Here is a 107,461-nt window from a genome sequence, read left to right on the forward strand (position 1 = left end):
CCGCCGGCCAGCACCGCCACCGGCCCGGGGGCTGCCAGCGCGCCTGTCAGCGAAGGGGGCCGGTTGGTCGCCAAGGCCCCGCCCGCGCCTGCGCCCATGGCCGCCGGCCCGGCGGGCAGCGTGATCCAGCTCGGCGCGTTCGACAGCCAGGCGGTCGCGCTGTCGGCCTGGACCGGGCTGTCGCGGCGCTTTGCCTATCTGGACGGGCTGAACCGGTTCGTCGTCCCGGCCAAGGTCGGCGGGCGGACATTCTACCGGCTGCGCGCGACCGCCGTGTCGGCCGAGGCCGCGCGCGACGCCTGTGCGCGGCTGAAGGTTGCGGGCGAAGCCTGTCTGGTCGTCAACTGAGCGCGCGGCGATGATCCCCGTCATCTTCGGCCTGTCCGGCCCCGCGCTCACCCCCGACGAGCGCGATTTTTTCCGCGCTGCCGATCCGGCCGGCTATATTCTGTTCCGGCGCAACTGCGTCGACCGTGCCCAGCTGCGCGCGCTGACCGACGATCTGCGCGCGCTGCACGGGCGCGACGATCTGCCGGTGCTGATCGATCAGGAAGGCGGGCGGGTGGCGCGGATGCAGCCGCCCGAATGGCCGGCCTTTCCGCCAGGCGCGCTGTTCGGCCAGCTTTACGACATCGCCCCGGCCTCGGCGATCGCGGCGGCGCGCGCCAATGCCCATGCGCTCGGCCTGATGCTCGCCGAATGCGGGATCAGTGTCGACTGTCTGCCGCTGCTCGATGTGCGCCGCGCCGGGGCCGATGACGTGATCGGCGACCGTGCCTATGGCTTTGAACCAATGCGGGTCGCCGCACTCGGCCGGGCGGTGCTGGCGGGCCTTGCCGAGGCCGGGGTGGTCGGCGTGGTCAAGCATATGCCCGGCCATGGCCGGGTGCTGGTCGACAGCCATAAGGCGCTGCCGGTGGTGACGGCAGGCGAGGATGAACTGGCCGAGGATCTGGCCCCGTTCATCCGCCTGGCCGACGCGCCGATCGGGATGAGCGCGCACATCGTCTACACCGCCTGGGATGCCGAGCGCCCGGGCACATTGTCGCCGGCGGTGATCGACGGCATCATCCGCCGCCGCATCGGGTTTGACGGGCTGCTCCTCACCGACGATATCGACATGAAGGCGCTGTCGGGCACCCCGGCGGACAAGGCGGTCGCAGCACTCAAGGCCGGGTGCGACATCGTGCTCGATTGCTGGGCGCGGATGGACGAAATGACCGCCATCGCCGCCGCCGTGCCGCCGATCACCGCTGCCGCACGCACCCGGCTGGACCGCGCGATGTCGGGTGTGAAGGCCGGGGCTGCGCCCGATCCCGCCGCCATGGCCGATCTGATCGCCACGCGCGACCGGCTGCTTGCCCCGGTGCTGACGGCCAGCGCCGCCGGCTGAGCTTGGCTGTGGCGGAGAGGTTGGGCGGGCGTGATAGTCTCGCGCGCGTGACCGATTCGTCTGCATCGTTGGTGATCGAGATTGACGGCTGGGAAGGCCCGCTCGACCTGCTGCTCGCGCTGGCGCGCGGGCAGAAGGTCGATCTGCGCGAAATCTCGATCCTGGCGCTCGTTGAGCAATATCTCGCCTATCTGGCCGGCGCGCGCGCGCTGCGGCTGGAGATTGCTGCCGATTATCTGGTGATGGCGGCATGGCTCGCCTATCTCAAATCCGCATTGCTGCTGCCGCGCGATCCCGAGATCGAGCCCAGCCCCGAGGAGCTGGCGCTGCGCCTGCAACTGCGGCTGCAACGGCTGGCGGCGATGCGCGAGGCGGGGGCGCGGCTGATGGCGCGCGACCGGCTGGGCCGCGACGTGTTCGCGCGCGGCGCGCCCGAAGGGCTGGCGACGGTGCGCCAGAGCCTGTGGCAGGCCGATCTTTACGATCTGATCGAGGCGTATGGCCGGGTGCTGGCGCGCACCCGGCCGGTCGTCCACCAGATTGCCCGCCGCCCGGTGATGACGCTCGATGCCGCGCTGGAGCGTCTGGGCCGGCTGATCGGGGCCAGGCCCGACTGGGCGCGGATCGAGGCGTTTCTGCCCGAGGTCGCGGATGCGCAGCTGGCGCGGTCGTCGCTCGCCTCCAGCTTTGTCGCCGCGCTCGAACTGGCGCGGCAGGGGCGGGCCGAGCTGCGCCAGGACGCGCCGTTCGCGCCGCTTTATCTGCGGGGCGCGTCGTGACCGGTTTTACCCCGAACGCTGCGTCGCAGGCCGATTTCGGCGTGCGCGCGGTCGAGGCGGTGCTGTTCGCCGCCACCGCGCCGCTGCCGGTGGACGAGATCGCCGCCCATGTCGGGCCGGGCATCGATGTGCGCGCGGCGCTGGCCCGGCTGGCCGCCGATTATGCCGGGCGCGGCATCGGTCCGGTCGAGCGCGGCGGCCGCTGGCATTTCGAGACCGCGCCCGATCTTGCCCATTTGCTGCGTCGTGACCGCGAGGAGCCGCGCCGGCTGAGCCGGGCAGCAGTCGAAACGCTGGCGATCATCGCCTATCAGGAACCGGTCAGCCGCGCCGAGATCGAGGCGGTGCGCGGCGTGCAGATTTCCAAGGGCACGCTCGACGTGCTGATGGAGGCGGGCTGGGTGCGCCCGGCCGGGCGGCGCGAAGGGCCGGGCCGCCCGCTGCTCTATGCAACGACGCCGGGATTTCTCGCCCATTTCGGGCTCAAAAGCCGCCGCGACCTGCCGGGGATCGACGATCTGCGCGCCGCCGGGCTGCTCGATCCGGTCGATCTTGCGCTTGCCGGGGCGATGGCGGGCGATGACGAACTGGAAAGCGACGCCGAGAGCGACTAGATAAGCCGCAACACGCGCGGTGGCGCGACCGGGGCGACCGGCCCCTGAGGAGAGTTTTCATGGGTGGTTTCAGCCTCTGGCACTGGCTTGTCGTCGGCATCATCGTGCTGCTGCTGTTCGGCAAGGGCCGGTTTTCCGACATGATGGGCGATGTCGCCAAGGGCATCAAAAGCTTCAAGAAAGGCATGGCCGAGGACGATCAGTCCGCGCCGGCCCCCGGCCGTGTCGAGGCGATCGAGCAGGCGCGCCCGGTCGACCCCCGCGCCGCTGAAACCCGGTCGGCCGTCGAGGACAAGCCCCAGGCCTGATCGGGCAGATCGCGCCGCGACCCGGCAGGGCGACGCCCGTGCCGATGCGGCCCTGCTGCGAGGTCCGGCGCGTGTCGGGCAGCGATCCGGTTTCGGCGGCGACCATCTGCCACACGCCGGTCTGGCGGCGTGGTCTCGCCTGCGTGCGGAACCGGGCCAGTTTGCAATGTCGGTTTGTAGCAGGGCGACCGGCCCCGAAAAGGAGAATGCCCGGATCGTTTCCGATCCGGGCACCCGCGTGACGATCGCTCGTCAGCCCCCTTTTGTCGTCCCGCTCGACGCCCGCCTGCTCCCCTTCAAGAGGCTGGCGGAGCGAGACTTTCCCCGAACCATGGCCATTGCCTGTGTTCAGTAATGCAAGGCTATGACGACTCCGCGCCGCTGTCATGCCCGTTTATCGGGGGTTCAGCCTATTTCCCCCATGCTGTGACCTCGATGCAACAGGCGGGGATGAGGCCGGCCGCCGGTCGCACCCGCAAAACCCACCCATGGCGATTCCCCTGACGCGCCAAACCCTCTAGACCGGCCTGATGGCCAGCAACCGGAACCCGGAATGATCCTTTCCGCCTATGAACGGATGATCGCCAAACGCTATCTGCTGCCGGGCAGGGGCGAGGGCTTTATCGTCCTTGTCGCCTCGATCAGCCTGGTGGCGGTCATGCTCGGCGTCGCCGCGCTGATGATCGTGATGAGCGTGATGAACGGCTTTCGCGCCGAACTGTTCGACCGCGTCGTCGGCCTTAATGGCCATGCGGTGATCCAGGGCTATGGCGGCCAGCTGCGCGACTGGCGGACGCTGCTTGCCGATGCGCGCGCGGTGCCGGGCGTCGTTTCGGCCACGCCGCTGATCGAACAGCCGCTGATGGCCAGCTATGACGGGCGGGTCGAAGGCGTGCTGGCGCGCGGGATGCGGGTGGCCGATATCCGCGCCAATCCGGTGGTGCGTTCGGGCGTGGTGGCCGGGCGGCTGGCCGATCTGGTGCCGGGCAGCGACAATGTCGCCATCGGCGCGCGGCTGGCCGAGGCGCTGGGCGCGCGCGTCGGCGGGTCGATCAGCTTGATCAGCCCGCAGGGGCAGGCGACCCCGTTCGGCACGGTGCCGCGCATCGTCAGCTACCGGGTGGCGGCGATCTTCGAGGTCGGGGTCTATGATTATGACAAGGCGTTCGTGATCCTGCCGATGGAAGATGCGCAGACGCTGCTGATGCTGGGCGATTCGGTGGGGATGATCGAGGTCAAGACCGCCGATCCCGACCGGGTGGGCGAGATTCTGGCCCCGTTGCTGCCGCGCATCGGCAATCAGGGGGTGATGACCGACTGGCGGCAGATGAATGCCTCGCTGTTCGAGGCGTTGCAGGTCGAGCGGGTGGCGATGTTCGTCGTGCTGTCGATCATCGTGCTGGTCGCGGTGTTCAACATCCTGTCGGCGCTGATCATGCTGGTGCGCGCCAAGACGCGCGACATCGCGATCCTGCGCACCATGGGGGCGACGCGGATCGGGCTGATCAAGGTGTTTGTGACCATCGGCACGGCGATCGGCGCGCTGGGCATCGCGGCCGGGCTGGCGCTGGGCGCGCTGTTCCTGTTCTACCGCCAGCGGGTGGTGGAGGCGGTGCAGTTCGTGACCGGCCAGAATCTGTGGGATCCGTCGATCCGCTTCCTGACCGAGCTGCCCGCGCGCACCGATCCGGTCGAGGTTGCCGCGATCGTGGTGATGGCGCTGGTGCTGAGCTTTCTGGCGACGCTCTACCCCGCCTTCCGCGCGGCGAGCACCGATCCGGTGCAGGTGCTGCGTTATGAATGACGTGCTGGTGGTGCGCGACCTGACGCGCAGCTTCACCCAGGGGACCGAGACCGTGCATGTGCTGCGCGGCGTCGACCTTGATGTCGCGGCCGGCGAGATTGTCGCGCTGCTCGGCCCGTCGGGATCGGGCAAGTCGACGCTGTTGCAGGCGGTCGGCCTGCTCGAAGGCGGGTTTGGCGGCTCGATCCGCATTCTGGGCGAGGAGGCGGCGCGGCTCGACAATGATGCGCGCACCCGGCTGCGCCGCGACCGCATCGGCTTTGTCTATCAGTTCCACCATCTGCTGCCCGATTTCAGCGCGCTCGAAAATGTCGTGCTGCCGCAGCTGATCCGCGACACCCCCCAGGCCGAGGCCGAACAGCGTGCGGGCGCGCTGCTCGGTGCGCTCGGGCTCCAGCACCGGCTCGGCCACCGCCCGGCCAAGCTGTCGGGCGGCGAGCAGCAGCGCGTCGCCGTCGCCCGCGCGCTCGCCAACCGCCCGGCGCTGGTGCTGGCCGACGAGCCGACCGGCAATCTGGACGAGGCGACGGCCGACATGGTGTTCGACGCCTTTCTGGCCGCGGTGCGCGAACAGAATGCCGCCGCGCTGGTCGCGACCCATAATGAACGGCTGGCGGCGCGGATGGACCGGGTGCTGCGCCTGCATGATGGCCGGCTGCACGACGCGGCGGCTGGCGGGTAAACGGGGGGAGAGGGAGATGATCGGCATGATCCGGGCGCTGGGAGCGGCAATGGCGGCGACGCTCATCGCGGGTGCGGCGCAGGCGGTGCCGCCGCCCGCCAGCCATGTGCCGGCCTATGGCCCGGACGGCGCGCCCCGGCCGTTTTCGCAGTCGGTGCGCGCGGGCGACATCCTGTTCCTGTCCGGCCAGCTCGGCACCCGCGCCGATGGCAGCCTGCCTGAAGGCATCGAGGCGCAGAGCCGGCAGATGATGGAGAATATCGGCGCTGCCCTGCGCGGCGCGGGGCTTGGCTTTGAACATGTCGTCCACTGCCTCGTCATGCTCGACGACATGGCGGACTGGGCCGCGTTCAACCGCGTCTATGTGCCCTATTTCCCGGCCGGGCGGCTGCCGGCGCGCAGCGCGATGGGCGTCGAGGCGCTGGCGCTTGGCGCGCGGGTGGAGATGGAGTGCCAGGCCGATGCCGGGCGGCGCTGAATGATCGTGCCGGTCGCCCCCGGCGAGGTGGCGACGATTGTCACCTCGCTTGAAATGCGCGCCCGGCCGCGCCCCCGGCCGATGCCGGCAAGCCCGCTCGCGCTCAGGCGCTGGCCCCAGCCCGGCCTTGATGCCTATCGCCAGCTGTTCCGCCGTGTCGGTGAGCCATGGCTGTGGTTTTCGCGCCTCGTCATGCCCGATGCCGAACTGGCCGCGATCCTCGGCGATCCGGGGGTGGAGGTGCATGCCGTGCTCGACCGAGCGGGGATCGAGGTCGGCATGGTGGAGCTGGATTTTCGCCGCCCGGGGGCGTGCGAGATCGCCTTTTTCGGGCTGGTCCCCGAACTGACCGGGCAGGGGCATGGCCGCTGGCTGATGGCCCATGCGCTGATGCTCGGCTGGCGGGCGGGGGTGGAGCGGTTGTGGCTGCACAGCTGCACGCTCGATCACCCTTCAGCGCTCGGCTTTTACCGCGCCCAGGGGTTCGTGCCGTTCCGGCGCGAGATCGAAACCTTCACCGACCCGCGCCTGACCGGCCATCTGCCCGCCAGCGCCGCGCCGCACGTGCCGCTGATCAGCGGCACGGGCTGACCGGTAACCGGTCTAGTCCTGCGCGGAGAGCTGGCGATAGATGGCGATGGTGACGAGCAGCAGCACCAGCGTCACCCCCGCGCCGAACAGCGCCGACACCAGCGCGCCCAGAAAACCGGTCACCTCGGCCGTGCCGCCTACGATCTGGATCACCACGACGCTCGCATTGGCAAGGCCGGTCACGACAAAGCCCGCGACATAGATGATCGCCGCCATCGCGAAGATGCGCCAGCCATTGCCGCGCGTGACGCGGATGCTGCGGGTGATCGCCGCGACCGGGTTCGACAACCGCTCGGCAACCAGCGTGACTTCGGCCAGCAGGGTGCGCCCGGCCAGATACAGGCCCGGCAGGATCAGCAGCACGGCGCCGGCAAACAGCATCAGCCCGACCAGGATGTTGGTGACCACGAAGATCGGCAACAGCTTCAGCCCGGCGGCCAGCGCCTCGGCCACGGTCGGCCGTTCGGGGGCGAGCAGCAGGATCAGCATCGCCAGCCGGCCAAGCGCCGCGATCACCGCGCTCAGCACCAGATAATGCCAGTTGGTGTCGATCCACAGCTCCAGCGCTTCGAGTGGCGGCAGATCCTGCGCCATGTCCATCGGCCGCAGGATGTTCATCACCAATGTCGGCATCAGTAGGAACACGCCGGCAATCGCGATCAGCAGATCGCGCTGGCTGCCAAGAATCGCCATGGCATCGCTCCATGCCCGGCTGAGGTCGAGCTTCATTCCCGTCTCCTGCATCTTGCCCCGCATATAACCGATCCGGCGCTTGAAGCGAGGCCCGCCAGCCGCGATGTGGGGGGCATGACGACCGAGATCGAATGGACGCAGTCGCCGGGGCTGACCGATTATCAGGCGGCGCTCGCCGATATGGAGGCGCGGGCCGAGGCGATTGCCGCCGGGCAGGCGCGCGAGCGCATCTGGCTGCTCGAACACCCGCCGCTTTACACCGGGGGCACCAGCGCCGATCCCGCCGAGCTGATCGCGCCGCGTTTCCCGGTATTCCCGACCGGGCGGGGCGGGCGCTACACCTATCACGGGCCGGGGCAGCGTGTCGGCTATGTCCAGCTCGACCTCAGCCGGCGCGGCCGCGACGTGCGCTGTTTCGTCCACCGGCTGGAAGGCTGGCTGATCGCCGCGCTGGCCGATCTGGGCGTGGCGGCGCGGGCGATTGACGGCCGGGTCGGCATCTGGACCGATTTCGAGGGGCAGGAGGTGAAGATCGGCGCCATCGGCGTGCGCGTGCGCCGCTGGGTGACGTTTCACGGCTTTTCGCTCAACATCGACCCGGATCTGAGCCATTTTGGCGGCATCGTGCCGTGCGGCCTGCCCGATTATCCGGTCGCGAGCCTCAGGAGCATCGGCCAGCCGCGAACACTGGCCGAGGTCGATGCGGCGCTGGCCGCAAACCTTGCCGGGTTCGTTGACGGATTGGGTTGCGGCGGCAAGAACCACTCTTGAGGGGTGAAGATTTTCTGTCTAAACACGGCGGCGATTTGGCTAAAGCAGGGCCTGCGAGCCGGCCAAATCCGAAAAACAAGGGAGTTTCGAATGCGTGACCTTCTCGCGAAGATGATGACCGGCTCGATGATCGCCGGCGCCGCTCTGCTGGTTGCCGCCTGCGGCAGCAAGGAAGAAGCCAATGTCGCCGACGCCAACGTCGCCGAAATGAACGCCATGGACATGAATGTCACCACCGACAACATGACCGACATGGACGGCGCGATGGCCAATGACGGCGCGATGGCGAACGACATGAACGCCACCGACGCCAATGCGGCTGCTCCGGTCGCTGCCGAAAACGGCACCGAAGCCGCGAAGTAAGCTTCGCAGCCAATGGCTGAAGGGGCCGTCCGGGCGACCGGGCGGCCCTTTTTGCATGGCCCGACGTTTTGCGCGTCCCCACAGCCGCCGCCCCCGCGTCGCCCTCCGCTTGGTCACGGATTGGCGCAAACCGCTTTTGCCGCCTGTCAAAAACCGTTAGGCATGCCGCGCTGTGCGGAGCCTTTGATGCGTAAACCTCGTTTTCTTGCCCTGATCCTGCTGGCGGCGGCACCGCTTGCGCCGCTCAAGGCCAATTTTTTCTGGAAGCAGCCCGATTTCAGCGGACCGCCGGTGCGCGGCGACGAACCGGGGGTGAGCGCATCGCCGCTGCCCGGCGCGACCCCGGCCGAGCTGCGCGCGATGGTGGTGTGGAACCTGCGCTCCGCGCTCAATGTCGCGGCGCTGCAATGCCAGTTCGATCCGACCTTGCTGACCCGCAACCAGTATAACCATATGCTCGACAATCATAAGGCGGAGCTGGCCGCCGCCTATCAGACGCTGTCGGGCTATTTCACCCGCCGCCACAAAAAGGCCGGGGCCAGCCAGCTCGACGCCTATGGCACGCGCACCTATTCGAGCTTTTCGGCCGTCGGCCTGCCGCAGTTCAACTTCTGCACGACCGCGGCGCGGATCGGGCGCGAGGCGTTGTTCGCCCGGCGCGGGCAGCTGCATCTGGTTGCCGAACAGCGGCTGACGACGCTGCGCAACAGCCTGACCCAGCGGCTGGCCGAGCAGCAATTCACCTATGCGCCGCCCTATTTCACGCCGCTGCCGGTGCCGCTGGAAGAGGCGTGCCGCAAAAAGGGCCGCAACGGGCGCTGCCGCGGCTGACCGGCCCGGCGCTTCAGGCCAGCCGGGGTTTCAGAACAGCGCGGGTTGCAGAACAGCGGCGCTCAGGAAACCAGCGCCAGGCGCGGGGTTTCGACCGCGCTCAGCGCAACCCGCACCACCCCCGGCAGCTGCTCGATCCGCGCCGCCAGTTCGGCATCGAGCCTGAACCCGCGCCCCAGCCGCACATCGGCGGTGCCCGCCGGGCCGGCTGCCGACAGCCGCACCTCGCCGCGCCCGCTGCCGGCGCTGCCCAGCAACGCCGCGATTTCGCCCAGCGCCTCGGGTGCCGAAACTTCGAGGCGCAGCATCAGCCGGGCGGCATCGCCCAGTCCTTCCAGCGGCTGCAGCCGCTTGATCGCGACGCGCGGGCTGTCTTCGCCCGGCCGTTTGTCCAGCTCGACCGACAACAGGCCGCAGCCGCCATTGCGCGCGGCATCTTCCAGATCCTTGGCCGCCGCATCGTCGAAACAGCTGGCGACGAACTGGCCGCTGGCATCCGAACAGGTGGCAAGCAGATAGCGCCGCCCCTTGGCCGAGGTACGCCAGCGCACATCCTCGATCAGCGCCGCCATGGTCGCGCCGACCCGCTCGTCACCGATATTGACCGTCGACAGCTGCATATAGCTGCGCGCGCCATGCGCGTCGGCTATGTGGCGATAGCGGTCGACCGGATGGGCGGAAAAGTAAAAGCCGAACGCGTCCTTTTCCTGCGCCATGCGCTCGGCCAGCGACCAGCTCTGCCCGGCGGGGAGCGCGATGGCGGCCCCGGCCATGTCGGCCTCGCCGAACAGCCCGCCCTGGCCGGTCGCGCGCTGATCGGCGGCACGCGCAGCCTCTGCCAGGATCGTCTCGGCGGCGGCGAACACCCCCGCCCGGTCGGGGGCGATGCCGTCGAACGCGCCTGCCGCCGCGAGGCTTTCCATCTGGCGGCGGTTGAGCAGCTTGGGGTCGACGCGGTTGGCGAAATCGTCGAGCGAGGCGAACGGGCCGCCGCGCGTGCGTTCCTCGACCAGCTGCGCCATCGCCCGCTCGCCGACATTGCGCAGCGCGCCCAGCGCATAGCGGACGGCAAGGCCCGGCCCCTCGCTGTCGCCGTCACCGTCGCCCGCCACCGGCTCGACCGCAAACTCGGCGTCCGACCGGTTGATGTCGGGCGGCAGCAGCGTCAGCCCCAGCCTGCGGATATCGTCGACGAACACGCAGAGCTTGTCGGTCTGGGCGATGTCGTAGCACATCGAGGCGGCGAAGAATTCGTGCGGATGATGCGCCTTCAGCCAGGCGGTCTGATAGGCGAGCAGCGCATAGGCGGCGGCGTGCGACTTGTTGAAGCCATAGCCGGCGAATTTGTCGATCAAGTCGAACAGCTCGTTCGCCTTGTCGGCGGCGATGCCGTTCACCTTTTCGCAGCCCTCGACGAAGATCGCGCGCTGCGCGTCCATCTCGGCCTTGATCTTCTTGCCCATCGCGCGGCGCAGCAGGTCCGCGCCGCCCAGCGAATAGCCGGCCAGGATCTGCGCGGCCTGCATCACCTGTTCCTGATAGACGAAGATGCCATAGGTTTCGGCCAGCACCGGTTCGAGCAGCGGGTGCGGATAGGTGACCGGCTCGCGCCCGTTCTTGCGCGACCCGAACAGCGGGATATTGTCCATCGGCCCCGGCCGGTAGAGCGACACCAGCGCGACGATGTCGCCGAAATTGGTCGGGCGGACCGCGGCCAGCGTGCGGCGCATCCCTTCGGATTCGAGCTGGAACACCCCCACCGTGTCGCCGCGCTGAAGCAGGTCATAGACTGCCGGATCGTCCCAGCCGAGCGTGCCCAGATCGACCGTGATGCCGCGCGCGGCCAGCATCTCGACCGCGCGCTGGAGCACCGACAGCGTCTTCAGCCCCAGAAAGTCGAACTTCACCAGCCCCGCGCCCTCGACATATTTCATGTCGAACTGGGTGACCGGCATGTCGGAGCGCGGATCGCGGTAGAGCGGGACCAGCTGGGCGAGGGGCCGGTCGCCGATCACCACGCCCGCCGCATGGGTCGAGCTGTGGCGCGGCAGCCCTTCCAGCCTACCGGCAAGGTCGAACAGCCTCTTCACCTCGGCGTTGGTCTTATATTCCTGCGCCAGCTCGCTGACGCCGTTGAGCGCGCGGTCGAGCGTCCAGGGATCGGTCGGGTGGTTGGGCACCAGCTTGGCCAGCCGGTCGACCTGGCCATAGCTCATCTGCAGCACCCGGCCCGTATCCTTGAGCACCGCGCGCGCTTTCAGCCGCCCGAAGGTGATGATCTGCGCGACATGGTCGCGGCCATATTTCTGCTGGACGTAGCGGATCACCTCTTCGCGCCGGGTTTCGCAGAAATCGATGTCGAAATCGGGCATCGACACGCGTTCGGGGTTGAGGAAGCGTTCGAACAGCAGCCCCAGTTTCAGCGGATCGAGATCGGTGATGGTGAGCGCCCAGGCGACGACCGATCCGGCCCCCGAGCCGCGCCCCGGCCCGACCGGAATGCCCTGCGCCTTCGCCCATTTGATGAAATCGGCGACGATCAGGAAATAGCCGGGAAAGCCCATCTGGATGATGACATCCAGCTCGAAATCCAGCCGTTCGACATAGGCGGCGCGCGCGCCTGCATCGGTGATCTGGGCGGCGGCGAGGCGAGCCTCCAGCCCGGCATGGGCGTCGGTGCGCAGCTTTGCCGCCTCGCCCTCGCGGTCGCCGGCAAGGCTGGGCAGGATCGGCTTGCGCTTGGGCGCGGCGACCGCGCAGCGCTGGGCGATGACCAGCGTGTTCGACAGCGCCTCGGGCAGGTCGGCAAACAGCGTCGCCATGTCGGCCGCCGGCTTCATCCACGCATCGGGCGAGCTTTTGCGGCGATCGTCGCTGTCGACATAGCTTGACGAGGCGATGCACAGCATCGCGTCATGCGCGGGGTGGAAATCGGCCTCGGCAAAGCAGCACGGATTGGTCGCGACCAGCGGCAGGTCATGGGCAAAGGCGAGATCGATCAGATGGCGTTCGGCGCGCGCCTCGGTCTCGTCCATCCGCCGCGACAGCTCGATATAGAGCCGCTCGGGAAACAGCCGTTCGAGCTGGTCGACATAGTCGATGGCCGCCGCCGCTTGCTCCTCGGCGAACAGCCGCGCCAGCGCGCCTTCGGCCCCGGCGGTGAGCGCGATCAGCCCCTCGGTGCGCCCGGCCAGCGCCTCGAACGGCACATGCGGGTCCATTTCGATCGGCCGGTCGAGATGGGCCATCGACACCAGCTCGCACAGGTTCAGATAGCCGGTCTCGTTCTGGGCATAGAGCGCCAGCCAGTCGAGCGCCGGCGGCTGATCGCCGTGGCGGGGGCGCGCGACGCCGAGCAGCGTGCCGACGATCGGCTGCACCCCGGCCTTCATCGCCGCCTCGCAAAACGCCATCGCGCCATACAGGCCGTTGCGGTCGACGACCGCGACCGCCGGAAAGCCATGGCCGCGCGCGGCCTTCGCCACATCCTTCGGGTCGATCGCGCCTTCAAGCATGGTGAAAGCGGAAAAGACGCGCAGGGGAACGAACGGGGCGTGGGGCATTGCCTGCTTATGGGTTGTCGCGCCGCGAAGGGGAAGGGCGGGGTGGTCCTTATCCCCAGCTTATCCGGCGGTGCCGGCGCGCGGCTCATGCCCCTTGGGTGCCGGCGCGCCGGCCGCCCGGCGCAACCCGGCATGGCGTGCCAGCGCGTCGGCGAGGCCGGGCAGCATCCGTCCATGCCGCGACCCGAGTGCTGCAAAGCGCGGACGCGGTGCCCGCCACCCCAGCGCCGCCGGGCTGGCCGGCCGGACAAGCGCCGGATCAAGGCCCAGCGCGCCCGCCACCCCGCGGCCGAAATCGAGCCAGCTGACCGGATCCTGATGGGTCAGGTGGCGGATGCCGCAGACCTCGTCGAGAAACTGGTCGAGGCTGGCATGGACCAGATCGGGGACGAAGGTCGGGCTGACGATATGGCCCGCTGCCGCGTCGAATCGCTGCCCGGCCGACAGCGCCGATTCGACCGCCATGGCAAAGTTGTGCGGGTCGAACGGCTGGAAAAACGCGGCGGTGCGGATGATGAGGGCGCGCGGATCGGCGGCCAGCACGGCCTGTTCGGCGCGCAGTTTGCTGCGGCCATAGACGCTGAGCGGCCGGGGCGTGTCGTCTTCGACATAGAGCATGTCGGTCGCGCCATCGAACACCAGGTCCGATGAAAACAGCATCTGTCTCAGCCCGCGCGCGGCGCATGCCGCGCCCAGCAGCTCGGCTCCCCGCGCATTCGCCGACGCACAGGCGTCTGCCGCCTGTTCCGCCGCGTCGACCCGCACCCAGCCGGCCGCGTTGATCACTGCCCAGGGGCGCAGCCGGTCGAGCGCGCGGGCAATGGCATCGGCATCGTCGATCGCGCAGCTTGCGCGGTCGGTCAGCACATGATCGAGCCCGCGCAGCGTGCAGGCGCGGCCCAGCGCGCGGCCCAGCGTGCCGGTCGCGCCGGTGATCAGGATTGGCGGCACCCGTCGTTCGGGCGGGGCGGCCGGCCGGTCGCCGGTCCAGACATGCGGCGCGTGTTCGAACCGCACATCGCGTCGCCACCATCCGGGGCGGGCCAGCGCCGGATGCGCCTGTGCCCATGCGCGCGCCGCCGGATCGCCGGTAAACCCCCGCACCAGCCGGGCAAGCGCGGTGGCGCGCGGTCGTCCGGCGCGCAGGTCGAACACCCCGCTTTCATAGCGGCCGCGCCGGCGTGTGAGCAGGCTGCACCAGTCGTGCGCGCCCAGCAGGGACCAGATGGTGAAGGCGCGAATGTCCATGCCGGCGGCGGCAAGCCGGTTCACGGTCTGCCAGCCCTCGGCCAGCCAGCGCATCTGTTCCTCGCGGGTGCAGCCCAGATGGCTTTCGGTCACCGCAAGCGGCAGGCCGTAGCGCGCGGCGGCTTCGGCCAGCGCGCCCGCCAGGCCCGGGGGCGACGGATCGAGCACGCGCGCCGCCGTCAGGTCATGAAAGCCGGCGACGGGGCGGGGCAGTTCGGGATAGCGGTCGAGCCGGTCGTCGACGAACCGGTCGCTCGTCACATAATGATTGATGCCGATCATGTCGGGCGGGCAGGGCGGCAGCGCGCGCACGCGGTCGGCCAGCCCCGCGTCGGCGAACAGCCGCCAGGCGCAATGGTCCGGCCCGACCCGCCCGGTCAGCAGATCCCAGCCCAGCCAGCGCCGGGCATTGTAATGTGCGGCAAGGGCGGCCAGCCGGGGCGGGCCATAGGTCCGGCCGAGATCTTCGGTCTGCACCAGCCGGGCGGCGGGATTGACGGCGCGGATGCGCGCCATGGCCGCGACCGTCGCCTCGATCTGGGTGACCAGCGCCGTCAGAAAGGTCGCCTCGCTGCGGCCATGCGGGTGCCAATGGCCGTAAAGCCCGGCAAAGCGTGCCGTGGTCACCGGTTCGTTGATCGGCGTCCAGTCGGTGACATGGGGATAGGCGCTGGCGATCCGGCCCGCATAATCGGCGAACAGGCGCGGCATGTCGGGATCGACAAGGCTCGTATAGCGGGGGGCTCCGCCATGATGGAGCAGCCCGATGATCGGCCGGATGCCCAGCCGGTCGAGCGCGGCGATCCGCGCGTCCGACCAGCTCAGGTCGATGCGGTCGGGCCGGTCCGGGGCCACGCGCTCCCACAGCACCGGATAGCGCAGCGCCGTCAGCCCCAGCCCTGCGAACAGGTCCAGGTCGGCGATCCGGTCGTGATGCCCGCTCAGCCGTGTCTGGTCGCAATAGATCGTGCCGTTGCGTCCGCCGCGCGCCTCGTCCAGCCGGTTGACCGTGCATTCATGGCCGCCCCAGATCTCCATGCCCTGCGTCCCTGCCGTTGATCCCGGCCGGACCAACGTTGCGGGGACGGATTGGAGCCATGGTCAGAGCAGCGCTTCGATGTCGCGCGCAATGTCGTCCGGCTTGATCGTCGGCGCATAGCGACGCACGACCTTGCCGCTGCGGTCGATGAGGAACTTGGTGAAGTTCCATTTGATCGACCGGGTGCCGAGCATGCCCGGCGCCGCCGCCTTCAGATGCGCATAGAGCGGATCGGCACCCGGGCCGTTGACGTCGATCTTGGCAAAGACCGGGAAGGTCACGTCATAGGTCGTCGTGCAGAAGGTCGCGATTTCCTGCGCGTCGCCCGGTTCCTGCCCGGCAAACTGGTTGCAGGGAAAGCCGAGCACGGCAAAGCCCTTGTCGGCAAAGCGGCGGTGCAGCGCCTCCAGCCCCGCATATTGCGGGGTAAAGCCGCATTTGCTCGCCACATTGACGATCAGCAGCACCTTGCCGGCATGGCCGGCCAGCGCGGCGGTGCCGCCGCCCGGTGCCTTCACCTCGAAATCGGTCACGTTCATCGCCGTCTCCCCCGGTTATGCGCCCAAAGCCCTTAAAGCCGGTTCGGCGTCGCTGCGCCAGCCGCTCAGTCGGCGGGCCGCCGCCAAACCGTCATCTGCCCGCGCTATGGAGCTGTGTCGGCGCGCTGCATCCGCTTGCGCGCTGGCGCGTTCAACAGGCCCCACCAGCCATGGAGGCACCAAATGGCCAAGGCCCTGTCACGCTTCGCCATCGAACGGGTTGGCGACGATTATCTGCTGCGCATCGAGGATGAAGAGGGCGACACGCTGGAACTCGGCGCGACCGCCGAACAGCTCGACCTGATCGGCGAAGCGGTCGAGGAGCATCTGGCGTTCGATATCGATGAGGACGATCTCGACGAGGACGAGGCGGAGGACGAACCCGCCGGTTGATGGGCGGCGGGTTGCGCCGATATCGTGGCACCGGGTGTTTGTGATTGGGAAGAACGGCACCGGCCCGCACCCCCACCCGGCCTCCCAACGGCAGGATACGCTATGGGAGGCCGGGTGGGGGTGCGGGCTGGTGCCGCCCCCGCGCCGCGAGGCGCGCAACAAACAACCCGGTGCCGCCCATGCGGCGTCAGGCGCCCCAAAAAACCCGTCTCAGTCGGTCAGCACCCCGCGTACCGCGCGTGCCCAGCCGTCGAGCCGGGCGCGGCGCTGGTCGGCGGTGGCCGCCGGCAGGAAACGGCGCGCGCCGCCGCGCATCGCCGCTGCGGCGGCCAGCGAATCGAACAGCCCTGCGCCCAGCCCGGCGAGCATCGCCGCGCCTAGCGCCGTCGTCTCGACGCTGTCGGGCCGTTCGACCTCGAGGTCGAGCAGATCGGCCATGTCCTGCGCCATCCAGTCATTGGCGGCCATGCCGCCATCGATGCGCAGGCACGTCCAGTCGAACCCGTCGGCGGCAAAGGCGGTCTTCAGATCATGCGTCTGGTGCGCCTGCGCCTCGAGCGCGGCGCGGACGATGTGCGCGCGCCCGGCGGCAAAGCTCAGCCCGGTGATCGCCGCCCGCGCCTCGGGCCGCCACCAGGGCGCGCCCAGACCCGACAGCGCCGGGACCAGATAGACTCCGCCATTGTCGGCAACGCTTGCCGCCAGCGCCGCGCTTTCGGCGGCCGCGCCGATCAGGCCGATATCGTCGCGCAGCCATTTGATCAGGCTGCCGGCGACGAACACCGAGCCTTCGAGCGCATAGGCGCGCTGGCCATCGATCTGCCAGGCGATGGTGGCGAGCAGCCGGTTGCGCGAGGTCGGCAGCGTCGTCCCGGTCGCGGTCAGCACGAACGCGCCGGTGCCATAGGTCGCCTTGGTGTCGCCCGGCGCGAAACAGGCCTGACCGATGGCTGCCGCCTGCTGGTCCCCGGCCAGGCCGCAGATCGGAATCGGATCGCCGAACAGCCGCGTCTCCCCGAATCGGCCGGCGCTGTCGGTGATTTCGGGCAGCGCGGCGCGCGGCGCGCCGAACAGCGCGAGCAGGCCATCGTCCCAGCCGCCGCTGCCGATCGCCATCAGGGCGGTGCGCGAGGCGTTGCTGGCATCGCTGATGTGCAGGCCGCCGGTCAGTTTCCACACCAGCCAGGATTCGATCGTCCCGACCGCCAGCCGGTCGCCGGCCTCGGCCAGCTGCGGCCAGTGGCGCATCGCCCAGCCGATCTTGGAGCCGGAGAAATAGGGATCGAGCAGCAGCCCGGTCTTGGCCTGCACCGCCGCCTCATGCCCCCCGGCGCGCAGTTCCGCGCACATCGCGGCCGTCCGCCGGTCCTGCCAGACGATGGCGGGGGCGAGCGGCTGGCCGGTCTGCCGGTCCCAGAACACGATGGTTTCGCGCTGGTTGGTGATGCCGATGGCGGCGATTCGCGCCGCGCCGCCCGCGCGTTCGACCATCTCGGCCGCGCAGGCGAGAGATTTTTCCCAGATCTCGGTGGCGTCATGCTCGACCAGCCCGGGGGCGGGATAGGATTGGGTCAGCTCGCGCTGGCTCACGCCCAGACATGCGCCATCGGGGGAAAACAGCATCGCCCGGGTCGAGGTCGTGCCTTCGTCGAGCACCAGGATCAGCTCTGCCATCATCATCCTTTCGCCACCGGCTTCTGTGTCCGTCGCCTGCGCATAGCGGCGCGGCGGCGGCAACAAAAGCGGCGGGGACGATCCGCTGTCGCGCGGGGGGGGGGGCTCAAAAAATATCGGTGATGGCGGATGATTTTGCGGGATCGCGCAGATGATCTGCTTGACAGGGCCGAACAGCTCCCCTAACCGGCGCGCCTCAACCGAAGCGCGGGTGTAGCTCAGTCGGTTAGAGCGCCGGCCTGTCACGCCGGAGGTCGCGGGTTCGAGCCCCGTCACTCGCGCCATTTGGTTGCACCGAAAAGGCCCGCAGGCACACTTATGTGCTTGCGGGCCTTTCGCTTTTTCAGCGTGTCGTTTTTTCAGCGTGTCGAGCTGGGGCCGGGCGGCCCGGCGCTCAGCGCCAGCGGCCGGTGACCACCCAGCGCATCAACGGGCGCGCCGGCAGCACCCAGATGATCCCGGCCAGGATGTAGATCGGCGCCTGCACCAGGATCGGCAGCCCGCCGATCAGCGGCGAAAAGCTGGCCACGATCACCGCCCAGATCGCGATCAGTGCGAGCAGCGCGAACATGCCGACGACATTGCGGATGCTGGGGTCGATCATGCGATCCATTCCTTTTCGGTGACGACGGCGTGCAGCGGCACGTCCCATGGGTCGTCGGGCACCAGCGCCACTTCCTGTACGCTCCACGCGACGCCGATGCGCCGGGCGTCGGGATAGCGTGCAAAGGCGCGGTCGTAAAATCCAGCCCCCTGGCCCAGCCGCCTCAGGCCGCGGTCGAATGCGATCAGCGGCGCGAGAATCAGGTCGGGGGCAAGCTCCTCTGCCGTCGCCGGATCGGGCTGCATCAGCCCCAGCGGGCCGGGGTGAAGCGATTCGCCGGCCTGCCAGGCCAGAAAGCGCATCGGCACGGCCGGCCGCGACACAAAGGGCAGGGCGATGCGCGCGCCCTGCGTCGCCGCCCAGTCGAGCAGCCCGGCGGGCGAGGCTTCGCTGCCGATCGCCAGATAGCCGGCGACGACCGATGCACGGGCAAGCAGCGGCTGGAGCGGCGATGGCGGCACGCGCAGCGCCAGCGCCCGGCCGGCCGGGTCGAGCGCGGCGACGAACGCCCGCCGTGCGGCACGGATGCGGGCGCGCAGCGCGGCCTTGTCCGCTGCTGCCCCGTCCTCGTCGCGTGTATCTCCGGTCATGCCTTATCGTCTCCATCGGGCACCGGCATGCCTTGCCCCACGGGGAAGGGCGGCGTTTTTTCCATCGCTGCGGGTGCCATCGCCGCGCGGGGCTTGCCAGCTTTTCGTGGCGCGATTAAGCGCAGTGTCAAATTTACCTCTCGAAAAGGAACTCTCATGAGCGAGACTGCGGATCGCGTGAAGAAAATCGTCGTCGAGCATCTCGGCGTCGAAGCCGACAAGGTGACCGAGGACGCCAGCTTCATCGACGATCTCGGTGCGGACAGCCTCGACATCGTCGAGCTGGTGATGGCGTTCGAAGAAGAATTCGGCGTCGAAATCCCCGACGATGCGGCCGAAAAGATCACGACCGTCAAGGACGCGATCGCCTATATCGACAGCAACAAGGGCTGATCGGACGGGCGGGGCGCTTGCCCTGCCGGCCGGCTTGAGCTGAAAAACGAAACGGCTCTCCGGCCCTTTTTGGGGCCGGGGAGCCGTTTCGCGTCAACGGAGAAGAACATGCGTCGTGTCGTCGTCACCGGACTGGGTCTCGTCACGCCGCTCGGCAGCGATGTCGAGACGGCCTGGGGCAACATCATCGCCGGCAAGTCGGGCGCGGGGACGATCACCCGTTTCGATGCCAGCGACTATGTCTGCCGCATCGCCTGCGAGGTGAAGCCGGCCGACCATCCCTATGGCTTTGACCCCAATCGCCGCGTCGATCACAAGGTGCAGCGCCAGGTCGATCCGTTCATCATCTATGGCATCGATGCCGCCGGTCAGGCGCTGGAAGATGCCGGGCTGACCGAGATGAGCGAGGCCGAACGGCTGCGCGCCGGCTGCTCGATCGGGTCGGGCATTGGCGGCCTGCCGGGTATCGAGAGCGAATCGCTGGTGCTTGAGCACAAGGGCCCGCGCCGCGTGTCGCCGCATTTCGTGCATGGCCGGCTGATCAACCTGATTTCGGGTCAGGTCTCGATCAAATACGGGCTGATGGGTCCGAACCACGCCGTCGTCACCGCCTGTTCGACCGGTGCCCATGCAATCGGCGATGCGGCGCGGATGATCGCGCTCGGCGATGCCGATGTGATGCTGGCGGGCGGCGCGGAAGGCGCGATCTGCCCGATCGGCATTGCCGGGTTCGCGCAGGCGCGGGCGCTGTCGACCGCGTTCAACGACACGCCCGAGCGCGCGTCGCGCCCCTATGACCGTGATCGTGACGGCTTCGTCATGGGTGAGGGCGCGGGCGTCGTCGTGCTCGAGGAATATGAGCGGGCCAAGGCGCGCGGGGCGAAAATCTATGCCGAGCTGGTCGGCTATGGCCTGTCGGGCGACGCCTATCACGTCACCGCGCCGCATCCCGAAGGCTCGGGCGCGTTCCGCTCGATGGAAATGGCGATCGCCAAATCGGGGCTGGCGCTGGCCGATATCGATTATGTCAACGCGCACGGCACCTCGACGCCGCTGGGCGACGAGCTGGAGCTGGGCGCGGTGCGGCGGCTGTTCGGCAGCGCGACCGAGACCCTGTCGATGAGCTCGACCAAATCGGCAATCGGCCATCTGCTCGGCGGGGCCGGCGCGGTGGAGGCGATTTTCTGCATCCTCGCGCTGCGCGACCAGATCGTGCCGCCGACGCTCAACCTCGACAATCCGAGCGAAAGCTGCGCGGGCGTCGATCTGGTGCCGCACAAGGCCAAGGAACGGCGGGTGCGCGCGGTGCTCAACAACAGCTTCGGCTTTGGCGGCACCAATGCCAGCCTGGTGCTGAAGGCGGTCTGAGGCGGCGATGAAGCGGCTGCTGCTAGTCGCGTATATTGTCACCCAGCTGACGTTCGTGCTGATCGTTGGGAGCACTACCTGGCTCGGCTGGTCCGGGCCAGGCCCGGCCGCCCGGCCGGTTGCCGTCACCATCGCGCCGGGCGCGACGCTGACCGGCGCGGCGACGGCGCTCGAAAAGGCAGGGGCCATCGGTTCGGCGCGGCGTTTCCTGCTGCTCGCCCGGCTGTTCGGCGGATCGGGCGCGATTCAGGCCGGCGAATATCGGATCCCGGCGCGGGCGAGCGGGCGCGACGTGCTGCGCCTGCTCCGCTCCGGCCGCGTCACCCGGCTGATGGTGACGATCCCCGAAGGCATGCCGTCGGTGCTGGTTGCCGAGCGGCTGGCGGCGATCCCCGAACTCACCGGCCCGGCGCCGGTGCCGCCCGAAGGTTCGGTGCTGCCCGACAGCTATGCCTATCGGCGCGGCGAGGCGCGCACCGCCGTCATCGCGCGGATGCAGGCGGCGATGGATGCGACGCTTGCGCGGCTATGGGCCGGGCGCAGCGCGCGGACCCCGGTGTCCAGCCCCGAAGAGGCGATCATCCTCGCCTCGATCGTCGAAAAGGAAACCGGCGTTGCCGCCGAACGCACGACGGTGGCCGGCGTCTATGCCAACCGGCTGAAGGTCGGGATGCCGCTTCAGGCCGATCCCACGGTCATCTATCCGGTCACGCGCGGGCGGCCGCTTGGCCGGCGCATCCTGCGGTCCGAGCTGCGGGCGAAGAACGGCTACAACACCTATGCCGCGCCGGGCCTGCCGGTCGGGCCGATCGCCAATCCGGGGCGCGATTCGATTGCCGCGGTGCTCGATCCCGCGCCCACCGATGCGCTCTATTTCGTCGCCGACGGGCGCGGCGGCCATGTGTTTGCGGCAACGCTTGCCGAACACAATGCCAATGTCCGCCGCTGGTATGCGATCCGCCGCGCGCGCGGCGAAATGTAACGCCTTACAGCCGCAGCCCCTGATACTCGCCAAGGCCGAGGGCAAGGTTCATGTTCTGGACCGCGGCCCCCGCCGCGCCCTTGCCCAGATTGTCGAGCGCCGCGACCAGCCGCACCTGCCGGCGCGCATCATTGCCGAACACGAACAGATCGATCCGGTCGGTGCCGGCCACCTGTTCGAGCGTCAGCACCTCGGTCGCATCGGCCTCGTCCAGCGCGGCGACCCTGATCAGCGGGCTGCCGGCATAGGCGGCGGCAAGCGCGCCGTGCAGCGCGTCGCGCGGCGGGGCGGCGGCCAGCGGCACCTCGACGATCATCCCGCGATAGCTGCGTGCCACCGCCGGGGTGAACAGGGGCGGATGCGCCAGCCCGGCATGGACCTGCATTTCCGCGACATGCTTATGCGCCAGCCCCAGCCCATAGATGCGAAAGCCGGTGTCGGTCGCGCCCGGCGCGTCGCGGTCTTCAAACGCCGCGATCATCGCCTTGCCGCCGCCTGAATAGCCCGATGTCGCATGGACGCTCAGCGGCCGGTCGGCGGCGATCAGCCCGGCGCGCACCAGCGGCGCGACCAGTGCCAGAAAGCCGGTCGGGTAGCAGCCGGGATTGGAGATGCGGCGGCTGGCGGCCAGCGCCTCGCGGCCCCCGGAGTTCGCCCCGACAAGCTCGGGAAAACCATAGTCCCAGCCCGCCGCGACGCGGTGCGCGGTCGACGCGTCGATGATCCGCGTCGCCGGATTGTCGATCAGCGCCACCGCCTCGCGCGCCGCATCGTCGGGCAGGCACAGGATCACCGCATCGGCGGCGTTGAGCGCCGCGCGCCGTGCCGCCGGGTCGCGGCGCTGATCGGGGGCGAGGCGGATGATTTCGATATCGCTCCGCCCGTCGAGCCGGTCGGCAATCTCCAGCCCGGTCGTGCCGGCCGCGCCGTCGATGAACAGCCGCGCGGTCATGCCCGGCCCCGCGCCGGCGGCTGCGCGTCAGGCGTGCGCGGGTTCGCGTCGGTGCGCGGGTTCCGGCGGGCGTTCGCCCGGGCTGCCGTCGCCAGCGATGAGCTGTTCGAAATGCTCAAGAAACCTTGTCCCTTCCCGTGTCGGCGTCACAAAGATGTTGCGACGGTCCGCATCATCGCGCTCGCGCCGCAGATAGCCGAGCGCGCCCAGCCGGTTCAAGGCGCGGGTGATCACGGGTTTGGAGACGCTGAGCGCGCCGGCCAGCCCGCGCACGGTGTGCGGGCCGGGGCGCAGGCAGACGAGCAGCAACAGCGCCATCTGCCGGTTGGTCAGATCGGGATCGCCAGAGCGGACATAGGCGAGCAATGTCTGCATCCACTGGTTGAGGCCGGGTTCGGTCACGCGCCACTCTCCTCTCGCCCTCCGCCAGGCACGGGGCAGAGGGACGTGTGGAGCATGAAACGCAGCAGGGACGCCGGCGGTTGCCTGATCCGGCCGGGTTTTCATCGCCGGACGGGGTTTTGGGGCGCTGCACAGTCCCAAAGCCGCGTCAGCGCGACCGGCCCGGAGATGCGCTAGCGGGCGTATCTGGCCCGCAGCATCGCCCAGGCGGCGCGCAGCCCCAGCGCCTCGCCGCCCTTGGGCCGCCCCGGACGGGGCTTGGCCGCCCAGGCAAAGGTGTCGAGATGCGCCCAGGGGATGGCGGGCGGCACGAAGCGTTGCAGGAACAGGGCGGCGGTGATCGCCCCGGCCATCCCGCCTTCGGGTGCGTTGTCGAGATCGGCGATGTCCGACCGCAGCATCTCGTCATAGCCGGCCCAGAGCGGCAGTCGCCACAGCGGGTCGTGCACCGCGCCCGCCGCCTCGGCCAGATCGCCGGCCAGCCGGTCGTCATTGGCGAACAGCGCAGGCAGTTCGGGACCAAGGGCGACGCGCGCCGCCCCGGTCAGGGTGGCGAAATCGAGCATCAGTTCGGGCAGCGTCCCGTTGCCGCCTTCAGCCGCCCGCGCCAGCGCATCGGCCAGGATCAGCCGCCCTTCGGCATCGGTGTTGCTGACCTCGACCGTCAGCCCCTTGCGGCTGCGCAGCACGTCGCCGGGCCGCATCGCCGGGCCGGACACAGCGTTTTCGACCGCCGGGATCAGCAGGTGCAGCCTGACCGGCAGCCGCCGCTGCATCACCAGCCGCGCAAGCGCGAGCGCATGGGCGGCCCCGCCCATGTCCTTTTTCATCAGCCGCATCGCCCCGGCAGGCTTCAGGTCAAGCCCGCCCGTGTCGAAACACACGCCCTTGCCGATGATGGCGATGCGCGGATGATCGCTCTGGCCCCATTCCAGCTCGATCAGCCGGGGTTCGCGCCCCGGCGCGGCGGCGCGGCCGACGGTATGGATCAGCGGATGCTCGCCGGTCAGCGCATCGCCCATCGTCACGGTCAGGCTGGCGCCGCAGTCGGTCGCCAGCTTCGTCGCCACGGCCTGCAACTCGGCCGGGCCCATATCCTCGGCGGGCGTGTTGATCAGGTCGCGGGCAAGCGCGACACTTTCGGCGAGCGCGACCAGTTCGTCGATGCGCGCCGGATCGGGGGTCAGCAGCACGCGCGGCCCGGCGGGGTTCTCGGCAGGCTTGTAGCGATCGAAGCGGTGCTGGGCGAGCAGCCAGCCAAGCGCCCCGGCCTCGGGATCGCCATCGGCCAGCCGGTAATGCCCCTCGGGCAGCTGTTCGCCGAGCGAGGCGAAGCGCCAGGGCGAGCTTTTGGCCTCGTTGCACACCAGCAGCATCGCCCAGTCATCGGGCGCATCGCCGGGCAGCACCGCACGGTTGCCGGGACGGCCGGTCAGCCGGTGCGCGGCGACGATCGCACGGCTGCGCGGCGGTTGCGCGGCCAGCCATGTTTCCCAGCTGTCGGGATGAACGATGTGCAGCGTGCGCGCGGCCTGACCGCGATCGGGGACCAGCAGGGCGGAAAAATCGGTCATCCGCCCTGTCTAAGCCGGATCGCGGCGCGCGCAACCGCCGCCATGCGCGGGGGGCTGCCCGTCCCGCAGCATGGCGGCAGGTGCGGCCGGACTCAGATCGATTCGGTGCGCTGCAGCCCGTGCTTCAGGTCGCGCATGCGGTCATGGCCCTGCCGGACCGATGTGTAGCAGTGCTCGATCACGCGCCGCGTTTCCGCCGACAGGTCGGTGTCGCGCATCGCCTGTTCGAATTTGCCCTTGATATGGTCTTCGCCGCGCTCGACTTCGTTCACGATCGCGCGGTCGTCATGGCCGGTGAGCGCGGACTTGAGGTCAAGCCAGCCGCGATGCGCGGCCCCCGCCAGCGTGCCATCGTCTTCCGGTTTGCCGCCCAGCCGGCCGACCTCGGCCTGCAACTCGGTCACCATGCGCTGCCGGTCCTGGGCGAAATGCTGGAACAGCTCGCGGAAACGGCTGTTCTCGGCCTCGGACGCCGCTTCCTGATAGCCGCGGATGCTGTCGATGGTGGTGGCGATCAGCCCGTTCAGCGTGCGGATATCGGCACTGGATCCAATCATCTCTGCTCTCCTTATGGGGTGGCGTCTTGCCAAACGCGCAAGGGACGAAATGGCTGCGCGGCCCGGCGGGAAAGGTCCGCTGCGGATGCGAATGGCTTTGCCGAACCGTGACCGCAGGGGTAGCTCTGGCGGCTGCACGGACACCGTAACGCATACGGGGCCGGCAGGCAGGGGGTGGCGCATGGCCATGATCGGTGAAATCAAGCTCTGGGCGGGAACCTACGCCCCCCAGGGCTGGGCGTTCTGTGCCGGGCAGCTGCTGTCCATCAGCGACAATGACTATCTCTATGCGATGATCGGCACCACCTATGGCGGCGACGGCAGCAGCAGTTTCGCGCTGCCCGATCTGCGCGGCCGCGTGCCGATGCACAGCGGTCCCACCAACCCCCCAGGCTTGCAGACGGGCAGCGAACGGGTGACGCTGCTTACCGCGCAGCTGCCCCGGCATGGCCATGCGGTCGCCGCCGCCGCCGCCGCGACCGGCGGCAATCCGGCGAACAGCGTGTGGGCGGCAATCGCCAGCGAGGAAAGCGCGCCCTATTCGACCGGTGCCGCCAATGCGGTGATGGCCGAAAGCTGTATCGGGCCGGCCGGGGGCGGTGCCTCGCACGAGAACATGATGCCTTATCAGGTGCTGAACTATATCATCGCGCTCGAACAGACCGGGGACGACACCCCCTATCTGTCCGAAGTGCGGGCGTTCGCGTTCGGCCGCATTCCCAAAGGCTGGGTGGCCTGTGACGGCAGCCTGCTTGCGATCCCGCAAAACACCGCGCTGTTCTCGCTGATCGGCAATTATTTCGGCGGCAACGCCGTCAGCAACTTCGCCGTGCCCAATCTGGTCGGGCGCGTGCCGGTCGGGGCGGGCAACGGGCCGGGACTGACGCCGCGCGTGCTCGGCAAAACCGGGGGGGCCGAGCAGGTGACGCTGTTGCCCGAGGAACTGGCGGTTCACAATCACCTGCCCGGCTGCTCCGGCGCTGCCGGCAACAGCGTGACACCGATCAACGCGCTCTGGGCTGCCGATCCGGCAGAGGTGGCCAAATATGCCGCCTCTCCCGGAGCTGCGATGTCGCCCGGGGCCATTGGCGGAACCGGCGGCAACGCCGCGCACGAAAACCGCCAGCCCTTTCTTGCCATCAGCTATGCCATCGCGCGCGAAGGCATTTTTCCGCCCCGGGGATAAGGACGTTCCAGATGGTCGACGCGCCCTATATCGGCGAACTTCGCCTGTTCAGCGGACCGGTTCCCGATGGCTGGGCACCGTGTGACGGCACGTTGCTGGGGATTGCATCGAATCAGGCGCTGTTCGCGCTGATCGGCACCAGTTACGGCGGCGACGGGCGCACCACCTTTGCGCTGCCCGATCTGCGCGGCCGGGTGGCGATCGGTTATGGCACGGCGGCACCCCTGTCCGCCTATCCGATCGGCACCAATGGCGGCGCGGCCGCAGTGGAGCTGTCACGCGATCAGATGCCTGCCCATGGCCATCAGGCATTTTGCGCAACGGGGCCGGGCGGTGCCGACAGCCCGGGCGGCGGCGTCTGGGCGGTCAATATGGCCGAGGCCGCCTATGCACAGGTCCCGACCGGCACCATGGCCGAACTGGCGCTGACGCCCGCGGGCAACAATCAGCCGCACGAGAACATGCAGCCGACGCTGGCGACCAACTGGGCGATCTGCCTGCAGGGCGTGTTTCCGAACTTCGACTAGGGCATTGGCAGCCCGGGCGGCATCGCCCGGCGAGACATGCAGCCCGGCGGACCCAGTGGCTGGAGCGCCGGAGCGGCCGATCCGATGCAATCGGATCAGACACCGCTCCGACGGCCCATCCGGTATCAGGCGAAACGAAGGCGCAGGCGGCGGCGGCGCAGTGCGGTCCCGGACAGGCCGAAGCCCGCGATCATCATCGCCCAGCTTGCCGGCTCGGGGATCGGATCCGGTCCGGGCACGGTCGTCGCGGTGTTGATCGTCAGCCGCGCGAAGTCCAGGATCGCGGCATTGAAGTTCGTGCCGCCCAGCGCATTGATGCCCGGTCCCTGCAGGTTGAGCAGGAAGTTCGACGTGCCGCCGAGCAGCGCGGCATAGACCGTATCCGGCAGCTGGATCGTGTAGATGCCGTAGATGCCCGTGCCATAGGCGCGGGATTCGACATCCGCATTGAGCAGCGCGGTCAGATCGATGCCGTTCAGGGTCAGCAGGCCGACCTGGTTGCCGGCAGCCGCCGAGTCGATGTCCCAGATGCCGATTTCAAGGAACGCGCTGCTCACGCTGCCCGACAGTGCGCCGTAATTGTGGCTCCATGCGGCGCTGAAATTCTGCTGGCTGTCGACGCCCAGCAGCACGTCGAACGGCGTTGCGTCCGATGAGCCGTTGAAGCGCAGCGACCCGAATTGCTGGCCATCGGTCGCGTCGGCGCCGTCGACCTGCACGCGCGTGCCGCGCTGGTCGATGGTCGTCGCGGCGCTGACCGCCGGCGCGACTGCCGCCGCAGCGGCGAACGCGGCGACCATCCCCACCCCGCGTGCCCGAAACCCGATCTCGTTCAAGGCCTTGCCGATCATCCTGTGCATGACGTTGATCTCCCACCCCTGATGGGCTGCCGGGATATCCGGACAGCCGCGCCCGATCTTCGTCAGATGAACATGACATGGCCGGGCCGGCATTCAGTGAATGCTGGGTTTACCTTTAATGTCCTTCAGTGTTCGTGCAATGCAAACTTTGGGGCCAAATCTGCCCGATCCGGGACAGTCGCGATGCCCGGGCGGTCATCTACGGCCCGGCATTGAGCGGGGATCAGTCGTGGGCGTGCAGAATGGCGCGCGCGGCAAATCTCGCGACGCAGTGATGGGAGCGGGGACAACGGGCCGGCGGACGACGGCAATGCGCCGCCGCGCGTCGCTCAGATCGCCGGGCCGGCCGGCACCCCGAACAGGTCATGCGCGTCCGCATCCTCGATCAGGACGGGGACGATGTCGCCGGGCTTGAGGCCGGCGGCGTCGCGCAGCAGCACCTGCCCGTCAATCTCGGGCGCATCGGCTTCCGACCGGCCATTGGCGCCGCCGTCCTCACCGTCATCGACCTCGTCGATGATCACATGCAGCGTGCGGCCGATCTTGGCCCTGAGCTTTGCGGCCGAGATGGCGGCGGTCTTGTCCATCAGCCGCTGGTAGCGCTCTTCCTTGACCTCTTCGGGCACCGGATCGGGCAGGGCGTTGGCCGCCGCACCCTCGACCGGTTCGAACCGGAACGCGCCGACCCGGTCGAGCTGCGCTTCATCCAGCCAGTCGAGCAGATACTGGAAATCCGCCTCGGTCTCGCCCGGAAAGCCGACGACGAAGCTCGACCGGATCGCCAGATCGGGCGCAATCGTCCGCCAGGCGCGGATGCGCTCCAGCACCTTGGCGTCATTGGCGGGACGACGCATCGCCTTCAGCACATTGGGGCTGGCATGCTGGAACGGGATGTCGAGATAGGGCGTCAGCAGCCCGTCCGCCATCAGCGGGATCACCTGATCGACATGCGGATAGGGATAGACATAGTGCAGCCGCACCCAGACCGGGCGGTCGGCGGTGCCGAGCCGGCCCAGCTCGCGCGCCAGATCGGTCATGTGCGCGCGCACCTCGCCGCCCTTCCACGGCCAGGACTGGTGACGCAGGTCCAGCCCATAGGCCGAGGTGTCCTGACTGATCACCAGCAGCTCGCGCGTGCCGGCGGCGACCAGCTTTTCGGCCTCGCGCAGCACCGCATCGGGGCGGCGGCTGGCCAGATCGCCGCGGATCGACGGGATGATGCAGAAGGCGCAGCGATGGTTGCAGCCTTCGGAAATCTTCAGATAGCTGTAATGGCGCGGCGTCAGCTTCAGCCCGGCTTCGGGCACCAGATCCAGAAAGGGCGACGGCACCGGCGGGGCCGCTTCATGCACCGCGCCCACCACCGCTTCATATTGATGCGGCCCGGTGACGGCGAGGACATCGGGGAAGCGGGCGCGGATCACATCGGCCTCATTGCCCATGCACCCGGTGACGATCACCCGGCCATTTTCGGCAATCGCCTCGCCAATCGCCTCAAGGCTTTCTTCCTTGGCGCTGTCGAGAAAGCCGCAGGTGTTGACCAGCACGACATCGGCATCGGCATAGTCGCCCGACAGCTGATAGCCATCGGCGCGCAGCTTGGTCAGGATGCGCTCGCTGTCGACCAGCGCCTTGGGGCAGCCGAGCGAAACCATGCCGACTTTGGGCGGGGTGGGGAGGGTCGTGGTCATGGGCAAGCCGCGCCCCATAAGCCAGACGCGCCGGCTTTTCCAGTCCGGGCTGGTGCGGAGGCGGACCGCCGCGCCGGCGGCTCAGTCGAACAGCCGGGCGATGGGGGCGAGCGACTCGCGGTGGGTCAGGTCGAGCTGGAGCGGCGTGACCGCGACATAGCCGTCCTGGATCGCTTCCAGATCGGTGGCATGGGCCGGCGTCTCGATGGTCGGGCCAAGCCCGAACCAGTGATATTCATAGCCGCGCGGATCGCGGTTGGAGACGATGCGCAGCCGGCCATAGTCGCGAAAGCCCTGCGCCACGACGCGCACGCCCCTGATCTGATCGGGCGCGCGCGCCGGGAAGTTGACGTTGATCAGCGTGCGCGGTGCCAGCGGCAGGCCGATCAGCGGGCGCAGCACCCGTTCGCCCCAGGCGCGGGCGGCGGCAAACGGCACATCGTCGCCTGGCGCGTCGGCCGCATGGACCTGGCTGAGCGCGATCGACCGCACCCCGGCAAGCGCGCCTTCCATCGCCGCCGACACCGTGCCCGAATAGGTCACGTCCTCGGCCAGATTGGCCCCGCGATTGACGCCCGACAGGATCAGGTCGGGCCGCGTGTCGCCCATCACCTTGGCGAGCGCCATCATTACCGAATCGGTCGGCGTGCCGGTGACGCAGAAGCGCCGCTCGCCCAGCCGCCTCAGCCGGAGCGGGCGGGTGATGGTCAGCGAATGGCCGGCCCCCGACTGTTCCTCGGCCGGGGCGACCACCCAGATATCGTCCGACAGGGTGCGGGCAATCTCTTCCAGCACGGCAAGGCCGCGCGCGTTGATGCCGTCGTCATTCGTAAGCAGGATGCGCATCAGGCCGGCCCGATCGCCTCGTCCCCGCCCAGATAGGGGCGCAGCACCGCCGGCACCGCCACCGATCCGTCGGCGCGCTGATGGTTTTCGAGCACCGCGACCAGCGTCCGCCCGACCGCAAGGCCCGAGCCGTTGAGCGTGTGGACGAAGCGCGTCGCCTTCTCCCCCGCCGGGCGGTAGCGGGCGTTCATCCGCCGGCTCTGGAAATCGGTGCAGGTCGAGCAGCTCGAAATCTCGCGGTAGCGCGCCTGTCCGGGCAGCCACACTTCAAGATCATAGGTGCGCGCGGCGGCAAAGCCCATGTCGCCGGTGCACAGCTTCATCCGCCGGAACGGCAGCTCGAGCCGGGTCAGTATGTCTTCCGCACAGGCGGTCATCCGCTCATGCTCGGCCTCCGACGCCTCGGGCGTGGTGATCGACACCATCTCGACCTTGTCGAACTGGTGCTGGCGGATGAAGCCGCGCGTGTCGCGCCCGGCGGCCCCGGCTTCCGACCGGAAACAGGGGGTGAGCGCGGTGAGGCGCAGCGGCAGTTCCGCCTCGCTCAGGATCGCCTCGCGGACGATGTTGGTCAGGCTGACCTCCGATGTCGGGATCAGCCAGCGCCCGTCGAGCGTGCGGAACGAATCCTCGGCGAATTTGGGCAGCTGGCCGGTGCCGAACATCACCTCGTCGCGCACCAGCAGCGGCGGCACTGCCAGCTCATAGCCATGTTGGCCAGCCAGCGTGTCGAGCATGAACTGGCCAAGCGCGCGGTAGAGCCGCGCGACCGGGCCGCGCAGCAGCGTGAAGCGCGCCCCCGCCAGCTTGACGCCGGTGTCGAAATCCAGCCCCAGCGCCGGGCCGATGGCATCATGTTCGCGCGCGGCAAAGGCGAACTGCGGCTGCGCGCCGCGTTCATGGACCAGCGCATTTTCGGTCTCGTCCGCGCCGTCGGGCACATCGGCGAGCGGCAGGTTGGGGATGATCGCCAGCCGCGCCTCAAGCTCCGCAGTCAGCCGGCGTTCGGCCTCTTCCAGCGCCGGCAGCTCGTCCTTCAGCCCCGCGACCTCGGCCATCAGCGCCGCGGCTGCCGCCTCGTCGCGCTGCGCCTTGGCCTGGCCGATGGCCTTTGACGCCTCGTTGCGGCGGGCAAGGGCTGCCTGCAACGCGGTCGCCGCCGCGCGGCGCTGCTCGTCGAGCGCGAGGAGTTCGGTCGCGGCCGGGTCCAGCCCGCGCCGTGCCAGCCCGGCATCGAAGGCGGCCGGATCGTCCCTGATGATGCGGATGTCGTGCATGGCCCCGGCTATGGCCGGGCCGGCGGTGGCGCGCAACCCTGCCTGCCTGCTTGGCCTCCCGGTCCTTCCCGCCAGCCCGTGCAACCGTGCGTCTGGCTGCGGCGTTGTGCGGGAACGGCCATGATCGGGGTGCCGATGATGGCGCAGGCGAGGGAGGGCAGGCATGAAAATCCCGCACGACACGCTGGTGCTGGTTGTCGATGGCGGCCGGATGCTGCTGTTCCGCAACGCCGGCGGCGCGTTCGACCCCGAGCTGGAGCTGCTGGCAGCGGCGGAGCAGGACAATCCTCCCACCGCCGCGCAGGGCAGCGATGCGCCCGGGCGCGGCTTTGCGTCGGCGGGCGCGCCGATGCCGGGCGCCCCCGGCCATCAGGGCGGAGCCACGGCGCGCAGTGCCTATGCCAACACCGATCTGCACGCGCTGGAAGAAACCCGCTTCGCCGCCGAGGCTGCCGCGATGCTCAATGCCCGCGCCGAGGCCGAGGAGAATGCGCGACTGATCGTCGTCGCGCCCGCGCCGACGCTGGGCGCGCTGCGCGACCATTACAGCAAGGCGGTTGTCGAACGGCTGATCGGCGAGGTGGCTAAGGATCTGACCAATCATCCGGTCGACCGGATCGCGGCGATCCTGGCCGCTGCCTGACAGGCGGGCGAGTGGCATGGTTGCGCGTGGGTAAACCCCCGGCTCCGGGATCGCCCTTAGGGGAAAAATCGAGGCTCATCCGTAGTTTCACAAGCTTGCCGGATTGGCGGTTTTTGGCCGATTTTAACCCTGTCAGGCGAACAGGGAGCAGGTGGGATGGGCAATCAGGCGATGACGGTTCGACCGGCGGCCGAGACCCGTGCGCGGCTCGAGGCGGGGCTGGACATGACCCGCGCGCTTGGCGAGCATCTGCACTGGATCCTGCATCTGGCGCGCGAGGCGGCCGAACACCGGACGCTGGCGCTCGACGCGGCCTCCGCCGAACTGCGCGAGGCGCATCTGGAAGTCGCCGCCGCCTATCAGAAGCGCATCGAGGAAGCCCGGCGCGCGCTGGGCAGCGGCCCCGGGGTTGAGGCACGCGCCGCCTGACCGCCGGCCGCCGGCGATCGCGCCGGCCGCACCCGGCCCGGCTGCGCGGCCGGCTTCCCTCGGTTCCGGACCTTTTTTCCTGCTTCCGCGACACGGGCGGGCCGGGTGGCGGCGCTTGTGCTGACTTGCGTGCCCGTTTATAGCCCGCCAGCGAGGGCGCGGACCCGGCTGCATAGCGGGCCGCGAAGGGCGGAGAAGGGCTATGGCGACGGCTGTGAGTAGCGTTGACGAGAGCGGAAAAACCCTGTTGCCGGTCAATGACGACGATTACCGTCCGTCGGCCGACGAAGAGTTCATGAACCCGCGGCAGCTTGCCTATTTCCGGAAGAAGCTGCTGGCCTGGAAGGACGATATCCTGCGCGAGGCGCAGGACACGCTCGATCACCTGCAAAAGGAATCGCTGCGCGAGCCGGACGTGACCGACCGCGCGTCGAGCGAGACCGACTGGTCGATCGAACTGCGCACCCGCGACCGCCAGCGCAAGCTGATTTCCAAGATCGATGCCGCGCTGCGCCGCATCGACGAAGGCGAATATGGCTATTGCGAAGTCACCGGCGAGCCGATCTCGCTCGCGCGGCTGGAAGCGCGGCCGATCGCGACGATGACCGTCGAGGCGCAGGAACGGCACGAGCGGCAGGAAAAAATCTCTCGCGACGAGTGAAACGGGGTTAAACGGGCGTTTAACCTTAATCCGTTGTCGACCTTTTCCGGCGAAGCTCCAAAGACGGTTTATCCTCTTGGCGGAGCCTTTGCCCGGTCGACCTTCATGTCCGATGCTGCCGATCATCCTTCCGACCGCGCCCAGACGCGGCTCAACTTCTTCCTTGGCACGGCGATCAGCCGTGCGGACGGGGAGGCGGTGCCGGCGCGGATCCGCAACCTGTCGCCCGGCGGCATGATGGTCGAGCTGGGCGAGCGGCTGGCGGTCGGTGAGCCGGTCGAAGCCGAGCTGCGCGGGATCGGGCCGGTTTCGGGCACGGTCGTCTGGGCGCGCGCGCCGCGTTACGGGGTGCGCTTCGACCAGCCGGTCGATCCCGATATCGTGCTGCGCCCGCAATCGGCCCCCGGCTATGCGGCTCCCGCCTTTGCCAAGGCCATTGTCGTCACCTCGCGCAAGCTGACCGAGGCTGCGCGCAAGCCGCCATTGTTCCGCATCGATTGAGGCTGGCTTTTGAGGCGGGCTTGGGGGGCGAAATGCGCGGCGCGCAGGTTTCCGGCCGCTGGCCCCGGGGCGTTGTGTCAGGAGATGCTGGGGCTGGTTTTGCCGGGCTTTGGGTCGCTGGGCTTTGGTCGCTGGGCAGTGGGTCGCCAGCTCTGGGCCGCCGGCCCGGTTGCGCCGGGATGCCGCCCGCGCCGATGGGCGCGGGACGGCTGCGGTCCTGGCCGTTACTGGCGGGTGATTTCGTCCTTCAGGCGAAGCTTCTGCTTCTTCAGCTGGGCGATCCGGGCTTCATCGGGCAGGGGTCGTCGCATTTCCGTGACAATCAGGGCGTCCAGCCCGGCATGCTTGGCTTCAAGGGCGGCCAGATGCGCATTGTCCATCGTGCGGGTCTCCTCTGTTTGGTTCCCAGCAGCACTTTGTTCCGCCAAGGGGGCCGGCGGCCTGCCATGTTGCTGCGGAAAGCGCAGTAGAACAGCTTTCCTCCGCCATGTCTCCGCCCTATCCGTTAAACAGAGGTAAATCGCGGCAGGGCGTGTGGCTTTGCCGGGCGAGCCGAAAGCGGGCAGGAGAGACGGGCGTGACCGAGGAGGAGATTGAGCGGCGACTCGCGCTGCTGCGGGTCGAGCATCGCGATCTGGACGATGCGATCACCGCCCTGCTCGGTGCCGCGCATGTCGACCAGCTTCAGCTTGCCCGGCTCAAGCGGCAGAAGCTGCGGTTGAGGGACGAAATCGCGGTGCTCGAGGATCAGCTGATCCCCGACATCATCGCCTGACCGGTGCCGTCCGGCCCGGGATGGGACAGGCGCTGGAATGGACCAAATCGGGACGTGGTTTACCGCGATTGGCCGTGGCGGGCCGGCCATGACTGTGGCAACTTTTTCGCATGATGGCTCTTGATTGCCGCAAGCTGATGACCGCGAGGCTCGTTGACAGCCTCTATACCGAGGCGATGCTGCTCGCCGACGAAGCGCGCGCCTATTTCGACGAGGGCGGCCGCGCCGACCGGCAGGCGCTGGAACCGCTGGCGCGCGTGTCCTTTTCCTGCGAGTCGCTGAAGGTCACGACCCGGCTGATGCACGTCATCGCCTGGCTGCTGATGCGCAAGGCCATCGCCGCCGGTGAGGTGCGCGAGGACGAGCGCGCGGAGTCGCGCCGGCTCGGCCATGCCGCCGGCAGCGACGCCGACGCCACCGCGATGATGCCGCCCGCTGCCGTGCAGCTGATCGCGGCCAGCATCGACCTTTATGACCGCGTCGCGCGCATCGACCGCGAAATGTACGAGGCGCTGCCGGTCAGCCCTGCGCTCGGCCTGATCCAGAAGCTCGAACGCGCGCTTTAGTCGGCAGTGACGATTTGGTCATTCTGGCCAAAACATGATGCTGGCGCATGTGCCAAACCTGGTGCGCTTTGCAGCGCGGTCATTGCGGCGGGGTGCGCTGCGTCACCTTCATTGAATCGAACCATGAGACCAAGTGTTCGGCGATGACGTGTCGCTTCGCAAAGCAATCGAACAGGTAAGCCGACCTCATATAATGTCCGGGCCTTGCCACGATAGTTTCGCATATTGACAGTATCGGCGCTTCGGCAATCTTACACTGGGTGAAGATATGATCCTGACCCTGCTGTTCGTAGCTGCACAAGCGCCTGCCGGGCTTCGAACACCAGGCCAATACATCCTCTATGCCGGTGGGGATCTGCCTGTATACGGTTGCCCACGCTTCGGCTGCACGCTTTAGGAACGCTTGCGGCGTGTCGCCGTCATTGGCTTCCTGGACCAGCAGACTCATCGTCCTGCGCGGAGCAACTGGAAAGCTGCAATAATCAGGCGCCTTGGGAGGCAGAGGGATTCGGACGAGCGCGCCAGGCCGTGCGTCGTCTTTGCCGTTGAGGGCCAGCAGAGTTTCGCCCGGCAGGCACCAGCGCTCGCCCCGAAAGTCGAGGCACGCCTTTTGCCCGGGCTCGAAGGGGTCGGTCGCCGCCGCATCGGCACAGCCGGGACCGAGCGCGAGCATGGCGGCCAATGCTGCTGGCCGCACGACGGACAACCAGTGGCGGTCGTCCGCATTTTGTATTGCGGGACGCGCACACGAAACGTCTGACCTCTCACCCAACCGACATGATGCCATGATCAACTCCAGTCACCGGCAATGCAGGCGGGCGACCCGCGCATGGAGCGTCAATCCTGCGATTCCGGCAACCCGGCTTTAGGGCTTGCATCCATTTCGGTGCATTCCCGATCCGGCCAGGATCGGTGTGTTGCCGATCAGCCGAGCTGGTGCCGGGTTTCGAGGCGGGGTCTCAGGCCGGGATCAACCCCGACCACGCTCTTGAAAATCGGCGCTGGTATGGACCCACAGGAACAGCGCCGAAGCGCAGGCCTTTGTTGGCCCTGCGTTCGTTGGCATGCGCGAAGGCGGCGGCTGCTGGCGCGTCGTCGTGCGGCGCGCCAGCAGCCATGCGTCCGTCACCAGCCTTTGCGGACCTTGCCCTGCAACTCGCCCCAGGCGGTGCGATATTCGCGTTCCAGCCGGTCGATCCGGTCGGCAACCGTCTCGACCGCCTTGACCGAACCGATCCCCTGGCCCGACCCCCAGATGTCGCGCCACGCCTTTTTCTCGGTATTGCCGCCCGAGCCGAAGTTCATCGTGCTGTAATCGCCCTTGGGCAGATTGTCGGGGTCAAGCCCGGCGGCCTCGATCGAGCCGCGCAGATAATTGCCGTGCACGCCGGTGAACAGGTCCGAATAGACGATATCGGACGCGCTGCTTTCGACAATCGCCTGCTTGTAACCCTGATCGGCATTGGCCTCGGCGGTCGCGATGAAGGCGGAGCCGATATAGGCAAGGTCTGCCCCCGCCGCCTGCGCGGCCAGGATCGAATGGCCGTTGGCGATCGACCCGGACAGGGCGATCGGCCCGTCGAACCATTCGCGGATTTCCGACACGAGCGCGAAGGGCGAGATGGTGCCGGCATGGCCGCCCGCGCCGGCCGCCACCGGGATCAGCCCGTCCGCGCCCTTTTCGATCGCCTTGCGGGCAAAGCGGTTGTTGATCACGTCGTGCAGGGTGATGCCGCCCCAGGCATGGACGGCGGTGTTCAGATCCTCGCGCGCGCCGAGCGAGGTGATGATGATCGGCACCTGCCATTTGGCGCAGGTTTCCAGATCCTGTTCCAGCCGGTCGTTCGATTTGTGGACGATCTGGTTGACGGCGAAGGGCGCGGCCGGGCGGTCGGGATTGTCGCGGTTCCATGCCGCCAGCTCTTCGGTGATCCGGTGCAGCCATTCGTCGAGCAGGCTTTGCGGCCGGGCGTTGAGCGCCGGGAACGAGCCGACAATGCCGGCCTTGCACTGGGCGATCACCAGATCTGGCCCGGAGACGATGAACAGCGGCGAGCCGATGACGGGAAGCCGCAGGCGATCAAACAGGGGTGGAAGGCTCATGCCATTTGAATAGCGCAATGAAACCGGCTGTCCACAGCCCCGTCGGCAGCCATGGATGCGCTAGCGTCAAGCCCGGCCGGCTGCCGGGTCAGGGCAGCACCGGTTCGACCGAATCGACGGGCGGCGGATCGGCGAGCGTGACCTGATCGAGGATGCGCGCGGTCTCGTCGCGCAGCTTGAGCATCACCCAATGGACGCGGCATTCCTCCTGCGTCACGCAATTCTCGCAGGGCTGATAGGCCAGCCGGCTGGCACAGGGGACGAGTGCCAGGCTGCCGCGCGTCAGCCGGATGATGTCGCCATAGCTGATCTCGCGCGGGTCGCGCGCCAGCCAATAGCCGCCGTCGCGGCCGCGCTGCGTTTCCACCAGCCCGGCCCGGCCGATTTCCGACAGGATCACGGTCAGAAACTTGGGCGGGATGTTCTGCGCCGCCGCAATCTCGGTCAGCTGCACAGGGCCTTCGCCATGGCGATCGGCGAGATGCAGCAACGCGCGGATCGCATAACGTGTCCGTTGGGAAAGCATGGCCGGCCAAATGCCGGGCATGGCGGGGATTTGCAAGCCGCGCCCCGGCCGCTTTCCCCATGCTTGCCCACCTACTTGTCCACAGCATGGCGGCGAGATGGCTGCGAGCCGGGGCGGCGTTGACCGCAAGGGCGGGTGCCGTTATATGCCCGCCCACGTCCGCAAGGCGAGGAATGGCAGCGTGGCTGCATCTTCCGACCTGCGTGGACGAGCTTGAACATTGCTGGCGCAGCAGGGGCCGGGGGGCTGGATAGCCGCCCAGGCCCTTTCGTGTTGAACAGCCGGATGGCCGATGATCGCCCTGGCGACGGTCGGTCTGCCGGTTCCCCCATGCGGGGTAAGTTCGACGACGGATAGTCGCTGTGTCTCGATTCGGGCGTCAGCAAAGTAACCGTTTGCAACAAGGTGAAGAGCTTCAATGCCGACGATCAACCAGCTGGTCCGCAAGGGCCGCGAGCCGCAGAAGGCCAAGTCCAAGGTCCCTGCGATGGAGCAGAACCCGCAGAAGCGCGGCGTCTGCACCCGCGTCTACACGACGACCCCGAAAAAGCCGAACTCGGCGCTTCGCAAGGTGGCCAAGGTTCGCCTGACCAACCAGCGCGAAGTCATCAGCTACATCCCGGGCGAAGGTCACAACCTTCAGGAGCACTCGGTGGTGCTGATCCGCGGCGGCCGCGTCCGCGACTTGCCGGGCGTGCGCTATCACGTGCTGCGCGGCGTGCTCGACACCCAGGGTGTCAAGGACCGCAAGCAGTCGCGTTCGAAGTACGGCGCTAAGCGTCCGAAGTAAGCCGCCGGCCCGTCCGGCACCCAGGCTGAAGTTTGAAGGAAGAGATCAATGGCTCGTCGTCGTCGTCCCGAAAAGCGGGAAATCCTGCCTGACCCGAAGTTCGGGGATCAGGTCCTCTCCAAGTTCATGAACAGCGTCATGCTCGACGGCAAGAAGTCCGTCGCCGAATCGATCGTCTATGGTGCGCTCGACACGGTCGAGCAGCGCGCCAAGCGCGAGCCGCTGGGCGTGTTCCATGACGCGCTCAACAATGTGAAGCCGGGCATCGAAGTCCGCAGCCGCCGCGTCGGCGGTGCGACCTATCAGGTGCCGGTCGAAGTCCGCGCCGAACGCGCCCAGGCACTCGCCATCCGCTGGCTGATCGCCGCCGCCCGTGCGCGCAGCGAAAAGACCATGTCGGCGCGCCTGTCGGGCGAGCTGCTCGACGCCGCGCAGAACCGCGGCAACGCGGTCAAGAAGCGCGAAGACACGCACCGCATGGCTGAGGCGAACCGCGCCTTCAGCCACTATCGCTGGTAACACCCATCACCTAAATGCGGGGGAGCCGGACGGTCCGGCTCCCCCTTTCGCAAGGAACCGACGATCATGGCCCGCAGCCATCCGCTCGAGCGCTATCGCAACATCGGCATCATGGCGCATATCGACGCCGGCAAGACCACGACCACCGAGCGCATCCTCTATTACACCGGCAAGTCCTACAAGATCGGCGAAGTGCATGAAGGCACCGCCACCATGGACTGGATGGAGCAGGAGCAGGAGCGCGGGATCACGATCACGTCGGCTGCGACCACCTGTTTCTGGAACGACCACCGCGTCAACATCATCGACACCCCCGGCCACGTCGACTTCACCATCGAAGTCGAGCGTTCGCTGCGCGTGCTCGACGGCGCGGTCGCGTGCTTCGACGGCGTTGCCGGCGTTGAGCCGCAGTCGGAAACCGTGTGGCGTCAGGCGGACAAATATCGCGTGCCGCGCATGTGCTTCGTCAACAAGCTCGACCGCACCGGCGCGAGCTTTGAACGCTGCGTCGACATGATCAAGGACCGGCTGGGCGCGCGTCCGGCGGTGCTCTATCTGCCGATCGGCATCGAAAGCGGCTTCAAGGGGCTGGTCGATCTGGTCAACAACCGCGCGATCATCTGGCTCGAGGAATCGCTCGGCGCGAAGTTCGAATATCAGGACATTCCGGAAGATCTGAAGGACGCGGCCGAAGTCGCGCGCCAGGAGCTGATCGAGCTTGCCGTCGAGCAGGACGATGCGGCGATGGAAGCCTATCTGGAAGGCAAGGAACCGGATGCCGACACGCTGAAGGCGCTGATCCGCAAGGGCACGCTCAGCTTCGCGTTCGTGCCGGTGCTGTGCGGCTCGGCGTTCAAGAACAAGGGCGTGCAGCCGCTGCTCGACGCGATCGTCGACTATCTGCCGTCGCCGCTCGACATTCCGGCGGTGCAGGGCGTCAAGCTCGACGGCGAGACCGAAGACACGCGTCCGGCCGAAGACACCGCGCCCTTCTCGGCGCTGGCGTTCAAGATCATGAACGATCCGTTCGTCGGTTCGCTCACCTTCGCGCGCATCTATTCGGGCAAGCTCGAAAAGGGCACCGTCCTCAACTCGGTGAAGGACAAGAAGGAAAAGATCGGCCGCATGCTGCTGATGCATGCCAACAGCCGCGAAGACATTGATGAAGCCTATGCCGGCGACATCGTCGCGATTGCGGGCCTGAAGGAAACGACCACGGGCGACACGCTGTGCGCGCCCAATGCGCCGATCATCCTCGAGCGCATGGAGTTCCCCGAGCCGGTCATCGAGCTGTCGGTCGAACCCAAGACCAAGGCCGACCAGGAAAAGATGGGCCTCGCCCTCAACCGCCTGGCCGCCGAGGATCCGTCGTTCCGCGTGTCGACCGATCATGAATCGGGCCAGACCATCATCAAGGGGATGGGCGAACTCCACCTCGAAATCATCGTCGACCGCATGAAGCGCGAGTTCAAGGTCGAGGCCAATGTCGGCGCGCCGCAGGTGGCCTACCGCGAATATCTCGCCAAGCCGGTCGAAATCGACTACACCCACAAGAAGCAGTCGGGCGGCTCGGGCCAGTTCGGCCGCGTCAAGGTGCAGGTGAAGCCGGGCGAGCGTGGTTCGGGCTATCAGTTCTTCGACGAGGTGAAGGGCGGCAACATTCCGCGCGAATACATCCCGTCGGTGGAAAAGGGCTTCCGCGAAACCGCCGAAACCGGCCATCTGATCGGCTTCCCGATCATCGACTTCGAAGTGCATCTGGTGGACGGCGCCTATCACGACGTCGACTCGTCGGCGCTGGCGTTCGAAATCTGCGCCCGCGGCGCGATGCGCGAAGTGGCGGCCAAGGCCGGCATCAAGCTGCTCGAGCCGATCATGAAGGTCGAGGTCGTGACCCCGGAAGACTATCTGGGCGACGTCATCGGCGATCTGAACAGCCGCCGCGGCCAGATCCAGGGCACCGACACGCGCGGCAACGCCCAGGCGGTCAACGCGCTGGTCCCGCTTGCCAACATGTTCGGCTATGTGAACCAGCTGCGCTCCTTCACCCAGGGGCGTGCGCAGTACACGATGCAGTTCTCGCACTATGATGAAGTGCCGCAGAACGTGGCGGACGAGGTGAAGGCGAAGCTCGCCTGATCCCGGCCTGACCGGCATTGGCGCCCTCTCCGGCGTGCGGCATGTCCGCCCGCCGGGGAGGGCGCTGCCAATTCCGGCCCATGGCGGGCCTATGCCGGGTCGGGGCTGGGGCGATTCGCGCGGCGCGTGGCCGCTGTCTGGCCGTTCTGTCCGGTCGGCGGGCATGGGCGTTTGCAGGCCCCGCTTGCCGGTGCAGCCGTCCCGTTTCGGGCATGTCGGCAGGCTTTTCGGCCCGCCAGCCAAGGATCGTCTCTTGCGCGGGCGCGCGAAGAGGCTAAATGGGCGCGCGCGACCGCGCGGCGCGTCAAAATGCCTCTGGCGTTTCCGTCGCGTTTGGGTTACGGGCCGCGCTTCGTTGCGGGTCGGGATTTCCGGGCCGGCGGCCTGCGCGTGGGGTTCGCCCCTTTCACACGATCTGCGGGTGAACGAGAGCTACGGGTGAACAGGCGCTGCGGCCCGGCGGCGAAACGGTTTGATAGACAGAGGAAGAAATGGCGAAAGCAAAGTTCGAGCGGACGAAGCCGCATTGCAACATCGGCACCATCGGCCACGTTGACCATGGCAAGACCTCGCTGACCGCGGCGATCACCAAGGTGCTCGCTGAAACCGGCGGCGCCACCTTCGTCGACTATGCCAACATCGACAAGGCCCCGGAAGAGCGTGAGCGCGGCATCACCATTTCGACCGCCCATGTCGAATATGAAACCGAAGCGCGCCACTATGCGCACGTCGACTGTCCGGGTCACGCCGACTATGTGAAGAACATGATCACCGGCGCGGCGCAGATGGACGGCGCGATCCTGGTCGTGTCGGCTGCCGACGGCCCGATGCCGCAGACCCGCGAGCACATCCTGCTCGCCCGTCAGGTCGGCGTGCCGGCGCTCGTCGTGTTCATGAACAAGGTCGACCAGGTCGACGACCCCGAGCTGCTCGAGCTGGTCGAACTGGAGATCCGCGAGCTGCTGTCGTCGTACGACTTCCCGGGCGACGATATTCCGATCGTCAAGGGTTCGGCGCTCGCCGCCCTCGAAGATTCGAACCGCGAAATCGGCCATGAAGCGGTGCTCGAGCTGATGCGTCAGGTCGATGCTTACATCCCGCAGCCGGAGCGTCCGCTCGACAAGCCGTTCCTGATGCCGATCGAAGACGTGTTCTCGATCTCGGGTCGCGGCACCGTCGTCACCGGCCGTGTCGAAACCGGCATCGTGAAGGTCGGCGAAGAAGTCGAAATCGTCGGCATCAAGGACACCCGCAAGACCGTCGTGACCGGCGTCGAAATGTTCCGCAAGCTGCTCGACCAGGGCCAGGCCGGCGACAACATCGGTGCGCTGATCCGCGGCGTGGCGCGCGACGAAGTCGAGCGTGGTCAGGTTCTGGCGAAGCCGGGCACCATCACCCCGCACACCGACTTCTCGGCCGAAGTCTACGTGCTGTCGAAGGATGAAGGTGGCCGTCACACGCCGTTCTTCGCCAACTATCGTCCGCAGTTCTACTTCCGCACCACCGACGTGACGGGCACCGTGGAACTGCCGGAAGGCACCGAAATGGTGATGCCGGGCGACAACGTGAACCTGAACATCAAGCTGATCGCCCCGATCGCGATGGACCAGGGTCTGCGTTTCGCCATCCGCGAAGGCGGCCGCACCGTCGGCGCCGGCGTCGTGGCGAACATCACCAAGTAAGCTTTTGCTTGCATGGCCGCCCGGTCCCTTCTAGGGGCCGGGCGGCTTTGCAATTTAATAGAAGCCCGGCTCAACCGGGCATGGCTCTTTCGCATCGGTAGTGGACATGGAAACCCAGAACATTCGCATTCGCCTCAAGGCGTTCGATCATCGCGTGCTCGATCAGGCGACCGGCGACATCGCCGACACCGCCCGCCGCACCGGCGCTCTCATCCGTGGTCCGATCCCGCTCCCGACGCGCATCGAAAAATTCACCGTCAACCGCTCGCCGCACGTCGACAAGAAGTCGCGCGAGCAGTTCGAGGTTCGCACCTACAAGCGCATGCTCGACATCGTGCAGCCGACCCCGCAGACGGTCGATGCGCTGATGAAGCTCGACCTCGCCGCGGGTGTTGATGTCGAGATCAAACTCGCGTAAAGGCGGCGCTTCAGATTCGGAGGCAGGCGTCTCGTCCGTCTCCAGGTTGCCCCGGCTGGCCGCAAGCGGCTGAACCGGGGTCCGGCCCGAAGCGAGGCCGGGCGGCGGCGCTGACCGACGCACCCATAGCGAACTCAGGGATACCGCATGTGGCCGCAAGGCTGCATGGCCTGCGTCCCCGCCATTCGCAGCAATGCGGATACCGGCCCGGGCGGGGGCGATTGATCTTTTGGGCTGGCTCCGGAGGTTCCGGAGCCTTTTTCGTTGGCACGCTCCCGGTCCGGCTGGACGCCGCCCTGGAGCCTATGCAGGAAGGGATCTGATCATGCGCACAGGCGTGATCGCGAAGAAAGTGGGCATGACCCGCTTGTTCAAGGAAGACGGCCGGCACGTTCCGGTCACCGTGCTCCAGCTCGACAATCTGCAGGTCGTTGCGCGCCGTGAGGCCGATCGCGACGGCTATGTCGCTGTCCAGCTCGGCGCGGGCACGGCCAAGGCGAAGAATGTCGCCAAGCCGCAGCGGGGCCATTTCGGCAAGGCCGAAGTCGAGCCCAAGGCGCAGCTGGTCGAGTTCCGGGTCGCCGAGGATGCGCTCCTCGATGTCGGCGCGGAAATCTCCGCCGATCATTTCGTCCCCGGTCAGCTGGTCGACGTGTCGGGCCACACCCAGGGTAAGGGTTTTGCCGGCGCGATGAAGCGCTGGGGCTTTGGCGGTCTGCGCGCGACGCACGGCGTGTCGGTGTCGCACCGCTCGCACGGCTCGACCGGTAACCGTCAGGATCCGGGCCGCGTCTTCAAGAACAAGAAGATGGCCGGCCACATGGGCGACCGTCAGCGCACCCAGCAGAATCTGGAAGTCGTGCTGACCGACGCCGAGCGTGGGCTGATCTTCCTCAAGGGTTCGGTCCCGGGCCACAAGGGCGCGTGGCTGACCGTTAAGGACGCGGTTAAGGTGTCGCGCCCGGCCGAAGCGCCGTATCCGGCCGGCCTCAAGGTCGCCCAGAACAACAATGATGCGCCTGCCGACACGCCCGCCGAGGCGGCTGTCGAGGCCAGCGAGACCCAGGAAGGCTAAGCGATGAAGGTCCAAGTTCAGACCCTCGACGCCCAGGGCAAAGGCGAGATCGATCTCAACGACGAGATCTTCGGCCTGGAGCCGCGCGCCGATATCCTGCACCGCGTCGTCACCTGGCAGCTCGAAAAGCGTCGCGGCACCGCCCGCGCCGCGCGTGAGCGGTCGGACGTCGCCCGCACCGGCAAGAAGTTCGGTCGCCAGAAGGGCGGCGGCACCGCCCGTCACGGCGATCGCCGCGCCCCGGTGTTCATCGGCGGTGGTAAGGCGCACGGCCCGCGTGTCCGCGACTTCAACCCGTCGCTGAACAAGAAGGTCCGCGTGCTCGGCCTCAAGATGGCGCTGTCGTCCAAGGCGAAGGCCGGCCAGCTGATCGTCATGGACAGCCTGACGGTCGATGGTGGCAAGACCCGCGCGCTGATCGGCAATCTCGCCAAGCTCGGCTTCGGCAAGACCGCGCTCGTGATCGACGGCGATCAGGTCGACACCAGCTTCGCGCTGGCGGCCCGCAACCTGCACACGATCGACGTGCTGCCGGCGATCGGCGCCAATGTGTACGACATCCTTCGCGCCGAGACGCTGGTCCTGACCCGCGCGGCCGTCGAAAAGCTGGAGGCCCGGTTCAATGGCTAAGAAGCAGGCCGTGGCGGCCGACATCCGTCACTATGACGTGGTGGTCGCGCCGCACATCACCGAAAAGGCGACCTTGCTCTCCGAGCATAATGCCGTCGTGTTCAAGGTTGCCCAGGATGCGACCAAGCCGCAGATCAAGGCGGCGGTCGAGGCCCTGTTCGGCGTGACCGTGACCGGCGTCAACACGCTCACCCAGAAGGGCAAGACCAAGCGCTGGAAGGGCAAGCCCTATACGCGCTCGGATGTGAAGAAGGCGATCGTGACGCTGAAGGACGGCGACTCGATCGACGTGACGACGGGGATCTGAGGCAATGGCGCTCAAGCATTATAATCCGACCAGCCCGGCGCGTCGTGGCCTGATCCTGGTCGACCGGTCGAGCCTGTACAAGGGCAAGCCGGTCAAGGCGCTGACCGAAGGCAAGCGCAAGACCGGTGGCCGCAACAACAAGGGTCATGTGACCAGCCGCGGCATCGGCGGCGGCCACAAGCAGCGTTACCGCTTCATCGACTTCAAGCGTCGCAAGTGGGACATGCCGGCGACCGTCGAGCGGATCGAATATGATCCCAACCGCACGGCCTTCATCGCCCTCGTCAAGTACGAGGACGGCGAGCTTGCCTATGTCATCGCGCCGCAGCGGCTTCAGGCCGGCGACGTGATCGTCGCGGGCAAGAAGACCGACGTGAAGCCGGGCAATGCGATGGAAATCGGCCAGGTTCCGGTCGGCACCATCGTCCACAATGTCGAGATGAAGCCCGGCAAGGGTGGTCAGATCGCGCGTTCGGCGGGCACCTATGTGCAGGTCGTCGGCCGTGACCGCGGCATGGTGATCGTCCGCCTGAACTCGGGCGAGCAGCGCTACATCCGTGGCGAGTGCATGGCGACCGTCGGTGCGGTGTCGAACCCCGACAACGCCAACCAGTATCTTGCCAAGGCCGGCCGCAACCGCTGGCTCGGCAAGCGCCCGCTGACCCGCGGCGTCGCCAAGAACCCGGTCGACCATCCGCACGGCGGTGGTGAAGGCCGGACCTCGGGCGGCCGTCATCCGGTCACCCCGTGGGGCAAGCCGACCAAGGGTGCGCGCACCCGTCACAACAAGGCGACCGACAAGTTCATCATCCGGTCGCGTCACGCGAAGAAGAAGGGTTAAGCCATGGCCCGTTCCGTCTGGAAAGGCCCGTTCGTCGAACTGAGCCTTCTGAAAAAGGCCGAGGCGGCCCAGGACTCCGGTGCGCGCGCGCCGATCAAGACCTGGTCGCGCCGGTCGACCATCCTGCCGCAGTTCGTCGGCCTGACGTTCAACGTCTACAACGGCCGCAAGTTCGTGCCGGTGCTGGTGAACGAGGAAATGGTGGGCATGAAGCTCGGCGAGTTCGCGCCGACCCGCTTCTTCCCCGGCCATGCCGCTGACAAGAAGGGCAAGCGCTAATGGGCAAGCAGGCAGCTCCGCGTCGCGTGGGCGACAAGGAAGCGCTGGCGGTTGGCACCACCATCCGCGGCAGCGCGCAGAAGCTCAACCTTGTCGCCGGTCTTATCCGCGGCAAGAAGGCGGGGGAGGCGATGAGCATCCTCCAGTTCTCGCCCAAGGCGATGGCGGTCGAGGTTCGCAAGGTCCTCGCGTCGGCGATCGCCAATGCCGAGAACAACCACAATCTCGATGTCGATGCGCTGGTCGTCCAGGAAGCGTCGGTCGGCAAGTCGATCTCGATGAAGCGGTTCGCGACCCGTGCGCGTGGCCGTTCGACCCGGATCGTCAAGCCGTTCAGCCGCCTTCGCATCGTCGTGCGCGAGCAGGAAGAAGCATAATGGGTCAGAAGAGCAATCCGATCGGGCTGCGCCTCCAGATCAACCGGACCTGGGACAGCCGCTGGTTCGCCGAAGGCGCCGATTATGGCCGGCTGCTTCTCGAGGACCTCGAGATCCGCAAGTACATCCTGAAGACGCTGCCGCAGGCGGCGATCTCCAAGGTGGTGATCGAGCGTCCGGCCAAGCTGTGCCGCATCTCGATCTATGCGGCGCGCCCCGGCGTGATCATCGGCAAGAAGGGCGCCGACATCGAGAAGCTGCGTAAGAAGCTCGGCGCGATGACGGCGAGCGACGTGTCGCTGAACATCGTTGAGATCCGCAAGCCCGAGATCGACTCGAAGCTTGTCGCGCAGTCGGTCGCCGATCAGCTGGAGCGCCGCGTGGCGTTCCGCCGCGCGATGAAGCGCGCCGTGCAGTCGGCGCTCCGTTTGGGCGCCGAAGGCATCCGGATCACCTGTGCCGGCCGTCTGGGCGGCGCGGAAATCGCGCGCACCGAATGGTATCGCGAAGGCCGGGTGCCGCTGCACACGCTGCGCGCCAATGTCGATTATGCCGAGGCCCAGGCCCACACCGCTTATGGCGTGTGCGGGGTCAAGGTCTGGATCTTCAAGGGCGAGATCCTCGGCCATGATCCGACCGCGCAGGACCGTCTGATGATGGAGGCACAGACCTCCGGCGTGCGTCCGGCGCGCTAAGGGCAGGATAGAAAATCATGCTGCAACCGAAACGCACCAAGTTCCGCAAGGCTTTCAAGGGCCGCATCCATGGCGATGCGCCCGGCGGCACCCAGCTCAACTTCGGCGCCTATGGCCTGAAGGCCATGGAGCCGGAGCGGATCACCGCCCGCCAGATCGAAGCCGCGCGCCGCGCCATCACGCGCCACATCAAGCGCCAGGGCCGGCTGTGGATCCGCATCTTCCCGGATGTGCCGGTCTCGTCCAAGCCCGCCGAAGTCCGCATGGGCTCGGGCAAGGGTTCGCCGGAGTTCTGGGTCGCGCGGGTCAAGCCGGGCCGCATCCTGTTCGAACTGGACGGCGTGCCGGGCGATGTCGCCGCGACCGCGTTCAGCCGCGCGGCGATGAAGCTGCCGATCAAGACGAAGGTCGTCGCGCGTCTGGGCGACACCTCTCACCTGGGAGCCGCGAAGTGAAGACGAGCGACCTGAAGCCGATGACCGATGATCAGCTTGCCGAACAGCTCGGCCAGCTGAAGCGCGAGGCGTTCAACCTGCGCTTCCAGGCGGCGACCAGCCAGCTGGAAAAGCCGTCGCGGGTCCGCGAAGTGCGCCGCACCATCGCGCGCATCAAGACGCTGCAGTTCGAGCGCACGCGCTCGGCTGCGAAGTAAGGATACGGAAACATGCCGAAGCGCGTGCTGACGGGGACGATCGTCTCCGACAAGACCGACAAAACGGTGGTCGTCCGTGTGGAGCGCAAGGTGAAGCACCCGCTCTACGGCAAGATCATCCGCCGTTCGAAGAAGTATCATGCCCATGACGAGGGCAATGAGTATCGCGAGGGCGAGACCGTGCGCATCGAAGAGACCGCGCCGATCTCCAAGCTCAAGACCTGGCGCGTGATCGAACGCGTCGCCACCCGCTCGACGCCGCCCGCGGCGACGGCCGAAGGCTAAGGAGGACAGCACATGATCCAGATGCAGTCCAACCTGGACGTGGCGGATAACTCGGGCGCGAAGCGCGTCCAGTGCATCAAGGTGCTGGGCGGGTCCAAGCGCCGCACCGCGACCGTCGGCGACATCATCGTCGTCTCGGTCAAGGAAGCGGCCCCGCGCGGCAAGGTGAAGAAGGGCGACGTGCACCGCGCGGTCATCGTGCGCACGGCCAAGGACATTCACCGTGCCGACGGCTCGACCATCCGGTTCGATTCGAACGCCGCTGTGCTTGTGAACAAGAACGAGGAGCCGATCGGGACCCGTATCTTCGGTCCGGTCGTGCGCGAACTGCGCGGCAAGAAGCACATGAAGATCATCAGCCTGGCGCCGGAGGTGCTGTAACCATGGCTATGGCCAAGATCAAAAAGGGTGACACGGTCGTCGTCCTGTCCGGCAAGGACAAGGGCAAGACCGGCGAAGTCACCCGCGCCCTGCCGAAGGAAGGCAAGGTCGTTGTCGCCGGCGTGAATGTCGCCGTGCGCCACAAGAAGCCGAGCCAGGTCAACCCGCAGGGTGGCCTGGAGCGCGCGGAAGCGCCGATGCATGCCTCGAAGGTCGCGCTGGTCGACCCGAAGAGCGGCAAGGCGACCCGCGTCCGTTTCGAAACGCGCGATGGCAAGAAGGTCCGCGTGGCCGTCAAGTCCGGGGAGGTCATCAATGGCTGACACCTACACCCCGCGGATGCGCAAGCTGTACAACGAGACCATCGTCAAGGCGATGACCGAGAAGTTCGGCTACAAGAATCCGCTCGAAGTGCCGAAGATCGACAAGATCGTGCTCAACATGGGCGTCGGCGAAGCGACCCAGGACAAGAAGAAGGTCGAAGCGGCCGCTGCCGAAATGGAAGCGATCGCCGGCCAGAAGCCTGTCATCACCAAGGCGAAGAAGTCGATCGCGCAGTTCAAGCTGCGTGAAGGCATGCCGATCGGCTGCAAGGTCACCCTGCGCCGTGAACGCATGTACGAGTTTCTCGACCGCCTGATCACGATCGCGCTGCCGCGCGTCCGCGATTTCCGGGGCCTGAATGCCAATTCGTTCGACGGTCGTGGCAATTATGCCATGGGCCTGAAGGAACAGCTGGTGTTCCCGGAGATCAGCTATGACCGCATCGACAAGGTGCGGGGCATGGACGTGATCGTCACCACCACCGCGAAGACCGATGATGAAGCGCGCGAGCTGCTGCGTCTTTTCGGTTTCCCCTTCCCGCGCGACAACGCGGCCGAGCAGAAGCAGGCCGCTTGAGGCCGACAGGAAAGAGAACTTAAGTCATGGCGAAACTGAGTTCCGTGAACAAGAACGAGCGTCGCAGGAAGCTCGTGAAGCAGTATGCGGGCAAATATGCGAAGCTGAAGGCGATCGCGAACGACACGTCGCGCGATGAGACCGAGCGGCTGATCGCGCGGCTGAAGATGGCCGAGCTGCCCCGTAATGCGAACCCCACCCGTATCCGCAACCGTTGCGAAGTGACCGGCCGGCCGCGCGCCTATTACCGGAAGTTCCGCCTGGCGCGCGTGATGTTCCGTGAACTGGCCAACAAGGGCCTGATCCCCGGCGTCACCAAGTCGAGCTGGTAAGGACAAACGTCATGGCATTGACCGATCCCCTGGGTGATCTGCTCACCCGCATCCGCAACGGCCAGCAGGCGCGCAAGGACAGCGTGACCTCGCCCGCGTCGAAGCTTCGCGCCCGTGTGCTCGATGTGCTTCAGCGCGAAGGCTATATCCGCGGCTATCGCGAAGAAGTCGTTGGCGGCCACAGCGGCCTGCGCATCGAACTGAAGTATTTCGAGGGCCAGCCGGCGATCAAATATGTCGCCCGCGTGTCCAAGCCCGGCCGCCGCGTTTATTCGGGCAGCAAGGAGCTGCCGCGCGTGCGCAACGGCCTCGGCATCACCATCGTCTCGACGCCCAAGGGCGTTCTGTCCGACGCGGAAGCGCGCGAACAGAATGTCGGCGGCGAGGTTCTTGCGGAGGTCTTCTGATCATGAGCCGCATCGGGAAAAAGCCCGTGGCCATTCCGGCCGGCGTCACCGCCTCCATCGCGGGCGGCGAACTGTCGGTGAAGGGGCCGAAGGGCACGCTCACCATGAAGCTGGCCGACCTCATCTCGTACGAGGTGCAGGATGGTCAGATCTCCGTCCAGCCCGCCAATGACAGCAAGCAGGCCCGCTCGTTCTGGGGCATGCAGCGCACGATGGTGCAGAATCTGATCACCGGCGTGACCGAGGGCTTCACCAAGACCCTCGAAATCACCGGCGTCGGCTACCGCGCCAATGCGCAGGGCAAGAATCTGAAGCTGCAGCTCGGCTACAGCCACGATGTCGACTATGCGGTGCCGGAAGGCATCACCATCGCGACGCCCGACCAGACGACGATCACCATCACCGGGATCGACAAGCAGCAGGTCGGCCAGGTTGCCGCCGAGATCCGCCGCTGGCGCAAGCCCGAGCCGTACAAGGGCAAGGGCATCAAGTATCGCGGCGAGTTCATCTTCCGCAAGGAAGGGAAGAAGAAGTAATGGCCAAGCTCTCTCTTTTCGAAAAGCGTCGCCAGCGCGTCCGCACGGCGCTCCGCGCCAAGGGCGGTTCGCGTCCGCGCCTGTCGATCCATCGGTCGGGCCGGCATATCTATGCCCAGGTGATCGACGACGAGGCCGGCCGCACCGTCGCCGCTGCCTCGACGCTCGACAAGGACCTGCGCGGCACCACCGGCGCGACCATCGACGCGGCGGTTGCGATCGGCAAGCGGATCGCGGAGCGGGCCACTGCCGCCGGCGTCACCAAGGTCGTGTTCGACCGCGGTGGTTTCCTGTTCCACGGGCGCGTCAAGGCGCTCGCTGATGCCGCCCGCGAAGGCGGATTGGAGTTCTAAATGGCTGACGAAACCGAAATCCAGGCCGGCGCTGAAGCCGGTCAGCCGGAAGGCGGCGAGCGGCGCGGCCGTGGCGGCCGGGGCCGGGGCGGTGGCGACCGTGGCGGCCGTGGCCGTGACGGCAACCGCGGCCGGCGCGACGATCGTGGCGCGCGTGGCGAGGAAGGTGGCGAGGAGCTGATCGAAAAGCTCGTCCACATCAACCGCGTCTCGAAGACCGTGAAGGGCGGCAAGCGCTTCGGCTTTGCGGCGCTGGTCGTCGTCGGTGACGGCAAGGGCCGGGTCGGCTTCGGCCATGGCAAGGCGCGCGAAGTGCCGGAGGCGATCTCCAAGGCGACCGCGTCGGCCAAGAAGAAGATGATCCGTGTGCCGCTGCGCGAAGGCCGCACGCTGCATCATGACGGTGCGGGCCATTTCGGCGCCGGCCGCGTGACGCTGCGCTCTGCCCCGCAGGGGACCGGCATCATCGCCGGCGGTCCGATGCGTGCCGTGTTCGAAAGCCTGGGCGTGGCGGACGTCGTGACCAAGTCCGTCGGCACGTCCAACCCCTATAACATGATCCGGGCGACGTTCGAGGCGCTGGGCGAGCAGACCTCGCCCAAGTCGGTCGCGCAGCGCCGGGGCAAGAAGATTGCCGATCTGCTCGGCCGCGGCGGTTCGCAGACCGCCGAGGCGGATGCGGCCGCGATCACGGAGTAACCAGCGATGGCCACCATCAAAGTCAAGCAGATCGGATCGCCGATCCGCCGCACCCAGGACCAGCGCGCGACGCTGATCGGCCTGGGGCTGAACAAGATGCACCGGGTGTCGGAACTTCAGGATTCGCCCGAAGTGCGCGGCATGATCCGCAAGGTGCAGCATCTGGTGGCGATCGTCGACTGATCGCCGGAGGCATGCGGGGTCGTTGACGCCGCATGCCGCCAGTCCTTAGAGCATTTTCAAGCCGGGTGGAGTCACCCGGCGACTCGGAAAATGCGGCAGGTTAAAGGCTAGAGCGGCCGATCCAATCGGATCGGCAACCGCTCTAACGCGGCTCTTCATCCATCCGCGACAACCATGCGCGACAACAGCGAAAGCGAGTGCAGGACATGAAACTCAACGAAATCCGCGACAATGACGGCGCCCGCAAGGGCCGTATGCGCGTCGGTCGGGGCATCGGCTCGGGCAAGGGCAAGACCGGTGGCCGTGGCCAGAAGGGTCAGAAGAGCCGCGAAGGCGTCTCGATCAACGGCTTCGAGGGCGGCCAGATGCCGCTCCACATGCGTCTGCCGAAGCGCGGCTTCAACAACATCTTCGCCAAGGACTATGCCGAGGTGAATCTGGGCGCGGTGCAGAAGGCTGTCGACGCCGGCAAGCTCGCCGCCGGGACCACCATCGACCATGCGGCGCTGAAGGCTGCCGGCCTCGCGCGCGGCGGTAAGGACGGCGTGCGTCTGCTCGGCAAGGGCGCGTTCACGGCCAAGCTCAGCTTCCTCGTCGCCGGCGTGTCGGCGGGTGCGCGCAGCGCCATCGAGGCGGCGGGCGGCTCGGTCGAGGTGATTTCGGTCACCCCGGCGGCTGAAAAGGCGGCGGCCAAGAAGAACAGCGTCCGGGACGCGAAGAAGGCCGCGCGCGGCTGATTTTTCGCCGCTCGGGCTTCCGGGCTTAGACAAGCCCGGAGACGGCATTATATGAGCGGCGGGGCATTCATGCTTCCGCCGCTCATTTCATCTTAAGGCGACCCATACGTCATGGCATCCAGAGCCGACCAACTGGCGACCAACCTCAACCTGTCGAAATTCGGCCAGGCCACCGAGCTGAAGAAGCGGCTGTGGTTCACGATCGGGGTGCTGATCGTGTTCCGCATGCTCAGCTTCATCCCGCTGCCGGGGATCGACCCGACCGCGCTCGGCCTGCTTGCCAACCAGACGCGCGGGGGCGTGCTCGACTTTTTCAACACCTTTTCGGGCGGTTCGCTCGAGCGCATGTCGATCATCGCGCTGGGGGTGATGCCCTATATCACCGCGTCGATCGTCGTGCAGCTTGCGACCACGCTCAGCCCCAAGCTCGCCGCGATCAAGAAGGAAGGCGAGACGGGCCGCAAGCGGCTGAACCAATATACCCGCTTCGGCACGGTCGGGCTGACTGCGATTCAGGGCTATTTCATCGCCGTTGGGCTGGAAAGCTTCGGCGCGCAGCAGGGCGTGGCCGCGGTCGTCGATCCGGGCGTGCTGTTCCGCGTCACTGCGGTCATCTCGCTGATTGGCGGCACGATGTTCCTGATGTGGCTTGGCGAGCAGATCACCAGCCGGGGTGTTGGCAATGGCGTGTCGCTGATCATCATGGCCGGCATCGTCGCGCAGTTGCCGGTGACGCTGGTCAACCTGTTCGAAGGCGGGCGGACCGGCACCATGTCGCCGTTCCTGATCCTCGCGATCATCGTCGTCGCGCTCGGGCTGATCGCGTTCATCTGCTTCATGGAGCGCGCGCAGCGCCGGGTGCTGATCCAGTATCCCAAGCGCCAGACCGCGCGCGGCACGATGCAGGCCGATCGCAGCCATCTGCCGCTCAAGATCAACACCTCGGGTGTCATCCCGCCGATCTTCGCCTCTTCGCTGCTGCTGATGCCGCTGACGATCAGCCAGTTCGCCGGCCAGCGCACGGCGGGCGAGAGCGCCTGGGGCGATTTCATCATCGGCCTCAACCAGTATCTGCAGCACGGTACGCCGCTCTACATGCTGCTCTACGGCGCCGGGATCGTGTTCTTCAGCTTCTTCTACACGGCGATCGTGTTCAATCCGGAAGAGACTGCGGACAATCTCAAGCGCTATGGCGGCTTCATCCCCGGCATCCGCCCGGGCAATGCGACGGCCGACTATCTCGATTATGTGCTGACGCGCATCACCGTCATCGGTGCGGCCTATCTGACCTTCATCTGTTTGGTGCCGGAATATCTGGTGTCGGCGGCGGGGATCCCCTTCTATCTGGGCGGGACCAGCCTGCTGATCGTCGTCAACGTGACGATGGACACCGTCACCCAGATCCAGAGCCACTTGCTTGCGCATCAATATGGCGATCTGATCAAGAAGGCGAAGCTGAAGGGCGGGCGGGCGCGTTGATCGCCCGCACCGGACGCCGCGTGAAGGGGGAAGAGGATTGCCGATGAACATCATCCTGCTGGGGCCTCCGGGCGCGGGCAAGGGAACCCAGGCTGCCCGGCTGGTGGCGGCACGGGGCATGGTGCAGCTGTCGACCGGCGACATGCTGCGCGCGGCCGTAAAGGCGGGCACGCCGGTCGGCTTGCAGGCCAAGGCGGTCATGGATGCCGGGGCGCTGGTGTCCGACGAGATCGTCTCGGCGCTGATCGGCGAGGCGCTTGACCGGATGGGTCCTGATCAGGGCGCGATCTTCGACGGCTATCCGCGCACCGTGGCGCAGGCCGAGACGCTGGAGACGATTCTCGCCGGGCGTGGCCGCACGCTCGACCATGTCATCGAACTCGATGTCGATGAAGAGGCGCTGGTCGACCGCATCACCGGGCGCTTCACCTGCGCCAGCTGCGGGGCCGGTTATCATGACCGCTACAAGCAGCCGGCGGTCGAGGGCGTCTGCGACAGCTGCGGCGGCACCGAGTTCAAGCGCCGGCCCGACGACAATGCCGAGACGGTGCGCACCCGCATGGCCGAATATCGCGCCAAGACCGCGCCGATCCTGCCGCATTACGAGGCGCGCGGGCTGGTGTCGCGGGTCGACGGCATGGCGGAAATGGACGAGGTGACGGCGGCGATCGGGGCGATCCTCGACCGTTGAGGCGGTCCGGCGCGGTGGCCCGGCCGGCGGGCGGGGTCCACGGCGTTGACAGCTGCCGGGTGCGCGCGTAAGGGATCGCGCTTCCGACAGCAGGGCTGCCCGGCGGCGACTCGTTCGCACGCCGGTGTTGCGCGTTTTCGGTAAACAAAGCGCTGAGATGGGCCGGCAGCCACCCGGCCCGTGGAGCAGGAGACAGATTTAATGGCACGTATTGCGGGTGTGAACATCCCGACCAACAAGCGCGTCGTCATCGCGCTGACCTATATTCACGGCATCGGCCTCACCACGTCGAAGAAGCTGACCGCGCAGCTGGGCATCGCGCCCGAGCGCCGCGTGCAGGACCTGTCCGACCAGGAAGTGCTGCAGATCCGCGAAGCGATCGACGCCCAGTTCACGGTGGAAGGCGATCTTCGTCGCGAAACCGCGATGAACATCAAGCGGCTGATGGACCTGGCCTGCTATCGCGGCCTGCGTCACCGCAAGGGCCTGCCGGTGCGCGGCCAGCGCACCCACACCAATGCGCGCACGCGCAAGGGCAAGGCCAAGCCGATCGCCGGCAAGAAGAAGTAAGCCCCCGGCCCGGCCATGCGCCGGGCAGGCTCCTTCTTCGCCGGGCCGGTGTTCGGCCCGGTTGTTTCCATAGAGTTTTGGTCAGGATTAACGGATCATGGCACGTGAACCCCAGCGCCTCCGCCGTCGCGAGCGCAAGAACATCACCGCCGGCGTCGCGCATGTGAACGCCAGCTTCAACAACACGATGATCACCATCACCGATGCCCAGGGCAATGCGATCAGCTGGTCCTCGGCCGGCATGATGGGCTTCAAGGGCAGCCGCAAGTCGACCCCCTATGCCGCGCAGGTTGCGGCCGAGGATGCCGGGCGCAAGGCCGCCGAGCACGGCGTCCGCACGCTCGAGGTCGAGGTGAAGGGTCCGGGTTCGGGCCGTGAATCGGCGCTCCGCGCGCTGCAGGCCGTCGGTTTCCAGATCACGTCGATCCGCGACGTCACCCCGATCCCGCACAATGGGGTGCGGCCCTCCAAGCGCCGCCGCGTCTGACGAATCCGCGCCGCGGGCCGCGTGCGTGGCCCGCCGCGCCTCTTTACCCGCTCTGAACCCGGTTCAGGGCCAGCCCCAAGGGGAACAAAGTGGCTGTCAACGCAAAGAACTGGCAGGAACTGAAGAAGCCGACCGCGCTTGAGCGCAAGCAGGGCGGCGACCCGAAGCGCAAGGGCACGTTCGTCGCCGAGCCGCTGGAGCGCGGCTTCGGTCTGACGCTCGGCAACGCGCTGCGGCGCGTGCTGCTGTCGTCGCTGCAGGGCGCGGCAGTCACGTCGATCAAGATCGAGAATGTGCTGCACGAATTCTCGTCGCTCACGGGCGTGCGCGAAGACGTGACCGACATCGTGCTCAACGTGAAGCAGATCGCGCTCAAGATGCAGGGCGAAGGCCCCAAGCGTCTCCAGCTGTCGGCGACCGGCCCGGCCGAAGTCACCGCCGGCATGATCGCCGTTTCGGGCGATATCGAGGTGATGAACCCCGATCTGGTCATCTGCCATCTCGACGATGGCGCGACGCTCAACATGGAACTGACCGCGGACACCGGCAAGGGCTATGTCCCCGCCGCGAACAACCGCCCGGCGGACGCGCCGATCGGCCTCATCCCGGTCGACGCGCTCTACTCGCCGGTCCGTCAGGTCGCGTACAAGGTGGAAAACACCCGCGTCGGCCAGGAACTGGACTATGACAAGCTGACGCTGACCGTCGAAACCGACGGCACCGTGGCCCCGGAAGACGCCGTCGCCTATGCGGCGCGCATCCTTCAGGACCAGCTGCAGCTGTTCGTCCATTTCGACGACGGCATGCCGGTGTCGGCACCGGTCGCCCATGGCGGCGGCAGCCTGGCCCCGGTCGAGGCGGAAAGCGACGCCAACCAGCTCAACCGTTACCTGCTCAAGAAGGTCGACGAGCTGGAGCTGTCGGTGCGTTCGGCCAACTGTCTGAAGAACGACAACATCATCTATATCGGCGACCTTGTGCAGAAGACCGAGGCGGAAATGCTCCGCACGCCGAACTTCGGCCGCAAGAGCCTCAACGAAATCAAGGAAGTGCTGTCCTCGATGGGGCTGCGGCTGGGCATGGAAATCCCCGGCTGGCCGCCCGAGAATATCGAGGAAATGGCCAAGAAGCTGGAACAGGACATTATGGGCTGATCGCCCGTCCTTTCAGGCTGACAGATCAAGGGCCGTCCCGCCGGGGCGGCCCTTTTTTCATGGCGGAAGCCCGGCACTTGCCAAGCGCGAGGTGGAGCGGCAAAGCGCCCGCCATGTCTCCCACATCGCTGCACACCAGGCGGGGCCTTGCCCTGCTGTTTCTGCTGTCGTCGGTCGCCGCACCGCCGCTTGCGGCCGCCCCGGTGGCGGACAATGACGCCGACATTCTCGTCACCGCCCAGCGCCGCAGCGAGCGGCTGGACAGGGTGCCGCTGGCGGTCACGGCTATCGGGGCCGACCGGCTGGCGCGCGAGGATTATCGCAATCTCGACCGGCTCGCCGCGACCGTCCCCAACCTCTATCTCAACCGCAATTTCGGCACCAGTTCGGGGGCGCTGGTGTTCCTGCGCGGGGTGGGCGAGGGGGATTCGATCTTCACCAACGATCCCCCGGTCGGCATCTATGTCGATGACGTGATCTTCCCGCGCGCCACCGGCTCGATGTTCGAACTGCTCGATGTCGAACGGGTCGAGGTGCTGCGCGGGCCGCAGGGCGTGCTTTACGGCCGCAACACCAGCGGCGGCGCGATCAAGCTCGTCACCCGCCGGCCGGAGCCGGGGCGCAATACGGCGATGCTCGAACTCGCGACGGGCAGCTTTGCCCGGCGTGACGGGCGCGCGATCGTCAACCTGTCGCTCGGCGACCGCGCCGCGCTGCGCGGTGCGCTGCTCGTCCGCCAGCATGACGGCTGGGGACGCAACCTGACCAATGGCGCGCGCGTCAATGACCAGAGGCTCGCGACCGGGCGGCTGTCGCTGCTGGTCGAACCGGATGCGCTGACCTCGATCCTGCTCACCGCCGATCTGACCGGCGAGGGCTCGACCCCGCGCTTTCCCCAGCCCTTTCTGGTCGATCCGGCCAATCCGGCGCGCCGGCTGCCGCGCTTCCGCGCGCCCGAGGGCAGCATCGACCGCTTCACCTCCGCCGACACCGATCCGCTCAACGATCTGGACACTGGCGGGGTGACGCTGCGGGTCGAACACCGGCTGGGCGCGGCGACCCTGTTGTCGGTCACCGGCTACCGCGCACTCGCCAACCGCATCGGCTTTGATCAGACGGCGGTCGCGCCGCCTGCGCCCAATGTCATCCTGTTGCAGGACCAGCGCCAGCGCAGCTTCAGCCAGGAACTGCAACTGCAGGGGCCGATCGGCGGGCAGATCGACTATACGGCGGGGCTGTTCGCCTTTGCCGAGCACAATCGCCAGCTGACGGCGGTCAGCTTCGCCGCCCCGGCGGGCACGCCCGGCGCGCGGTTCCGAACCGATGATTTCTTCGTCGCGCCGTCGCGCGCGGCGGGGCTGGGCAATTGGTCGCCCTATCTGCCGCGCCTGTCCACACGCAGCCTGTCGGGCTTTGGCGCGCTGACCTGGCGGCCGATGCCCCGGCTTGGCCTGTCGGCGGGGGCGCGGCTGACGCATGAGCGCAAAGTCTATCGCGTGGCCTTCCTGACCGCGCCCGACACGGTGCTGGTGCTGCCCGACGGGCGGCGCGCGGAACGGCGGATCGCCGACAGCTGGACCGATGTGTCGCCGCGCCTTGCCGCCGAATACCGGCTGGGCGCGGGCGGCGAGGCGGGCATCGCCTATGCCTCGGTCGCCAAGGGGTTTCGCAGCGGCAGTTTCGACGGGCGGGCGCGCAACATCGATTTCGTGCTCAACCGGCAGGGGGCCATCGCCCCCGAAACCGTGTGGAGCTATGAAGCGGGGCTGAAGACGTCATTCTTCAACCGCGTGCTGGCGCTCAACCTCGCGCTGTTCCGCAACGATTATACCAACATCGCCTTTTCCGCCGCCCGCGCGGGATCGAACCCGCCCGAAATCTTCCGCCAGAATGTCGGCGATGCGCGGATCGAGGGCGTGGAGGCCGAAGCGAGCCTCAACCTGCCGCACGGCTTTGCCGCCTCGGGCTTTGTCTCGACGCTTAGCGACCGCTTCACCCGGCTGGCGTCCAGCCCCGGCTGCACCGCCTTTGTCGCCGATGAACGCCAGCTCGACCTGCGGTTCACCCCCGACCGGCGCTACGGCGTGCGCGGCGGGTGGAGCGGTGCGCTCGGCCGCGCCGGGCGGCTGACTGTGGGCGGCGAGATGTCTGGCGCGAGCGCCTATTTCACCGCCCTGTGCAACGAGCCGCAGCACCGGGTCGACAATGCCCGCACGGTCAACGCCCAGATCGGCTTTGACAGCCGCGACGGGCGCTGGGGCGTCACGCTGTCCGCGACCAATCTCGGCAATCGCCGCTTCAACGGCGGCAGCGTCGGCACGATCGGCTGGCCGGTCGAGCCGCGCCAATGGATATTGAGCGCCCGCCGCCAGTTCTGACCGCCAGGGCCATCGCCCCTTCTTTACCTTGACGTAAAGGAAAAGGGCTGGACGCCGCCCCCCGGATCGGGAATGAAGGGCGTCGCCGGCGGCTGACCGGCCCCGCCGCGCATCGGCGCAGCGAGGACATGCGGGATGAGGGCGCCGATGACAGCGTTGCTGGCGGGCCTGACGGTCATCGAGGCGTCGTCTTTCGTCGCCTCGCCGACCGCAGGGCTTTATCTGGCCCAGATGGGGGCGGAGGTGATCCGCGTCGACCAGCTGGGCGGCGGGCCGGATTTCCGGCGCTGGCCGCAAAGCCCGGGCGGCGACAGCCTCTATTGGGAAAATCTCAACCGCGCCAAGGCGTCGGTCGCGCTCGATCTCGGCCAGCCGGCGGGGCGCGAGCTGTTGCAGGCGCTGGTGGTGGCGACCGGCCAGTTCCTGACCAATTTTCCCGCAACCGGCTTTCTGGCCCATGCCCCGCTGGCGGCGCGGCGGCCCGATCTGGTCACCGTCCGCGTGATGGGCCGCGCCGATGGCGGCCCTGCGCTTGATTACACGGTCAATGCCGCGGTCGGCATTCCGCAGATCACCGGCCCGGCCGATCTGGGCGATGCGCCGGTCAATCATGTGCTGCCGGCCTGGGATCTGCTGACCGGGGCCTATGCCGCCTTTGCGATGCTGGCGGCGCTGCGCCACCGCGATGCGACCGGGCAGGGCGGTGAAATGCGCGTGCCGCTGCAGGATGTGGCGACCGGCACCATCGCCAATCTGGGAATGCTGGCCGAGGTGCTGACCACCGGCGCGAACCGGCCGCGCATCGGCAATGACGTGTTCGGCGCGTTCGGGCGCGATTTCGTGACCGCCGATGGCAAAAGGCTGATGCTGATGGCGATCACCCCCCGGCAATGGACGGGGCTGGTCGCGGTGCTCGGGCTGGGCGATCAGGTCGCCGCGGTCGAGGCGGCGCGCGGCGTCAGCTTCGCGCGCGACGAGGGGCTGCGCTATGCGCACCGCGATGCGCTCTATCCGCTGGTCGAGGCGGCGGTGGCGACGATGACCGCCGACCGGCTGATCCCGGCGCTGGAGGCGGCGGGGGCGTGCTGGGGCGGCTATCAGACGATGATCGAGGCGGCGGCCGACCCGGCGCTGGTCACCGCCAATCCCATGTTCGGCGCCGCCGCCAATCCGAGCGGGCTGGACTATCCGGCGGCTGGCGCATTCGGCGCGATGGCCGATGCCCCGCGCGCCGCGCCGCGCCCGGCCCCGGTGCTGGGGGCCGATACCGACACCGTGCTGGCGTCGCGGCTGGGCCTGTCGGGCCGCGAGCTGGCGGATTTGCGTGAAAAAGGGGTGATTGGATGACCGACCATGCGGCGATCCGCGCCGAAGTGGCGAAGCTGTGCGCCGGCTTTCCCGGCGAATATTGGCGCGAAAAGGACCGCGCCCGCGCCTATCCGACCGAGTTTGTGCAGGCGCTGAGCGATGCCGGCTATCTCGCCGCGTTGATTCCCGAAGCCTATGGCGGGGCCGGGCTGCCGCTGTCGGGCGCGGCGGCGATCCTTGAGGAAATCCAGGCCCAGGGGTGCAATGGTGCTGCCTGCCATGCCCAGATGTACATCATGGGCACGCTGCTGCGCCACGGATCGGAGGCGCAAAAGGCCCAGTATCTGCCGCAGATCGCGCGCGGCGAACTGCGCCTTCAGGCCTTTGGCGTGACCGAACCGACCAGCGGCACCGACACGCTGGCGCTGCGCACCACGGCGCGGCGCGAGGGCGATGACTATGTGATCGACGGCCAGAAGATCTGGACCAGCCGGGCCGAGCATAGCGACCTGATGCTGCTGCTGGCGCGGACGACGCCGCGCGATCAGGTGGCGCGCAAAACCGACGGCCTGTCGGTATTCCTGATCGACATGCGCGCTGCGATCGGCAACGGCCTGACCATCCGCCCGATCGAGACGATGATGAATCATTCGACGACCGAGGTGTTTTTCGATGGGCTGCGCGTGCCGGCATCGAGCCTGGTCGGCGAGGAAGGGCAGGGGTTTCGCTACATCCTGTCGGGGATGAATGCCGAACGGCTGCTGATCGCGGCGGAATGCATCGGCGACGCCAAATGGTTCATCGCCCGCGCCACCGCCTATGCGCGCGAGCGGCAGCTGTTCGGGCGGCCGATCGGCCAGAATCAGGGCGTCCAATTCCCCATCGCCCGCGCCTATGCGCAGATGCGCGCGGCCGAGCTGATGGTCGCATCGGGGATCGCCCGCTACGAGGCGGGCGAGAATGCCGGCGAGGAGGCGAACATGGCCAAGCTGCTGGCGTCGGAGGCGAGCTGGGCGGCGGGCGAGGCCTGTGTACAGACGCATGGCGGCTTCGGCTTTGCCGCCGAATATGATGTCGAGCGCAAGTTCCGCGAGACGCGGCTCTATCAGGTCGCGCCGATCAGCACGAACATGATCCTCGCTTATGTCGCCGAACATGTGCTGGGCCTGCCGCGCAGCTATTAGACTTTTCTGAGCTTGGTTGATTGCGCGGTGGCCCGGCAGCCGCGTCAGGGCGGGGTGGGGCGGACCCGCCGCCACCATGGCGTAACGAATCGGCTTGACCTTTACGTAAGCGTGGGACTAGACGGGTTGCGGGTCGCAACCTATGCTGCGATGCAACAGGCGATTCGGCCGGGTCAGCCCGGTCGGCGCGCCGCGACCGGCGGGCGGCCGCCTGCCGGGCGATGACAAGAGACGAGCGGGCGCAAAGTCCGCCGGGACGATGGCCTTCCGGGCCGTCACGAGGATGCGGAATCGGCGCGTGTTTGTCCGCAAAAGGGCGGTGCCGGGCCGGCTCGTCCCGCTCCAGTCCCGTTTCGCAAAGGAAACCGAACGATGAAGCCTGCTTTTCTCGCTTTTGCCCTGATCGCTGCTGCTCCGGCCTTCGTTTCGGCCGCGCCGGCTTTCGCCCAGGACGGTGCCATCGCCGCCGACACCCCGCTTTATGATGCCGAAGGCAAGCGCGTCGGCCTGATCAACCGCGTCGCCGAGCAGAAGTGGGTCAAGGTGATCTACAAGGATCATTTCGTGACCATCGGCTGGGACCAGCTGAAGGTCGAAGACGGCCGCGTCGTCACCAGCCTCACGCGTCGCGAGATCGGCCGCCTGAAGGGCTGAGCCGCCGCCCGCCTGCTGCACCGCAGCGGCGGACCGCGCCCGACAAAAAGGCCCGCCCGGAGATGTCCGGGCGGGCCTTTTGGTATGCCCGGGCCACCGGATGGGACCACCCGGCGGCATGACCAGCTTCAGCCGCCCAGCACCGCCCGCACAAAGCCGAGCGATGCGCCCGGCGCGTCGGCCCCGGTCTCCCCCAGCCGTGCCGCCGCCAGCCGCGCCGCGCCCAGCTGTTCCGCCCAGAAGCTTTCGCTGCCCGCCGCCATGCGCAGCCGGTGCAGCCGCCCGGTGATGCGGTGCAGCGGAAAATCGCGGGTGATGCCGATTGCGCCGTGCACGGCATGGGCGATGCCGGTCATCACCGGCACGGCGGCGCTTGCCACCGTCTTCGCCATCGCCGCCAGTGGCGCGGGCGGCAGCGGGCCGGCGCGGCACGCGGCCTCCGCCGCCACGCGCACCAGCACCACCTGCTCGGCCAGCTGCGCCAGCTGATGCTGGACGGCCTGAAACTGGCCGATGGGGCGGCCGAACTGCCGCCGCGTCGTCGCATGGGCAAGGCACATGTCGAGCAGCGCCTCGCCGCCGCCGGCAATCTCGTTGGCGGCGAGCACGGCAAGCAGCGCCCGATCGGGGGCGGCAGGCGCGGCGGCCCGCGCCGCCATCGTCTGGCCAAGCGGCAGGTCGATCCCCCGGCGGCCGAGCGCGCGCAGCAGCGGCGCTGCCTCGTCCAGCCCCGGACCGACGCCGGGCACCAGCAGGTCGAGATAGCCGGCGGCGTCGAGCGCCTCCTCCAGCCCGTCACGGGCATGGGCATCGAGCAGCCGTTCAAACGGGCCGAGCAGATCCATCACCTGACCCCCAGCGCGCGGGCGATGATGCCGCGCAGGATTTCGCGCGTGCCGCCGCGCAGCGAATAGGCCGGGGCGATGGCGAGCGCGTGGAACAGCGTCGCCGACAGTTCGGCACCCACCGGCTCGTCCGGGCGCGCCGCCAGATCATCGGCGACCAGCGTCGGCACCGACTGTTCAAAGCCGGTGCCCAGATCCTTGAGCAGCGCCGCCTCGACCGCCGGTTCCTCGCCCGCCACCAGCCGCGCGGTGACCGCGACCGACAGCGCGCGCAGCGCCGCCAGCTCTGCGGTCAGCCGCCCCGCCAGCCGGGTGCGTGCCGGATCGGCGGGGTGGCGCGCGACATGGGCGATCCACTGGTCGAGCAGCACCGCGCTCGACCAGATGCGCTCCGGCCCCGACCGCTCGAACGCCAGCTCGGCATTGACCTGGGTCCAGCCCTCGCCCTCGCGCCCCAGCAGTGCGTCGGCGGGCAGGGCGACATCGTCGAAGAACAGTTCGTTGAAATCCTCATGCCCGGTCGCATCGGCGATCGGGCGGATGGTGATGCCGGGCAGGCTGAGGTCGATCAGCATCTGCGACAGGCCGCGCTGCCGGTCGCCGCTGTCGCCCGAGGTGCGGACCAGCGCGATCATCTGGTCGCAATGCTGGGCGTTGGTCGTCCAGATCTTCTGCCCGCTCAGCCGCCAGCTGCCATCGGGCTGGCGCACCGCGCGCGTCCGCACCGAGGCGAGGTCCGATCCCGATTCCGGCTCGCTCATGCCGATGGCGAAAAAGGATTCGCCCCGGCAGATGGCGGACAGATGGCGCTGGCGCTGCGCCTCGCTGCCATGGGCGAGGATCATCAGCGCGCTCTGCCGGTCGGCGATCCAGTGCAGCCCGACCGGCGCGCCCGCCGCCAACAGCTCTTCGACCACCACATAGCGGGCAAAGGCATCAAGCCCCGCCCCGCCATAGGCAACCGGCAGCGTCAGGCCGAGCAGCCCGGCTTGCCCCATCGCCCGGCTGAAATCGCGGTCGGCGGCCAGCCAGCTGCGGATGCGCGCGCTGGCGGGCAGGGGGGCGACATGCCGGGCGATCAGCGCCTGCACGCGCGGGCGCAGCGCCTCGGCCGCCTCGGGCAGCGGCGTGAACCGCAATGTGTCGAACATCAGCCGCCCTCGAAACGCGGCGTCCGCTTGGCGAGAAAGGCATCGACCGCTTCGTCATGATCGGCGGTCGCGTGCGCCAGCGCCTGCATCGCCGCCGACAGGTCGAGCAGCGCCGGCAGCGTCGCCGTCTGCCCTTCGCGCAGCAGCCTCTTGGTCATCCGCACCGCCTGGGGCGGGTTGGCGGCGATCTTGGCCGCGACCGCGCGCGCGGCATCGAGCAGCGCATCGCCCGGCACCACCCGCGACACCAGCCCCATCGCCAGCGCCTCGGCGGCGCCCACCGTCTCGCCGGTCAGCGCCAGCTCGGTCGCGCGCGAAAAGCCGATGATCCGCGGCAGCAGCCACGCCCCGCCATCGCCGGGCACGATGCCCACCCTGACAAAGCTTTCGGCAAACACCGCCGTATCGGCGGCGATGCGGATGTCGCACATGCACGCCAGGTCCAGCCCCGCGCCGATCGCCGGGCCGTTGACGGCGGCGATCACCGGCACTTCGAGCGCATGGAACAACAGCGGCAGCCGCTGGATGCCGGCGCGGTAGCGGCGGCGCGTTTCCGCCGGCAGGGCGGCGCGCAGCCCGGTGCCCGACTGCATCGCGCGCAGATCGCCGCCCGAGGAAAAGGCGCTGCCCGCCCCGGTCAGGATCACCGCGCGCACGCCGATGTCGCGGTCCGCGGCCTCGAGCGCGTCGACCAGCGCCTCGACCATCTCGGGTTCCGACACCGGGTTGCGCTTGTCGGGCAGGTTGAGCGTCAGCGTGACGACCGCGCCGTCGCGCGCGACCAGCAGCGGGCCGGTCATGGCCATTTCGCCTCGGGCGGCAGGCTCATCAGGATCGCGTCGATATTGCCGCCGGTCTTCAGCCCGAACAGCGTGCCCCGGTCATAGACCAGGTTGAACTCGGCATAGCGGCCGCGCCAGACAAGCTGCGCCTCGCGGTCGGCCGCGTCCCACGCATCGTTCATCCGGCGGCGGACAAGCTGCGGATAGATATCGAGAAACGCCTCGCCGACGGCGCGGGTGAAGGCGAAATCGCGGTCAAAATCGCCCTCCAGATGGTCGTAGAAAATCCCGCCCACGCCGCGATGCACGCCGCGGTGCGGGATGTAGAAATAGTCGTCGGCCCATTTGCGGAACCGGTCATAATAGCCGGGGTCATGCGCGTCGCACGCCGCCTTCAGCCGGGCGTGGAAATCGGCGGTATCCCCGTCCTTGGGCAGCGGCGGATTGAGGTCCGCGCCGCCGCCGAACCATTGCCGCGTCGTGCGCAGGAAGCGCGTGTTCATGTGCACCGCCGGCACATGCGGATTGGCCATGTGCGCCACCAGGCTGATGCCGGTTGCAAAAAAGCGCGGATCGTCGCCCGCGCCATGAATGGTCTTGCCAAACTCACCCTCGAACCGGCCGCCGACGGTCGACACGTTGACGCCGACCTTTTCGAACACCCGGCCCTTCATCAGCCCCTGAACGCCGCCGCCGCCGGGCGTGCCGTCGGGATCGTGCCGGTCCCAGGCGGTGTAGGAAAAGCTGGCATCGGATCCGGCCTCGCGCTCGATCGCCTCGAACGTCGCGCAGATCCGGTCCCTCAGGCTTTCGAACCAGGCCCGCGCCGCCTGTTGCTGTTCATCCAGTTGCACGCGTGCCGTTCCCCCTTTTGATCAAATCGTTGCGCGGCAAGGTGGGCCGGGGGCGGGTACCGGGTCAAGCCCGAAGCCGGCCATGCGCGCCGGATCTGGTCAGCCCGGCCCGGTGCCGGTCTGGCGCAATGCCTCGGCCGCGGCGATGGCGGCGGCGACCGACAGGTTGAGCGACCTGAGGCCGGGGCGGATCGGGATGCGCACGCGCAGATCGGCGCGTTCATGCACATAAGCGGGTGCGCCGGCGCTTTCGCTGCCCATCAGCAAGATGTCGTCGGGGCGGAACCCGGCCTCGGCCACCGGCACGCTGCCGCGCGCCGCCATCACCACCAGCCGGGCCGCGCCGACCGTTGCCAGAAAGGCGTTCCAGTCGGCATGGCGCGTCACCTGCACATGGTCGAAATAGTCCATCACCGCGCGGCGCACGCGCGGTTCGTGCCAGACAAAGCCCATCGGTTCGATCAGATCGACTGCGACGCCAAGGCAGGCAGCCGTGCGCAGCACTGCGCCGACATTGCCGGGGATGTCGGGCTGGAACAGGGCAAGGCGGATCATGGCCCCCGTAAAAGCCCGGAGAACATCCTGTTTGCAAGTTAAACAAACGGCGCTATTGGCCCCTTTAGCCGGGGGTATGCCCCGGCGGCGCGAGCTATGGGAAGCCAGGCCTATTCCGCTCCCGGTTCGTTCGCGCTCGGGGTTTCGCGACAAAAAGGCAGACCATGGCCACGATTGAGCAAACGCACAGCGATGAGGCGCTCGCCCCCGAAGGGCATCGCCGTCGCGATTTCATCAACATTGCCGCCGTTGCGTTCGCCGGTGTCGGCGGGGCCGCGTTCGTCGCGCCGCTGGTCAACCAGATGAACCCGGCCGCCGACGTCCTCGCGCTCGCCTCGACTGAGGTGGATCTGTCGCAGATCCAGCCGGGGCAATCGATCAAGGCCATTTACCGAAAACAGCCGCTCTTCGTCCGTCACCTGACGGCCGAAGAGATCGCTGCCGCCAACAAGGTTGCGGCCGACACGCTGCGCGATCCGCAGACGCTGGCTGACCGCACCAAGCCGGGCAAGGAACAGTGGCTGGTCACGCTTGGCGTGTGCACCCATCTGGGCTGCGTGCCGCTGGGGGCCGCCGAGGGCGAGAATAAGGGCGAGTTCGGGGGCTATTTCTGCCCCTGCCACGGCTCGCACTACGATTCCGCCGGCCGCATCCGCAAAGGCCCGGCGCCGAAGAATCTCGAAGTGCCGGACTATGTGTTCCGGTCTGACACCGTCATCGAAGTGGGAGCTGCAGCATGAGCTTTCCCTGGGCAAAGCAGTATGAGCCGAAGCATCCGCTCATGAAGTATCTGGACGAGCGGCTGCCCCTGCCGCGGCTCGTCTACAACGCGGTCGGCGGCGGCTATCCGGTGCCGCGCAACCTCAATTATTTCTGGAACTTCGGCGTGCTTTCGGGCCTGGCGCTGGGCATCCAGATCATCACCGGCATCGTGCTGGCGATGCATTTCGCCGCCAACGGCCTGGTCGCGTTCGACTCGGTCGAGCACATCATGCGCGACGTGAATGCCGGCTGGCTGATCCGCTACATGCACGCCAATGGCGCGAGCTTCTTCTTCATCGTCGTCTACATCCACATTTTCCGCGGGCTGTATTACGGATCCTACAAGGCCCCGCGCGAGATGGTGTGGCTGCTCGGCCTCGTCATCTTCCTGCTGATGATGGCGACGGCGTTCATGGGCTATGTGCTCCCCTGGGGGCAGATGAGCTTCTGGGGTGCCAAGGTCATCACCGGCCTGTTCTCGGCAATCCCGCTGGTCGGCGAGCCGATCCAGATCTGGCTGCTGGGCGGCTTTGCGCCGGACAATGCGGCGCTCAACCGCTTCTTCTCGCTGCACTATCTGCTGCCGTTCGTGATCGCGGGCGTCGTGATCCTCAAGATCTGGGCGCTGCACATCCCGGGTTCGTCGAACCCGACCGGCGTTGAAGTGAAGCAGGCGTCGGACACCGTGCCGTTCCACCCCTATTACACGGCGAAGGACGGTTTCGGCGTCGGCGTGTTCCTGCTCGCTTATTGCGCGATGGTGTTCTTTGCGCCGAACTTCCTCGGCCATCCGGACAATTACATCGAAGCGAACCCGCTCTCGACCCCGGCCCATATCGTGCCTGAATGGTATTTCTGGCCGTTCTACGCGATCCTGCGCGCCTTCACCGTCGACTTCATCCTGCCGGCCAAGCTGCTGGGCGTGGTCGCGATGTTCGGCTCGATCATCCTGCTGTTCTTCCTGACGCTCATCGACCGCTCGCCCGTGCGTTCGACCAGCTACCGGCCGCTCTACAAGCCCTTCTTCTGGGTGCTGGTGGTCGACATTCTGGTGCTCGGCTATTGCGGCGGCGCGCCGGCGGAAGAGCCGTATGTGATCATCTCGCAGATCGCGTCGATGTATTACTTCGCGCATTTCCTGATCATCCTGCCGATCGTCTCGGCGATCGAGCGGCCGCTGCCGCTGCCCAACTCGATCACCGAAGCGGTGCTCAAGGGCAAGGGACAGGAATCGGCCCCGCTTGGCGCGGGCGGCACCTTCGGCGCGCCGCAGCCGGCCGAGTAAGGAAGACAAAAATGGCTCGTTTGATCGCATTTCTGGTCGGACTCGGCTTCTGCCTGGTCCTGCTCGTGTCCGTCATCACGGGTGCCGTCAGCTTCGCGCGCGACGGCAAGCCCGTGACGGCTGAAAAGCTGTTCCACAAGCATCCGCGCAGCGCCGGCCTGTCGAGCGACGGCCCGATGGGCAAGTTCGACCGCGCCCAGCTCCAGCGCGGCTTCCAGGTCTATAAGGAAGTCTGCTCGGGCTGCCACTCGCTGAAATATGTGTCGTTCCGCAATCTTGCGGACCTCGGCTATTCCGAAGCCGAGGTGAAGGCGATTGCCGAACAATGGGCGGTGCAGACCCCGTCGGTGAACCCGGAAACCGGCGAACCGGCGACGCGCAAGAATCTGGCGTCCGACCGTTTCCCGACCCCGTATCCCAACGAGGTCGCGGCGCGGGCGGCGAACAACAATGCGCTGCCGCCCGATCTGTCGCTGATGGCCAAGGCCCGTCACGACGGCGGCAACTATATCTACTCGCTGCTGACCGGCTATCAGGACCAGCCCGCCGAGCTTCTGAAGAAGTTCCCGGACGTGAAGACGCCTGACGGTCTGTACTACAACCCCTATTTCGCCAACCTCAACATCGCCATGCCGCCGCCGATCGCCAGCGACGATCAGGTCACCTATGCCGATGGCACCAAGGCGACGGTCGATCAGATGGCGAAGGACGTGTCGGCGTTCCTCACCTGGACGGCCGAGCCGAAGCTGGAAAACCGGCATTCGACCGGTCTGGCGGTGATGATCTTCCTGCTGGTGTTCACCGTGCTCGCCTACATGTCGTACCAGAATATCTGGGCGGACAAGAAGGGCGCGCCGGTCGCCGGCTGATCGGCTGATCACGACCGAACCGAACAGGGCGGCGGACCTTTCCGGGTTCGCCGCCCTTTTCTTACGCGGTTCGGCCCTGCCGCCGGGTGGCGGGCCTTTCGGATACGGCCGGAACAAACGCCGTTTAAGCGGCGCTAACGACTTTTTGGCTAGGGTCCGCCGCGTGGGTGGACTTGGTGCGAGATTCGCGGCGGCGTGTGGCTGGCTGGCGCTGGTGCTGGCTTGCCTCGCCGTGCCCGCGGGGCCGGCGGCGGCCGTGCCCGCCAATGCGCCACCCCCGCGCACCGGGCCGGTGACGCTGATCGAGACCTGCCGCCTGCTTGCCCCCGCTGGGCTGGATATCGCCCAGATGCTGCCGCTGCTCGGCCGCTGCGATCAGCCTGCGCCGCACTCTGCGGTCGGGACGACATGGGTCGCGTATCGCGTTCCGCTCAATCAATCCGCGCGCTATCCGCGCAGCTGGCGACTGATGATCGACAATCATCGCAGCCGGTCGGTCGATGCGTGGCTGTTCGGCGAAAATGGCGGGCACGTTCATGTCCATTATGATCCGGCGGACCCCGACCGGGCCTGGGGAACCGCCGGCTATATGTCGCTGCCCGCGCTGCTCGACGCCCGTGTCACGCGCGTGGTCGTCCGGCTCGAGGCGGCGGTCGGCACCACCTATGTCCGCTCCCCCTGGCTGATGTCGGCGCTTGAGTTTTCGAGCTATGATCGCAACCGGGCGCTGATCTTCGGGGCGGGCGTGGGCATGTTGCTGCTCACCATCCTGTTCCATTCGTCGCTGTTTTTCGCGATCCGGCGGCGGTTCCAGCTGATCTACTGCGCCCATGTCGGGCTGATGCTCGGCTATGCGATCTGCTATTCCGGGCTGGTGCGGGTGATCGCGCCGTGGCTCGATGCCGGCACGATCTCCCGGATCCTCGGCTTCACCATGGCGATGGCGGCAGGGACCGGCATCAGTTTTGTCGTCACCTACATCGAACGCGTGGCGCTGCCGGGCTGGCAGCGGCGCTGGGCGTTCCTGGCGGCGCTGGGATCGGCGGTGACCGCCCTGCTCTATGCGCTGGCACCCGATGACCAGCTTGCCGGAGCGGCCATGCTGGCCAATCTGGCGGCGTCTAACACGCTGGTTGCGACGGCGGTGCTGGTTCTGACCGGCTGCATCCGGCGTTATCCGTCCGCGCTGACGCTGCTTGCCGGCTGGACGCTGCCGCTGATCGTGTCGTTCCTCTATCCGCTGCGCAGCATGGGCATCATCCAGCCCGATCAGCTGCCCGATGCGCTGCTGCTGGCGGTGATGACGCTTGAATGCCTGATCCTGTCGCTGCCGGTCGCGGGCCGCATCCGCCAGTTGCGGCTGGAGAATGAGCGCGCGCTGGAGCGGCATCAGGCGCTGGAGCAGCAGGCGCAGACCGACATGCTCACCGGCCTTGCCAACCGGCGCGGTTTTCGCGAGGCGCTCGACCGCGCGGCGCTCGGCCTGGCCCCGGAGTCGCTGCTCGGTCTGCTCGCCATCGACATCGATCATTTCAAGCGCGTCAACGACCGTTACGGCCATGGCACGGGCGACCAGATCCTCCAGCATGTCGCCGATCATGTCGCCCGCGTTTCGGGGGCCGGGGCGATCGTCGCGCGCTATGGCGGTGAAGAGTTTCTGGTCGCGCTCACCGGGCATGATCTCGCCCGCGCCGCGACGCTTGCCGAACGCATCCGCGCCTCGGTGGTGTCGAGCTTCGACCCCGAATCGCTGCTGCCGAGCGTGACGATCAGCATCGGCGTTGCCGCCGGCGCGCTCTCCAGCCTCGACATGCTGGTGCTTGAGGCTGACCGCGCCCTCTACCGCGCCAAGGACGAGGGGCGGAACCGCGTCGCGCTGGCACGGCCGGAGGACCGGCCAGGGCGCCAGCGCGCTGCTGCATAATCGCATCAAACCAACGACTTGTGACGGCAAGTTGAGAGGCTTGCTTGCGCGTGTCACCAAATCGTCATATATCCTCATGATGCGAACTGCCCCGCACCTTGTCGAAGCGCGCGCGCCCGGTTGGGCGATGCTGGCACGCGAACTGCGGACGGTGGTCAATCCCCGCCGCCTCGCATCGCCGGCCATGCCGCGCGCTCGGCAGGTCGGGCGCGGCCGGCCCGTGCTGGTGATTCCGGGCTTTCTTGCCTCTGACGGGTCGACGCGGCCATTGCGCCTTGGCCTCGCCGCGGCCGGGTTTCGCGCCCATGGCTGGGGGCGGGGGCGCAATCTCGGGCTGCGCGACGATGTGATGGCGGCAATCGACGCGCGCATCGCCCAGATCGGGCGCGGCGAGCCGGTGGCGCTGGTCGGCTGGAGCCTTGGTGGGCTGATTGCGCGCGAATATGCCAAGCGCGCGCCAGCTGCGGTGGCGCAGGTGGTGACGCTGGGCAGCCCGATCTGCGGCGATCCGCGCCGCAACAACAATGTCTGGCGCGTCTATGAATGGGTGGCCGGCCATCCGGTCGATGCGCCGCCGCTCGCCTGCACGCTCGAGGAAAAGCCGCCGGTCGAAACCGTGGCGATCTGGTCGCGGCAGGACGGCATCGTCGCCGGCCATGCCGCGCGCGGCGCGTCCGACCGGGCGGTTGAGATTGGCTGCGGCCATATCGAAATGGTGTTCGCGCCCGAGGCAATCCGCGCGGTGATCGACGCGCTGGCCTGAACGCGAAAGGCGAATGGCAGGCGCGCGCGCCGCCGACCGCTTAGAGCATTTTCAAGCCGGGTTGAATCACCCGGCGACTCGGAAAATGCGGTAAATCAAAGGGCTAGAGCGGCCGATCCGATGCAATCGGATCGGAAACCGCTCTAACCGGTGAATGGCGCGAAGCGTGCCGCCACGTCGCGCGGAACGCGGATGGCGCGGCCGGTGGCCCGGTCGATGATCGCCCAGACCGTCCGGGCCCGGGCCTTGACCTGACCGTCAGGGCCGAAAAACTCGACAAACCGGTCGAACTTCGCCCCGCGCGGCGCGTCGCCCACCCAGGTTTCGGCGCGCACGCGCAAGCCCTGCGCCACCTCATCGGCGGTCATATTGCCAAGATAATCAATCTCATGCCGCAGCACGACCCAGATATAGGCATCGACATGGGCGGGATCGGCCGCCGCCTGCCAATGGGTGGTGGCGACATGCTGGAGCCAGCGCACCCAGACGGCATTGTTCACATGCCCCAGCTCGTCGATATCGGCCGGCTGGGGCGTGATTTCGCAAGTGAAGCGCATGGCCGCGCGCCTCAGCCCCGGTCCAGCCCGAGCTGCCACAGGATGAAGGCGAACTCCTCCGCCGTCTCCCTCAGGCTTTCGAACCGGCCCGATTTGCCGCCATGGCCCGCGCCCATATTCGTCTTCAAAAGCAGGATGTTATCGTCGGTCTTGGTCGCGCGCAGCCGGGCCGCCCATTTGGCCGGTTCCCAATAGGTGACGCGCGGATCGTTGAGCCCGGCGGTGATCAGCAGCGGCGGATAGGCGCGCGGTGCGACATTGTCATAGGGGCTGTAGCTGAGGATCAGGTGGAACGCCGCCTCGTCCTCGATCGGATTGCCCCATTCCGGCCATTCACCGGGGGTCAGCGGCAGATCGGGATCGAGCATCGTGTTGAGCACATCGACGAACGGCACATGCGCGGCCACCGCGCCCCATAGCTCGGGGGCCTGATTCATGACCGCGCCCATCAGCTCGCCGCCCGCCGATCCGCCGGCGATGGCGATGCGCCCCGGCCGCGTCCAGCCGGCCTCTGCAAGGCCCTTGGCGACATCGACGAAGTCGTTGAACGTATTCGTCCTTTTCGTGAGTTTGCCGTCTAGATACCATTGCTGGCCAAGGTCGTCGCCGCCCCGGATATGGGCGATGGCAAAGGCCATGCCGCGATCGAGCAGGCTGAACCGGCCGATGCCGAAGCCCGGCTCCATCGCCAGCCCGTAAGCGCCATAGCCGTAGAGGTAGAGCGCCCCCGATCCGTCGCGCGGATAATCCCGGCGATAGACGATCGACACCGGCACCCGCACCCCGTCGCGCGCGACGATCTCCAGCCGCTCGGTCGCATAGAGCGAGGGGTCGTAACCCGATGGAATCTCCTGCACTTTCAGGATGTCGCGGGTTTGCGCGGCAACGTCATAGTCGATCACCGTGCCCGGCGTGACCATCGATTCATAGGCAAGCCGCAGCACCGGCGTCCGGTATTCGGGATTGTCGTCCAGCCCGGCCGTATAGCTGGCTTCGGGAAAGGCGATCTGATGCGCCGCGCCGCCGCGATAATCATGGATGCGGATGCGGTCGAGGCCATGCTCGCGCCCTTCGACCACGAACCAGTCGGCAAAGCAGGTGACGTCGGTCAGATAGAAATCGGCCGATGCCGGCAGCAGCTCCTGCCAGTCGCCGGGCGCGGTCAGCGGCGCGGTGACGAGGCGGAAATTGGGGTGCGTGTCATTGGTGCGGATGAACAGTCTATCATCATGTTCTTCCACGTCATATTCGCGATTTGGCAGGCGCGGCGCGACCAGGATCGGCTGCGCCAGCGGATCGGCATAGGGGATCAGCCGGATCTCGCTGGTCACATGGTCGCCGGTCGACACCAGGATGAACCGCCGCGACTGGGTGAGGCCCAGACCGACCTGAAAGCCCTGATCCGCCTCGCCGTAGATTTCGATATCCTCGGCCACCGGCGTGCCCAGCCGGTGGAGCTTGGCGACATCGATCCGCCAATGTTCGTTGACCAGCCCGTAGAGCAGCGACTGGCCATCGCCCGCGAACAGGAACCCGCCCAGCGTCCCTTCGATCACCTCGTCCAGATGCGCGCCGGTGGTCAGATCCTTGATGCGGATGGTGAAACGCTCGGCCCCGCTGTCGTCGACCGCATAGGCGAGCAGCCGGTCATCGGGGCTGATGTCCATGCCGCCAAGGCGGAAATAGGGCTTGCCCTCCGCCAGCGCCGGCTCGTCGAGGATCAGTTCGGCATGCGCCAGCTCCGCCCCGGTGCGCGGGCGGGCGGGGTTGCCGGCGGCCGGCGCGCGCCACCATTTGCGATATTGGGCACCGGTGTCGAACGACCGCCAATACCAATAGGCGCCGTCACGCTGCGGCACCGAGCTGTCATCTTCCTTGATGCGGCCTTTCAGCTCGGCAAAGATCGTGTCGACCAGCCCCTGACGGCCCGCCATCGCGGCCTCGAAATAGGCGTTTTCCGCCTCCAGATAGGCGAGGATTTCGGGATCGCCGACCTCCGGATAGCCGGGGTCGCGCAGCCAGGCATAGGGGTCTTCGATCGAGACGCCGTGATGGGTGACGGTCGTCGGGCGCACGGCCGCGCGCGGCGGCGGGGGAAGATCGGTCATGACAGCGGGTTAGCGGTTCGGGCGCGCAAGGAAAAGGCAAGCCGGGCCGATTTGCGTGTCCGAGGCCGGGATTTGGGGGCGGCAGTGACGGCGAAGCCATGCGGCACGCCTATAATGTAATTGTTTTCTGCCGGCGGCCGGGGTGCTTGTCTTTGCCGTCAGTCGTGCCATCCTCGGCGCGCAAGGGGCAGGTGCAGGCGACCGAATGTCCGTGAACCAGGCAAGCCTAGAGAAGACCGTCATCAGTCCGAGCGACGAGGCATCGTGCAGCCTTGACATCGTGCGCAGCCATCTGGCGATCGTCGGCGCGCGCGAAGGGGTGTGGGACTGGGACCTGCAGACCGGGTCGGCCTGGTGTTCCGAACAATGGGCGCAGGTGCTCGGCTATCGGCAGGACGAGATTCCGGACACGGCGGTCGCCTGGGCCGAACTTTGCCATCCCGATGATCTCCGCGCCGTCCAGGCCGCGCTCACCGCCCATTTCAAGGGCGAGCAGCCCTATTACGATTCCGAACACCGGCTGCGCACGCGCAGCGGCGACTGGATCTGGGTGCAGGCGCGCGGTCAGGTGCTGCGCCGCTCGCCCGAAGGACGGGCGCTGCGCTGCGTGGGGACTTTTTCCGACATCTCGCTGCGCAAGGGCAGCGAGTTCAGCGCGCGCTTCCTGCTCGCGCTCAACGACCGGCTCAAGCTGATCGGCGATCCGCTGGCGATGATCGATGCCGCCTCGGCCGCGCTTGGCCGCCACCTCGGCGTGTCGCGCGTCGGCTTTGCCGAAATCGACATTGCGAACAATCATTTCGCGATCGACCGGGAATGGCGTGCCGGCGATGCCAGTCCGATGACGGGGCGCTGGCCGCTCAACCGGTTCGGGGGCGTGTTCCTCGATGCGCTGGCCGAGGGCCACACTGTGACTGTCGAGGATGTGCAGGCGGATGCGCGGACGCAGCAGGCACGGGTGGCGGCGGCCTATGCGCGGGTGAAGGTGCGCGCCTTTGTCGATGTGCCGCTGGTCAGGGGCGGGCAGCTGATCGCGATGCTCTATGTCCATCATGCCCAGCCGCGACGCTGGACCAGCGTCGAGCTGGCGACGATCCGCGCGGTGTGCGAGCGGCTGTGGGACGCGGTCGAGCATGGCCGCACGCTCGCCGCGCTCCATGCCAGCGAGGAGCGGCTGGAACAGGCGATGACGGCGGCCGGATTCGGCGCGTGGGACTGGTCGGCCCAGACCGGCGAGTTTCAGGTTTCTGCAAGCTTCCGGCCCGTTCTGGGGGCCGCCATGGCGCAGATCCGCACCTGGAAGGACATGGACGCGCTGGTCCATCCCGATGACCGCGCGGCGGTGCATGCGGCGTCGAACAGCCTTTGGTCCGGCCGCGCGGGCGATCGGTTCGATCTCGAATTCCGCTCCCGCCCCGGCAGCGATGCGCCGCGCTGGCTGGTGACGCGCGGGGCGGTCACCGAACGCTCGCCCGACGGCCGGCCGCTCAGGATGCGCGGCATCATGGCCGACATCACCGAGCGCAAGGCGATGGAGGCCGAGCTGCGCGCCGCGCAGGACATCAGCACCCAGGCGTCGCGCCTGTCGGCGATGGGGGCGCTTGCCTCCACCATCGCGCACGAACTCAACCAGCCGCTTGCCTCTGCGACCAATTATCTGACCGTATCGTCGCTGATGATGGCGCGCGGGCCGGATGCGCGGCCGGACGAGATCATGGCGTCGATCGACGGGGCGGCGGCCAGCATCGGCCGCGCCTCCGAAATCATCCGCCGGATGCGCCGTTTCACTTTGTCGGGCGAGGTGTCGCGCGTGCCGGTGTCGCTGCGCACGATCATCGGCCGCGCCTGGGAAACGCTGCGCGCGCGGGCCGAGGCGGAGGGCGTTCAGCTGGTCCGCGATCTGGATGAGGCGCTCGACACCGTCGAATGCGATCCGATCCAGATCGAACAGGTGCTCGCCAATCTGATGAAGAATGCGCTCGATGCGATGGCCGACAGCGCGGTGCGCCGGCTGACGCTGGTGTCGCGCGTTGCTGGGCGCGAGCTTCGCGTCGGCGTCGCCGACAGCGGCCCCGGCCTGCCGCCCGATGTCGCGGCCAATCTGTTCGAGCCGTTCCGCACCACCAAGGCCAATGGCACCGGCCTGGGCCTGCCGATCTGCCGGACGATGATCGAGGCGCATGGCGGCCGCATCTGGGTCGAGGACGCGCCCGGCGGGGGCGTGCAGTTCGTCTTCACCCTGCCGCTCGATCGCGACTGAACGCTGCCGCAACGGCTGGAACGGCGGGCCGATCCTGCCGTTCGACCCCTGCACCGGGCGCAGTCCGCGCCCGGCGCTGTCGGGAGACGAGCGATGGAACGCATGACCGGAACCGGGGACGAAATCTATAATATGGTCGCGGTGCTTTACCACGCGCTGCAGGGCGCCGAGAATTGCCGGACCTATGCCGATGACGCGGCCGACGACCAGGAGTTGCGCCGGTTCTTCGAGGAAGCGGGCGAGCGGCAGCGCGAACTCGCCGACCGGGGCAAGGTGCTGCTGCATGACCGGCTGATGGACCAGATTGACGACGGGCGTCTGGGCGCCGGCGGCCGGGATGCAGGCGGTCGGGAGGCTGGCGAGGGCGGGTCGGCGTTCGGCTTTGATGCTGGCGGTGACGGGACCGGCAGGGGGGATCAGGCGGCCGAACGCGCCGGCGGCGGCGATCAGCTGCGCTGACCGAACGGGGCGGGCGGGGCGCGCCGGTCGCCCTGCGCCGCCCCGATTCGGCGCTTCAAGCCTCCGGTAACCGCCAATAAGGGTGACGAACCGGCCCGGTGCGCCTAAATCCATTGTCAAAATCGATGGAGGAGTGCCGATGTCCACCTATGAAGCCCGTCTGGCGGCGCTGCGCGACCAGTTGAAGCGCGACCGGCTCGACGGCTTCGTCGTGCCGCTGACCGATGAGCATATGAGCGAATATGTCGGCGCCTATGCCCAGCGGCTGGGCTGGCTGACCGGCTTTCAGGGCTCGGCGGGCACCGCGGTCGTGCTGCCCGAGGAAGCGGCGATCTTCATCGACGGGCGTTATACGCTGCAGGTGCGCGAGCAGGTCGATCCCGCGCACTGGGCCTATGTGTCGGTGCCCGAGACGAGCGTCGCCGACTGGCTGGGCGCGCATGCGCCGGGCGGGGCGCGCATCGGCTATGATCCCTGGCTGCACACCCGCGCCTGGGTGGAGGCGGCATCGGCGGCGCTGGCCGAACGCGGGGCGGAGCTGGTCGCGGTCGACACCAATCCGGTCGATGCGGTGTGGCCGGACCAGCCGGCCCCGTCGGCGGCGCGGCTGATCGTCCATCCCGACAGCCATGCCGGGCGCAGCGCCGCCGACAAGCGCACCGACATCGCCCAGTGGCTGGCCGGGCGTGGGGCCGATGCGGTGGTGCTGTCGGCGCTCGATTCGATTGCCTGGGCGTTCAACATTCGCGGTCAGGATGTCGAGCGCACGCCGGTCGCGCTCGCCTATGCGCTGATCCACCGCGACGGCACCGCCGATCTGTTCGTCGCCCCGGAAAAGGTCGGCGATGATGTCGTCCGCCATCTCGGCAATGCGGTGCGGCTGCACGACCGGGCGGCCTTTGCCGCGGCGCTTGGCGGTTTTGCCGGCAAGCGCGTGGCCGTCGACCCCGAGCGCGCGGTGGCCGCGATCTTTGCCCGGCTGGAACAGGGCGGGGCGCGCACGCTGGCGCTGCGCGATCCGGCGGTGCTGCCCAAGGCGATCAAGAATCCGGTGGAAATCGCCGGGCATCAGGCCGCCCAGGCGCGCGACGGTGCCGCCATCGTCAACTTCCTGCACTGGCTGTCGATCGAGGCCCCGCGCGGCGGCCTGACCGAAATGTCGGCGGCGGAGCGGCTGCGCGGTTTCCGTGAGGCGACCGGCTGCCTGCGCGACCTGTCGTTCGACACGATTTCGGCCGCCGGGCCGAATGCCGCCATCCCGCATTACCGGGTGACCGCCGAATCGGACCGGCCGATCGTGATGGACGGCATCTATCTGGTCGATTCGGGCGGCCAGTATCAGGACGGCACCACCGACATCACCCGCACCGTCATCATCGGCACGCCGACGGCCGAGATGCGCGACCGCTTCACCCGCGTGCTCAAGGGGCATATCGCGATTGCGACCGCACTGTTCCCGCGCGGCACGCGCGGCCAGCAGATCGACGCCTTTGCCCGCCGCCCGCTGTGGGAAGTGGGGCTGGATTACGCCCATGGCACGGGCCACGGCGTCGGCAGCTATCTGTCGGTGCATGAAGGGCCGCAGCGCATCGCGACGTTTGGCGGCGGCGACGAGCCGCTGGCGGCGGGGATGATCCTGTCCAACGAGCCCGGCTATTACAAGGCGGGCGACTATGGCATCCGCATCGAGAATCTGGTGCTGGTCGTCCCGCGCAGCGTCGCCGGGGCGGAGCGCGAGATGCTGGGGTTCGAGACGCTGACCTTCGCGCCCATCGACCGGGCGCTGATCGACGCCGATATGCTGACCGCCGCCGAACGCGACTGGCTCAACGCCTATCACGCCGATGTGCTGGCGCGGATCGGCCCGCTGGTCGAAGGCGAGACGCGGGCCTGGCTGACGGCGGCCTGCGCGCCGGTCTGAGGGAGCGGCTCGCGCAGCCCCCCGTCAGTCGTCGGGGCTGCGCGGCGGCGTCGCGGGCGGCGCGTCGCGTTCGCCGCCGTCATCGGTCGTCGCTGCGCGGGCCTGCGCCTTGCGTTTGCGGAGGTTTTCGCGCAGCGCGGCGGCCAGTCGCCGGGCGCGTTCATCGTCCTGAGCCATCGCCGCCGCGCTAGCGCCAGCAACAATGGCTTGACAAGAGCCGCCCGCTGAACCAAGTGCGCGCCTCGCCCGTCGGGCCGTGCTGCCGTAGCTCAGTGGTAGAGCGCATCCTTGGTAAGGCTGAGGTCGCGAGTTCAATCCTCGCCGGCAGCACCATTTTCTCCCCCCCTCAGCCATTCCCCCCCCCCCCCCCCCGGGGTGCGCTGTCCGGCGCTTCTGTCGGCGTGACGAATATGCCAGACCGTTGCCACGACATCATGGCGGGGCGGGGACAGCATGACCTCAATCGACGCGCTTGAGCAGGCCGGGGCCAGTCAACACCGGGCCGGGCCGATGGATACGGCGCAGGGCCTGGCCGGCTTTCGGCAGCGAATGACGCAGGGCGTCCGGCACGACGCGGTGCTGGCCACCGTCGAGCGCGATGCGGTGATCGGCCCGCCTTTTCTGTTCATGACGGTCATGTCGGCCGGTGTCGCGATTTTGGGGCTGCTCCAGTCCTCGCCGGCGGTGGTGATCGGTGCGATGCTGATTTCGCCGCTGATGGGGCCGATTCTGGGGCTTGGTTTCGGCCTGGCGCTGTTCGATTTCGCCTTGCTGCGCCGGGCGCTGCTGGCGCTGGCGGCAGGGATCGGGCTGGCGGTCTGCTTTGCCGCCTTGGTCGTGCTGATGTCGCCGCTGACCGAAGTGACGCCCGAGATTGCGGCACGCACCCGGCCCAATCTGTTCGATCTGATCGTGGCGATGCTGTCGGGACTGGCGGCGGCCTATGCGCTGATCCGGGGGCTGTCGGGCACGTTGGTCGGCGTCGGCATTGCCGTGGCGGTGATGCCGCCGCTCGCAACCGTCGGCTTCGGGCTGGCGACCGGCAATATGGCGATCGCTGGCGGTGCCGCGTTCCTGTTCTTCACCAACCTGATGGCGATCAGCCTGAGCGCGGCGGCGCTCGCCCGGCTCTACCGGTTCGGGCACAAGCTGTCGGAACGCCAGACATGGCTGCAGGCGGGGCTGATCGTCGCGGTGTTTGCCGGGCTGTCGGTGCCGCTTGGCCTGTCGCTCAGCCGGATCGCGCAGGAATCGGTTGCCGCGCGGCAGGTGCGCGATGCGATTGCGCGCGAGTTTGCCGACAAGGCGCGCGTCGCCCAGCTGGTGATCGATCACGACGCCCGCCCGCTGCGCGTATCGGCGACGGTGTTCACCCCCGAACTGCGCGCCGATGCCGCCGGCCGCGCGGAGGCGGCGATCGCCGCCCGGCTCGGCCAGCAGGTCGAGGTGGCGCTGGATCAGGTGCGGGTGGGGGCAGGGGCCCCGGATGCGGCGCAGCTTGCCGCCGCCCGCGCCGAGGCCGATGATTCGGCCGAACAGCAGGTGCGGGCGCAGCTGGCGCTGGTTGCGGGCGCGCCCGATACGGAAGTGCTGATCGACCGGCAGCGCCGGGTGGCGCGGGCGCGGGCGGCGGCGCTGCCCGGTGCCACGCTGGCCGCCTATCGGATGCTTGAGGCGCGGGCCGCCGCCGCGCTGCCGGGCTGGACGGTGCTGATCGCCCCGCCGGTCGACACGCTGCCGGCGCTGACCGATGCGCCGCCCGCGGATCAGGCAGAGGCGCTGGGCCTGATCGCCTGGGCGGCGGCGCGGCTGGAACGCCCGGTGCTGCTCGCCGGGGAGGGGGCGGAGCCGCTCGCCGCCCGGCTGGCCGAACTGGGCGCGCAGGTGGCACCGGGACCGTCGTCCGGCCGCTCGCGCGTCTCCTGGGCACCGGCGGGCGGCGATCCGGCTGCTGCGGGCGGGGAATAATCTGGCGGCAATGGCTTGCCCGGCCGCATCGGCCCCGCAATAACCCGCATCATGATCCGTCGCACACCCCCCGCTCTTGCCCTGCTCCTGTCCGCCAGCGCGCTTGCCGCTGCCCCGCCAGCTGCCGATCCCGCCGCGTCCGGCCCGGCGCTGTCGCTTGAGCGGATCTTTGCCAATCCGGCGCTGGGCGGGCCTGCGCCCCGGCTGCTGCGCCTGTCGCCCGATGGCCGCTGGCTGAGCGCGCTGCGCAACCGGCCGGACGACAAGCAGCGTTATGATCTGTGGGCGGTCGACACCCGCACCGGCGCGCAGCGCATGATCGTCGACAGCCGCACGCTGGGCGGCAGCGGCCCGCTGTCCGAGGCGGAGAAGATGCAGCGCGAACGCGCCCGCATCGCCGATCAGACCGGCATCGTCGCCTATGACTGGGCACCCGATGCGCAGAGCCTGCTCGTGCCCGTCGATGGCGATCTGTATCTCCAGCCGCTGGGCGGGCAGCCGCGCCGGCTGACCGCGACCGCGACCAGCGAGCTTGACGGCACGATCAGCCCGCGCGGCGGCTTTGTGTCGTTCGTGCGCGACCAGAATCTGTTCGTCCATGACCTGAAGACCGGCACCGAACGCGCGCTGACCAAAGATGGCGGCGGCACGCTCAGCTGGGGCGTGGCCGAGTTTGTCGCGCAGGAGGAAATCGACCGGACCCGCGGCCATTGGTGGTCGCCCGATGACCGCATGATCGCCGTCGCCCGCGTCGACGAGGCCCCGGTCGCGACCGTCACCCGCGCCGCCATCGGTGCCGACGGCACCCGCGTTTACGAACAGCGTTATCCGCGCGCCGGCACCGCCAATGCGCGCGTCGGCCTGTATCTGATCGACGCGGCCGGCGGCGAACCCCGGCGCGTCGATCTGGGCGCGGACGAGGATATCTATCTGGCGCGGGTCAACTGGCTGCCCGACGGCTCGGCGCTGCTCGTCCAGCGCCAGACGCGCGACCAGACCCGGCTCGACCTGCTGCGCGTCGATCCTGCGACCGGTGCGTCGACCGTGCTGTTCAGCGAGACGGCGGCGACCTGGGTCAATCTCAATGACGATCTGCGCCCGCTGGCGGGCGGCGGGCTGCTGTGGACGTCGGAGCGCGACGGCCATGCCCATCTCTACCGGTTCGACAAGGGCCGCTGGACGCAGCTGACGCGCGGCCCGTGGCAGGTGAAGAAGCTGCTGGGCGTCGACGAGGCGGCGGGCCGCGCCTGGATTCTCGCCAATCGCGACACGCCGCTCGAATGGCATGTCTATCAGGTGTCGATCACCGGCCGCGCCGATCCGGTGCGCGTGACCGAGCCGGGCTTCAGCCATCAGGCGGCGATGGATGCCGCCGGGCAGCGGCTGATCGTCACCCGGTCGAGCACCGTGCAGCCGCCCCAGACCTATCTGGCCGACGACAAGGGCAAGCGCATCGCCTGGGTCGAGGAAAACCGGCTGGCGGGCGATCATCCCTATCAGCCCTATCTCGCCCGCCATGTCCGCCCCGATTTCGGCACGCTGACGGCCGCCGACGGGCAGGTGCTGCATTACAAGATCTTCCGCCCGCGCGGCTTTGCCGGGCCGCGCCCGGTGTTCTTCCAGGTCTATGGCGGGCCGGGCGGCGGGCGGCAGGTGGTCAATGAATGGAACAGCCTGACCCACCAATATCTGGTGCAGAAGGGCTGGATCGTGTTTTCGATCGACAATCGCGGCACGCCCGATCGCGGCAAGGCGTTCGAAGCGCCGATCCACCGCAAGCTGGGCCAGGCCGAGGTTGCCGACCAGCTGGCCGGCCTTGCCTGGCTCAAGACCCAGGCCGATGTCGATCCGGCGCGGATCATCGTCAATGGCTGGTCCTATGGCGGCTATATGACGCTGAAGCTGCTCCAGGCCGCGCCGGGCGCGTTCGCCGCCGGCATTTCCGGCGCGCCGGTGACCGACTGGGGGCTGTACGACACCCATTATACCGAACGCTATCTGGGCGATCCGCGTCAGGATGCTGCCGCCTATGTGCGGGCGGGGGCGCTCGATCAGGCCGGGCGCATCGCCGATCCGCTGCTGCTCATTCACGGCATGGCCGACGACAATGTGGTGTTCGACAATTCGACTGCGCTGATGGCGCGTTTGCAGGCGGCCGGCACGCCGTTTGAAACCATGGTCTATCCGGGCTTCGGCCACCGCGTCGCCGGGCCGGGGGTGAGCGTGCACCTGTGGCGGACGATCGAGCGCTTCCTCAACCGGGTGGCGACGGGCGATCCGGCGGAGGCGGGAGCAGCGGGCGCCGGCGCACAATAACCATGGTGCCGGGGTTGCGCGCCGCGCCCCGAGGCGTCACAGGGCCGGGCCATGACTGACACCGCCACCCTGCTGCCTGCGCTTGACGGGCTGGTCCCGGCCGCGCTCGCGCCGCGCAGCTTCCGTATCTTTCTCGAGGATTTCGAGCTGCCGGTCGATATCGGCTTTCACGATTTCGAGGTTGGCACGCCTCAGCGCCTGCTCGTCACCGTCGATGTCGAGATCGATCCCGCCAGCTTCCCCAACACGGACGAGGAAGCGAGCGCGTGGAATTATGATTTCCTGCGCACCGAAGTGACGCGGCTGGCGACCAGCCGGCGCTTCAACCTGCAGGAAACGCTGGCGCGCGAAATCTACACGCTGATCGCCGCGCGCAAGGGCGTGATCGGCCTGCGTGTCGCCACCCGCAAGCCCGACGTCTATCCCGATTGCCGCGCGGTGGGCATCGAGATCAGCTCGCGCTGACCGCAAAACGGGCGGGCAGCTGGCCGCGCATCCCCGCCCGTTCTGTCGGCCGGCGTCCGCTCAGGGGGCCACCGCGCCCCGGTTGCGCGCGCACCGGCCCAGCCCTGACAGCACCAGCGCATAATCGGCGCGTGCCGCCGCCTGTTCGCTGCGGCTCAGACGCCCGACCGCCCCCTCGGGCAAGGCCGGGGGCAGGCCGCAGGCCAGCCGGTACCACAGCAAAGTGTCGCGGGCCGGGGCGGCGGCGGCTTCATCGACGATCTCGCCCAGCGCGACCGCCCAGCGCGGCGTCTCTCCGGGGCGGCGCAGCACCGACAGCGACACCGGCCGCCGGTCGGCGGTGGCAAGGAAGATCTGCGTTTCGCTTTCCCCCGGCAGCGCGCCCGGCACATGAAAAGCCCCGGTGATGCCGGTGATGCGCGGCGGCGCGTCGGGCAGCCGGCTTTCGGCCAATATGGCTTCTGCCTGGGCGAGCTGCGCGGCGTCGACCGCCAGCTGCGCATCGGGTGCGACCAGCTGGATCATGTCCGTCCGCCCCGGCACCGGCCGCGCGAAGATCAGCAGGCTCTGCCCGCGCAGCTTGGGCGCGCGGCCGCGCGAATCGACCGGCATGTCGGCCAGATAGCTCAGCCGGGGCGGCAGGCCGGCGATACCGCGAATCAGTCGCGACACATCGATCTCGACCAGCAGCCTTTGGCATCCCGGCATGACACCGTTAGACAGTTCGGGGGGCAGTGGCTGGGCGCGCCGGACTGTGCCGATCAGGGCCAGTGGGGCGTCGATGCCCAGATCCGCAAGGTCCGCATAAGTGGCGAAAAAGCCCTGCGGCCGATCAACGGACTGCGCGGCAAGCGGGGTGGAAGCGGCGATTGCCGTAACGGCAAGGGCGATATGCAAGCGATTCATGGCGTTCCATAATTGCGGCGGGCGGGGCTGGGCGGCTCACACAAAAACGTCATAAGGCCGATCTAGGTACGATCCGTACGACAAAGAGTTTGCGTCTCCCAGGGGGCGACGATAGAAAACCGGCCTTCTGCCTAACAAGAAAATAAGGGAGGGCGGAACCGATCACTGCGGCACCGGCCCTGCGCTCCCTTCGCGCCTGGCCAGGCCGCGAGAGGGAGTCTCGTTACTGAATGGCCTACGCTGACAAACAGGGCTTGAGCGGTAGCAAGGTCGTGTCGATCGGGATTGTCATCCTGATCCACGCGGCGCTTGGCTACGCGTTCGTGACCGGCCTTGCCTTCAACGTCATCAAGCAGGTCGCCAAAGATCTGAAGACTTTTGAAGTTGAGGAAGAGCCGCCACCTCAGGAGGAAGAACCGCCGCCTCCGCCACCCGATCAGCCGATCGAACCGCCGCCCGTGGTGACGCCGCCGCCGATCGTCCAGACGCCTGTCCAGCAGGCTCCGGTGATCCAGTCGCAGCCGAACCCGCCGCCGGTGTTCGTGCCCGATCCCCGTCCGGCCCCGCCCCCGCCCCCGCCCGCGCCGCGCATCAGCAAGGCTGCCGGTGCAAAGGGCGATCCGGCACAGTGGGTCACCCAGGACGACTATCCGCCGCGCGCGCTGCGTGAAGAGCGGGAAGGCACGACTGCCATCAGCTGGGAAATCAACGAGCAGGGGCGCGTGGAAAATTGCCGCGTGACCAGCTCGAGCGGTTCGCCCGACCTGGACGAAGCGGCCTGCCGCGCCATCACCCGCCGCGGGAAATACACCCCGGCGCAGGATGAGAATGGCAGCCCGATGCGCACGTCCCAGTCGCGCCGGATCCGCTGGCAGATCCCGAAATAAGGCGGCAGGCCCCGCCCAAGCGGGGCCGCCCCGGCAGGTAAAAATCTTTAGAGGAAGTTTCGAACAATGCTCACCCACATCGCTCTTTTCGCCGCCGAAGCGGCGGCCGGCGCCCCCGCGGGCGAAAACCCCTATGGTCTCCAGGCCGCGCTCGAGCAGGGCGGCCTGATCGCCTGGTCGACCTTCATCATCCTGGTCGGCATGTCGATCGTGTCGTTCTACATCCTGTTCACCAAGCTGTTCGAGCAGCAGAAGATCCTCAACCAGGGCAAGAAGGTCCGTCAGGGCTTCTGGTCGATGACCAGCCTGAAGGACGGCGCCAACAAGCTCGACAAGAACAGCGCCTATCGCCAGATCGTCGACGACGCGCTCGTCGCCCAGGAACAGCACACCAAGCTGACCGACCCGGTCGAAGCGCATGACTGGCTGCACGGCTCGCTCCACCGCAGCCAGGGCATGATCAAGTCGAAGCTGGCGGGCGGCCTCGCCTTCCTCGCCACCGTCGGCGCGACCGCGCCGTTCGTCGGCCTGTTCGGCACCGTCATCGGCATCTACCGCGCGCTCATCAAGATCGGCCTTGCCGGTCAGGCGTCGATCGATGCGGTTGCCGGTCCGGTCGGTGAAGCGCTGATCATGACCGCGCTCGGCCTCGTCGTCGCGGTTCCGGCCGTGCTCGCCTTCAACTGGCTGCAGGGCCGCAACAAGGCGATCTCGGAAGAGCTGTCGGACTTCTCGAACGACGTGCTCGGCTACATGATGTCGGGTGGTGCGGTGAAGCCGCAGACTGCCGTCGCCGCGCGTCCGGCCACTGCCGCCGCCAAGCCGGCTGCGCCGGCCGCCGCCGCGCCCAAGGCTTAAGCATCGGTCGGGCAGGCGGGGAAACCCGCCTGCCTCCCGCCGCCGGTTCGCCGGTGGCGCAGACAGGATAACTCAACATGGCAATGGCAGTCGGGGGCGACAGCGACTCCCCCATGTCCGACATCAACACGACGCCCCTTGTGGACGTCATGCTGGTGTTGCTCATCATCTTTCTGATCGCCGTACCCGTCGTGGTCCAGACGGTCGAGGTCAAGCTGCCCGATGTGCGGCTCGAGCCGACCACGACCAAGCCCGAAAACGTCTCGCTGTCCATCCGGGCGGTGAACGGTGAGTGCGAGGTCTATTGGGGCCAGACGCTGGTGAATGCGGACGAGCTGCTGGACCGCGCGGTAATCAAGCTCAAGGCAGAAATCGACCGCCAGGGTGGGCCGGGCAACCCGGATCTCGAGCTGCCGGAAGTGCATATCCGCGGTGACGTGGCGACGCCTTACCGGTGCATCGGCGGAGCGATCTACACGATGCAGCGCGCCGGTTTTGCCCGGGTCGGTTTCATCTCCGAGCCCGCGCCCGGTGGCGCGACCACCCGCTTGTAAGGCAGGAGCAGTCCAGATGGCTATCAGTGGCGGCCGCGACGACGGCGAGCCGATGGGTGAAATGAACACGACGCCGCTTATCGACGTCATGCTCGTTCTGCTCATCATGTTCATCATTACCATCCCGATCCAGACCCATGCGGTGAAGATCGACCTGCCGGTCAACGACCCGAACCAGAAGAACAACCCGCCGATCGACCCGGTCAAGAACAAGGTCTCGGTCGACCCGGCGGGCCAGATTCTCTGGAACGGCGCGCCGATCGACGAAGCGACGCTCGGCCTGTATCTGGAGCGGACCCGGGCGATGAACCCGGAACCCGAACTCCATGTCCAGCCCGATGCGAATGCGCGCTATGACGTGGTCGACCGCGTTCTCGCGGTGATCAAGAAGTCCGATGTGACCAAGATGGGTTTCGTCGGCAACGAACAATATGGCAATTTCTGATCGTTGACCGGCTGCGGCCCCGGGGAATGGGGCTGTGCCGGCGGACGGAAGAACCGGGGCGGTCCTGCGGGGCCGCCCTTTTTTTGTGCCGACCGGGCCGTTTGCTTTGTGTTTCGCCTCGGCCTGAAAATGCCCTGGAGCGGTTTCCGATCCGATTGCATCGGATCGGCCGCTCTGGGCCTTTGATTTACCGCATTTTCCGGGTCGCCGGGTGATTCAACCCGGCTTGAAAATGCTCTAGGGGGCGGCGGGTGAACGACCTGCCCATCCATCATGTGCTGGACACGCTGCTGGCCACCCTTGCCGTGCGCAACAGCGCCGTCCTTGTCGCGCCGCCGGGCGCGGGCAAGACCACGGCGGTCGCCCCAGCGCTGATCGGGCAGGGCTGGTGCAGCGGCGAGGTGCTGCTGCTGTCGCCGCGCCGGCTGGCGGCGCGTGCGGCGGCCGAGCGCATGGCCGAGATGGCCGGCGAGCCGGTCGGCCGCCGTTTCGGCTATCAGACGCGGCTCGACAGCAAACGCTCGGCCGTGACGCGCGTCACCGTCCTGACCGAGGGGATTTTCGTCAACCGCATCCAGGCCGATCCCGAACTGGCCGGGGTGTCGGCGGTGCTGTTCGACGAGGTGCATGAGCGCAGCCTCGACAGCGATTTCGCACTGGCGCTCGCGCTCGACGCGCAGGCGGCGCTGCGCCCCGATCTGCGCCTGATGCCGATGTCGGCGACGCTCGACGGCGCAGGCTTCGCCGCGCTGCTGGGCGATGCCCCGGTGATCGAAAGCGCCGGGCGCAGCCATGATCTGCGGCTGGTCCATCTGGGGCGCGGGCCGGATCAGCGGATCGAGGACGCCGCCGCCGCCGCCATCCGCACGGCGCTGCGCGAGGAGGCGGGCGGCATCCTCGTTTTCCTGCCCGGCGTCGCCGAGATTGAGCGGGTGGCCGAGCGGCTGGACGCATTGCCCGATGGCGTCGATCTGCACCGGCTGCACGGCCAGATCGACCCGTCGGCGCAGCGCGCGGCCATCGCCCCGGCCCCGGCCGGGCGGCGCAAATTGGTGCTCGCCACCTCGATTGCCGAAACCAGCCTGACGCTCGACGGTGTTCGCATCGTCATCGATTCGGGGCTGGCGCGGCGGCCGCGCTATGACCGGGCGGCGGGGGTGACGCGGCTGGTGACCGAACGCGCCAGCCAGGCGGCGATCGTCCAGCGCGCCGGGCGCGCGGCGCGGCAGGGGCCGGGCACCGCCTATCGGCTGTGGGAGGAGGCGGCGACCGCCGGGCTGCCGCGCTTCGACCCGCCCGAGATTGCCGAGGCCGATCTGTCGGCGCTGACGCTGGCATCGACCATCTGGGGCGTCGCCGATCCGCGCGCGCTGCGCTGGCTCGATCCGCCGCCCGAGGCTGCGGTCGCCGAGGCGCGGGCGCGGCTGATGCGGCTCGATGCGCTCGATGCCGATGGCCGGGTGACCGCGCATGGCCGCCGCATCGCCGAACTGCCGCTGCCGCCGCGCCTTGCCCATATGCTGGTCGCGGCGGTGGCGCGTGGCGCCCGCGATCTGGCGGCCGAGGCGGCGGTGCTGCTGTCCGAACGCGGGCTGGGCGGCAATGACCCCGATCTGGAACAGCGGCTCACCCGCTGGCGGCGCGAGCGTGGCCAGCGGGCGGAGGGCGCGCGCGGGCTTGCCCGGCGCTGGGCAAGGCTGGCGGGCACGGGGGCGGACGGCGCGGAGGCACTCGGCCTGGGGCAGGTGGTGGCGCTGGCGTTCCCCGACCGGCTGTCGCGGCGGCGCTCGGCCGATGGCGTGGACTGGATCAGCACCGGGGGGCGTGGATTCCGGCTCGATCCGGCATCGTCGCTGGCCGGGGCCGAATGGCTGGCGGTGGCCGAGGTGCAGGGCACGGCGGCGGGGGCGCGCATCCTGTCGGCCGCGCCGCTGACCGCCGCCGAGGTCGAGGCGCTGTTCGCCGACCGGATCGAGACGGTGCAGCAGCTGCGCTTCGATCCGGCGACCCGTGCGGTGCAGGCGCTGCGCGAACGCCGGCTGGGCGCGGTGCGCCTGTCGAGCGGGCCGGACGACCGCGCCGATCCGGCGGCGATTGCCGCGCTGCTTGCCGACGCCGTTGCCGAACGCGGGCTGGATCTGCTCGACTGGCCGCCATCGGCGCGGGCGCTGCGCGCACGGGCGCATCATGCCGGCGTCGATCTGAGCGATGAGCGGCTGCGCGCGACGCTTGACCAATGGCTGGTGCCGCTGCTCGCCGGCAAGCGGCGGCTCGACGCGATCGATCCCGGCCAGCTGACCGGCGCGCTCCATGACCTGATGGACTGGGACGAGCGCCGCCGGCTCGACCGCGTTGCCCCCGCCAGCTTCCAGTCGCCGGCAGGCAGCAGCCATGCCATTGATTACGCCGCCGAGGCCGGGCCGACCGTCGAACTGCGCGTGCAGGCGGTGTTCGGCCTCAACGTCCATCCGTGCATCGGCGACACGCCGCTGATCCTCAGCCTCACCTCGCCGGCCGGGCGGCCGATCCAGACGACGCGCGACCTGCCGGGCTTCTGGGCGGGCAGCTGGGCAGCGGTCGCCAAGGAAATGCGCGGCCGCTATCCGCGCCACCCCTGGCCCGACAATCCCGCCGATGCGCGCGCCACGCTGCGCACCAAGGCCGCCGATGCGCGCCGGGCGGGCGGCGACGCGCCGGCGGGCGGGGGCGGCAGCCGGGGGCGTTGAGTTGCGCCAAGGCTTGCGATAGAGGCAGGCCCATGTCGCAGGCACGCATCTATCAGCGCAGCAAGAACGCCACTCAGTCGGGCCGCGCCCGCACCGGGGCATGGGTCCTCGAGTTCATGTCGGACGCGGCGATGCCGGTCGATCCGCTGACCGGCTGGAACGGGTCGCTCGACACCCAGCATCAGGTGCGGCTCAGCTTCCCGAGCGTGGATGCCGCGCGTGCCTATGCCGCGCGCCACGGCATCGACGCGCATGTCGTCCCCGCGCCGCAGCCCAAGCTCAAGCTCCAGGCCTACGCCGACAATTTCCGCTGACGGGCGCGTTGGCTGAACATCAGCCGGCAATCGCCGCGCCGAGCAGCAGCAACAGCTTGACGTCGATCCGGCAGCCGCGTGCCCGTGCGGCGGCGACAAAGCCGGGCAGGTCGGCGCGCGCGACGCGGTGGATGGTGATGCCTTCCCCCGGCTCGCCGCCGCCATCGCCGACCTTGACCAGATCATGCGCGCGCACCAGCGTGAAGGTTTCCGAGACCATGCCCGGCGAAGAGGCGAATTCGCCGACAGTCTCGACCCGACCGGGGCGATAGCCGGTCTCCTCCTCAAGCTCGCGCGCTGCCGAGGTTGCGACATCCTCGCCCGCAACGACATCGCCGACCAGCCCGGCGGGCAGCTCGATGCACGGCGCGCCGAGCGGCACCCGATATTGCTCGACCAGCAGCACATGATCCTCGGCATCGATGGCAAGGATCACCGCCGCGCCGATGCCGCGCGCGCGGCCGACAAACTCCCAGCGGCCAAGCGTCTTGGTGACGATATATTGGCCGGACCAGACGATCCGGGGCGCGTCGCCGGGGGCGGCCGCGCTCACAGCTGGATCATCCGGTCGGGCAGCTCGTTCGGGTCGCGCCCGCTGTGCGGCATATGGCGGGCGAGCACCGCGCCGATCGCCGCCACCGCATCGGCAATGCCGTCGCCCGGCCGCCCGGCCTTCAGCCCGGTCAGCAGCGCGGCCATCGCCTCGCCCCATTCCTCGCCGGCGATCAGCCGCTGGATCTGCTGGTCGGCGACGATTTCCGCCCGGTGCTCGAACAGGCTGAGATAAAGCAGCACGCCGGTGCGCGTCGCGGTGCGCTGCTCGGTGCCGACGCGGAAGATCATGATCGCCCGCCGCCGCACCCGCCGTGCCTTGGTGGCATGAGGGATGAGCGCCTGCTTGATGCCCGGCACGGCAAACAGGAACCGCCCGGCCAGAAAACACAGCACCGCGGCCGCCATCAGCAGCCCGAGCATCAGCGCCAGCGGCGGCGCATCGCCCCAGGCGGGATGGAACAGCCCGGCGGCATGGACGAGCAGCGCCGGCACCGATGCGGCGAGTGCGAGCGGCAGCAGCGCCAGCAGCAGCGCCCAGTGCAGCACCCCATCGGCATAGCTGTCGGATTCGGGCGCGACGACGACGGCGATTTCGCCATCGGTATTCGCCTCGGCGGCGCGGATCGCGGCTGCCACCCGGTCATGATCGGCCTCAGTCAGCATCACCAGTCCCCCGAAGCGCCGCCGCCACCGAATGATCCGCCCCCGCCGCCGGTAAAGCCGCCGCCCAGCCAGCTGCCGTCGCTGCCGCCCGAATCGCCGCCGCCGAAACCGAACCCGCCGCTGCCGCCCCGGCTGCGCGCCGCGCTCTCGGCGATCTCGCTCGCCACCCACAGCCAGATCGGCCAGTCATCATCGCCCTTTTTGCCGCGATAGCGCCGCGACGCGCCCCATGGCCCGGCGCGCTTGCCCTTGCCCGCCCCGCGCCGCATGGCGAGGATGACGAAACCGGCGACGAGCACCCAGAATATCAGCCCGACCGGAAAGCCGTCACCGCTGCGCGCGCGGCGCGCATTCTTGGCATCGAACGCCTTGATCGCCGCATCCTGCTTCGCCTTGGCCTCGTCATCGGGCAGCGACAGCTGGGCGATGATCGCATCGGCCCCGGCCTCCAGCGCGCCGGGCACGTCGCCGCCGTTGCGCAGCAGCGGCATCATCGTTTCGCGGATGATGATGCTCGACAGCGCGTCGGTCAGCACCGGTTCCAGCCCATAGCCGACCTCGATGCGCGGGCCGCGCTGACCCTTGGGCTCGCGCGGCGCGACGAGCAGCAGCACGCCATTGTCGGCGCCCTTCAGCCCGACGCCCCAGGCGCGGCCCAGCCGCACGCCATAATCGTCGAGCGGATAGCCCTGCAGATCGGCAAGCGTCGCGACGACAAGCTGCCGCCCGGTCTTTTGCTGGAACGCCTCCAGCCTGGCCTTGAGCGCCGCCTCACGGTCGGCGGGGATCACGTCCGCTGCATCGACGACCAGGCCGGTAAAGGCCGGGAAGCTCTGCGCCCGCGCCGCCCCGGCCGGCATAAGGCTGGCCAGCATCAGGCCGGCCATCACCAGCAATGCGGCGATCAGCAGCGTGGGCAGCAGCGTGGGCAGCAGCGCCCGGCCGGCCGGCCGGGCAGGGCGGACGGTCGGGCCGGCGATCCTCACTTGCTTTCGAAATCGACCTTGGGCGCCTGATCGGCGTTCGGCGTCGTCGCCTGGAACGGCTGGAGCGGCTTGGCACCATGGACAAGCTTGGCCCCGATCATTTCGGGGAAGGTGCGGATGCGGGTGTTATAGTCGCGCACCGCCTCGTTATAGTCGCGCACCGCCACGGTGATGCGGTTTTCGGTGCCCTCGAGCTGCGCCATCAGCGTCGTGAAATTGCCCTGGCTCTGCAACTGCGGATAGGCTTCCTGCAGCCGCTGGAGCGGCAGGATCGCCGCCGACAGCCGCGCCTGCGCCTCGCTGAACGACTTCATCGCCGCCGGGTCCGACAGCTGTTCGGGCGTCACGCTGATGCGCGTCGCATTGGTGCGCGCCTCGGTGACGTTGGTCAGGATGCGTTCTTCCGATGCCGCCGCGCCGCGCACGGTGGCGACCAGATTGGGCACCAGATCGGCGCGGCGCTGATACTGGGCCTGCACATCGGCCCAGCGCGCCTTCACATTTTCCTCGGCCGTCGGCACGCTGTTGATCCCGCAGGCCGACAGGCCGAGCGTCATCGGCATGGCAAGGGCAAGCGCGAGGGCGATTCGCGGGGCAGACAGGCGACGACGGGTCATGCGGTCCTCCAGATGGAACGGCATGAGAATTAGGGGCGGCAGCCGCCCTGCGCAATCGTCCTTGCCTTGCCCGGCCCGATAATCGCACTGTCCGGGGTCTGTGGTGCAACCGGTTTCGGGGAGAAGGGGGATCATGCTTCAGGAGTTCAAGGCGTTCATCAACCGGGGCAATGTGCTCGACCTGGCAGTGGCCGTGATCATCGGCGCGGCGTTCGGCAAGATCGTCGCCTCCCTGACCGACGATCTGCTGATGCCGGCAATCGGCGCGGTGTTTGGCGGGCTGGATTTCTCCAGCTATTTCATCGCGCTCGGCCCGGTGCCTGCCGAACTGGCCGGATCGACCGACTATGTCGCGCTCAAAAAGGCCGGGGTGCCGCTGTTCGGTTATGGCGCGTTTCTGACCCAGGCGGTCAACTTCGTCATTCTCGCCTTCATCATCTTCCTGCTGGTGCGGGTGGCGAACAAGGCGCTCAAGCGCGCGGTCGACGCCGCCGATCCGGCAGATGTCGTGCTGCTGCGCGAGATCCGCGACCTGCTCAAGGAACGCGGCACCCCGCCGGGGGGCGAGGGCTGAGCCCCGGCAAACATGCCGGCCCCGGCCATCCGGGCCGGGGGCGGCTTCACATCCGCGGCGGAATGCCTATATCTGCCGGTGCCGGCTTGCCGGCTATGGCGATAAACTGCGGCGTTCAATAGGCGCAGCGGACCCGGGGGCAGTACCCGGCGGCTCCACCAGAATCCGCGGCAGCGCGGATCCTGACGGGGCCGAACCAGGATCGACGTGTGTTGAAAAGCGCTGTTTTCGCCCGGAATGGGACCACCGCAACGGCCCATAACACAAGTGCCAACGACAACGAGGCGCTCGCTCTTGCTGCGTAACTAAGTCCCCCCTGGGGATAAGGTTACAAGGCTATAGCGCGGTCCGGGCCGCACCGGGCAACAGAAGCGGATTCCAGCGGTTTGGGAGGCACCGGGCAACAGAAGCCTCCCACTTTTCTAGCACCCATCGGCAGCCCGGCCCCTGTTCAGGGGCATCGCCCCGCCTTGTCCCCGGCCATTGGCGAGCAGCGCCGGTGCCGCGCCGGGATGCGCGACCTGCGCCAAAGAAAAAGGCGCAACACCGCGGGGGTGCTGCGCCTTTTTCTTTACTCTGGGGCCAACTCTGTGGCCGGCCGCACCGGCCGGGCAGGGGCGCGGTTGCGCTCCGGTGCCCGGCCGGTGCGGGCCGATCCTCAGTCGTCGCCGCCGGTCAGGAAGGCCGGCGCGAACTCGGGCTCGCTGCCTTCCGCACCGCCTTCGCTGCGTTCGCGGCGCGGACGGTCGCCCCGGTCACGGCCGCCCCGGCCACCGTCGCGGCGGCGGTCGCCGTCACGCTTGGGCCGGTCGCCGCGTTCGCCGCGCTCGCCACGGTCCTCGCGCGGCGGCTTGGCCGGGCGGGTGTCTTCAAGCTCGGCCCCGGTTTCCTGGTCGACGACGCGCATCGACAGGCGGACCTTGCCGCGATTGTCGATCTCGAGCACCTTGACCTTCACTTCCTGCCCTTCGGACAGGACATCGCCGACATTGGCGACACGCTCATTCTTGATTTCAGAGACGTGCACCAGCCCGTCGCGGCCGCCCATGAAGTTCACGAACGCGCCGAAATCGACGATGTTGACGACCTTGCCGGTGTAGATCTTGCCGATTTCCGGTTCCTCGACGATGCCGAGGATCCACGCCTTGGCGGCTTCGATCTGCGACAGGTCGGCCGAGGAGATCTTGATCACGCCTTCGTCGTCGATGTCGACCTTGGCACCGGTGGTGGCCACGATCTCGCGGATCACCTTGCCGCCCGTGCCGATCACGTCGCGGATCTTCGACTTGTCGATGCTGATCGTCTCGATGCGCGGCGCATGGGCCGACAGCTCGGTGCGGGTTTCGCCCAGCGCCTTCGCCATTTCGCCCAGAATGTGGGCACGGCCTTCATGCGCCTGTTCGAGCGCGACCTTCATGATCTCTTCGGTGATGCCGGCGATCTTGATGTCCATCTGCAGGCTGGTGATGCCTTCGGACGTGCCGGCGACCTTGAAGTCCATGTCGCCCAGATGATCTTCGTCGCCCAGAATGTCGCTGATGACCGCGAAATCCTTGCCTTCGAGGATCAGGCCCATGGCGATGCCCGACACCGGCCGCTTGATCGGCACGCCGGCATCCATCAGCGACAGCGAACCGCCGCACACCGTCGCCATCGACGACGAGCCGTTCGATTCGGTGATGTCGCTGGTGACGCGGACCGTGTAGGGGAACTCCTCCTTGGTCGGCAGCACCGGATGCAGCGCGCGCCAGGCCAGCTTGCCATGGCCGATTTCGCGCCGGCCGGGCGCGCCGAAGCGGCCGACCTCGCCCACCGAATAGGGCGGGAAGTTATAGTGCAGCATGAAATGCTGGTAATGCAGGCCATTGAGGCCATCGATCATCTGCTCGGCATCCTTGGTGCCAAGGGTGGTCGTGCAGATGGTCTGCGTCTCGCCGCGGGTAAACAGCGCCGAGCCATGGGTGCGCGGCAGGAAGCCGGCAATCGCCTCGATCGGGCGGACCTGACGCGTGTTGCGGCCGTCGATGCGGCGGCCTTCCTTCAGGATCGCCTGGCGGACGATATCGGCTTCGAGCTTCTTGACCAGCTTGATCGCCGCCATCTGGTCCTGCGGATTTTCGTCCGCAAACGCCGCCTTCGCCTTGGCGCGGGCGTCGCCCAGCGCCTGGGCGCGTTCCGACTTGTTGGTCAGCTTGTAGGCGGCGGCGATATCGGCACCAATGAGCGCCTTCAGCTTCGCCTTCATCGCGCTCTGATCGGCCTGGGGCGCCATGTCCCACGGGTCCTTGGCCGCCTGTTCGGCGAGATCGATGATCGCGTTGATCACCTTCTGCATCTCGCGGTGGCCGAACATGACCGCGCCGAGCATGATGTCTTCCGACAGCTCCTTGGCTTCGGATTCGACCATCATCACCGCGTCATGCGTGCCGGCGACGACCAGATCGAGCACCCCGGCCTCGACGTCGGCATCGGTCGGGTTCAGCTGATATTCGCCGTCCTTGTAGCCGACCCGCGCCGCGCCGATCGGGCCAAGGAAGGGCACGCCCGACAGAGTGAGCGCGGCCGAGGCGGCGATCATCGCCAGAATGTCGGGCTCGTTTTCGCCGTCATACGACATCACCTGCGCGATGCAGTTGATTTCGTTGTAGAAACCTTCGGGGAACAGCGGGCGGATCGGACGGTCGATCAGGCGCGAGACCAGCGTCTCTTTTTCCGTCGCGCCGCGTTCGCGCTTGAAGAAGCCGCCCGGGATGCGCCCGGCGGAGGCGTATTTTTCCTGATAATGGACGGTCAGGGGGAAGAAATCCTGCCCCTCCTTGACCGACTTGGCAGCGGTGACCGCGCACAGGACCACGGTTTCGCCGAGCGTCGCGAGCACCGCGCCGTCAGCCTGGCGGGCAACGCGGCCCGTTTCGAGTGTCAGGGTCTTTCCGCCCCACTCGATTTCGACAGTCTTCTTGTTGAACATCTGATTTCCTTCATCCGGCCGCCCCATGCGGCCGGGGCCTGTGATTGGGCCGGATATGGCCCAAGAGGGGCGGCCTTATTGCCGGCCCTCTTCTCGCGTCCGCAGTTCAGACGCGTGCGGCGGACGCAGCCGCGCCCGCCGATCCGTCATACCAGCTTTGCCCGATATGACAAAAGGCGCCCCGTGGGGCGCCTTTTGGGAAGATTATTTGCGAAGCCCCAGCTTGGCGATCAGCGCCTGATAGCGCTCGGCATCCTTCTTGCGCAGATAGTCGAGCAGGCTGCGGCGCTTGTTGACCAGCATCAGCAGACCGCGGCGCGAATGATTGTCCTTCGCATGGGTCTTGAAGTGCTGGGTCAGGTTGGCGATGCGCTCGGTCAGGATCGCGACCTGCACTTCCGGCGAACCGGTATCGCCCGAGGCGCGGGCATTGTCCTTGATCAGCGCGTCCTTGCGCTCAGCAGTGATCGACATCGTCGTCCTTTCATCTAGAGGTTAAAGCCGCGCACCACCTTCAGGCGGTTCCCTTCGACCTCGGCCAGCGCCACGGGCGTGTCGCCCAGCATCGCAAAGCATTGGCCATCGGGTGCGGCGATCCCGACCACGACCTGCCCCGAACGGAGCAGCCCTGCCTGATCGGGGGTGAGGGAAAGAGCCGGGATGTCGTCCAGCCCCGCCCTCAGCGGCAGGCAAACGTCTTCAAGCGCGTGGGCCATAGCGGCATCGGCCAGTTTGTCCAGCGAAATCGCGTGGTCCAGCCCGAACGGCCCCGCCTTGATCCGGCGCAGCATCGTGACATGGCCGACCGTGCCGACCGCCTGCGCCAGATCGCGCGCGAGGCTGCGGATATAGGTGCCCTTGGACACATGGGCGGTAAAGCTCGCCTGATCGAGCGGCCCGTCGGGCGTGCCGGGATCGAGGGTGAGCGCATGGATGGTGACGCGGCGGGGCGCGAGCACGACCTCGGCCCCCGCCCGGGCAAGGTCATAGGCGCGCGCGCCATCTACCTTCAGCGCCGAATAGGCGGGCGGCAGCTGATCGATCGGACCGCTGAGGGCAGCGGCGGCGGCGGCCAGTGCGGCCGCCATCGGCCGCACCGCTGACTCGGCCACCACCCGCCCTTCGGCATCGAGCGTGTCGGTTTGCGCGCCGAAGCAGATGGTGAACCGGTAGATCTTGTCGCTGTCGAGCATCCGCCCGGCAAGCTTGGTCGCTTCCCCGACCGCGACCGGCAGCACGCCCGAGGCAAGCGGATCGAGCGTCCCGCCATGGCCGACCTTGAGGCGCGGATAGCCGCCGGCGCGGAGCGCGCGCTTGACCGCGCTCACCGCCTGGGTGGAGCCGAGCCCAAGCGGCTTGTCGAGAATGATCCAGCCATGCATGATCGGCGGGCCCCTAGAGCATTTTCGAGCCGGGTGAAATCACCCGGCGGCCCGGAAAATGCGGCGACCCATGACAGCGCGCATTTTCGAGCCGGGTGAAATCACCCGGCGGCCCGGAAAATGCGACCGGCAGACATCTCGTTGTTTGTCTCCAAAGACCGTCCCGCGACGGGACATGGTTAACGACGCGGCAGGAAATCACGCGGACTGCCATCGTTCCGTCATCGCCCGCGCGCATAGCGATGCCCGGCCCGGCCATCCGCCGGTGCCGCAGCAAAGGGGTATCGTCATGTTCAACTGGATCGCGCGCCCGGGCCGGGTGGCGCTCGCGGCTGGGGTGGCCGTGCTGCCGGCCCTGACCGCACCGGCCTCCGCCGTCGTCGTGCTGACCGGCACTGGCAGCTATGCGCAGGATTTCGACACGCTCGCCAGCACCGGCACCAGCAACGCGCTGCCCACCGGCTGGGTGCTCGCCGAAACCCTCGCCAATGCCGACAATCGCTACACCGCCACCACCGGCAGCGCCAATGCCGGCGATACTTACAGCTTCGGCGCGGCCGGCGCGACCGAACGGGCGCTGGGCGGGCTGCGTTCGGGCAGTCTCGCGCCGCTGTTTGGCGTGGTGTTCAACAACGACACCGGCCGCACGATCACCGGCTTCGACATCGGCTTTGCCGGCGAACAATGGCGGCTAGGGACGCTGGGGCGCGTCGACCGGCTGACCGTGCAGTTCAGCCTGGATGCGACGACGCTGACCAATGGCAGCTGGACCGACATTGCCGCGCTCACCTTCACCGCGCCGGTGACGACGGGCTCTGTGGGCGCGCTCAACGGCAATGCGGCGGCGAACCGCGTCGTGCTGGCGCACACGCTCGACGGGCTGAACCTGGCAGCGGGCGGGCCGAACATCAGCTTCCGCTTCGTCGATTTCGACGCGAGCGGTGCCGATGACGGGCTGGCGATCGATGATTTCACGCTGGCGGCGCGGTTTGCCGATGCCCAGGCGCCGATCCCCGAACCCGCGACCTGGGCGATGTTCATCGCCGGCATGGGCGTGGCCGGGGCGGCGGCGCGCCGGCGGCGGGTGCGCGTGCTCGCCTGACCGCGATCCGCGCATGATCCGAAAGGCCGTTCACCGCGTCCGGCGGTGGGCGGCCTTTTCCGTCAGGCGATCATGCGGTGCCGGTGCGGCCGGAGGTCAGGCGCCGGCCGGTGCCGGGGTCGGTGTAGGGGCCAGCGCGGGTGCCGGTGTTGCAGCGGGGGTGCCGGCAGGCGTTGCCGGTGCGGTTGCGGCAAGGCGCGCGCGCAGCGCCTCGGCGGTCAGCGGCACATTCTTGATCCGCTTTTCCGGTTCGCCGAGCGGCGGGATTTCGGTGTCGCCCAGTGTCACCTTCAGCATGTTGGGGCGGCCGGTGGTGATCGCCGGGGCCTCGGCCCCGTCGGGCAGCTTATAGCGTTCGCCCGGCTGCATTTCCTTTTCGAACAGGCGCTTGCCGCTGGCATCGGTGATGCGCACCCAGACGATATCGGTGGCGGTCAGCACGACCGGGCCGGTGGCGGGGGCAGGGGCGGCCGCCGCCGGGGGCGGGGCGGCGGGTGACTGCAATGCCGCCGGTTCGGGCTGGGCGGGCGCGGCGGCGATGTCGGTCCCGGTCCCGGCGCTGCGCGCCAGCCAGTCGCTGCGCCACAGCACATAGCCGCCGACCAGCAGCAGCACGAGGATCAGCCCGGTCCAGGCCAGGCCGCGCGGCGGCACCCGCGCCGGATCGGCGGGGGCGAGATCGAGGCTTTCCTGCCGGGCGCGCAGCCCGCCTTCCAGCTGGCCGCGAACCAATGCGGCGATCACCACCTCGTCCGCGCCAACCGCACGGGCGTAAGCGCGGGCAAAGCCGACGCTGTAGGTGGGCGAGGGCAGCGACCCGAAATCATCGGCCTCGATCGCTTCCAGATGACGCTGCGTCACCCGGGTGCGCGCGGCGATATCGGCAAGGCTCAGCCCCGCCGCCTCGCGCGCGGCCCTGAGGCGCTCGCCCGCCCGGTCCGCATCGCCCACCGCCTCGTTTTCGCTCATCATCGCCCCTGTTGGGTTCGCGCCCGGATTAACCTTGTCACAAGTCCGGCCATGGCTTGTCAACCGGCTTGGCCCGCCGGATCAGGCCAGTTCGACCTGCTGAGCCATCGCCCAGTCGCTCAGCGCCGCCCGCAGATCGGCAGGGGGGTGGGCGAGCCACTCCGCCATCCGCGCGCGCAGCGCCCCGAGATCGAGCGTGCGCACCATCGCCTTGACCGGGCCGACCGCGAACGGGGTGATCGACAGCCGTTCGATCCCGATGCCGAGCAGCGCCATCGCCTCGAGCGGGCGGCCGCCCATTTCGCCGCACACCGTCACCGGCACACCCTGGGCAAGGGCAGGCGCGGCGGCGCGGCGCAGAAAGCGCAGGATCGCCGGCGACAGCCAGTCATAGCGTTCGGCAAGCTTGGGATGCGCGCGGTCGGCCGCCATCAGGAACTGGGTCAGGTCGTTGGTGCCGATCGACAGGAAATCGATGCGTGGCAGCAGCAGGTCCATGCATTCGGCGAGCGCCGGCACCTCGAGCATCGCGCCATAGCGGATCGTGGCCGGGGTCTGGCGGCCGCGCGCCGCCAGCCAGCCATGCTGGGCCTCGAAAATCCCGCGCGCCTCGTCAAACTCCCAGACTTCCGACACCATCGGGAACATGACGTTGAGTGTGCGCCCGGCCGCCGCCTCGAGCAGCGCGCGCGCCTGCGCCTTCATCAGCCCGTCGCGGTCGAGCGCGACGCGCAGCGCGCGCCAGCCCATCGCCGGGTTTTCCTCGCCCAGATCGTCGGCGCGCATATAGGGCAGCGCCTTGTCGCCGCCGATATCGACGGTGCGGAAGGTGACCGGCCGGTCGCCCGCTGCCTCCAGAATGTCGCGGTAGAGCCGCTGCTGGCGCTCGCGCTGCGGCAGGGTGGCGGAAACGAGGAACTGGAACTCGGTGCGGAACAGGCCGATGCCGTCCGCGCCGGTCACGTCCAGCGCCGCCGCATCGTCGCGCAGCCCGGCATTGACCATCAGCGTGATGCGCGTGCCGTCGCGCGTCACCGGCGGCAGCGGGCGCAGCGCGGCAAAAGCGGCGCGGCGTTTCTGGCTGAGCGTCAGCTTGGCGGCGAACGCTTCCTCGATCGAGGCGTTGGGGCGCACGAACACCGATCCCTGCGCCACATCGAGCAGCAGCATGTCGCCATCGCCGATCAGCCGGCGCACATCCTTGACCCGCCCCAGCACTGGCACGCCCATGGCGCGCGCGACGATGGTGACGTGTGCGGTCAGCGACCCTTCCTCAAGGATCACCCCTTTCAGCCGGCGGCGATCATATTCGAGCAGCTCGGCCGGGCCGAGATTGCGCGCGATCAGGATCGCGTCCTGCCGCAGCCCCATCTGCGCGGCGGTGCCGAGCTGGCCGGAGACGATGCGCAGCAGCCGGTTGGACAGATCCTCCAGATCGTGCATCCGGTCGGCGAGCAGCGGATCGTCGATCTGGCGCATCCGCATCCGCGTGCGCTGCTGCACCCGCTCGATCGCCGCCTCGGCGGTCAGGCCGCTGTCGATCGCCTCGTTGATCCGCCGCGACCAGCCCTCGTCATAGGCGAACATCTTATAGGTCTCGAGCACCTCTTCATGCTCGCCGCCGGTGCCGAATTCGGCCTGGGCGGACATGCGCTCAATCTGTTCGCGCATCTTGACGAAGGCGGAATAGACGCGGCGGCGCTCGGCCTCGGTGTCCTCGGCGACCGTATGCTCGATGGTGACGCGCGGCTGGTGGAACACGGCGACGCCGCGCGCCATGCCCTCGACCAGCTTCTGCCCGTCGAGCCGCAGCGGCGCGCTCGACTGGACGCGGGTGGCGGCAGCCACCGGCCCGTCGATCAGCCCGGCATTGGCGATCAGTTCGGACAGCACCATGGCAACCGTCTGCAGCGCCTCGATCTCGACCTCGTCATAGCGGCGCGGTTCGGAATGCTGGACGCACAGCACGCCCACCGCGCGTTCGCGGCGGATGATCGGCACCCCGGCAAAGCTGTGAAACCGTTCCTCGCCGGTTTCGGGCTTGTAGGCGAAATCGGGATGGGCGGCGGCTTCGTCGAGGTTCAGCACCTCGACATTCTGGGCGATGGTGCCGACCAGACCCTCGCCAAGCGCAAGCTTGGTGACGTGCACCGCCTCCTGCTTCAGCCCGCGGGTCGCGAACAGCTCCAGCACGCCGTCGCGCAGCAGGTAGATCGAACACACCTCGCTCGACAGCTGTTCGCCGATGATGCCAACGACCTGGTTGAGCTTGGTCTGGGCATTGGCCTTGGACGCCATCACATCGTGCAGGCGGGTCAGGATTTCGCGGGCGGACGATGCAGCGACAATCGGCATGGTGCGACGCTAGCAAAGCCACCCGCAGCCGTCTTGCGCGAAATTGCGCCCCGTCCAGCCTCGGCCCCGCCCGGACACCAGATAAGCGCCCGGGCGCAAAGAAGCGCACGAAACCTGCCGGCTCCGTGCGCTTCCGGGGATTGCCCCGAGGGGCAAGTCCATGGGCGCCGGATGACCCGGCGCCGAAGGATCAGGCGGTCAGCGAGACCTGACGGTTGCCGCGGCGGCGGGCGGCAGCGCCCACCAGGCCGAAGCCGCCGATCATCATCGCCCAGGTCGCCGGCTCAGGCACGGCCGGGCTGAAGGTGATGCTCTTCAGCTTGAAGCCGTCAATGCCGTCGGTGTTCCGGTGATCGGCGCCCAGGATCCAGATATTGCCGGTCTGGTTGTAGCTGAAGGTGCGCGCGTCGGGCGTGCCCGGGCTGTTCTTCACGCTCACGGCGTTGCTGACCAGCGCGGTCATCAGCTGCGAGTTGGTGTGCAGCGACAGCGTGCTGTTCCACGGCGCGTTGACGATGCCGGCCGACAGCGTCGCGTCATTGTCGAACGAGCCCGCGACCGTGTAGGTGTCGAGGTTCGCGCCGGTCAGGCGGACATTGCGGTCGAACTGGATCAGCACGAAGTCGAAACCGTTCTGGTTCTCAACCGTGTGCAGGTTGTTCATGCCGTTCTGGTCGCCGCTGCTGGTCGCACCCAGGCCGTTGCCGAAACGGGCGAGGTAGGACTGGCTGGCGCTGTAGGTGAAGCCGCCGGCATTGGCGGTCGCGCGCCATGCCGAGACGCGGAAGTTCACGCCACCTGCCGAATAATTGAAGGCATTGCCCACGGTGCCGTTGACCGGGTCGTTGCCGGTGAAGGTGAAGGTCGTGGCGGCCGAGACCGGCGCCGACAGGACCGCGGCACCGAACGCGGCCGCAGCGAGGAACTTGTTCATTTCACACCCCTGACTTCGTTTAACGAACTTGCCGATAGTCGAACGGGCCGATTCGGTCGACCCTTTTCGGCAACAGTTAATGTTTCTTTTCGGGATCGTCCCGAAAGGACACGTAAACCTTTTCCAGTAAAGGTCCGGCTCAGCCGGCGTTGCGCGTCAGTGCCGCGCGGGCTTCGGCCATCAGCGTGGCAATGATGTCGGCCACCGGTTCTTCGGCCTTGACCATGCCGACCGACTGGCCGGCCATCACCGAACCATGTTCGACATCGCCGTCAATGACCGCGCGGCGCAGCGCCCCGGCCCAGAAATGCTCGATTTCCAGCTGGGCCGCCGCCATGTCGAGCTCGCCATTGTCGAGCCGGGCCGCCACTTCGCGCTGCTTGGCGGTGAACAGCTCGGTGCCCGCATTCTTGAGCGCCCGCACCGGGATCACCGGCAGGCGCGGATCGATCTGCACGCTTGCCACCGCATCGCGCGCCGAAGCGCGGATGAACGCCTTTTTGAACGCCGGATGGGCGATGCTCTCGGTCGCGCAGACGAAGCGCGTGCCAAGCTGCACGCCCGCCGCGCCCATCTCCAGATAGGTGGCGATCGCCTCGCCCCGGCCGATGCCGCCGGCGACGAAGATCGGCGCGGCCTCAGCCAATTCGGGCAGGATTTCCTGCGCCAGCACCGATGTCGAAACCGGGCCGATATGGCCGCCCGCTTCCATCCCCTCGATCACCAGCGCATCGACGCCCGAGCGCAGCAGCTTGCGCGCCAGCGCCAGCGCGGGGGCAAAGCAGATGATGCGCGCACCGGTCGCCTTCAGCGCGTCGATGCTGCCCGCGGGCGGCAGGCCGCCCGCCAGCACGACATGGCTGACCCGGTGGCGGCCGCAGATCGCGATCAGCTCGGCCAGATCGGGGTGCATGGTAATCAGGTTGACGCCGAACGGCTTGTCGGTCAGCGCGCGCGTCGCCGCGATCTCGGCATCGAGCAGCGCGGGCGGCATCGCCCCGCAGGCGATGACGCCGAAGCCGCCGGCATTGGAAATCGCCGCGACCAGATGCCGTTCCGACACCCAGGACATGGCCCCGCCGAGCACCGCAACCTCGCTGCCCAGAAACGCGGCGCCGCGCGCCATCAGCGCGGCCAGCCGGTCCTGGCTGCTCACCTTCGCCGGCGCGTTCATGCCGCCGCCTGATCGGCGTCGAGGCCATAGGCGGTGTGCAGCACACGCACCGCGAGTTCGGTATAATCTTCCTCGATCAGCACCGAGACCTTGATCTCCGACGTGGTGATCGCCTGGATATTGATGCCGCGTTCGCCGAGCGTGCGGAACATCGTCGCCGCGACCCCGGCATTGGAGCGCATGCCGACGCCGACGATCGACACCTTGGACACGTTGGTGTCGTGCACCAGCCGGGTATAGCCGATCCGCTCCTGCGCCTGGGTGAGCACGTCGAGCGAGCGGGCCAGCTCCGCCATCGGCACGGTGAAGGTGACATCGGTCGAGCCGGTGTCATGCGCGATATTCTGCACGATCATGTCGACATTGATGTTCGCCTCGGCCAGCGGGGCGAAGATCGAGGCGACGGCGCCCGGCCGGTCCGGCACGTCGGTCAGGGTGATCTTCGCCTCGTTCTTGTCATGGGCGATGCCGGTGATGAGCTGACGTTCCATTTCGCTTTCCTCAATCTCGTCGTCGCCGACGATCATCGTGCCGGGCCGGTCGTCGAACGACGACAGCACCTGCACGCGCACATTTTCGCGCATCGCCAGCCCGACCGACCGGGTCTGGAGCACCTTCGCGCCGACGCTCGCCAGTTCGAGCATCTCTTCATAGGTGACCTTTTGCAACTTGCGCGCGCGCGGCACGATGCGCGGATCGGTGGTGTAGACGCCGTCGACATCGGTGTAGATGTCGCACCGGTCGGCCTTCATCGCCGCCGCCACCGCGACCGCCGAGGTGTCCGATCCACCGCGGCCGAGCGTGGTGATGCGGCCATTGTCCGCCATGCCCTGAAAACCCGGAATGACCGCCACTTCACCCGCGGCGAGCGCGGCATCCAGCGCGTCGGTGTCGATCTCCTCGATCCGCGCCGCGGCATGGCCGCCGACCGTGCCGATCGGCAGCTGCCAGCCCAGCCATGACCGGGCGGGGACGCCGATGGTCTGGAGCGCGATGGCGAGCAGGCCGCTCGTCACCTGTTCGCCGGCGGCGACCACCACATCATATTCGGCCGGATCGTAAAGCGGCGAGACTTCGCGGCAGAACGACACCAGCCGGTCGGTCTCGCCCGCCATCGCCGAGACGACGACCGCCACCTGATGGCCGGCCTCGACCTCGCGCTTCACGCGGCGCGCGACATTCTGGATGCGTTCCACCCCGGCCATCGAGGTGCCGCCGAACTTCATTACGATGCGCGCCATGGATCGAAGTCTGGACTGCCTTGGAGAAAATCGGCCGTCCTGATAGGAAAGTGACCCCATGAACACAAGTGACGCTTCCGTCAGCCCCGCTGCGCCCGCTTCGGTGCCCGCCGCCCCGACCATCCGGCCGGACGAGGCGGCGCATTTCGGCGCGCTCGCCGCCGACTGGTGGAACCCGCGCGGCAGCTCGGCGATGCTCCACCGGCTCAATCCGGTGCGGCTCGCCTATGTCCGGCGGATGATCGACGCCCATTGGGGCGGGGACGGGCGGGCGCTTCGTCCGCTCGCCGGGCGGCGCGCGCTCGATGTCGGCTGCGGGGCCGGGCTGCTCGCCGAACCGCTGGCGCGCATGGGGGCGGAGGTGACCGGCATCGACGCCGCGCCCGAAAACATCGCCGCCGCGCGCGACCATGCGGCGGCGCAGGGGCTGGCCATCGACTATGTCGCCGGCGAGGTCGCGGCGCTCGACGTCGCGCCGTTCGATCTCGTCACCGCGATGGAGGTGATCG

118 protein-coding genes, 2 tRNA genes and 1 other RNA gene (1 of these 121 cut by a window edge) are annotated in these 107,461 nt (G+C 68.1%); 81 read left to right on the forward strand and 40 right to left on the reverse strand.

Annotation, left to right across the window (positions count from 1 at the left end; genetic code table 11):
- The 9 genes from OPU66_RS01295 to OPU66_RS01335 form a co-directional block, all read left to right on the forward strand.
- Positions 1–348 (forward strand): SPOR domain-containing protein (locus OPU66_RS01295; RefSeq protein WP_498551794.1); only part of this gene is annotated, 348 nt, incomplete at its 5' end.
- 10 nt (positions 349–358) lie between these two features.
- Positions 359–1,393, forward strand: coding sequence for a beta-N-acetylhexosaminidase (gene nagZ / locus OPU66_RS01300; protein WP_498551795.1), 1,035 nt, complete (start codon positions 359–361; stop codon positions 1,391–1,393).
- 47 nt (positions 1,394–1,440) lie between these two features.
- Positions 1,441–2,172, forward strand: a complete 732-nt coding sequence (locus OPU66_RS01305) for a segregation and condensation protein A (RefSeq protein WP_498551796.1) — start codon at positions 1,441–1,443, stop codon at positions 2,170–2,172.
- The gene (scpB, locus tag OPU66_RS01310) at positions 2,169–2,786 is read left to right on the forward strand and encodes an SMC-Scp complex subunit ScpB (protein WP_498551797.1); all 618 of its coding nucleotides are present in this window, start codon (positions 2,169–2,171) and stop codon (positions 2,784–2,786) included. The genes OPU66_RS01305 and scpB overlap by 4 nt, the downstream gene beginning before the upstream one ends.
- Positions 2,787–2,845: 59 nt before the next feature.
- Entirely contained in the window at positions 2,846–3,094 is a 249-nt protein-coding gene (locus OPU66_RS01315) for a twin-arginine translocase TatA/TatE family subunit (protein ID WP_498551798.1), read from the forward strand.
- A 553-nt stretch (positions 3,095–3,647) separates the two neighbouring features.
- Entirely contained in the window at positions 3,648–4,898 is a 1,251-nt protein-coding gene (locus OPU66_RS01320) for a lipoprotein-releasing ABC transporter permease subunit (protein WP_498551799.1), read from the forward strand.
- Entirely contained in the window at positions 4,891–5,580 is a 690-nt protein-coding gene (locus OPU66_RS01325) for an ABC transporter ATP-binding protein (protein WP_498551800.1), read from the forward strand. The genes OPU66_RS01320 and OPU66_RS01325 overlap by 8 nt, the downstream gene beginning before the upstream one ends.
- 16 nt (positions 5,581–5,596) lie before the next feature.
- Entirely contained in the window at positions 5,597–6,058 is a 462-nt protein-coding gene (locus OPU66_RS01330) for a RidA family protein (protein WP_498551801.1), read from the forward strand.
- Positions 6,059–6,649, forward strand: coding sequence for a GNAT family N-acetyltransferase (locus tag OPU66_RS01335; protein WP_498551802.1), 591 nt, complete (start codon positions 6,059–6,061; stop codon positions 6,647–6,649).
- Positions 6,650–6,661: 12 nt separating this feature from the next.
- Here OPU66_RS01335 and OPU66_RS01340 read toward each other — a convergent pair whose 3' ends face one another.
- Positions 6,662–7,378, reverse strand: coding sequence for a hypothetical protein (locus OPU66_RS01340; protein ID WP_498551803.1), 717 nt, complete (start codon positions 7,376–7,378; stop codon positions 6,662–6,664).
- A 78-nt stretch (positions 7,379–7,456) separates the two neighbouring features.
- On the opposite strand from OPU66_RS01340, the gene lipB reads away from it, so the two are divergent.
- The 3 genes from lipB (at position 7,457) to OPU66_RS01355 (ending at position 9,307) form a co-directional block, all read left to right on the forward strand.
- Positions 7,457–8,113 (forward strand): lipoyl(octanoyl) transferase LipB, encoded by a 657-nt coding sequence (gene lipB / locus OPU66_RS01345; RefSeq protein ID WP_498551804.1) that lies wholly within the window; start codon positions 7,457–7,459, stop codon positions 8,111–8,113.
- Positions 8,114–8,203: 90 nt separating this feature from the next.
- Complete coding sequence (locus tag OPU66_RS01350) at positions 8,204–8,476, forward strand: hypothetical protein (protein ID WP_498551805.1); 273 nt, start codon at positions 8,204–8,206, stop codon at positions 8,474–8,476.
- 186 nt (positions 8,477–8,662) lie between these two features.
- Complete coding sequence (locus tag OPU66_RS01355; RefSeq protein WP_498551806.1) at positions 8,663–9,307, forward strand: hypothetical protein; 645 nt, start codon at positions 8,663–8,665, stop codon at positions 9,305–9,307.
- Positions 9,308–9,369: 62 nt separating this feature from the next.
- Here OPU66_RS01355 and dnaE read toward each other — a convergent pair whose 3' ends face one another.
- The 3 genes from dnaE to OPU66_RS01370 form a co-directional block, all read right to left on the reverse strand.
- Positions 9,370–12,870, reverse strand: a complete 3,501-nt coding sequence (gene dnaE / locus OPU66_RS01360) for a DNA polymerase III subunit alpha (RefSeq protein WP_498551807.1) — start codon at positions 12,868–12,870, stop codon at positions 9,370–9,372.
- Between the two features lie 60 nt (positions 12,871–12,930).
- The gene (locus tag OPU66_RS01365) at positions 12,931–15,156 is read right to left on the reverse strand and encodes a family 1 glycosylhydrolase (protein ID WP_498551808.1); all 2,226 of its coding nucleotides are present in this window, start codon (positions 15,154–15,156) and stop codon (positions 12,931–12,933) included.
- A 63-nt stretch (positions 15,157–15,219) separates the two neighbouring features.
- A complete protein-coding gene (locus OPU66_RS01370) occupies positions 15,220–15,696 on the reverse strand; it encodes a glutathione peroxidase (RefSeq protein WP_498551809.1) in 477 nt (158 codons plus the stop codon).
- A gap of 183 nt (positions 15,697–15,879) precedes the next feature.
- On the opposite strand from OPU66_RS01370, the gene OPU66_RS01375 reads away from it, so the two are divergent.
- The gene (locus OPU66_RS01375) at positions 15,880–16,089 is read left to right on the forward strand and encodes a hypothetical protein (protein ID WP_498551810.1); all 210 of its coding nucleotides are present in this window, start codon (positions 15,880–15,882) and stop codon (positions 16,087–16,089) included.
- 210 nt (positions 16,090–16,299) lie between these two features.
- Here OPU66_RS01375 and OPU66_RS01380 read toward each other — a convergent pair whose 3' ends face one another.
- A complete protein-coding gene (locus tag OPU66_RS01380) occupies positions 16,300–17,769 on the reverse strand; it encodes a glycerol kinase (protein ID WP_498551811.1) in 1,470 nt (489 codons plus the stop codon).
- 201 nt (positions 17,770–17,970) lie between these two features.
- On the opposite strand from OPU66_RS01380, the gene OPU66_RS01385 reads away from it, so the two are divergent.
- A tRNA-Asp gene (locus OPU66_RS01385) sits at positions 17,971–18,047 on the forward strand.
- 110 nt (positions 18,048–18,157) lie between these two features.
- Here the strand turns inward: OPU66_RS01385 and OPU66_RS01390 are convergent.
- Positions 18,158–18,367: a DUF2842 domain-containing protein gene (locus tag OPU66_RS01390; RefSeq protein ID WP_201752660.1), complete on the reverse strand. Its 210-nt coding sequence runs from the start codon at positions 18,365–18,367 to the stop codon at positions 18,158–18,160.
- Positions 18,364–18,957 (reverse strand): 5-formyltetrahydrofolate cyclo-ligase, encoded by a 594-nt coding sequence (locus OPU66_RS01395; RefSeq protein WP_498551812.1) that lies wholly within the window; start codon positions 18,955–18,957, stop codon positions 18,364–18,366. The genes OPU66_RS01390 and OPU66_RS01395 overlap by 4 nt, the downstream gene beginning before the upstream one ends.
- A 156-nt stretch (positions 18,958–19,113) precedes the next feature.
- On the opposite strand from OPU66_RS01395, the gene OPU66_RS01400 reads away from it, so the two are divergent.
- The 3 genes from OPU66_RS01400 to mltG all read left to right on the forward strand — a co-directional run bounded on the left by OPU66_RS01400 (position 19,114) and on the right by mltG (position 21,700).
- Positions 19,114–19,350, forward strand: coding sequence for an acyl carrier protein (locus OPU66_RS01400; RefSeq protein ID WP_160590933.1), 237 nt, complete (start codon positions 19,114–19,116; stop codon positions 19,348–19,350).
- Positions 19,351–19,458: 108 nt separating this feature from the next.
- Positions 19,459–20,718 (forward strand): beta-ketoacyl-ACP synthase II, encoded by a 1,260-nt coding sequence (fabF, locus tag OPU66_RS01405; RefSeq protein ID WP_498551813.1) that lies wholly within the window; start codon positions 19,459–19,461, stop codon positions 20,716–20,718.
- 7 nt (positions 20,719–20,725) lie between these two features.
- Positions 20,726–21,700 (forward strand): endolytic transglycosylase MltG, encoded by a 975-nt coding sequence (gene mltG / locus OPU66_RS01410; RefSeq protein ID WP_498551814.1) that lies wholly within the window; start codon positions 20,726–20,728, stop codon positions 21,698–21,700.
- 4 nt (positions 21,701–21,704) lie between these two features.
- On the opposite strand, the gene argC is transcribed toward mltG, so the two are convergent.
- The 4 genes from argC to OPU66_RS01430 all read right to left on the reverse strand — a co-directional run bounded on the left by argC (position 21,705) and on the right by OPU66_RS01430 (position 25,185).
- On the reverse strand, positions 21,705–22,652 hold the full coding sequence (gene argC, locus OPU66_RS01415) for an N-acetyl-gamma-glutamyl-phosphate reductase (RefSeq protein WP_498551815.1): 948 nt from the start codon (positions 22,650–22,652) through the stop codon (positions 21,705–21,707).
- A 27-nt stretch (positions 22,653–22,679) separates the two neighbouring features.
- A complete protein-coding gene (locus tag OPU66_RS01420) occupies positions 22,680–23,027 on the reverse strand; it encodes a MarR family transcriptional regulator (RefSeq protein ID WP_498551972.1) in 348 nt (115 codons plus the stop codon).
- A 200-nt stretch (positions 23,028–23,227) separates the two neighbouring features.
- Entirely contained in the window at positions 23,228–24,628 is a 1,401-nt protein-coding gene (locus OPU66_RS01425) for a leucyl aminopeptidase family protein (RefSeq protein WP_498551816.1), read from the reverse strand.
- Between the two features lie 92 nt (positions 24,629–24,720).
- A complete protein-coding gene (locus OPU66_RS01430) occupies positions 24,721–25,185 on the reverse strand; it encodes a PA2169 family four-helix-bundle protein (protein ID WP_498551817.1) in 465 nt (154 codons plus the stop codon).
- A gap of 181 nt (positions 25,186–25,366) precedes the next feature.
- Here OPU66_RS01430 and OPU66_RS01435 point away from each other — a divergent pair, with 181 nt between their 5' ends.
- Positions 25,367–26,371, forward strand: a complete 1,005-nt coding sequence (locus OPU66_RS01435; RefSeq protein WP_498551818.1) for a phage tail protein — start codon at positions 25,367–25,369, stop codon at positions 26,369–26,371.
- 11 nt (positions 26,372–26,382) lie between these two features.
- Positions 26,383–26,898: a phage tail protein gene (locus OPU66_RS01440; protein WP_498551819.1), complete on the forward strand. Its 516-nt coding sequence runs from the start codon at positions 26,383–26,385 to the stop codon at positions 26,896–26,898.
- A gap of 125 nt (positions 26,899–27,023) precedes the next feature.
- Here the strand turns inward: OPU66_RS01440 and OPU66_RS01445 are convergent, their stop codons facing one another.
- The 4 genes from OPU66_RS01445 to serS all read right to left on the reverse strand — a co-directional run bounded on the left by OPU66_RS01445 (position 27,024) and on the right by serS (position 31,572).
- Positions 27,024–27,758 (reverse strand): PEPxxWA-CTERM sorting domain-containing protein, encoded by a 735-nt coding sequence (locus OPU66_RS01445; protein WP_498551820.1) that lies wholly within the window; start codon positions 27,756–27,758, stop codon positions 27,024–27,026.
- 329 nt (positions 27,759–28,087) lie between these two features.
- Positions 28,088–29,449, reverse strand: coding sequence for a 30S ribosomal protein S12 methylthiotransferase RimO (gene rimO, locus OPU66_RS01450; RefSeq protein ID WP_498551821.1), 1,362 nt, complete (start codon positions 29,447–29,449; stop codon positions 28,088–28,090).
- 81 nt (positions 29,450–29,530) lie between these two features.
- Positions 29,531–30,295, reverse strand: a complete 765-nt coding sequence (gene surE, locus OPU66_RS01455; RefSeq protein ID WP_498551822.1) for a 5'/3'-nucleotidase SurE — start codon at positions 30,293–30,295, stop codon at positions 29,531–29,533.
- Positions 30,295–31,572 (reverse strand): serine--tRNA ligase, encoded by a 1,278-nt coding sequence (serS, locus tag OPU66_RS01460; protein ID WP_498551823.1) that lies wholly within the window; start codon positions 31,570–31,572, stop codon positions 30,295–30,297. The genes surE and serS overlap by 1 nt, the downstream gene beginning before the upstream one ends.
- Positions 31,573–31,735: 163 nt before the next feature.
- Between serS and OPU66_RS01465 the strand changes: the two genes are divergently transcribed.
- The 4 genes from OPU66_RS01465 to OPU66_RS01480 all read left to right on the forward strand — a co-directional run bounded on the left by OPU66_RS01465 (position 31,736) and on the right by OPU66_RS01480 (position 33,806).
- Positions 31,736–32,215, forward strand: coding sequence for a host attachment family protein (locus OPU66_RS01465; RefSeq protein WP_498551824.1), 480 nt, complete (start codon positions 31,736–31,738; stop codon positions 32,213–32,215).
- 156 nt (positions 32,216–32,371) lie between these two features.
- Positions 32,372–32,644: a hypothetical protein gene (locus OPU66_RS01470; protein WP_498551825.1), complete on the forward strand. Its 273-nt coding sequence runs from the start codon at positions 32,372–32,374 to the stop codon at positions 32,642–32,644.
- A gap of 202 nt (positions 32,645–32,846) precedes the next feature.
- Entirely contained in the window at positions 32,847–33,305 is a 459-nt protein-coding gene (gene dksA / locus OPU66_RS01475) for an RNA polymerase-binding protein DksA (protein WP_160590911.1), read from the forward strand.
- 105 nt (positions 33,306–33,410) lie between these two features.
- Positions 33,411–33,806: a PilZ domain-containing protein gene (locus OPU66_RS01480; RefSeq protein ID WP_498551826.1), complete on the forward strand. Its 396-nt coding sequence runs from the start codon at positions 33,411–33,413 to the stop codon at positions 33,804–33,806.
- Between the two features lie 224 nt (positions 33,807–34,030).
- On the opposite strand, the gene OPU66_RS01485 is transcribed toward OPU66_RS01480, so the two are convergent.
- On the reverse strand, positions 34,031–34,186 hold the full coding sequence (locus OPU66_RS01485) for a YdcH family protein (RefSeq protein ID WP_498551827.1): 156 nt from the start codon (positions 34,184–34,186) through the stop codon (positions 34,031–34,033).
- A 197-nt stretch (positions 34,187–34,383) separates the two neighbouring features.
- Between OPU66_RS01485 and OPU66_RS01490 the strand changes: the two genes are divergently transcribed.
- Entirely contained in the window at positions 34,384–34,581 is a 198-nt protein-coding gene (locus tag OPU66_RS01490; protein ID WP_498551828.1) for a YdcH family protein, read from the forward strand.
- Between the two features lie 137 nt (positions 34,582–34,718).
- Positions 34,719–35,147 (forward strand): DUF1465 family protein, encoded by a 429-nt coding sequence (locus OPU66_RS01495; protein WP_498551829.1) that lies wholly within the window; start codon positions 34,719–34,721, stop codon positions 35,145–35,147.
- Positions 35,148–35,226: 79 nt separating this feature from the next.
- Here the strand turns inward: OPU66_RS01495 and OPU66_RS01500 are convergent, their stop codons facing one another.
- The 3 genes from OPU66_RS01500 to OPU66_RS01510 all read right to left on the reverse strand — a co-directional run bounded on the left by OPU66_RS01500 (position 35,227) and on the right by OPU66_RS01510 (position 37,776).
- Entirely contained in the window at positions 35,227–35,829 is a 603-nt protein-coding gene (locus tag OPU66_RS01500) for a hypothetical protein (RefSeq protein ID WP_498551830.1), read from the reverse strand.
- Between the two features lie 443 nt (positions 35,830–36,272).
- A complete protein-coding gene (locus OPU66_RS01505) occupies positions 36,273–37,250 on the reverse strand; it encodes an NAD(P)H-dependent flavin oxidoreductase (protein WP_498551831.1) in 978 nt (325 codons plus the stop codon).
- Positions 37,251–37,338: 88 nt separating this feature from the next.
- On the reverse strand, positions 37,339–37,776 hold the full coding sequence (locus tag OPU66_RS01510; RefSeq protein ID WP_498551832.1) for an RrF2 family transcriptional regulator: 438 nt from the start codon (positions 37,774–37,776) through the stop codon (positions 37,339–37,341).
- 418 nt (positions 37,777–38,194) lie between these two features.
- Here OPU66_RS01510 and rpsL point away from each other — a divergent pair, with 418 nt between their 5' ends.
- The 34 genes from rpsL (at position 38,195) to OPU66_RS01680 (ending at position 62,898) form a co-directional block, all read left to right on the forward strand.
- Complete coding sequence (rpsL, locus tag OPU66_RS01515; protein WP_019831557.1) at positions 38,195–38,566, forward strand: 30S ribosomal protein S12; 372 nt, start codon at positions 38,195–38,197, stop codon at positions 38,564–38,566.
- Between the two features lie 48 nt (positions 38,567–38,614).
- Positions 38,615–39,085: a 30S ribosomal protein S7 gene (gene rpsG / locus OPU66_RS01520; RefSeq protein WP_498551833.1), complete on the forward strand. Its 471-nt coding sequence runs from the start codon at positions 38,615–38,617 to the stop codon at positions 39,083–39,085.
- A 66-nt stretch (positions 39,086–39,151) separates the two neighbouring features.
- Positions 39,152–41,224, forward strand: a complete 2,073-nt coding sequence (gene fusA / locus OPU66_RS01525; RefSeq protein ID WP_498551834.1) for an elongation factor G — start codon at positions 39,152–39,154, stop codon at positions 41,222–41,224.
- A 491-nt stretch (positions 41,225–41,715) separates the two neighbouring features.
- The gene (gene tuf / locus OPU66_RS01530) at positions 41,716–42,906 is read left to right on the forward strand and encodes an elongation factor Tu (RefSeq protein ID WP_160590894.1); all 1,191 of its coding nucleotides are present in this window, start codon (positions 41,716–41,718) and stop codon (positions 42,904–42,906) included.
- Between the two features lie 106 nt (positions 42,907–43,012).
- A complete protein-coding gene (gene rpsJ, locus OPU66_RS01535) occupies positions 43,013–43,324 on the forward strand; it encodes a 30S ribosomal protein S10 (RefSeq protein ID WP_046347132.1) in 312 nt (103 codons plus the stop codon).
- 325 nt (positions 43,325–43,649) lie between these two features.
- Positions 43,650–44,399, forward strand: a complete 750-nt coding sequence (gene rplC / locus OPU66_RS01540; RefSeq protein WP_498551835.1) for a 50S ribosomal protein L3 — start codon at positions 43,650–43,652, stop codon at positions 44,397–44,399.
- Between the two features lie 3 nt (positions 44,400–44,402).
- Positions 44,403–45,029 carry a 50S ribosomal protein L4 gene (gene rplD, locus OPU66_RS01545; protein WP_498551836.1) on the forward strand — a complete coding sequence of 209 codons (627 nt, stop codon included), beginning with the start codon at positions 44,403–44,405 and terminating at the stop codon, positions 45,027–45,029.
- The gene (locus tag OPU66_RS01550) at positions 45,022–45,336 is read left to right on the forward strand and encodes a 50S ribosomal protein L23 (RefSeq protein WP_160590888.1); all 315 of its coding nucleotides are present in this window, start codon (positions 45,022–45,024) and stop codon (positions 45,334–45,336) included. The genes rplD and OPU66_RS01550 overlap by 8 nt, the downstream gene beginning before the upstream one ends.
- Before the next feature lie 4 nt (positions 45,337–45,340).
- Entirely contained in the window at positions 45,341–46,177 is an 837-nt protein-coding gene (gene rplB / locus OPU66_RS01555) for a 50S ribosomal protein L2 (RefSeq protein WP_160590886.1), read from the forward strand.
- A gap of 3 nt (positions 46,178–46,180) precedes the next feature.
- Positions 46,181–46,456, forward strand: coding sequence for a 30S ribosomal protein S19 (gene rpsS, locus OPU66_RS01560; protein ID WP_160590884.1), 276 nt, complete (start codon positions 46,181–46,183; stop codon positions 46,454–46,456).
- On the forward strand, positions 46,456–46,833 hold the full coding sequence (gene rplV, locus OPU66_RS01565) for a 50S ribosomal protein L22 (protein ID WP_160590882.1): 378 nt from the start codon (positions 46,456–46,458) through the stop codon (positions 46,831–46,833). The genes rpsS and rplV overlap by 1 nt, the downstream gene beginning before the upstream one ends.
- Positions 46,833–47,528: a 30S ribosomal protein S3 gene (rpsC, locus tag OPU66_RS01570; RefSeq protein ID WP_498551837.1), complete on the forward strand. Its 696-nt coding sequence runs from the start codon at positions 46,833–46,835 to the stop codon at positions 47,526–47,528. The genes rplV and rpsC overlap by 1 nt, the downstream gene beginning before the upstream one ends.
- 17 nt (positions 47,529–47,545) lie before the next feature.
- Positions 47,546–47,983: a 50S ribosomal protein L16 gene (rplP, locus tag OPU66_RS01575; RefSeq protein WP_160590878.1), complete on the forward strand. Its 438-nt coding sequence runs from the start codon at positions 47,546–47,548 to the stop codon at positions 47,981–47,983.
- On the forward strand, positions 47,980–48,180 hold the full coding sequence (rpmC, locus tag OPU66_RS01580; protein WP_498551838.1) for a 50S ribosomal protein L29: 201 nt from the start codon (positions 47,980–47,982) through the stop codon (positions 48,178–48,180). Before rplP ends, rpmC begins: the two co-directional genes overlap by 4 nt.
- Before the next feature lie 12 nt (positions 48,181–48,192).
- On the forward strand, positions 48,193–48,465 hold the full coding sequence (rpsQ, locus tag OPU66_RS01585; protein WP_498551839.1) for a 30S ribosomal protein S17: 273 nt from the start codon (positions 48,193–48,195) through the stop codon (positions 48,463–48,465).
- A gap of 12 nt (positions 48,466–48,477) precedes the next feature.
- Entirely contained in the window at positions 48,478–48,846 is a 369-nt protein-coding gene (gene rplN / locus OPU66_RS01590; RefSeq protein ID WP_160590872.1) for a 50S ribosomal protein L14, read from the forward strand.
- A gap of 2 nt (positions 48,847–48,848) precedes the next feature.
- Positions 48,849–49,169 carry a 50S ribosomal protein L24 gene (gene rplX / locus OPU66_RS01595; protein WP_498551840.1) on the forward strand — a complete coding sequence of 107 codons (321 nt, stop codon included), beginning with the start codon at positions 48,849–48,851 and terminating at the stop codon, positions 49,167–49,169.
- A complete protein-coding gene (gene rplE / locus OPU66_RS01600) occupies positions 49,162–49,746 on the forward strand; it encodes a 50S ribosomal protein L5 (RefSeq protein WP_498551841.1) in 585 nt (194 codons plus the stop codon). The genes rplX and rplE overlap by 8 nt, the downstream gene beginning before the upstream one ends.
- 26 nt (positions 49,747–49,772) lie before the next feature.
- Entirely contained in the window at positions 49,773–50,078 is a 306-nt protein-coding gene (gene rpsN, locus OPU66_RS01605; protein ID WP_160590866.1) for a 30S ribosomal protein S14, read from the forward strand.
- Between the two features lie 11 nt (positions 50,079–50,089).
- Positions 50,090–50,485: a 30S ribosomal protein S8 gene (gene rpsH, locus OPU66_RS01610; RefSeq protein WP_160590864.1), complete on the forward strand. Its 396-nt coding sequence runs from the start codon at positions 50,090–50,092 to the stop codon at positions 50,483–50,485.
- Between the two features lie 2 nt (positions 50,486–50,487).
- Positions 50,488–51,021: a 50S ribosomal protein L6 gene (rplF, locus tag OPU66_RS01615; RefSeq protein WP_498551842.1), complete on the forward strand. Its 534-nt coding sequence runs from the start codon at positions 50,488–50,490 to the stop codon at positions 51,019–51,021.
- Positions 51,021–51,374: a 50S ribosomal protein L18 gene (rplR, locus tag OPU66_RS01620; RefSeq protein ID WP_498551843.1), complete on the forward strand. Its 354-nt coding sequence runs from the start codon at positions 51,021–51,023 to the stop codon at positions 51,372–51,374. Before rplF ends, rplR begins: the two co-directional genes overlap by 1 nt.
- On the forward strand, positions 51,375–52,073 hold the full coding sequence (gene rpsE, locus OPU66_RS01625) for a 30S ribosomal protein S5 (protein ID WP_498551844.1): 699 nt from the start codon (positions 51,375–51,377) through the stop codon (positions 52,071–52,073).
- 6 nt (positions 52,074–52,079) lie between these two features.
- A complete protein-coding gene (gene rpmD, locus OPU66_RS01630) occupies positions 52,080–52,256 on the forward strand; it encodes a 50S ribosomal protein L30 (protein ID WP_160590856.1) in 177 nt (58 codons plus the stop codon).
- Between the two features lie 206 nt (positions 52,257–52,462).
- Entirely contained in the window at positions 52,463–52,993 is a 531-nt protein-coding gene (rplO, locus tag OPU66_RS01635) for a 50S ribosomal protein L15 (protein ID WP_498551845.1), read from the forward strand.
- Between the two features lie 111 nt (positions 52,994–53,104).
- On the forward strand, positions 53,105–54,472 hold the full coding sequence (gene secY, locus OPU66_RS01640; RefSeq protein ID WP_160590852.1) for a preprotein translocase subunit SecY: 1,368 nt from the start codon (positions 53,105–53,107) through the stop codon (positions 54,470–54,472).
- 43 nt (positions 54,473–54,515) lie between these two features.
- The gene (locus OPU66_RS01645) at positions 54,516–55,163 is read left to right on the forward strand and encodes an adenylate kinase (RefSeq protein ID WP_498551846.1); all 648 of its coding nucleotides are present in this window, start codon (positions 54,516–54,518) and stop codon (positions 55,161–55,163) included.
- Positions 55,164–55,364: 201 nt separating this feature from the next.
- A complete protein-coding gene (rpsM, locus tag OPU66_RS01650; protein ID WP_498551847.1) occupies positions 55,365–55,733 on the forward strand; it encodes a 30S ribosomal protein S13 in 369 nt (122 codons plus the stop codon).
- 97 nt (positions 55,734–55,830) lie between these two features.
- Positions 55,831–56,220, forward strand: a complete 390-nt coding sequence (rpsK, locus tag OPU66_RS01655) for a 30S ribosomal protein S11 (RefSeq protein WP_157025218.1) — start codon at positions 55,831–55,833, stop codon at positions 56,218–56,220.
- Positions 56,221–56,309: 89 nt separating this feature from the next.
- Positions 56,310–57,374 carry a DNA-directed RNA polymerase subunit alpha gene (locus OPU66_RS01660; RefSeq protein WP_498551848.1) on the forward strand — a complete coding sequence of 355 codons (1,065 nt, stop codon included), beginning with the start codon at positions 56,310–56,312 and terminating at the stop codon, positions 57,372–57,374.
- Positions 57,375–57,487: 113 nt separating this feature from the next.
- On the forward strand, positions 57,488–59,752 hold the full coding sequence (locus tag OPU66_RS01665; RefSeq protein ID WP_498551849.1) for a TonB-dependent receptor: 2,265 nt from the start codon (positions 57,488–57,490) through the stop codon (positions 59,750–59,752).
- Between the two features lie 147 nt (positions 59,753–59,899).
- Positions 59,900–61,099 carry a CoA transferase gene (locus OPU66_RS01670; RefSeq protein WP_498551850.1) on the forward strand — a complete coding sequence of 400 codons (1,200 nt, stop codon included), beginning with the start codon at positions 59,900–59,902 and terminating at the stop codon, positions 61,097–61,099.
- Complete coding sequence (locus tag OPU66_RS01675; RefSeq protein ID WP_498551851.1) at positions 61,096–62,244, forward strand: acyl-CoA dehydrogenase family protein; 1,149 nt, start codon at positions 61,096–61,098, stop codon at positions 62,242–62,244. Before OPU66_RS01670 ends, OPU66_RS01675 begins: the two co-directional genes overlap by 4 nt.
- A gap of 372 nt (positions 62,245–62,616) precedes the next feature.
- Complete coding sequence (locus OPU66_RS01680; RefSeq protein ID WP_498551852.1) at positions 62,617–62,898, forward strand: hypothetical protein; 282 nt, start codon at positions 62,617–62,619, stop codon at positions 62,896–62,898.
- A gap of 128 nt (positions 62,899–63,026) precedes the next feature.
- Here OPU66_RS01680 and OPU66_RS01685 read toward each other — a convergent pair whose 3' ends face one another.
- The 5 genes from OPU66_RS01685 to OPU66_RS01705 all read right to left on the reverse strand — a co-directional run bounded on the left by OPU66_RS01685 (position 63,027) and on the right by OPU66_RS01705 (position 67,082).
- Positions 63,027–63,743 carry an acyl-CoA dehydrogenase family protein gene (locus OPU66_RS01685; protein ID WP_498551853.1) on the reverse strand — a complete coding sequence of 239 codons (717 nt, stop codon included), beginning with the start codon at positions 63,741–63,743 and terminating at the stop codon, positions 63,027–63,029.
- Positions 63,743–64,894, reverse strand: coding sequence for an acyl-CoA dehydrogenase family protein (locus OPU66_RS01690; RefSeq protein WP_498551854.1), 1,152 nt, complete (start codon positions 64,892–64,894; stop codon positions 63,743–63,745). Before OPU66_RS01690 ends, OPU66_RS01685 begins: the two co-directional genes overlap by 1 nt.
- Positions 64,894–65,694 (reverse strand): crotonase/enoyl-CoA hydratase family protein, encoded by an 801-nt coding sequence (locus OPU66_RS01695; RefSeq protein WP_498551855.1) that lies wholly within the window; start codon positions 65,692–65,694, stop codon positions 64,894–64,896. Before OPU66_RS01695 ends, OPU66_RS01690 begins: the two co-directional genes overlap by 1 nt.
- Positions 65,691–66,530: an oxygen-dependent coproporphyrinogen oxidase gene (gene hemF, locus OPU66_RS01700; RefSeq protein ID WP_498551856.1), complete on the reverse strand. Its 840-nt coding sequence runs from the start codon at positions 66,528–66,530 to the stop codon at positions 65,691–65,693. The genes OPU66_RS01695 and hemF overlap by 4 nt, the downstream gene beginning before the upstream one ends.
- 99 nt (positions 66,531–66,629) lie before the next feature.
- Positions 66,630–67,082 carry a tRNA (cytidine(34)-2'-O)-methyltransferase gene (locus OPU66_RS01705; protein WP_498551974.1) on the reverse strand — a complete coding sequence of 151 codons (453 nt, stop codon included), beginning with the start codon at positions 67,080–67,082 and terminating at the stop codon, positions 66,630–66,632.
- Between the two features lie 167 nt (positions 67,083–67,249).
- Here OPU66_RS01705 and petA point away from each other — a divergent pair, with 167 nt between their 5' ends.
- The 5 genes from petA (at position 67,250) to OPU66_RS01730 (ending at position 72,688) form a co-directional block, all read left to right on the forward strand.
- Positions 67,250–67,825: a ubiquinol-cytochrome c reductase iron-sulfur subunit gene (gene petA, locus OPU66_RS01710; RefSeq protein WP_498551857.1), complete on the forward strand. Its 576-nt coding sequence runs from the start codon at positions 67,250–67,252 to the stop codon at positions 67,823–67,825.
- Complete coding sequence (locus OPU66_RS01715) at positions 67,822–69,132, forward strand: cytochrome b (RefSeq protein WP_498551858.1); 1,311 nt, start codon at positions 67,822–67,824, stop codon at positions 69,130–69,132. Before petA ends, OPU66_RS01715 begins: the two co-directional genes overlap by 4 nt.
- An 11-nt stretch (positions 69,133–69,143) precedes the next feature.
- The gene (locus OPU66_RS01720; protein WP_498551859.1) at positions 69,144–70,001 is read left to right on the forward strand and encodes a cytochrome c1; all 858 of its coding nucleotides are present in this window, start codon (positions 69,144–69,146) and stop codon (positions 69,999–70,001) included.
- A 163-nt stretch (positions 70,002–70,164) separates the two neighbouring features.
- Positions 70,165–71,925, forward strand: coding sequence for a GGDEF domain-containing protein (locus OPU66_RS01725; protein WP_498551860.1), 1,761 nt, complete (start codon positions 70,165–70,167; stop codon positions 71,923–71,925).
- Between the two features lie 76 nt (positions 71,926–72,001).
- Positions 72,002–72,688, forward strand: a complete 687-nt coding sequence (locus OPU66_RS01730; RefSeq protein ID WP_498551861.1) for an esterase/lipase family protein — start codon at positions 72,002–72,004, stop codon at positions 72,686–72,688.
- 143 nt (positions 72,689–72,831) lie between these two features.
- Here OPU66_RS01730 and OPU66_RS01735 read toward each other — a convergent pair whose 3' ends face one another.
- Together OPU66_RS01735 and OPU66_RS01740 are read right to left on the reverse strand one after the other, a co-directional pair.
- Positions 72,832–73,245, reverse strand: a complete 414-nt coding sequence (locus tag OPU66_RS01735; RefSeq protein ID WP_498551862.1) for an acyl-CoA thioesterase — start codon at positions 73,243–73,245, stop codon at positions 72,832–72,834.
- An 11-nt stretch (positions 73,246–73,256) separates the two neighbouring features.
- Positions 73,257–75,353, reverse strand: coding sequence for a S9 family peptidase (locus OPU66_RS01740; RefSeq protein ID WP_498551863.1), 2,097 nt, complete (start codon positions 75,351–75,353; stop codon positions 73,257–73,259).
- A 205-nt stretch (positions 75,354–75,558) separates the two neighbouring features.
- On the opposite strand from OPU66_RS01740, the gene OPU66_RS01745 reads away from it, so the two are divergent.
- The 3 genes from OPU66_RS01745 to OPU66_RS01755 all read left to right on the forward strand — a co-directional run bounded on the left by OPU66_RS01745 (position 75,559) and on the right by OPU66_RS01755 (position 79,993).
- Positions 75,559–77,613, forward strand: coding sequence for a PAS domain-containing protein (locus OPU66_RS01745; protein WP_498551864.1), 2,055 nt, complete (start codon positions 75,559–75,561; stop codon positions 77,611–77,613).
- Between the two features lie 93 nt (positions 77,614–77,706).
- Positions 77,707–78,072, forward strand: coding sequence for a hypothetical protein (locus OPU66_RS01750; protein ID WP_498551865.1), 366 nt, complete (start codon positions 77,707–77,709; stop codon positions 78,070–78,072).
- A 139-nt stretch (positions 78,073–78,211) separates the two neighbouring features.
- Positions 78,212–79,993, forward strand: coding sequence for an aminopeptidase P family protein (locus OPU66_RS01755; RefSeq protein WP_498551866.1), 1,782 nt, complete (start codon positions 78,212–78,214; stop codon positions 79,991–79,993).
- Between the two features lie 24 nt (positions 79,994–80,017).
- On the opposite strand, the gene OPU66_RS01760 is transcribed toward OPU66_RS01755, so the two are convergent.
- Positions 80,018–80,170, reverse strand: a complete 153-nt coding sequence (locus OPU66_RS01760; protein ID WP_498551867.1) for a hypothetical protein — start codon at positions 80,168–80,170, stop codon at positions 80,018–80,020.
- 81 nt (positions 80,171–80,251) lie between these two features.
- On the opposite strand from OPU66_RS01760, the gene OPU66_RS01765 reads away from it, so the two are divergent.
- The 4 genes from OPU66_RS01765 (at position 80,252) to OPU66_RS01780 (ending at position 84,742) form a co-directional block, all read left to right on the forward strand.
- Positions 80,252–80,326: transfer RNA gene (locus OPU66_RS01765), tRNA-Thr, on the forward strand.
- Between the two features lie 120 nt (positions 80,327–80,446).
- The gene (locus OPU66_RS01770) at positions 80,447–81,961 is read left to right on the forward strand and encodes a DUF389 domain-containing protein (RefSeq protein WP_498551868.1); all 1,515 of its coding nucleotides are present in this window, start codon (positions 80,447–80,449) and stop codon (positions 81,959–81,961) included.
- A 51-nt stretch (positions 81,962–82,012) separates the two neighbouring features.
- Complete coding sequence (locus OPU66_RS01775; protein WP_498551869.1) at positions 82,013–84,277, forward strand: S9 family peptidase; 2,265 nt, start codon at positions 82,013–82,015, stop codon at positions 84,275–84,277.
- A 51-nt stretch (positions 84,278–84,328) separates the two neighbouring features.
- A complete protein-coding gene (locus OPU66_RS01780; protein ID WP_498551870.1) occupies positions 84,329–84,742 on the forward strand; it encodes a dihydroneopterin aldolase in 414 nt (137 codons plus the stop codon).
- 60 nt (positions 84,743–84,802) lie between these two features.
- On the opposite strand, the gene OPU66_RS01785 is transcribed toward OPU66_RS01780, so the two are convergent.
- Positions 84,803–85,648: a hypothetical protein gene (locus OPU66_RS01785; protein WP_498551871.1), complete on the reverse strand. Its 846-nt coding sequence runs from the start codon at positions 85,646–85,648 to the stop codon at positions 84,803–84,805.
- Between the two features lie 230 nt (positions 85,649–85,878).
- Here OPU66_RS01785 and OPU66_RS01790 point away from each other — a divergent pair, with 230 nt between their 5' ends.
- The 6 genes from OPU66_RS01790 to OPU66_RS01815 all read left to right on the forward strand — a co-directional run bounded on the left by OPU66_RS01790 (position 85,879) and on the right by OPU66_RS01815 (position 91,432).
- Entirely contained in the window at positions 85,879–86,535 is a 657-nt protein-coding gene (locus tag OPU66_RS01790; protein ID WP_498551872.1) for an energy transducer TonB, read from the forward strand.
- A 66-nt stretch (positions 86,536–86,601) separates the two neighbouring features.
- Positions 86,602–87,393, forward strand: coding sequence for a MotA/TolQ/ExbB proton channel family protein (locus OPU66_RS01795; protein WP_498551873.1), 792 nt, complete (start codon positions 86,602–86,604; stop codon positions 87,391–87,393).
- A gap of 77 nt (positions 87,394–87,470) precedes the next feature.
- On the forward strand, positions 87,471–87,947 hold the full coding sequence (locus OPU66_RS01800; protein WP_498551874.1) for an ExbD/TolR family protein: 477 nt from the start codon (positions 87,471–87,473) through the stop codon (positions 87,945–87,947).
- Positions 87,948–87,963: 16 nt separating this feature from the next.
- Entirely contained in the window at positions 87,964–88,392 is a 429-nt protein-coding gene (locus tag OPU66_RS01805) for an ExbD/TolR family protein (RefSeq protein ID WP_498551875.1), read from the forward strand.
- Positions 88,393–88,643: 251 nt separating this feature from the next.
- Entirely contained in the window at positions 88,644–91,118 is a 2,475-nt protein-coding gene (hrpB, locus tag OPU66_RS01810; protein ID WP_498551876.1) for an ATP-dependent helicase HrpB, read from the forward strand.
- A gap of 32 nt (positions 91,119–91,150) precedes the next feature.
- The gene (locus OPU66_RS01815) at positions 91,151–91,432 is read left to right on the forward strand and encodes an NADH dehydrogenase ubiquinone Fe-S protein 4 (protein ID WP_498551877.1); all 282 of its coding nucleotides are present in this window, start codon (positions 91,151–91,153) and stop codon (positions 91,430–91,432) included.
- Positions 91,433–91,451: 19 nt separating this feature from the next.
- Here the strand turns inward: OPU66_RS01815 and OPU66_RS01820 are convergent, their stop codons facing one another.
- The 4 genes from OPU66_RS01820 to OPU66_RS01835 form a co-directional block, all read right to left on the reverse strand.
- The gene (locus OPU66_RS01820) at positions 91,452–91,985 is read right to left on the reverse strand and encodes an NUDIX hydrolase (protein WP_498551878.1); all 534 of its coding nucleotides are present in this window, start codon (positions 91,983–91,985) and stop codon (positions 91,452–91,454) included.
- Complete coding sequence (locus tag OPU66_RS01825) at positions 91,982–92,650, reverse strand: TPM domain-containing protein (protein WP_498551879.1); 669 nt, start codon at positions 92,648–92,650, stop codon at positions 91,982–91,984. The genes OPU66_RS01820 and OPU66_RS01825 overlap by 4 nt, the downstream gene beginning before the upstream one ends.
- Positions 92,650–93,537: a TPM domain-containing protein gene (locus OPU66_RS01830; protein WP_498551975.1), complete on the reverse strand. Its 888-nt coding sequence runs from the start codon at positions 93,535–93,537 to the stop codon at positions 92,650–92,652. The genes OPU66_RS01825 and OPU66_RS01830 overlap by 1 nt, the downstream gene beginning before the upstream one ends.
- 95 nt (positions 93,538–93,632) lie before the next feature.
- Positions 93,633–94,253: a LemA family protein gene (locus OPU66_RS01835; RefSeq protein ID WP_498551880.1), complete on the reverse strand. Its 621-nt coding sequence runs from the start codon at positions 94,251–94,253 to the stop codon at positions 93,633–93,635.
- Positions 94,254–94,386: 133 nt separating this feature from the next.
- Here OPU66_RS01835 and mscL point away from each other — a divergent pair, with 133 nt between their 5' ends.
- Positions 94,387–94,827 carry a large conductance mechanosensitive channel protein MscL gene (mscL, locus tag OPU66_RS01840; RefSeq protein ID WP_498551881.1) on the forward strand — a complete coding sequence of 147 codons (441 nt, stop codon included), beginning with the start codon at positions 94,387–94,389 and terminating at the stop codon, positions 94,825–94,827.
- A gap of 41 nt (positions 94,828–94,868) precedes the next feature.
- Positions 94,869–95,207, forward strand: a transfer-messenger RNA (tmRNA) gene (ssrA, locus tag OPU66_RS01845).
- 278 nt (positions 95,208–95,485) lie between these two features.
- Here ssrA and pnp read toward each other — a convergent pair.
- The 3 genes from pnp to truB all read right to left on the reverse strand — a co-directional run bounded on the left by pnp (position 95,486) and on the right by truB (position 99,177).
- Positions 95,486–97,795, reverse strand: coding sequence for a polyribonucleotide nucleotidyltransferase (gene pnp, locus OPU66_RS01850; RefSeq protein WP_498551882.1), 2,310 nt, complete (start codon positions 97,793–97,795; stop codon positions 95,486–95,488).
- 204 nt (positions 97,796–97,999) lie between these two features.
- Positions 98,000–98,269: a 30S ribosomal protein S15 gene (gene rpsO / locus OPU66_RS01855; protein ID WP_160593724.1), complete on the reverse strand. Its 270-nt coding sequence runs from the start codon at positions 98,267–98,269 to the stop codon at positions 98,000–98,002.
- Positions 98,270–98,283: 14 nt separating this feature from the next.
- Positions 98,284–99,177 carry a tRNA pseudouridine(55) synthase TruB gene (gene truB / locus OPU66_RS01860; protein ID WP_498551883.1) on the reverse strand — a complete coding sequence of 298 codons (894 nt, stop codon included), beginning with the start codon at positions 99,175–99,177 and terminating at the stop codon, positions 98,284–98,286.
- Between the two features lie 289 nt (positions 99,178–99,466).
- Here truB and OPU66_RS01865 point away from each other — a divergent pair, with 289 nt between their 5' ends.
- The gene (locus OPU66_RS01865) at positions 99,467–100,279 is read left to right on the forward strand and encodes a PEPxxWA-CTERM sorting domain-containing protein (protein ID WP_498551884.1); all 813 of its coding nucleotides are present in this window, start codon (positions 99,467–99,469) and stop codon (positions 100,277–100,279) included.
- Positions 100,280–100,375: 96 nt separating this feature from the next.
- Here OPU66_RS01865 and OPU66_RS01870 read toward each other — a convergent pair whose 3' ends face one another.
- The 5 genes from OPU66_RS01870 to OPU66_RS01890 form a co-directional block, all read right to left on the reverse strand.
- Positions 100,376–101,251 carry a helix-turn-helix domain-containing protein gene (locus OPU66_RS01870; protein WP_498551885.1) on the reverse strand — a complete coding sequence of 292 codons (876 nt, stop codon included), beginning with the start codon at positions 101,249–101,251 and terminating at the stop codon, positions 100,376–100,378.
- Positions 101,252–101,329: 78 nt separating this feature from the next.
- Complete coding sequence (gene ptsP / locus OPU66_RS01875; protein ID WP_498551887.1) at positions 101,330–103,603, reverse strand: phosphoenolpyruvate--protein phosphotransferase; 2,274 nt, start codon at positions 103,601–103,603, stop codon at positions 101,330–101,332.
- 190 nt (positions 103,604–103,793) lie between these two features.
- A complete protein-coding gene (locus OPU66_RS01880; RefSeq protein WP_498551888.1) occupies positions 103,794–104,537 on the reverse strand; it encodes a PEPxxWA-CTERM sorting domain-containing protein in 744 nt (247 codons plus the stop codon).
- A gap of 139 nt (positions 104,538–104,676) precedes the next feature.
- Positions 104,677–105,711, reverse strand: a complete 1,035-nt coding sequence (locus OPU66_RS01885; RefSeq protein ID WP_498551889.1) for an NAD(P)H-dependent flavin oxidoreductase — start codon at positions 105,709–105,711, stop codon at positions 104,677–104,679.
- Complete coding sequence (locus OPU66_RS01890) at positions 105,708–106,952, reverse strand: aspartate kinase (protein ID WP_498551890.1); 1,245 nt, start codon at positions 106,950–106,952, stop codon at positions 105,708–105,710. The genes OPU66_RS01885 and OPU66_RS01890 overlap by 4 nt, the downstream gene beginning before the upstream one ends.
- Before the next feature lie 58 nt (positions 106,953–107,010).
- Here OPU66_RS01890 and ubiG point away from each other — a divergent pair, with 58 nt between their 5' ends.
- Positions 107,011–107,461, forward strand: the 5' portion of a protein-coding gene (gene ubiG / locus OPU66_RS01895; protein ID WP_498551891.1) for a bifunctional 2-polyprenyl-6-hydroxyphenol methylase/3-demethylubiquinol 3-O-methyltransferase UbiG. The gene runs 320 nt beyond the window's last position; 451 of the gene's 771 nt are visible here — the first part of the coding sequence; the start codon lies at positions 107,011–107,013; its stop codon lies beyond the right edge, outside the window.

The sequence above is a fragment of the Sphingomonas sp. URJC2 genome, assembly GCF_059803575.1.

Excerpts from the sequence above, each read along its gene's own strand:
- nagZ (WP_498551795.1), top strand. The coding sequence starts at position 359 with ATGATCCCCGTCATCTTCGGCCTGTCCGGCCCCGCGCTCACCCCCGAC.
- OPU66_RS01315 (WP_498551798.1), top strand. The coding sequence starts at position 2,846 with ATGGGTGGTTTCAGCCTCTGGCACTGGCTTGTCGTCGGCATCATCGTG.
- OPU66_RS01320 (WP_498551799.1), top strand. The coding sequence starts at position 3,648 with ATGATCCTTTCCGCCTATGAACGGATGATCGCCAAACGCTATCTGCTG.
- OPU66_RS01325 (WP_498551800.1), top strand. The coding sequence starts at position 4,891 with ATGAATGACGTGCTGGTGGTGCGCGACCTGACGCGCAGCTTCACCCAG.
- OPU66_RS01330 (WP_498551801.1), top strand. The coding sequence starts at position 5,597 with ATGATCGGCATGATCCGGGCGCTGGGAGCGGCAATGGCGGCGACGCTC.
- OPU66_RS01335 (WP_498551802.1), top strand. The coding sequence starts at position 6,059 with ATGATCGTGCCGGTCGCCCCCGGCGAGGTGGCGACGATTGTCACCTCG.
- OPU66_RS01340 (WP_498551803.1), bottom strand. The coding sequence starts at position 7,378 with ATGAAGCTCGACCTCAGCCGGGCATGGAGCGATGCCATGGCGATTCTT.
- lipB (WP_498551804.1), top strand. The coding sequence starts at position 7,457 with ATGACGACCGAGATCGAATGGACGCAGTCGCCGGGGCTGACCGATTAT.
- OPU66_RS01350 (WP_498551805.1), top strand. The coding sequence starts at position 8,204 with ATGCGTGACCTTCTCGCGAAGATGATGACCGGCTCGATGATCGCCGGC.
- OPU66_RS01355 (WP_498551806.1), top strand. The coding sequence starts at position 8,663 with ATGCGTAAACCTCGTTTTCTTGCCCTGATCCTGCTGGCGGCGGCACCG.
- dnaE (WP_498551807.1), bottom strand. The coding sequence starts at position 12,870 with ATGCCCCACGCCCCGTTCGTTCCCCTGCGCGTCTTTTCCGCTTTCACC.
- OPU66_RS01365 (WP_498551808.1), bottom strand. The coding sequence starts at position 15,156 with ATGGAGATCTGGGGCGGCCATGAATGCACGGTCAACCGGCTGGACGAG.
- OPU66_RS01370 (WP_498551809.1), bottom strand. The coding sequence starts at position 15,696 with ATGAACGTGACCGATTTCGAGGTGAAGGCACCGGGCGGCGGCACCGCC.
- OPU66_RS01375 (WP_498551810.1), top strand. The coding sequence starts at position 15,880 with ATGGCCAAGGCCCTGTCACGCTTCGCCATCGAACGGGTTGGCGACGAT.
- OPU66_RS01380 (WP_498551811.1), bottom strand. The coding sequence starts at position 17,769 with ATGATGATGGCAGAGCTGATCCTGGTGCTCGACGAAGGCACGACCTCG.
- OPU66_RS01390 (WP_201752660.1), bottom strand. The coding sequence starts at position 18,367 with ATGATCGACCCCAGCATCCGCAATGTCGTCGGCATGTTCGCGCTGCTC.
- OPU66_RS01395 (WP_498551812.1), bottom strand. The coding sequence starts at position 18,957 with ATGACCGGAGATACACGCGACGAGGACGGGGCAGCAGCGGACAAGGCC.
- OPU66_RS01400 (WP_160590933.1), top strand. The coding sequence starts at position 19,114 with ATGAGCGAGACTGCGGATCGCGTGAAGAAAATCGTCGTCGAGCATCTC.
- fabF (WP_498551813.1), top strand. The coding sequence starts at position 19,459 with ATGCGTCGTGTCGTCGTCACCGGACTGGGTCTCGTCACGCCGCTCGGC.
- mltG (WP_498551814.1), top strand. The coding sequence starts at position 20,726 with ATGAAGCGGCTGCTGCTAGTCGCGTATATTGTCACCCAGCTGACGTTC.
- argC (WP_498551815.1), bottom strand. The coding sequence starts at position 22,652 with ATGACCGCGCGGCTGTTCATCGACGGCGCGGCCGGCACGACCGGGCTG.
- OPU66_RS01420 (WP_498551972.1), bottom strand. The coding sequence starts at position 23,027 with ATGCAGACATTGCTCGCCTATGTCCGCTCTGGCGATCCCGATCTGACC.
- OPU66_RS01425 (WP_498551816.1), bottom strand. The coding sequence starts at position 24,628 with ATGACCGATTTTTCCGCCCTGCTGGTCCCCGATCGCGGTCAGGCCGCG.
- OPU66_RS01430 (WP_498551817.1), bottom strand. The coding sequence starts at position 25,185 with ATGATTGGATCCAGTGCCGATATCCGCACGCTGAACGGGCTGATCGCC.
- OPU66_RS01435 (WP_498551818.1), top strand. The coding sequence starts at position 25,367 with ATGGCCATGATCGGTGAAATCAAGCTCTGGGCGGGAACCTACGCCCCC.
- OPU66_RS01440 (WP_498551819.1), top strand. The coding sequence starts at position 26,383 with ATGGTCGACGCGCCCTATATCGGCGAACTTCGCCTGTTCAGCGGACCG.
- OPU66_RS01445 (WP_498551820.1), bottom strand. The coding sequence starts at position 27,758 with ATGCACAGGATGATCGGCAAGGCCTTGAACGAGATCGGGTTTCGGGCA.
- rimO (WP_498551821.1), bottom strand. The coding sequence starts at position 29,449 with ATGACCACGACCCTCCCCACCCCGCCCAAAGTCGGCATGGTTTCGCTC.
- surE (WP_498551822.1), bottom strand. The coding sequence starts at position 30,295 with ATGCGCATCCTGCTTACGAATGACGACGGCATCAACGCGCGCGGCCTT.
- serS (WP_498551823.1), bottom strand. The coding sequence starts at position 31,572 with ATGCACGACATCCGCATCATCAGGGACGATCCGGCCGCCTTCGATGCC.
- OPU66_RS01465 (WP_498551824.1), top strand. The coding sequence starts at position 31,736 with ATGAAAATCCCGCACGACACGCTGGTGCTGGTTGTCGATGGCGGCCGG.
- OPU66_RS01470 (WP_498551825.1), top strand. The coding sequence starts at position 32,372 with ATGGGCAATCAGGCGATGACGGTTCGACCGGCGGCCGAGACCCGTGCG.
- dksA (WP_160590911.1), top strand. The coding sequence starts at position 32,847 with ATGGCGACGGCTGTGAGTAGCGTTGACGAGAGCGGAAAAACCCTGTTG.
- OPU66_RS01480 (WP_498551826.1), top strand. The coding sequence starts at position 33,411 with ATGTCCGATGCTGCCGATCATCCTTCCGACCGCGCCCAGACGCGGCTC.
- OPU66_RS01485 (WP_498551827.1), bottom strand. The coding sequence starts at position 34,186 with ATGGACAATGCGCATCTGGCCGCCCTTGAAGCCAAGCATGCCGGGCTG.
- OPU66_RS01495 (WP_498551829.1), top strand. The coding sequence starts at position 34,719 with ATGACCGCGAGGCTCGTTGACAGCCTCTATACCGAGGCGATGCTGCTC.
- OPU66_RS01505 (WP_498551831.1), bottom strand. The coding sequence starts at position 37,250 with ATGAGCCTTCCACCCCTGTTTGATCGCCTGCGGCTTCCCGTCATCGGC.
- OPU66_RS01510 (WP_498551832.1), bottom strand. The coding sequence starts at position 37,776 with ATGCTTTCCCAACGGACACGTTATGCGATCCGCGCGTTGCTGCATCTC.
- rpsL (WP_019831557.1), top strand. The coding sequence starts at position 38,195 with ATGCCGACGATCAACCAGCTGGTCCGCAAGGGCCGCGAGCCGCAGAAG.
- rpsG (WP_498551833.1), top strand. The coding sequence starts at position 38,615 with ATGGCTCGTCGTCGTCGTCCCGAAAAGCGGGAAATCCTGCCTGACCCG.
- fusA (WP_498551834.1), top strand. The coding sequence starts at position 39,152 with ATGGCCCGCAGCCATCCGCTCGAGCGCTATCGCAACATCGGCATCATG.
- tuf (WP_160590894.1), top strand. The coding sequence starts at position 41,716 with ATGGCGAAAGCAAAGTTCGAGCGGACGAAGCCGCATTGCAACATCGGC.
- rpsJ (WP_046347132.1), top strand. The coding sequence starts at position 43,013 with ATGGAAACCCAGAACATTCGCATTCGCCTCAAGGCGTTCGATCATCGC.
- rplC (WP_498551835.1), top strand. The coding sequence starts at position 43,650 with ATGCGCACAGGCGTGATCGCGAAGAAAGTGGGCATGACCCGCTTGTTC.
- rplD (WP_498551836.1), top strand. The coding sequence starts at position 44,403 with ATGAAGGTCCAAGTTCAGACCCTCGACGCCCAGGGCAAAGGCGAGATC.
- OPU66_RS01550 (WP_160590888.1), top strand. The coding sequence starts at position 45,022 with ATGGCTAAGAAGCAGGCCGTGGCGGCCGACATCCGTCACTATGACGTG.
- rplB (WP_160590886.1), top strand. The coding sequence starts at position 45,341 with ATGGCGCTCAAGCATTATAATCCGACCAGCCCGGCGCGTCGTGGCCTG.
- rpsS (WP_160590884.1), top strand. The coding sequence starts at position 46,181 with ATGGCCCGTTCCGTCTGGAAAGGCCCGTTCGTCGAACTGAGCCTTCTG.
- rplV (WP_160590882.1), top strand. The coding sequence starts at position 46,456 with ATGGGCAAGCAGGCAGCTCCGCGTCGCGTGGGCGACAAGGAAGCGCTG.
- rpsC (WP_498551837.1), top strand. The coding sequence starts at position 46,833 with ATGGGTCAGAAGAGCAATCCGATCGGGCTGCGCCTCCAGATCAACCGG.
- rplP (WP_160590878.1), top strand. The coding sequence starts at position 47,546 with ATGCTGCAACCGAAACGCACCAAGTTCCGCAAGGCTTTCAAGGGCCGC.
- rpsQ (WP_498551839.1), top strand. The coding sequence starts at position 48,193 with ATGCCGAAGCGCGTGCTGACGGGGACGATCGTCTCCGACAAGACCGAC.
- rplN (WP_160590872.1), top strand. The coding sequence starts at position 48,478 with ATGATCCAGATGCAGTCCAACCTGGACGTGGCGGATAACTCGGGCGCG.
- rplX (WP_498551840.1), top strand. The coding sequence starts at position 48,849 with ATGGCTATGGCCAAGATCAAAAAGGGTGACACGGTCGTCGTCCTGTCC.
- rplE (WP_498551841.1), top strand. The coding sequence starts at position 49,162 with ATGGCTGACACCTACACCCCGCGGATGCGCAAGCTGTACAACGAGACC.
- rpsN (WP_160590866.1), top strand. The coding sequence starts at position 49,773 with ATGGCGAAACTGAGTTCCGTGAACAAGAACGAGCGTCGCAGGAAGCTC.
- rpsH (WP_160590864.1), top strand. The coding sequence starts at position 50,090 with ATGGCATTGACCGATCCCCTGGGTGATCTGCTCACCCGCATCCGCAAC.
- rplF (WP_498551842.1), top strand. The coding sequence starts at position 50,488 with ATGAGCCGCATCGGGAAAAAGCCCGTGGCCATTCCGGCCGGCGTCACC.
- rplR (WP_498551843.1), top strand. The coding sequence starts at position 51,021 with ATGGCCAAGCTCTCTCTTTTCGAAAAGCGTCGCCAGCGCGTCCGCACG.
- rpsE (WP_498551844.1), top strand. The coding sequence starts at position 51,375 with ATGGCTGACGAAACCGAAATCCAGGCCGGCGCTGAAGCCGGTCAGCCG.
- rpmD (WP_160590856.1), top strand. The coding sequence starts at position 52,080 with ATGGCCACCATCAAAGTCAAGCAGATCGGATCGCCGATCCGCCGCACC.
- rplO (WP_498551845.1), top strand. The coding sequence starts at position 52,463 with ATGAAACTCAACGAAATCCGCGACAATGACGGCGCCCGCAAGGGCCGT.
- secY (WP_160590852.1), top strand. The coding sequence starts at position 53,105 with ATGGCATCCAGAGCCGACCAACTGGCGACCAACCTCAACCTGTCGAAA.
- OPU66_RS01645 (WP_498551846.1), top strand. The coding sequence starts at position 54,516 with ATGAACATCATCCTGCTGGGGCCTCCGGGCGCGGGCAAGGGAACCCAG.
- rpsM (WP_498551847.1), top strand. The coding sequence starts at position 55,365 with ATGGCACGTATTGCGGGTGTGAACATCCCGACCAACAAGCGCGTCGTC.
- rpsK (WP_157025218.1), top strand. The coding sequence starts at position 55,831 with ATGGCACGTGAACCCCAGCGCCTCCGCCGTCGCGAGCGCAAGAACATC.
- OPU66_RS01665 (WP_498551849.1), top strand. The coding sequence starts at position 57,488 with ATGTCTCCCACATCGCTGCACACCAGGCGGGGCCTTGCCCTGCTGTTT.
- OPU66_RS01670 (WP_498551850.1), top strand. The coding sequence starts at position 59,900 with ATGACAGCGTTGCTGGCGGGCCTGACGGTCATCGAGGCGTCGTCTTTC.
- OPU66_RS01675 (WP_498551851.1), top strand. The coding sequence starts at position 61,096 with ATGACCGACCATGCGGCGATCCGCGCCGAAGTGGCGAAGCTGTGCGCC.
- OPU66_RS01680 (WP_498551852.1), top strand. The coding sequence starts at position 62,617 with ATGAAGCCTGCTTTTCTCGCTTTTGCCCTGATCGCTGCTGCTCCGGCC.
- OPU66_RS01685 (WP_498551853.1), bottom strand. The coding sequence starts at position 63,743 with ATGGATCTGCTCGGCCCGTTTGAACGGCTGCTCGATGCCCATGCCCGT.
- OPU66_RS01690 (WP_498551854.1), bottom strand. The coding sequence starts at position 64,894 with ATGTTCGACACATTGCGGTTCACGCCGCTGCCCGAGGCGGCCGAGGCG.
- OPU66_RS01695 (WP_498551855.1), bottom strand. The coding sequence starts at position 65,694 with ATGACCGGCCCGCTGCTGGTCGCGCGCGACGGCGCGGTCGTCACGCTG.
- petA (WP_498551857.1), top strand. The coding sequence starts at position 67,250 with ATGGCCACGATTGAGCAAACGCACAGCGATGAGGCGCTCGCCCCCGAA.
- OPU66_RS01715 (WP_498551858.1), top strand. The coding sequence starts at position 67,822 with ATGAGCTTTCCCTGGGCAAAGCAGTATGAGCCGAAGCATCCGCTCATG.
- OPU66_RS01720 (WP_498551859.1), top strand. The coding sequence starts at position 69,144 with ATGGCTCGTTTGATCGCATTTCTGGTCGGACTCGGCTTCTGCCTGGTC.
- OPU66_RS01730 (WP_498551861.1), top strand. The coding sequence starts at position 72,002 with ATGATGCGAACTGCCCCGCACCTTGTCGAAGCGCGCGCGCCCGGTTGG.
- OPU66_RS01735 (WP_498551862.1), bottom strand. The coding sequence starts at position 73,245 with ATGCGCTTCACTTGCGAAATCACGCCCCAGCCGGCCGATATCGACGAG.
- OPU66_RS01740 (WP_498551863.1), bottom strand. The coding sequence starts at position 75,353 with ATGACCGATCTTCCCCCGCCGCCGCGCGCGGCCGTGCGCCCGACGACC.
- OPU66_RS01745 (WP_498551864.1), top strand. The coding sequence starts at position 75,559 with ATGTCCGTGAACCAGGCAAGCCTAGAGAAGACCGTCATCAGTCCGAGC.
- OPU66_RS01750 (WP_498551865.1), top strand. The coding sequence starts at position 77,707 with ATGGAACGCATGACCGGAACCGGGGACGAAATCTATAATATGGTCGCG.
- OPU66_RS01755 (WP_498551866.1), top strand. The coding sequence starts at position 78,212 with ATGTCCACCTATGAAGCCCGTCTGGCGGCGCTGCGCGACCAGTTGAAG.
- OPU66_RS01760 (WP_498551867.1), bottom strand. The coding sequence starts at position 80,170 with ATGGCTCAGGACGATGAACGCGCCCGGCGACTGGCCGCCGCGCTGCGC.
- OPU66_RS01770 (WP_498551868.1), top strand. The coding sequence starts at position 80,447 with ATGACCTCAATCGACGCGCTTGAGCAGGCCGGGGCCAGTCAACACCGG.
- OPU66_RS01775 (WP_498551869.1), top strand. The coding sequence starts at position 82,013 with ATGATCCGTCGCACACCCCCCGCTCTTGCCCTGCTCCTGTCCGCCAGC.
- OPU66_RS01780 (WP_498551870.1), top strand. The coding sequence starts at position 84,329 with ATGACTGACACCGCCACCCTGCTGCCTGCGCTTGACGGGCTGGTCCCG.
- OPU66_RS01785 (WP_498551871.1), bottom strand. The coding sequence starts at position 85,648 with ATGAATCGCTTGCATATCGCCCTTGCCGTTACGGCAATCGCCGCTTCC.
- OPU66_RS01790 (WP_498551872.1), top strand. The coding sequence starts at position 85,879 with ATGGCCTACGCTGACAAACAGGGCTTGAGCGGTAGCAAGGTCGTGTCG.
- OPU66_RS01795 (WP_498551873.1), top strand. The coding sequence starts at position 86,602 with ATGCTCACCCACATCGCTCTTTTCGCCGCCGAAGCGGCGGCCGGCGCC.
- OPU66_RS01800 (WP_498551874.1), top strand. The coding sequence starts at position 87,471 with ATGGCAATGGCAGTCGGGGGCGACAGCGACTCCCCCATGTCCGACATC.
- OPU66_RS01805 (WP_498551875.1), top strand. The coding sequence starts at position 87,964 with ATGGCTATCAGTGGCGGCCGCGACGACGGCGAGCCGATGGGTGAAATG.
- OPU66_RS01815 (WP_498551877.1), top strand. The coding sequence starts at position 91,151 with ATGTCGCAGGCACGCATCTATCAGCGCAGCAAGAACGCCACTCAGTCG.
- OPU66_RS01825 (WP_498551879.1), bottom strand. The coding sequence starts at position 92,650 with ATGCTGACTGAGGCCGATCATGACCGGGTGGCAGCCGCGATCCGCGCC.
- OPU66_RS01830 (WP_498551975.1), bottom strand. The coding sequence starts at position 93,537 with ATGGCCGGCCTGATGCTGGCCAGCCTTATGCCGGCCGGGGCGGCGCGG.
- OPU66_RS01835 (WP_498551880.1), bottom strand. The coding sequence starts at position 94,253 with ATGACCCGTCGTCGCCTGTCTGCCCCGCGAATCGCCCTCGCGCTTGCC.
- mscL (WP_498551881.1), top strand. The coding sequence starts at position 94,387 with ATGCTTCAGGAGTTCAAGGCGTTCATCAACCGGGGCAATGTGCTCGAC.
- pnp (WP_498551882.1), bottom strand. The coding sequence starts at position 97,795 with ATGTTCAACAAGAAGACTGTCGAAATCGAGTGGGGCGGAAAGACCCTG.
- rpsO (WP_160593724.1), bottom strand. The coding sequence starts at position 98,269 with ATGTCGATCACTGCTGAGCGCAAGGACGCGCTGATCAAGGACAATGCC.
- truB (WP_498551883.1), bottom strand. The coding sequence starts at position 99,177 with ATGCATGGCTGGATCATTCTCGACAAGCCGCTTGGGCTCGGCTCCACC.
- OPU66_RS01865 (WP_498551884.1), top strand. The coding sequence starts at position 99,467 with ATGTTCAACTGGATCGCGCGCCCGGGCCGGGTGGCGCTCGCGGCTGGG.
- OPU66_RS01870 (WP_498551885.1), bottom strand. The coding sequence starts at position 101,251 with ATGATGAGCGAAAACGAGGCGGTGGGCGATGCGGACCGGGCGGGCGAG.
- ptsP (WP_498551887.1), bottom strand. The coding sequence starts at position 103,603 with ATGCCGATTGTCGCTGCATCGTCCGCCCGCGAAATCCTGACCCGCCTG.
- OPU66_RS01880 (WP_498551888.1), bottom strand. The coding sequence starts at position 104,537 with ATGAACAAGTTCCTCGCTGCGGCCGCGTTCGGTGCCGCGGTCCTGTCG.
- OPU66_RS01885 (WP_498551889.1), bottom strand. The coding sequence starts at position 105,711 with ATGAACGCGCCGGCGAAGGTGAGCAGCCAGGACCGGCTGGCCGCGCTG.
- OPU66_RS01890 (WP_498551890.1), bottom strand. The coding sequence starts at position 106,952 with ATGGCGCGCATCGTAATGAAGTTCGGCGGCACCTCGATGGCCGGGGTG.